Raw genomic sequence first — 114,569 nt, forward strand, 5'->3', positions numbered from 1 at the left:
ACTCTTTAAAGAATCGCTCGAGTTTTCTCAAAAAGTTGAAGATGAATACATCTTAGCAAATACCTATGGATTTAGAATTTGGGAAAAACTTGTTGAAAAAGGAAAAACTGATCTTGAAAGAAGAGAGGATTTCCTCGTTAATTACACGAGACGAATTGAGACTTCAAATCTCCTTGCTGCGAGAAAATTGAAAAACAGATTTAAGTCGAGAGGAGAGTCGTATAATCCTTATACATATAACAATCGCTTTTACAAAGCGGCCATTGATGATTACTTTAGAGAGCGTGAGGCATGGAAAGAAGATCAGGACCTCATTGAAACACTAAATAGTACTAAAAAAGAATACTGGAAGAACTTACATGGAATCTACTGAAAAAAAATATAGAATTGTTTTAGCGAGTGCAAGCCCGAGAAGAAAAGAGCTTTTAGGATGGCTAGAGGTGCCTTTTGAAATCATTCCTTCCCACGTAGAAGAAGTGACAACAATGACACGTCCTCACGACGTTGCTGAAGATCTCGCCGCTCTTAAAGGCGAAGATATTTATAGGAAGCTAGAAGATTCAAACGAAGTGGAAAATCCATTTGTCATTTCATCAGATACAATTGTCACTCTTGGTGAGACCATTTATGGAAAGCCAAAAGATAAAGAAGATGCCTTTAGAATGCTTGGCGAACTCTCTGGTAAAACACATCAGGTTGTAACTGGTGTTGCTATGTTTTTTGAAGATAGAAAAACAAAGGAGAAAAAAAGAGTTGTCTTCTCTGTTTCAACTCTGGTTACTTTTGATTCCATTGATAAAGACCTCCTTGAAAATTATGTTAATTCAAACGATCCTCTCGACAAGGCCGGTGCCTATGGAATTCAGGGGCAGGGTCTAAGTTTCATTTCCCGTATTGATGGGTCCTATTCGAATGTGGTTGGATTCCCTCTCTCAGATTTTGTCGATCATTTTAAAAAGGCGTTAGAGCTAGAGCATGATTCGCTTGGAACTTGGCGCGAACTTTTTAATTAAAAAATGAATCCAGTTCTTTCATTTTTTCAAGGTCATGGAATTGAATGCTACAGTGTTGAGCAAGGAGATGATTTTCTCTCTTTTAGTCTCAATGTCCAAGCAAAGCCAGGATCCAAAGTGGAGAAAATGAAATTTAGTGAGAATGGCCATATGGTTGTCTTTGTTAAGGCCAAACCAATTGAAGGTCAGGCCAATAAGGCGATTACTAAGTTTGTAACTAAGAATTTAGGGATTGGTGGTGGCTCCTTTGTGCTAGATTGTGGTGAAAAATCAAAGATTAAGAGATTTCGTATTGTCTTCTCTTTTACAGAACGTAAAAATGTGGATTATTATTTAGAAAAATTAAAAAAGACATTTTTATGAAACAAACTCTTCTTTTTACATTTCTGATTGCGACTTCCGCCTTTTCTCAACAAGCCGTTGAGCAAAAAGAGGTCTCAACGACATTTGAATACACTGATCAAGTTAGTCGAAAAATTGAAGAAGTAAAATCGTTACCACCTAAGGATTATCTCTCTAAAATTAATTCTTATCGCGATGTTGTTGAAGAGTACATCAATCATAAGAAGCGTGTTTGTAGTGGTGAATTTTCGACGATCATTTTAGGCTCGAAAGGTCTTAATACAGAGGAAACAAAGAAGATTCGCTTATCGCCAGAGGAGAGGGAGCTTTGTTTTAGAGAGCTCAAGGCCCTTCAGATCAATTTTGTGAATAATATGTTTGCGGCTAGAAAGAAGTATTTAGAATATGTTCACGAAAAACGCATCGAGGAACTTTCCAAAGCACGTGAAGAAGCCCTTGGGAGTATTCACTCGACATTTTCAAAAAGTAAATTAAGAACAAGAAAGTAGGTCACCTAGTTCTTTTTAAGTAGTCCCAGTGCAGATGTCTTTGGTCTTACACTTTTAACTTTAAAAAGAGATCTAGATGGACGAAGACTTAGTTTCTTTCTTACAGTTCTATTACCTGTAAAGCTAAGTTTTGGTCCAAGTTTCTCTACTTCAGTTGTCGTTGTTTTAGACGATTCGTTAGACATGTCATCCTCCTTTTGTGATGGAAAGTTAATATACAAGCTTTCCCATCTTAGAGGTGACAAGATTTGGTCAAGTCACGTTAAAAGAATGAGAAAGCTACCCTGGAAAAACAATTTCGTTTTTGCAGCAATGGCCACTCCTCGTGCCGGTAACTAAATATCCTTATACACTCATCGGTTAAATTAAACCTTTCTTGAGTGCTTAATACCATACCCTAATCATATCATATTGTTAGACTAATTTCACGCATTGAGTAAAAAAAGTTAGACAGTTTTGGACGACAAAACGGCGCATTTGTTGTAAATACTTGAAAACTATTGCACTCTAATAGAGTGATCAGATTTTAGTCATTACAAAAACAACACCCCTAAAGGTGGAGCTTCATGAAAATGCCTACATTTTTAACAATTATTCTCTCTCTTTCACTCTTTACATCTTGCGCTCTGGTTAGGAAATCTGCGGTTTCTACGGCATCTCCTATCTTTGTTAAGGCGACAGAAGGGCTAGAACAAGAGTCGGATCTCGAGCATTTTAAGCAAGGGACACCTGGTAACCTAATGCTCTTAGAGTCTCTTCTCTATGTTTCGCCATCGGACAAAGACATTCTTGTTAGCTTAGTGAAAGGTTATTCGGGATATGCATTTGCTATTCATGAGACAAAGTACTTAGAAGATCTTCTTGCTGAAAAAGAAAATTCAAAGGCCAAGAAGCAAGCACTTTTAAATTATTCAAAGGCCATTAAGCATGGACTTTCTTATTTAAATCTCTACGGAATTTCTTTTTCTGATTTAGAGAGAGCTGTTCGCGAAGAGGGTGGGATTCCAAGATTCTTAGAAAAAGAATACGACGATGATGGAAGAGATATTGATGCTGTTTTATTTCTCGCGCAATCTCTTGGCTCATTCATTAATATGAATAAAACAGATATGACTCTCGTTGCACGTCTTGGAGTTGCTAAAGGTCTTTTTGATTGGGCCTGTAACTTAAACCCAGATGTGAACTTTGGAATGTGTGATATCTTCTATGGTGCTTACGAAGCTGCGAGACCGAGAATGTTAGGTGGTAATCCACAGAAGGCAAAAGAGATTTTCTCAAAGGCGATGAAGAGATGGCCAAAGAACTGGCTTATCCATGTTAGTTACATTCAGTACTACCTCATCCCAATGGCCGAAGAAGAAGAGTATAAGCAATATAAGGTAATTCTTGAAAATGCCCATAATGACTTTGAAAGTTCACTTTTATGGTCTCCAAGTGAAAAAGATGAAAACCTTGGAGCTCCTCGAATGAGAATTTATCAGTCTCTCGCTTTTGAGCGTTTTAAGATTATCAAGAAAATGGAAAACGATATTTTTTAAGGATCTATTATGAGAGTACTTTTATTAAGTTTATTCTTTTTTATTCAATCAGCTCACGCCGTTACACTTAAAGTCGGTGTTCTTGCTCCTGAGGGAACAAATTGGGCCAAGAGTCTAAAGAAGATGGCAAAAGAAATTAAAGAAGCGACAAATAAAAAAGTTAAGTTAAAGATTTATTACGGTGGAGCTCAAGGGGATGAGCCGGATGTTCTTAGAAAAGTTCGCGTAGGTCAACTTCACGGCGGTATCTTTACTGGAAAAACTCTTGGTGACATTAACGGTGATGTAAGAGTTCTCGAAATTCCATTCACTTTTTATGGTGATAGAGAAAAAGCGCTTGCGACAACTCAAAAGCTAGCTCCTTTTTTAAATACAAAATTTGATAAGGAAAACTTTGTAAACCTAGGTTTCTTTGAAATTGGTTTGGTCTACTTTGTTTCTCAAAAGAACACAGGGAATATCTCAAGCCTGAATGGACTTAAAATTTGGTCTTGGGAAGGGGATAAGCTTGTTTCAAGTATGATTGAAACAATGAAGCTCATCTCTGTTCCACTTCCACTTCCAGATGTTCTCTCTTCTCTTTCAACGGGAATTGTTGAAGCTGCTTATGCTCCACCTCTTGGGATTCTTTCTCTTCAGTGGAATACAAAAGTTAAGTATCTGGTAGATTTTCCAATTGCCTACTCTGTAGGGGCCTTCCTTGTATCTAAGAAGGGCTGGAAAAAAGTGAAGCCTGAGCATCAAAAAATTGTAAGAGAAATTACTTCTCGTTATGTAAATGAAATCAATAAAGTAAATGCTAAAGATAACCAAGATGCACTTTCAGCAATGAAGGCCATGGGGATCTCATTTCTCGAATTTCCAAAAACAGATGTTGAAAAGGGAAAAGAGATTCGTGCAAAAATTGTTGATAAGTTAACTGGGAAGCTTTTCTCTAAAGAAGCTCTTGGTAAATTGGAAAAAGAACTTTAATGACGATTATAAGAAAAATAGATCAGGGCCTAGATAAGCTAGCTTCGGGACTGTTGATTGCAACAGTCTTTTCTATGCTTCTTCTAAGTGTTTCAGGGATTGTTTTACGTTGGTTCAATATTTCATTTATGTGGCTCGATCCACTGGTAAGACATCTCGTTTTTATAAGTGCCTTTCTTGGTGGTGTTCTCGCAACGGGAAGACAAACTCATATTGGAATTGAGATCATTCCTAAGTTTTTAGAGGCCAAGGGTGATGTTAAAAACCTTGCGATCATTCGTGTTATTATCGGTATTATTTCTACTGGAACACTCGTTTGGATTTCTAAGGCGAGTTATGATTTTTTTAAAATTGAGCTTCAGTATGGAAAAGAAGCCTTTCTTGGAATTCATAGTGGGTATCTCGTAGGAATTATCCCTGCGGGCTTTGCTTTTCTTGCAATCCGCTTCTTCTTTTCAGTCTTCATTCAAGCTAATAAAATAAAGGAATAAAATGGGTCTTGCGCTAATCGTCGGTATTATCTTTATAGCTATTTTAGGGACTCCGCTTTTTATTGTGATGGCCTTAGCCGCCCTTGGAGCTTTCACTCTCTCTGAAGTTGAAGTCTCGGCGGTTGCTGTTGAAATTTATCGACTCGCTAGTGCTCCAACTCTTTTGACGATTCCTCTTTTTACTTTCGCTGGTTATATCATGGCCGAATCCAATGCACCTAAGCGTCTTCTAAGACTGGCTGAAGCAGCTTTGGGTTGGATTCCTGGTGGAGTTGCGATTGTTTCACTTGTTATCTGCGCTTTTTTTACGGCCTTTACAGGAGCCAGTGGGGTAACGATTATTGCCCTCGGTGGTCTTTTGTATCCAATTTTAAAAAATGAAGGATACAGCGAGAAATTTTCACTCGGACTTATTACAACATCTGGCTCGCTTGGACTTCTCTTTCCTCCAAGTTTGCCAATTATTCTTTACGGTCTCGTAGCGAATGTTGATATTGATGAGCTATTTAAAGCGGGGATTATCCCTGGAACTCTTCTCATCGTTATTCTCTCATTTTGGTCGATTCGAAATGGTGCTCTTAAAATGACGAGAAAGAAGTTTGATTTCAACGAACTTGTGAGTGCTTTTAAAGCCTGTTTCTTTGAGGCCCTTTTACCTGTTGCCGTTCTCTATGGAATCTATGGTGGTCTGACAACAGCAACTGAAGCTGCGGCCCTTACGGCGTTTTATATTTTAATAGTGGAATGTTTTATTTATAGAGACCTTAATATCTTTAAGGATATTCCACGAGTGACTCTCGATAGTATGGCCCTCGTTGGAGGAATTCTTCTCATTCTATGTTGTGCTCTTGGACTAACGAATTATCTTGTTGATGAAGAAGTTCCAATGCAAATCCTTGAGACGATGAGAACATTTCTAACGAATAAATATTCGTTCCTTCTGTTCTTAAATATCTTCCTTCTTGTCGTTGGAAGTTTAATGGATATTTTTAGTGCTATTATCGTTGTTGTTCCATTAATTGTCCCAATTGCTCAAGAATTTGATATCCATCCAATTCACTTGGCCATTATCTTTTTAACAAATTTAGAAATTGGCTACATTACACCTCCTGTAGGGATCAACCTCTTCATTAGTAGCTTTCGCTTTAAAAAGCCGATTACAGAGCTTTATCGCTCTTCTTTTCCCTTTTTAATTCTACTGCTTATTGCACTGGTTATTATTACCTATATTCCACAACTTAGCCTCTTTTGGGTAGAATGAAGGTGACTCTAAAATTGAGGAACGGTAGTGGTGTGTATTGCAAGGGTCATAAGACCTCTCGTATTGTCTTTTTCGTTATTAAGCGCAAGTGTTTTTGCTGAGACAAATTACTACGAAGACGTCTATTTAGGTCAGCGATCATTTGATCTCTATGACGGTCCTCTCGATCCAAGTATTCGCTTTTCTCCAAAGAATGGTTCAATTCACTTTCAAGATGATATTTTTCAAGAAGATTATTTTCAGCAACTCACTGAGAAGAATTTTTTTGATTTATATGACTTTTGGAAAAGTGACGTTCAGATCTATAAGTCTTGTCCAAATAGTGATCTAGGGGAGAACATCCGCTATATTCGTTATGTTTTTAGACTCCTGACAATCTCATATTTATATGAGGGGTTACAAGATTATCAAAAACTACTTTATGAATTAGGTGGTCGTGAAGATTCGTGTAATCTTGAGTATGAATCACTTTTTAAAGGCTGTCGTCCAGAGAGCTTAGAGATGAAGAAGTTTGTACGCCGAGTGAAAAGTAAGCTCAAAATGACAACAGACTTTTCTGCTTACAAGAGAATGGATTCCTCTGAACTAGAGAACTGGCTCAAGAGTTTTAGAGCTAAGCCAAATATGAGTTTAGCAACAACTAGGCTTCAAAGTTGGTGCGTAGATGAAGGAAAAGATTGTCGCTCCCTTAATGATAAAGAGGCCCAAAAGGCGATCATATCTTCATGTCGACAAGATAAAGAATTGATTCAAAAAATATGCTCTGAAGATGATCAAATCTATGGACTCAGTTATATCGAAGAGGCCGTCAGTCTGATCATGCAATCAAATATTATCAACGTTCTCAATTCCAATAATACTGCCTACAGTTGCTTAAAGAGATATCAACAAATCTTTTCAGCTAAAGAAAAAAAAGTAGAGCATTTGAAGTCGCTCTTTCCACAGGTATTCAAAAAATTAACGAGTAAAAAAGTTACTTACATTCAAGGTGAAATCTTTCTACCAGGTGCTTTAAAAGAATTTGATGATAAGGGGTTAAAAGATTTTATTTTCAAAGAAGAAGAAAAAGTCGTAGAAAAAAAACCTGAGCCTAAACCAGTACCAAAGCCTTTGCCTAAGCCAGTACCAAAGCCAATTCCTAAGCCTGTGGTTGTTGTAAAACCGAAGCCAAAGCCAGTTGTCATTAAAGAGGAGCCTAAGAAGATTGAGCTTTCTACATTTGAAAAAGCTGTTGCAAAATCTCAGAAGACAAAGCTTGCTAGAGTCGCTGTTGAAATGGATAAGATGAAAAGTGAAAAGGTTTTCACTGGTCAAATGATAGAAGCACTTAAAGAGCCACTCAAAGAATATCAAACGAGAGAAGCTTTAAGTGATATGAAAAACTATGACAAACTTGGATCTAAAGTTGAGCCTGTGCGCTTCTTATTTCTTCGATATTTGATTGATAATGATCATCACCAAGGTCTATACAATATTGTTAATGTTCTCGGTAAAACTTTTTACGTTGTTAACGATATTGAGGAAAAGAATATTCCGGTTTATATCGAATTAAGAAATGATGCGACGACATCTCATATGTGGCAAATCACTGTTCTTCAAAATCCCTAGAAATTAAAAAGGGCCTTATTCAAGGCCCTGTTTTGATCCTTTTAAAAAAAGATAGTGGGTGGTGAGGGTCTTTCCCTCTCGTGCTAGTCTAAATATAATTTTTAGAGCTGTTCGGAAAGTCTTTTTGTAACTTTAACTAAATAAAAAAAGCTCTCCCGAAGGAGAGCTTTGTAAGTTATTAGTATTTCTTAGCGATTCTTTTAAGCTTTCTCTTAGCATAGCTTGAAAGGTCTAGCATAAGAAGGAAACCAGCATTTTCACCATTTTGATCTTCACCAACAAGTGAGATGTTACCGATTCTTCTATCACCAGAGTTAAATCTAGCAGTTAGGATTGCACCTGGAGCATTAAGCTTGTTAAGTGGTACCCATACACCAAATACTTTTGGTCCTAGATAGAATGCCATGTTCTTAAATTTCTCAATTGAGAAAGCAACGGCTGGAAGAGAACCTTCACTAACACCTGGAAGAGCTCTTCCTCCTGGAAGTGTCATTGGGTCAAGTTGACCAAGTCTTCCATCAAATACGTCATCAAGTGAAACAGAAATTTTCATCAGCATACCATCTGAAAAGAGATCTGGTTCCATTGAAATGTAAGAGTTTGGATACTTCGGAATTGCGTAACGAAGTCCACCTTCAAGTTGAAGATTTTCAAAGTTCATGCTGATAATCACATCATCTTGAAGTAGTTCAACGTTTGGTCCATCTACACCCGGAATTTCAAGTTTTGTGTTACTTTTCCCACAACTTGCAAAAAACATAGACATAGAAAGTAGTAGTGTCACGAGGACGGCCTTAGGAGTTCTAGATACTGAATTGTTCATGGGGTTCTCTCAAAAGAAACGTCGTTTCTTTATCGAGCTTATGACTTGTAACAAAAAACGGACAACAGCAACATACGTACAGCAAAATCATAAGTTTTAAAAAATGATAATCTCTCTCAACGATTGACTAGTGTTTCTGACAATCACCAATTGTATTCATTTGACTAATTCAATCAAGAACTTCTTCGGAGTGCTTGGAGGGATACTTGAGAACTAAGATCAACTACTTTGGAAATATTAAGAATATCGGACATTTGGATATTCAAATTATCCCATATTTTTTTTTGATTACTATGAAGGGGCCTTTGTAGAGCTTTGTTTGAAAATTGCCAACTCTTTATTGCAGGAAGATGTGAACACCTAAAATCACGTTGGAGAATTTGGTAGAATAAAATTCAGGAGTGTGAAATGAGAATATTTTCATCTTTTCAAAATCAAGCAAATAAAGTCGACCATAGCGATACTCATCGTCGTACAACGAACGAAAAGGCCAAAGTAAAAGAGGCCCAAGACTTCGCTGAAGATGAGAGAATCGTCCGCCACGCGCCACCACGTCTCGATAGAGGAGATGTACTAGCTAAGATTGAAAGAGCTAAGAAGAAAAGTGAAGTTCAGGCTAAACCCGTTGATAATGGTTTTAGATCAGATATGCCCGAGACGATTAAAAAGCCAACAGTACAAGCTTCTAAAGGGCCTTCTAAAGAAGTTTCGAGTGAAGAGCAAAAAGTAGAATCAAAAGCTGAAGCATCTGCTGAAGCACACTTACTACAGAGTGATGTACAAAATAATGATCCTAAAAATCCAAAGGTAAGAGAAAAGCTAAAAGATGCTTTAAATATGAATACCTTTAACTTCAGTGATAAAGAGAGAGCTGTTCTTTCAAAGATTCTTACAAGCTAAACTTGCGAGAGCATCTTCTCAATTTTTGAAATCGTTCTCTTAACCACATCGCTTAATTCGCCTTCAACTACTGTTGCGGCAGAGTGGTTGTGACCGCCACCACCAAGGGCCTGGGCCATAATTCCAACATCGATACTATCATCAGAAGATCTCAAACTTACTTTTACTTGCTTACCAATTTTTCTAAACATACAGGCAACTTTGATATTATCGAGAATGAGAAGGTGATTAATAAAGCCGTGAGTATCCTCAGCGTCTGACTCGTGGTTTTCAATCATTTGTTCAGTTAGACAAATCCATGCAATGGTTTCATCTTTTGTGGTTTGAGCAGAGCTAAGAACTTTTCCAAGTAGCTGCATATGAGATATTTTCTTGGTTCCATTGATAAGATTGAAGGCCTCTGGAGGCTTTACTCCTGCTGCCATGAGCTTTGAGACAAGTGCGTGAGTATTACCTGTCACAGTAGGATAGCGAAAGCTTGAAGTATCTATGATGATCGCAGTATAGAGTGCGAGAGCGATGGCCTCATCAAATTCTACACCGATGGCCTCAATAAGCCCGCCAACAAGTTCTCCTGTCGCGGCCGTATTGGTATCTATGCAATGAATCGCTTGTAATTCCTTTGGACAAGGGTGGTGATCAATAAATAAAAGATCTTTTGATAAGAGAACGAGCTGTTGAACATTTGTTCCGATTCTTGGAAGAGAATTGGTATCGGCAACAATGAAGAGGTCGATTTCTTGTTCAACATCGTATTGAGCCTTGTACTCTTCGAGACCTAGGACAATATTATCTGGATCGAGGTATTTATAGCGCTCAAAGAGAGGCTCCTCATTAACACAAATAGCATCCTTTCCCATTTTTCTTAGGGCCATGCAAAGAGCGATTTGGCTGCCAATACCATCGGCATCTGGATGAATGTGAGTTGTAATAACTATCTTGTTGGCCTTTTTGGTCAACTTTTTAAAATGTTCTTTAATTCTCATACTATCTTTATCGGTTATTTTCTCTTTGGGCCTGAACAGAAATTTTAAAATGATTTCCCTTATTTGTGCAGGATTTTTTTCAATTTCTAATATTTTTGCTATGCTTTTTTGAGATTTATTAGGGAGGATCATAGTGAGTGATATGGCAATCACGATTGAACACATTTCTAAGGAATATCCTGGAAGAAGGGCCTTAGTGGATGTGAATTTTTCAGTAAAGCGTGGGCGCATTCATGGGTTTCTTGGACCAAATGGCGCTGGTAAGTCGACGACGATGAAAATTATCACAGGTGTGCTTAGACCCAATGGGGGAAGTGTAAAGATTATGGAAGGAGCAAGAATTGGCTACCTTCCTGAAACACCACCTCTATATGGAAATATGACTGTCATTAATTATCTAAACTTTGTTCAACAACTTTATACGTTGAAAGTTAAAAAGAATTTAAGGCCAATAGATGAAATTCTAAATAAGTGTGGTCTTATTGATGTTAAGTCTCGTCTTATCAGAAATCTTTCTAAAGGATATAAGCAAAGAGTAGGAATTGCTTCAACACTTGTGTCTAATCCTGAAATCATTATTTTAGATGAACCAACTGTTGGACTAGATCCTAAGGCCATTTTAGAAATTAGAGATCTCATTAAAGAGTTGAGTCGTGAACACACTGTACTTCTATCAACTCACCAATTGCATGAAGCTAATCTTCTTTGTGAGGATATAACAATCATCAATAAGGGTGAAATTCTTATGACGGGTGCTGTCGAGGAGATTCGTTCTAAAATTTCTGGAACTCAGCAATTAGAAATTGAAGTTGAAGGATTAAAAGAGGAGAGCTTATCAAAGCTTGAGGCTTCTTGTTCTGTTGAAATTTCAAATCGAATTGAAAGTGACCGTTCAATAAAGCTTACTTTAAAAGCAAAAGAGGGTGGAGATCATCGAGCGAAAATAAGTCAATTCTTTTCATCTGAAGGTGCGATTGTAATTAGCTTAAGTGAACGTACGCTCGATTTAGAGGGGATCTTTAAAGAAGTTACAGGAGTTCGTCATGCTTAAAGGATCAATGATTTTGATGAAAAAAGAATTATCGGATTATTTTTCATCTCCTCTTATTTATATTATTGCAGGAGTCTTTAGTTTGATTATGGGACTTCTTTTTTATAACTTCTTGGTAACAAATCAAGAATTAACGAATCTCTCGCTAGCTAATTCAATTTTACTTCCGACCTTTGGTGCGATGAACTTTCTTCTAATGTTCATTGTTCCTCTTTTAACGATGGGACATTTTGCAGAGGAGAGTAAGAATGAAACACTCGATCTTATCTTGCGATCAGATCTAAGTGTTGTCGACATCATTATTGCAAAATTTCTTTCAACATTCTTTGTCGTACTCTTTCTTGTTATGTTGACGCTTGTCTTTCCAATCATTCTTTCTTTTTCTGGCTATGATCAATGGGCGATTGTTTGGACAAATTATGGAGCAGTTCTTCTTTCTGTGTGCGCTTATATCGCAGTCGGGCTCTTTGCTTCGAGTATTACAGAAAATCAAATCGTCTCTGTTGTGGTCTCCTTTTCAGTGTTATTTGCTTTTTTACTTTTAATTAATATGTCTTCAGTAACAGAAAATTATATTGTTGGAATGATTCTTCAGTATTTTAGTATTGGATTTCACCACGCCCATCTTTCAAAGGGAATGGTCGTAAGTTTTAATCTCGTATACTACGTAAGTTTTGTTGGATTCTTTTCTTTTCTAACTTACAAATCTTTAGATTCGAGGAATTGGTAATGAAAAAAGCTCTTTTAAGCTTCTTTAATATTATAAATATTGTGCTTTATTTTATCGTGATTGCTCTTTGGCTTTCAATAAGCGATGAGAGAGTCTTGGTTCTGTCGGTGACTATTCTAACTTTAATCATGACCGTTGTTCTCTTAGTTGTCCAAAGAGACAAGTTTAAGCACTACTACATGTCTCATCATTTTAAAATGTTAACGAGCACTCTTGTAACGACCTTTCTTTTCTTCTCTATTTTAGGAGTTGTTAATTACTTGGCCTTTAAAAATCCTCTGAAAAAAGATTTCACAGGTTATCAAGTGAACTCTTTAACAGAGCAAACGGTTAAAGTCACAAAGTCTCTCGATGAAAAACTCTCTGTTAAGGTTTTTTCAAAGCGTGATCAATTTGCCAATATTCGAACGCTAATTGAATTGTACCGTCAAGAGAATGCAAATGTTCAGGTTGAATATATTGATGCTTCACTTAGGCCAGATCTTGTTAGTAGTGAGCAGATCTTTCAACTACCCGCGATTGTACTTGAATATAAAAATAAAAAAGAAAAGATCTCTCGCCTAAGAGAGCTTGAATTCACAAATGCTTTGATTAAGCTCTCACGTGAATCTCTTCCAGTTATTTATTATGTTAGGGATCACCAAGGTCCAAGTGTAGATGAAAAAAATCCGACGGATCTTAGTTTTCTAAAGCAATTACTTGTTCATTCTTCTTACGAATTTAAAGAGCTCGATCTTCTCTCTGCTCGCGAGATTCCCGCCGATGCCACAATTGTAATGATTTGGGGACCAAAGAGCGGATTTTTAAAAGAAGAGATTGAAGTACTCGACCAATATCTCACTAGGGGGAAATCTCTTATTGTAGGACTTGATCCAACTTTGAATGAAGATGTTTTTAGAAATCTTCGCGATCTTCTCATTACTTGGGGTGTTCGAATTCATAACAACCTTGTTGTCGACCCTAAATCAAATGTTCGCGGTTCCAATGGGCTTGCTCCTATTGTAAAAAAGTTTGGTAAGCATCCTATTTCTGAAGACTACAGTGGACAAGTTTTCTTTCCTGTTGTTTCTAGTGTGGAATATGCTGATTCTCCTTTTCATAAAGGCGTTATGAAAAATCTTGCACTCTCTTCAAACGAGAGTTGGGGTGAGACAAATTTTCAAGAATTAAAAGAAAATCAAGTGACCTATACTCCCGATCAAGATCGAAATGGACCTCTTTCTTTTGCCGGGGCCTGGGAGCAAAGTGACGGTAATACTCGAATTGTTGCTTTTGGAAATTCAACTTTTGTAACTAACCAATATCAAAAGATGGTTCAAAACTATATTTTCTTAAATAGTGCACTGGATTGGCTTTCTGGGGATGATCTCATCTCAGCTTTTGATAGACCGCAATTGAAAGAGGAGCCTGTCTTTATTAGTGGGCCTCAGATTGGAATTATTTTTTATTTCTCAGTCGTTGCTCTGCCTGTTGTTTTTTTGATTACATCAATTGTTTTTTATCGAAGAAGACGTGTTTTATAGGTGATTCATGAAGTTGAATGGAATTCTTTTACTTATTCTTATTGGCCTTCTTTCTATCGCTTACATTTTTGAAGAAAAGGGAGCTATTGATCAAAAAGAGTTAAAAGAAAAGGAATTAAGCCTCATTAAAAAAGATGAGTTTGATAAACTTTTGAGTGTAAAGTTTCCCTTGTATGAAATTCAATACAATAAAGAAGCAACACTTATTAGTTCTAAACACCCCGCTGATCAGAAGAAGCTCAATGAATTAATGGGACACCTTTCAAGATTGCGCTTAACTCGTATCCTTGAAAAAGAAGAAGTTAAAGAACTTGGTCAAAGCTCATACGTTCCCGACCAAAAAAGCTGGGTCGAATTCAATTTCTCTAATGGAAAACTTAAATTAATCTTAGGTAAGAAGTTAGATTATTCAACTGAGTTTTACATGCAAGTTGTTAAGAATGATCAGCTTCCAGGCGACATCGTTGTTGTAGAAGATGCTAGGGCAGAAGATGCGGTTTTAAAAAGAGAGAGTGCTCATCGTAGTGATATCAAGTATCGCCGATTGCAATCTCTTCTTTGGATTCCTGAAAAATTTCTCTTTGATCGTCATTTAATTTTAGATTCTAAATTTAGCGTACAAGAGATTTCTTCAATTAAAATTGAAAATAAGAAAAAAATTGCTTTTGAAATAAAGCTCTCTCCTTTGCAGCTTTTACCAAAAACTCTGACGAGTTATCAGCTAGAGGAAAAGCGAGTTCAAGATTTTTTAGATGAGATCATCGCTTTTGAAGGGGAGGAAGTCCTTTTAGCTCTTGATTCTGATGATCTTTCTTCTCTTTTAACAACGATTACTCTTACTTCTAAAGATGGAGTAAAAACTCATCTTGATTTCTATCGTTCCTATAAAAGTCAACTCGGTTCTTATGCTCATATAAGAGGAGCTAAGCATGCTCTTAAATTGACTAGTGAGCAAGATGATCTCTTTTATACGAGTTATCAAAGGTTCATGAATAAAGCGATTATTGATAAGAAAGAATTAAAGTCGCTCTCTTTTTCTGATTTTTCTGTTTCCTTTCAAAAAGATGGCCTATTTAAAGCGACGAGTCCGAAGAAAGACCTCGCTCAGGTGGAGTTTAAAAAACTCTATGATTTACTTGTAAGTGAGGCCTCTTATTATACGCCACTACTTAAAGATGAGAGCTACCAAGAAAAGCTTGATTTTTCTCTTTTAGGAGAGAAACTAACTCTTGCTAAAAGAAAGAATGAACTTCTTTTGCTTATTCATGAAAAAGGGTTAAAATTACACTACGACATGGCCAAGACTTACTGGCCTAGTGTGAAATTTGCGGACTATTTGAGGTAATCTTGAACGCTGTTATTAATAACTATATCCAGTCATTTCTCCATCCTTTTGATCAACATGAAAAACTTCATGGGATTCGCGAGGGACTTTCTAAGAGAAAGAAGGAAGCTTTAACAGTTGTCTCAGAAGATTCTTTAAATGAAGAGATCCCTGTTAAACTCTCTTTTGTTGAGGCCATGAGTGTTTCTTGGCTTTTGAAAATGGTTTATAGTTTTTATAGTATGGTTTCAATTCACTTGGGACTTATTTCTTATAAGCTTATGAGTGAAGACTCTAGCTTCGCTGATCTTCTCTTTAATGATTTTCCTATGAAGGCGCAGAAGGCCCTTCTATTTACAACTTTACTTAGTGCTATTTTTTATCCCCTTGTTCTTTGGATTTATACTAAGTTTTGGAGTGTCATTATTAAATTCTTTTCCATGCTCTTTGATATCAAAGGCGATGTTGAATCAATGACTGATGAAGTGGTGAATCATAGTTTGGTTAGCAATATGTTTCTTCTCGTTCCTGTTTTTGGCGAGGCCGCTAAAAACTTTTGCTCTTTTATCTATATCTTTGCAGGTCTAAAAAAGAACTTCGGGATGAACTCTCTTCAAAGTATTGTCGTTCTTTCGGCACCACTTTTTCTTTTCATTGTGATGCTTCTTTGCTTCTCTCTTATTTTTATGCTCTTTGTTAACATTCTCTAAGAAAATAGATGAACTTTGTTTTTTTGCATCGAAAGATTCGTCTATTCCCATGTTGTAATCTTTGCTTGTAAGCATTTTGGAGAATTTTAAGTCGTTGAAAGTATTAGTCTTTTGTTATGACACAGTGGGCGTGTGCGTTTACAGAATGCTTGGGCCCTGCGAAAATATTTAAAGCTTTTTACACACAGAAAGTCGAGACAATACACAACACAGTCACCCCCGATTTTGTGAGAGACACACATCTACAGTCACTATTTTGGGAAAAGACACATTGATGAAAGGAGTTCGAAAGTGTCACCTTTTGGAGTAGGTCAAGTTATGACAGGCGGAATTGAAGTCATCTGCGGACCCATGTTTTCTGGGAAAACAGAAGAATTAATTAGAAGAGTAAGAAGAGCGCAGATTGCTCGTCAGAAGATTCAAATCTTTAAACCAGGGATTGATGATCGTTATCACGAGACAGATGTCGTGAGCCATTCATCGCAAGCCGTTAAGGCAACTCCTGTTAAAGACTCAATTGAAATTCTACAAAGGCTCTATGATTCAACGAGAATTGTGGCCATTGATGAAGTTCAGTTCTTTGATGAAAATATTATTAAAGTAATCATGAAGCTTGCAAGGCGTGGTATCAGAGTTATTTGTGCTGGTCTTGATCAAGATTATAGAAGTGAGCCGTTTGGGCCAATGCCACATCTTCTGGCCGTTGCTGATGAAGTTGTGAAAGTTCAGGCCATTTGTACTGTTTGTGGATGTCCAGCGACAAAGACTTACAGAAAGCCAAATGTTCAAACAAAAGATCAAGTGCTCGTAGGTGAGACAGATCTCTACGAAGCTCGTTGTCGTTCACACTTTGATTATTTTGGAGAAGAAGATGATCTTCTCGCTTTTTCTGTTAAGATTGAAAAAGAAAATCATCAAAGTTCTGCAACGATAGCAGAAGTATAAAAAGGTTGGGCCAGTGGATCAAAGTTATGTGAATCAAAAGTACTCTCTTAGCGAAATTAAACATCACTATGGAGAGAATGTTCACATTCTATCTAATCCTATGGCCCAAAGCTTTCTCACAAAACTCTCTTCCCCAAATGCCGTTCAACCCATTTTAAATTCATACATCGAATATCTCTACAGTACTCTTTTAGAAGCTGTTGTTGGGCACTCGTTTCCAAGAGTCAAGGTCCAAACAGATACGAGAATGAAAGAATTTAGTGAAAAAGGGACACTCGAAATTGATGTGATTGATCCTAATACTCACATTGTTTCTGTGGATCTTGCGCGTGCCGGAATTTATCCAAGTCATCTTTGCTACCATCATTTAAACTTCATTCTCGATCCTAAAAATTTGAGACAAGACCACTTCTATGCCCAAAGAAAAGTGAATGAAAAAAATGAAGTTGTGGGAGTTGATGTGACGGGCTCAAAAATTGGTGGCCCAGTAGATGATGCGATCATTCTACTACCTGATCCGATGGGAGCTACTGGTGGTTCTCTTTCTTATGCAATCTCTCACTATAAAAATGAAGTGAAAGGTAAGGCAAAGAAATTCATTTGTATGAACTTAATTGTTACCCCTGAGTATATTAAACGAATGACAACTGATCATCCCGATGTTGAGATTTTTGCTCTTCGAGTCGATCGTGGACTTTCTCCAAAAGATGTCTTACTCAAAGAGCCTGGACAGGAGTGGGACCGTGAGGTTGGCTTAAACGAGCATCAGTATATCGTCCCCGGCGCTGGTGGGGTTGGTGAAGTTCTTAATAACGCCTTTATTTAATTTCTATTACTTAATAGCTTCGTAGTACTTTTTGATTCGATAGGCCCTGTAGCATGGTCGTTGATGTACGGAATCACTTCTTGCTGCCTTTGGTGCAATCCCTTTTTCTAGTTGTTCAAGACACTCTTTTTTTCCTTCCTTAGAGAGGTCTGCGAGCCAGTAATCAAGTGACTTTTCAATGTTAAAACCAGACTTCGTAAGGATCTTTGTGGCGATCATATCGGCTTCATCTTCAGTAGAGTAGAAGTGAAAATCATCAAAGACATCTTCGATCACTTTCATTTCATCTGATACACTTTTAGAAAAGGTGAGAATTGCATTGATAACATTTTCTTCTTTATTAAAATTCGAGATTAGCTTTTTAATGACCTTCTTTTCTTTTTCCGATTTACCTGCAAAGAGAAGTCTTTCATAACCTCTTTGAGAGATATCAAGTGATTGTCCAACCAATTCCTTGAAGTCCACTTTCTCATCTTCAAAGCATACTTTGGCAGAAGAAACAAAGAGTTTAAGTTGCTTATCAAAATCAGTTTTTTTCAAATCAAAACTATCATTTTTAGCATTGTAGTTTTTAGAAAGAATCCACTTCCAACTCATGAAAGCCTCTTGTGCTACCTGACAGCTTTCTTTTTCTTGATCCATGCTAAGCATGAGGTAGTGAAAGAGCTCGCCAGCGAGATTCGAATCCCCGCCCCAGAAACTATAAGGTATTCCCTGTAATTCATCGTCAAGGTGTGTTCCAATGAGATTGAAAAGTCGAAAGTACTCTTTAAATTTTTCTAATTCTTCTGTATTTGCTTGAGGATTACAATCGATGCGATCGTCTTTGTGATATGTACCAAGTAGTTCACCATCTCCAGAAAGAGAGTTATGAAAAGAGTAGAGATGAACAAGTTCATGGGCAATGACAAACATGATTTCTTCTTCAGGTTTCTTTAGAAGACCTGTTGTCAATTTCACACCATAAGGTTGTTCTGTTGTATAACCACTGACACTAGCACCATCTCCACTGACTACAGCGAGAGCTGGACTTTTTAGGTCTTTAAATTGTGGGTACTGGGCCTTAAAAATTTTGAAGACTTTATCGAGATATTTTCGCCCTTTAATGTATTCATCTGTTTCTTCTGGATAGGGCATATCCCATGATCCATCTGAAAGTAACCAAGACTGATATTGCTCATCAGACATCGGAATGAGGTGATCAGTTCTCATTTTTGAGAAAATTGTAGTAGAAATAAAAAAGACAAGTAATAAAGTCGTGTATTTCATAGATCTTTTTAAGAGCAAAAACAATGCCATTTATTGTGCCTTTTATTAGGAGTTTATCTTTTATTTTAATGTCAGATAAATGAATTTGTCTAAGGTTTGGTCACTGGTTATAATTTCCTATGTATCCATAATAAGGAGTAAGACTATGGCCCATGACGTTTTAATCTCAAAAGAAGACATTCAAAAGAGAATTCAAGAGCTTGGTGAACAAATTACAAAAGAGTACGATGGTGAAGAACTTGTCGTTGTAGGTGTTCTCAATGGGGCCTTTATGTTTGTTGCCGATCTTGTTCGTGAAATTAAATTACCAGTGCATTTAGAGTTTATGGCGGTATCTTCTTATGAAGGAACTAAGTCGACGGGGGAGATTAAAGTTAATCTCGATTTAAAAGAAAGTATTGCAGGTAAGAATGTACTGATTGTTGAAGATATTGTTGATACGGGCTTAACAGTAAAAACTCTAAGAGGTATTCTACAACAGAAAGGTCCAAAATCTCTTCGTTTAGCTTCTCTTCTTTATAAACCTTCTCGAAATGTTCATAAAGTGGCAATCGATTATCTCGCATTTGAGATTGAAGATAAATTTGTTATCGGGTACGGGCTCGATTTTGATGGAAAGTTCAGAGAGCTTCCTTATATTGGAGTTTATAGTCATGGTTAAAGTTTCTGGTTCTGTTCGTGTTGATCTTTTAGGGGGAACGCTTGATTTAAAACCAATAAATCTCATTCTGCCAAATGTCTTAACGCTTAATCTCGCGACATCGTTAAAGGCTGAGGTTGAAATAGAAAAAAGCGGTAATGATCAATTAAAGATTATCTCTTTGGATTACGATTCGGAGTTTGATTATAAATTATCTGACTTATCGCAAGAGAATTTTCAAAGTGATTTCTTTGGACCAATGAATTTCGTTTGCCAAATTATTAATGAATTCTCTCCTAAAGAGGGATTAATGATTAAGCTAAAATCAGGTTCTCCTGCTGGAGCTGGTTTAGGTGGCTCTTCATCTATGGGAGTAACTTTGTATAAGGCCCTAAGCGAATACTTTAATAAATCAGTAGATCGTGTCAGCGCGATTAATACAGTTAACGATATCGAGGCGAGAATTCTCGATTCTGGTCCAGCTGGTTATCAGGATTATTATCCGGCCCTCTTTGGAGGAGTGCTGGCCCTTAGGCCAAATTACTCGAAAATTGATGTTGAACAACTTTACTCTGATGAACTTGTAAAAGAGTTGGAGTCATCTTTGACATTAGTTTACTCGGGACAAACGAGGCTTTCTGGAATTAATAACTGGGAAGTTTATAAGTCATTCTTTGATAAAGATGAAAATGTAAGAGAGGGACTTGGAGAAATCGCGCGATTAACGAGTGAAGCCTATAAGGCCATTAAAGAAAAGAGATTTTCGGATCTCATTACTCTCATTGGAAAAGAAGGCGAGCAAAGAGAGAAGCTTTTCAGTGGAATTGTCTCTCCTGAAATGAAGTCTCTTTACCAAGAAATCAAAGAAGAAGTAGGTGAACTTGGAATGAAAGCTTGTGGTGCCGGGGGCGGTGGCTGCTTTCTTCTCATTCATAGTAAAAAGAACCAAGAAAAGGTTCGAACTCTCGTCATTGAAAAGGGAATGAGTGTTTTAGACTTTTCTGTCGATGCCCCAGTGGAAGCTTAATGAGTGTAACGAATATTGCCGGAATTAGTATGAAGGGTGGAAGAAGTGATAACTTCATCTTCTGCCTTCTTGAGCATTTTGAAGATAACGATCGTTGGTTTTTAAAGTCTCTTCTTCAGGTGAAAGATGAAGATGGTCTCGACGGTAATGATGCTATTAGAACATGGATTGAAAGTTATGAGATCACTGATCTTGTCATTGATTTTCCTCTTTCAAGTCCTGAATGCCAAGAGTGTACTCTCGCTTGCCCTGGAATCTCACGTTGCCCACAACCATCAGTTGTCCAAGTGAATAAGCAGATCAAAGAGATTTTAAAAGTTGACGCAACGACAAGGCATGAAAACCCTAAGCGCTATGAACAAGAGAGAAATGTAGATGATGAAGTTCACTTTTCTCGCGATATCTTAGAATCAGATGCGAGTGATCATATTCTCTCGCGCTCTTACAAGAGAAGACTTAAAAAGGGCTATCTTCCTTATTGGAATCGCCCGATTGATTTATTTATTTGGAATCGCTACTACGACCAACTTCTTCATCTTTTTAAGTCCATCTATGATTCTTTTGGAAATACATCTCTAATGATGCTCTCTCGTTTTGCTTATTTGAGAAGACATTTTCCAAATTCTCTTAAACTCCATGAGAGTAATGTGAACCTTAGTCTCATTGAGCTGCTTCGAGCTAAGGTGATTTTGAAAAAAGATATTATCAATATGAGTGATCTTGATCTTGGACCTGAGGCGAGATTGGACATCATTAAGAAGATTGAATCATCTCAAAACGTTTTTATTTATGATAAAGATCTTGAAACACTCGTTAAGAATCCAAGGGCATTTGATTCATTCATTTTGGCCATTTCAGGTCAATGCTATCAACTTTCTTCAACGAGAACTCTTCCCGATTGGGCAGAACCTTCTAAGACTCGCTTTCTGATTCCGAAATTTTAAAGCGATGATCTTTCTGATCGAGTAGCCCCTTGGTGCAAATTCCATAGAAGACACTGAGGGGAAGAAAGGTGAGCATTGATAAAGGTGAGCTTACCCAGCTTAGAAAGCATCCAATTGCCGCACTTCCCATATAGAGTTTGAGATAATTTCTAGAAAATGGCTTTGAAAAATAAAAAGTGGAATAGATTAAAAGATGCACGACTAAGATGGCCACGAGTATAAGAATTAGCATTTGAGAGAAGAGCTGATAGAGCTCTGCTTTCATGCTTTCGTTCATGACGAGTCCCTGAACTTTAAGCTGCACCTCGAGTAATTCGTTATACTTAGCAAAGAACATTTCTTTTCGCTGCCAAAGCCAATTTAAAATGATCAGATCTCCCGATATTCCGACGAAGATTGTTAGAAATTTGAAGTTTTTTTCGCTAATATGTGCCCATAACTTATTCATAGAAAAATTATGGAGCACACATAATGCTACTTCAAGTCTTTTTATTGGTCCTGGCCATTGTCATGCTTTACTACGGAGCTGAATTTGCTCTTGAGTCGGCCGAAAAAATTGGTCTATATTTCGGACTTTCTCCACTTGTTATCGGACTCGTCATTGTTGGTTTTGGAACGTCTCTACCTGAGTTCTTTGTTTCTCAACTTGCGACTTTTAGAGGAGAGAGTGGAATTGCTCTAGGGAATATTGTTGGATCAAATATTGCTAATTTATTTTTAATTCTCGGGGCCTCAGGTCTTTTTGAAACGCTCTACATCCAAAGACAAGAGATCAAGATTCAGTTTATTCTTCACCTCGTACTAACTGTTCTTTTAACGATCGTTCTCTTTCAAGCAAAGCTCTACGTTTGGTGTTCACTACTTCTTCTTGGATTCTTCTCTTTTTATATGTGGGATACTTTCAAGCAAATGTCTAAGCAGCGCCATCTCACTCACTTTGATTCGCACGATGAAAAAGTTCAACTTCACGCAATGGATTTTGTAAAACTCCTTGCTGGTTTTGTTCTTCTTTATGGTGGGGGAGAGGTTCTTGTAAGTTCTGGTACAGAGATTGGAAAGATCGCTGGAATTAGCCCTTATGTTATCTCTGCTGTCTTTGTGGCCTTTGGAACTTCATTTCCTGAACTTGTGACGGCACTACTAGCTTGTTATAGAAAGAAGAACACGGATATCATTACGGGAAATATCATCGGATCTAATATCTTCAATGTCTCATTTGTTTTAACAAGTCTTGGGATTTACGATGTCTCTATTGATCAATCATTTAATGTTGAAATTGGGGTCTTGATGTTTGCCTCAGTCTTTTTACTGGCATTAGTTTATATGAAAAAGAACTTCGCTCGCCTTTCGGGAGCGATCTTTCTTTCTCTTTACATTGGTGTGGTTTATTACTGGGCCACGAATGCACCAGTATAAGAAAAGGCTTTTTTAATCGTACTGACCACGGCGAAGTTTACGTTCAACGTCCTTCTTCGCTTCGTCTTGTCTCTTGTCATGAAGTTTCTTACCCTTGGCAAGAGCAATTTCTAACTTCACATTTGAGCCTTTAAAGTAAATCATTGTTGGAACAATCGTTAGTCGCTCAGCTTGTGACTTGTGAGCGATGCGAGCGATTTCTTCATTGTGAAGAAGTAGCTTTCTCGTTCTTCTCTCGTCGTGATTATTGATATTTCCAAATTCATAGTGAGGAATATTGATATTGTGGGCCCAGACTTCGCCTTTTGAATCGATAGAAATGTGAGCTTCTGCAATCGTTACTTTTCCATTTCGAATACTTTTTACTTCTGTACCAACTAAAACCATTCCCACTTCAAACTTCTCTAGAAGTTGAAAGTCATAGCTAGCTCTTTTATTTTTGGCGATTACTTTTATTCCCATAGTTTTATCTCAATTCTTTATACAGATTAATGACTGATTCAAGTGACAGGGCCTCGGCCCTAATCGTTCTTTCAATGCCACAGGCCTTGAATGCTGATTCTAGTTTATCTGACTGGTAGTGCCCCTTCAAGACCTTACCTAATTGTTTTCTCTTCATGGCAAAGAGCTTTCTCAAAAAAGACTCGAAAACTCGAAATTCAGAAAGTGGAACTTCTGGGTTTTCTTTTCTAGTCATTGTAACGACGGCCGAGTCAACTTTTGGTGGTGGTTGAAATGCTCCCGGAGGTACTTTGCAAAGGAGTTCTACATCAAAGTAGTTCTTACTTAGGGCCATTAGACTTCCCATGGCCTTTGATTCTTTTGTCATAAAAGGAGTGACTTTATCGGCAACTTCTTTTTGAAACATAAGAGTCATATATTTGATCTTATCGCATTGAAGAAAGTTGATAAGAAGTGGAACTCCGACATTGTAAGGAAGGTTAGAAACAAGCCATAGATCTTCAGTTGGAAGATTCATTGTCTCAATAAATTCATTGAGATCCACTGTTAAAGCATCTGTTAGACGAATTCGATCACTTGCTAAGAAGGCCTCGAGAATTTCAGGAAAGCGCTCATCTTTTTCAATGACAGCAAAAGGAAGACCGTGCTCTGAGAGGTTCTTTGTTAGAATCCCTGGACCAGGCCCAACTTCAATAATTCCCTTCGCTTTATCTTTGAAGTCATCAGTAATAGATGTAATGACTTTTTGATCGCGAAGAAAGTGTTGTCCTAAGTCTTTATTAGCGTAGGGGAGTCTTTCGCTCATGGGCGCTTTCCTTGCTTTTTTTGTTCGAGCTTACTTTTCTTTGCAATATCGAGTTTTTCTTTTTTAGTAATAAAACGCCCTCTCGCATCGAGTGTGAGACATTCTGGATAAGAGATTGCCTGATCATTTGTACGAAAGGCAAGGTTTGCGATCATCGCACCGTTGTCTGTACAAAACTTTGGATTAACAAAGAAGACATCTCGATAACTTTCTGTGAGAACTTTTCTAAGATAACTATTACAAGCAACTCCGCCACCAACGATAATAGGAAGGGTCTTTGAACCAACCTTTTCATCGGCAAGGCGAATAGCGTATTTCAATTTTAATTTTAGAGCACTCACAATGGCGTGCTGATATGAGGCGCAAATATCGTGAATCTCTTCAGGATAGCTCTCTTTGCTCAGACCTTCACAAGAGTATTGAGGATTTTGCTCAATAAATTGACGTAGGGCCGTCTTTACACCTGAATAGCTTAGATTGGCATTGGCCGAGTTTTCTAGACCAATTGGAAATTTAAACCTCTTTGGATCTCCCTCTTGAGAGAGATCATCGATGATTCTTCCGGCCGGATAACCAAGCCCCAAGATCTTTCCACCTTTATCAAAAGCTTCTCCTGCGGCATCGTCGAGAGTTGTTCCAAGAATTTCAAATGAATCTGGACCGTGAACGAGCATATAGAGAGAATGACCACCACTAACGAGTAATCCAATATAGGGATAGCCCACTGTTTTAGTAAGATGAATCGCTTCTAGGTGAGCGTAGAGGTGATTGACTGGACGAATGGGTGTCTTGTGAAAAAGAGCGAGCGACTTCGCTCCATTGAGACCAGTTAATAGGGGTCCAAGGAGTCCTGGGTGAGTCGTAACGCCGATGAGGTTTACTTCACTAGGAGTGACTCCTGCATCGGAAAATGTCTTTTCTAAAAGAGGGACAAGTTTTGCTAAGTGATTTCTCGCGGCAATTTCTGGTACCACACCGCCCCATTTATCCAGGAGTTGCTCCTGAGAGAAGGAATTGTGCGCCAAAAGAGTTGGTGGCGAGTTAATATCGTCACTATAACCCTTAATAAGGGCTATGGAAGTGTCATCACAGCTAGTTTCTATTCCCAAAACAATCTTTGTAGTCATAATCTAGCAATACTAGCATAATAAAAGTGTTTATAAAATGCTTTGGGTCGATCAGGTACCTTAGACAGGGGATTTAATGAAATTTATACCTCTTTTAATTCTCGTTTTTTTATTGAGCGGATGCTCTGGGCTTCTTTATTATCCCGATCAGATTATTTATTCGACGCCTAAGCAGTTTAAGCTCGATTACGAAGATCTCTATTTCAAATCTCTCGATGGCACAAAGTTGCATGCCTGGCATTTGAAGACAAAGGCAAAAAAGAGAAAGGGAGTGGTTCTCTTTTTTCATGGCAATGCTCAAAATCTTTCAAGTCATTACCTCTCTCTTGCTTGGATGGTTAATAAAGATTATGACCTTCTCATCTTCGATTATCGTGGCTATGGAAAAAGTGAAGGCGAGCCCGCCCCTGAGAGTGTTCATCTCGATGCCCTATCGGCGCTAGATTATGCCCATTCTATGATTAAGAGTAATGAGCGCTTTATCGTCTATGCCCAAAGCCTTGGAGGGGTGATCTCACTTAGGGCCATGATGGATTTTAAAAAGAGGGCCGATATCGATTTAGCTGTTTTTGATTCTACTTTTAGTTCTTATGAAGAGATTGCAAGAGATAGACTTTCCTCTGTTTGGCTTTTTTGGCCGCTTCAGCCTCTGGCCTATGTTTTAATGGATGATGAATATGCTTCGGCCAAGTGGATATCAAAGTTTGATCGACCAACTCTTGTCATTCACTCCGAAGATGATCCAGTTGTTCCCTACCGCTTTGGAAAAGAGATCTATGAAAAGCTAGAGGCACCAAAAGATATGTGGTCTCTTAAAGAGGTCGGTCATATTTCTACTTTTCATGGCAAGACTTATAGCTACCGAAAAAAGTTTTTAGAGTATATAAACAAAAAGGCCCACTAATTTAGCGGGCCTTTTCTTTTGGGATTGGATATTTGAGGTTACTCTACAAAAGAGCGTTCAAAAACTAATTCTCGACTCACTTTCATTTTCATCTCAGATACAATCGCAATGAGGATTTCGCGATCAGAAAGAGTTTCAAGTGATTTAATCTCGTAACGAATTGTCGTTACAGTGTAAGAGAGATCAACGCTCATAGCGATCTTCTCTCCGTGCTGAGTGATTTCTAAGTATTGTTCAGCTTCAATAACAAAGTTAATCGTCGCTTCCTTCTCACTTCCTGAGTAAGACCAGATTTCAACAAATTCACCTTGAGTGACAATATTTTCAAGTTTCTGCTCACTAGCGTAGGCGTTAAAAAGACCAAAAGTGAGTAGGACAAGTGTGATAAGACTTTTCATAAATTCATTCCCCATAAATTTTTCAAGACGCGGGATTCTAGCCAAAGAGAGGGGCTATTGAAATCTTGAATTATTGCTATTGAAATATTTACAGGTGATTGTAATTATTGATTGTTAAGGAATCCTTACAATTAAATTTTTTGTTTGGGTAATCAACCAAAATATGGAATTATAGGTAAAAATTATTGTTCTTTATAAAAATTTAAGGAAAACACTAGCTTGGTGTCTCCTTATATAGGGTAAAATCAAGAAGCGTTGATTTATTTTGCGACTTGCTAGCATTTGATAGGTGAAAAATGAGGAATTTGGTCATTATATTAGCTTCATTATTTTCGATCACAGCTCTTTCTAAAGAGTTCAATATCGGCGTTCTCTACTGGTCGATGAATATCGAAGGGCAAGTGGCCATGCGAAAAGGACTTGAAGCTCAGGCCAAGGCCTTTAATGAAAATGCAGCGCTTAATAAAAAATTGCCTCGCGTTCGTTTGATTCCCTATGTTGCTGGAGATGGCGAAGGTGGAGTTGAAAATCAAATCAAGCAAATGAATATTCTCATTGAAAGAGAAGATATCGATCTCATTATCGTACAGCCAACTGATAATGCGGCCCTTGGAAAATCGCTTTTAAAGGCCAATGCAAAGGATATCCCTGTCATCGCTTACGATCAGTATATTGTTGAGGGGAAGCTCACAAGCTATGTCACTTCGAATAATTATCAAGCCGGATATCTTGATGGAGAGTACATTGGTTCACTTTATCCAAATGACTATGAAATTCAGTTGATCCTTGTTGAGTACCCAAAAGTTTCTTCCACAGTAGAGAGAGTGGATGGGTTCATTGATGCTCTTAGAAAAGATAAGCAGAAGTTCAAAGTATTAAAGAGTTACCATGCTGTTGAACCTGTTTTGGGAAAGGCCGCAGGGCAGTCTATTTTAAAAGATTTCCCACAAAAGGGATCAGTTGATGTTGTCTTCACGATTAATGATGGTGGAGGACTTAGTGTTGTTTCTGAACTTTTAAAGGCAGGCAGAAATGAGATTAAAGTTGCGACAATTGACGGGGACCCTAAATCAGTTGAGAATATTAAAAAAGGAAATTTAACTCTCATTGATAGTGCTCAATTTTGTGGTGAGATTGGTAGACATAGTATGAGACTTGCCTATGAAGTTCTTCTTGGAAAAGAAGTACCAAAGCGAGTTTTAATCCCAACGTTTCCAATTACAAAGGAAACATTGGATAAATATCATGGATGGCTCGGAGAAGTTCCGAATTCATTCAAAATGCCGTGGAAGAGATCGAAAACTTGGAATAATGAGTACAAAGAATTTAGATAGGTAAGTTGTAATGTTACCAAAATCAAAAGTAACGAGTGATTCGCTCTCCAACATCAATTTTAAGATTGGGATAAGTTTCTTTATCCTTCTATTCATTATTATCTCACTCATTCTTTCTGCTGGATCACTTCTTTTTAAAAAGGTTATCTACAGCTCTGAAGATAGACTCGCTAAGAGTATTACAAATGTTCTCTCTCTTTCAATTAATCGAATTAGCTTTTCTGGAAAGTATCACGCTCAAATTTTTACTGAGCAACTTCTAAGAAGAGAGCAGGATCTTCTCTACGTTATTATTGCCGATAACAAAGGGAACACTGTTGCTAAGAGTTTAGATGAATCTTTGAGTGAAGATATTAAAGTCGAGGGGATTGCTGATTTTGTTAAAGGGGGCCTGAGTCCAAATGACTATTACACTCGCTACAGAAAGTGTTGTAATGAAAGTGTGCATATTAAAGAAATCATCATGCCTTATAAAGGAAGTTACGATCGCGCTGTTAATGGGGTGATCGCTGTTGGGATTTCTACGGGAGCCGTTGAACGAGAGTTGTTTAAAAATAATCTTATTCTTCTATTGCTAGGGGTCAGTATTTCTTTTATTGGAATGGTTCTGATCTTTCTCATTTCAAATAAAATCTCCTTTCCAATTAGGCAGCTGGCCCTAACGTTCCAAGGAATTTTAAACCACGCACCTATGTCTATTGTTATTAGAAATATCAACGGGGATATTTTGGAGAGTAGTAAGAGTTTTCAAAAAAGTTTTTACCCCGAAGACTATGATGGTGAGTCGATAAAAATTGCCGATGTCATTTCTGAAAAGGATCTAAAAAAGATTCAGGGAATTGATGAGGTTGTTCTCGAAGATAATAAAATTGTTCGACGTGAATTATCGATCGATGGAAAGGTTGGAAAAGATTATTACACGGCCATTACTTTTAGTATTGAAGATGTTGAGCTTGAGTCTAAAAGAGATATGCTCTGTACACTTGCTTTAAATATTAATGAAGAAAAGGCCATTAAAGATGAACTCGAGAGAAAGTCTCTTGAAGCGAGAAAAGCTTCTGAGGCCAAGGGGAATTTCCTTGCGACAATGTCTCACGAGATTAGAACACCTCTTACTTCCATTATTGGTTTTATCTCTCTTTTAAAAGACTCTGATCTAACAGATGAGCAAAAGCGCTATTGTTACACTGCTCTTAATTCTAGTGAAAGCCTGCTTGCTATTATTAATGATATCTTAGATTACTCTAAAATTGACTCTCAAGAATTGCATTTGGATTACTCTGACTTTTCATTGAGAGAGACAGTTCAAGAAATTTCAGAAGTCTTTAGCTTTCAAGTGAAAGAAAAAGAAATTCATTCAAAAGTAATTGTCGATGAATCGATCCATGATTTCATTCGAGCAGATAAAATACGTCTTCGCCAAATCCTTGTGAATCTCGTTGGAAATGCGGTGAAGTTTACTAGTCAAGGAGAGGTTAGTCTCATTGTTTCTATGGTTGAAGAACTTGGTGAACAGCAATGGATTCGCTTTGAAATTAGAGACACTGGAATTGGACTCAAGCCTTCACAACTTGAAGTCATCTTTGATCGCTTTAGTCAGGCCGATAACTCGATTAGCCGTAAATTTGGTGGAACAGGACTAGGGCTTAGTATTTGTAAGCAGCTAGTGAATCTTATGGACGGAAAAATTTGGGCCGAGTCCACTTATGGTGAAGGGGCCAATTTTATCTTTACGATTCCAGTTGAAAAAGTTGATCGTCCTATTGTGACTAAAACAGCTGAAGGAAAAGATGAGGTTTCTACCACTTCAATGAGTGAGAAAGTTATTCTCGTTGCCGATGATGAGGAGAGTAATAGACGTTTAATCGAGCTCTTTTTAAAGAAGCTTGATGCGCAAGTTGAATTCGCTTCTAATGGTCAAGAGGCCTTAGATTTAGCAAAAGAGAAGCACTTTGATTTGATTCTTATGGATGTTCAGATGCCAGAGATGGATGGTGTTTCTGCTCTAAAGCATATTAGAGAAGACGAAGTGATTAATGATAAATCGAAGTCTCAAATTTATGCATTTACGGCCAATGTTTTTAAAGAGCAACTCGACCGCTATTCTTCAGAAGGATTCGATGGCCATTTCACGAAGCCATTTAAAAAGAAAGATCTCATCGACTTTATCAATTCAAAATTATCATAAAAAAAGGGCCTTGTAAGAAGGCCCTTTTTGTTATTCCATTGTTGGACAAGATAACTTTTTAAAATGTTGGTTAAAATCTTTGTCTTTAAGCTTTCGCGCTAGACCTTTTTCATCTTTGTCATACCACTGGGGTGATTGGTCTGGATCGTGACAACTAAGGCATTTATTCTTCATTTGGGCCTTTCTCGCATCCTTTGTAAGCTTGACTTCAGCATCTGTGAAAGGGTGTTCCTGGTGCTTATCATGACAGTTTAAGCACTGAACGTTGGCGTGATTGTGAGTAACTTTATACTTCTCATCAAGTGATTCCCATTTGAGAGCGATCTTTTTCACATTATTCTTAGAGAGAGCTCTAATTGAATCAACATTTGAGAATGCCTTTTCAACTTCTGCCCAGTAGGCCTTTGTCTTTTGATCGACATTTTCTTGGCCTTCATCAAATGTGACGACATCTTGAACGCGAGAGAAGCCTCTCTCATCAAAGAGCCCTTGAGTGTGGCACTTTACACAATCAGTATTGAAGTGCTCTTTTGCTTTAATGAGTGTTCCATAGGCAATTGAGTGAGGTGTTTTTTGCCAAAAGTCATATTGAGCATTATGGCAATCTCTACAAGAGACGGCCGGTGAAAACTTTGTGACCTGATGATTCTTTGAAAAGGATTCATTTTGTTCTTCAATTTGAATCTTTTGTAGCTTTTCTTTGTGCGCATCTAGGAAGCCATAAAACTCGTTGTTCTTAAGAAGTTTCCCTTCTTCTTCACGCATTTCATGAACTTTATAAGTCGGCTTTTTGCCTTTGGTAAAATCGAAGTTAATTTCACCAAGGTAGTGGTTTCTAGAAAGAACTTGAACAATGCGAGTCTTATTGACATCCCTTGTGTCTCTAAAAAAGCTTTGCGAGTGGGCTCCAATGATCCAATCAAGCTCTTTGAATTCTTCGGCCAATTTCTCATCCGTTTGAAAGCCAGAGTGGGAGAGAAGGATTAACTTGTGAGTCGGATCTTTCTCCTTGTAACCCTTAGTCTTTAAAAAGGTAATCATAGACTTTAAAGATGGTTTCACTGGAGTGAAATCTTTGGCGTATTCACTAGGAAGAATGCTTGGATCGACTATTCCTATAAAGTAGAGATTGTGACCTTGTGCCTTTACGAGGGCCCACTTTTTATGGGGAAGAACCTCGGAGTTCATATTAGAGATGATGTAATCAAATTGATTCTTTTTTTGCACTTCTTTTAAAAAATCATAACCAAGGGCAAAGTCTTGATCACCAGGGACCATGAAGGCTAGACCAATTTTTTTAAGACTGCTGGCGAGTTCTTCTCCAATGAATTTTTTGGAGCTCTTAACAGAGTCTGGAAGATTAGAACTTGGAAAGAATGTATCTCCTGTATCTACATAGAGAAGATGATTGGTCTTACTAATTTCATGAATGCGTCCGGCCACTTGGGGAAGACCTCCAAGAGGGAAGTGACGGCATCCGCAAGGGTGGGTCTCTCCATTGATATTGTGAGAGAAGACAATAGATAGAGGCTTCGAGTCACTTGTGGTGATGACATTTGGCCCTTCATCAATTTCGTTAATAATGTAGGAGCATCCTGCTGTAAGTAAACTCAGACTGGCAAGAGTCCAAGAAAGAATTCTTCTTTTTTTCATTTCTATCTCCTAGAGAGTTTTCAACATCTTTTTAGCATCTTGAGCACGTCTATGCTTAGGGAAACGCTTGATAAGTTCATTGAGAGTCTCTTTTGCTTGTTCTTTTTCTCCAAGACGAACAAATGTCTTGGCCAAGTGGAGTAGACCACTTCCGTTGTAACCCGATTTAGAATGTTCAGTGAAGAGTTTTCCGAAATAACCCATGGCCGCTTGGTTGTCTTTTTCGACATAGGCCATGATACCAAGGCTGTGAAGAATACGAGCTTCATTGGTACCTTTAAATTTTCCGCTAGCGAGCAAGGCTTCAAATTGTGGTTTGGCCTTGTTATATTTTCCGGCCTTATAATTTGAAATCGCTTGCTCAAACGGAGTCTTCTTTTTATTGCTTATTTTTTTTTTATTCGTCAAAGAATTGAGCGTTTTAAGAATCTTATTTAAAAACTTCTCTTGGGCCTCAAGTTTTGCCTCGATCTGAGTGATTGATTCTTTATAGGCCTTATTGCTCTCTTCAAGTACTGAGATCTTCTCGTGAAGTGTTGAGACACTCTGTTGAAATTCTTGTTTTGACTTGTAGTCCGTTTCTTCAATTTGACCCGAGACCATTCCTAGGCGCTCTTCAATTTGTTGCAGGCGAACTGTTGTATTGGCATTAACTTTTTGACCCTCTGTCATTTGAAGGGCGAGGTTATCAACCATTTGCTCTCTTTTAATTTCTTCTTGCGTCTTACATGAACTCGAAAGGATGAGTACAGTCGATAGGGCAACGAGGGATAAACCACGTTTATTCATTTTCAATCTCCAGTGATAGAACTTCTTTTTATTATAAGTTTTCTAGAGCTTTTTTGCGGACAGCGACAAATTCTGCCTTCTCTGAAAACTTCTTAGATAGGATAGCGTATTGCTTAGCTTTGTTGAAATATTTTCTACGATAACTTGAGCGCGCTTTGATGTAATAGAATTCGGCCTTACGATAAAGACCAGGGGCAAGTGTTTGGGAACTAGCATCTTTGGCCGCGAGAAAGGCAACTTGTGCCATGGCCATTTCGAGTTTAGGGCGTGTGGTCGCAAGACCACAGCCCATAAGAAAAATAAGTAATGTTGATGTTACTAATTTTCTAAACATTCTTACTTAGCAGTTACTACGAAGTTTCCTCTTCTGTTTTGTGACCATGCACTTTCAGTGTGTCCAAAAGAGATTGGTCTCATTTTACCAAAAGAGATTGTTGTAATTCTTGAAGACTCAACACCAAGAGCTACTAGGTAGTTCTTAATTGCTGCAGCTCTTCTTTCACCAAGTGCAAGGTTGTATTGAACACCACCACGCTCATCACAGTGACCTTCTACTTGAACCTCTACAGTTGTGTTCTTTTTAAGGAACTCTGCGTTGTTATCTAGAGCGGCTTTCGTGTCCGCTTTAAGGTTTGCTGAGTTGAAGTCAAAGTAAACAGTTTGAAGTGAAGCAGCTTTTCCTGAGTCACTATCAGCGTTTAGTTCAAGGTTAGCGATATCATTTGAAGCACCCATGTCATTTGCCATTTCAGTTGGAGTATTCGTCTCATCAGCTTTCTTTTGAGATGAACCACAACCTGTAAGTGACATAGTCGCAGATAGGATTAGAGTTAGAGCTAGTGCATTAAGTTTTTTCATAAATTCTCCTTATAGAGTTCATATTTTCAAAGATGAATAATAACCTGTATTATATATTTCAATATTATACGTTAAAACAGGGCATCGTGAAAAGGAAATCACATGAGATTTAGACCGCTAATTTTTGTCAGGTATTTTGTTTGTAGTTTTTTTATTTTTTTCTCCCTACAAGGAAAAGCGGAAACAAACATCATTACATATGATTTAAGAGTTGATACCCTACACGGTCCAGTTATGCTTAAGGCCCACGCTAGTGAAAGTAGCAGTGAGTACGTAGGAAGAATTTTTGCACTGGCCAGTCGTGAAATCCCTGTTCTCGTCAATTATTTTAAGTATGCACCTGAAGATACGGTGCACATTATTTTAGAATCAGATGCGACCATCAGTAATGGTAGTGCAACTGTTTTTCCAATGAACATTATTAATCTCTTTGAAACAACCCCAAAGGGAAAAGAGCACCTGACAGTCAATCGCGATCCAGTAAATGCACTCTTTATTCACGAATTCACTCACATTATCCATTTAGAGCAAACAAGAGGTATCCTAGACGTTTTTAAGACAGTCTTTGGAACAATTGGTCGACTTGGTGGTTTGACGCCGCGTTGGTTTACTGAAGGAATTGCCACTTGGGCCGAAAGTGAGTTCTCTGACTATGGACGTTTAAAAAATAAGCTTATGAAACTTGAGCTTGTTGGAAAAATGAGAAATGACAATTTTTGCCGAACAATCGATTGTATCGATTATCCTGGAACATATCCTGATGGGCAATTTTCGTATTGGGTCGGTGGTTTTTTCTTAGAGTATTTAGAAAAGAAAAAACCAGGAACAATACAATGCCTAGTTGAAGATAACTCAGGGAATTTTATTTTCATGCTCAATAATGCTTTTAGACGCTGTTTAAATAAGACGGCTCCCAAGGCGTATTTAGAGTTTCGAAAAGAATTTTTAAAAGAATATGAACAAGAGCCAACTTATGAAGGGTTTTCGAAATTAGATTTAAAAACAGATTATCCTGTATGGCAGAACAACTTCGAGCTTATTGATAAAGAGATTGTTTATTTTTCTAAAGATGAGGAAACAAATTATCTTCATAAGTTAAATCTTAAAACGGGTAATCATCGAAAAGAGCGTGTTGCGACAATCATCGAGCAGATTGAAGCAAAATCAAATTTCTTAGAAAAGAAGAATCAATATATTCTTTCAAGTCTAGAAGAGAATCGTATTGATGCTAAGAGAGTCTTCTCTCGTAGTGATGGTAAAGAACTCGCGCGCGGTGGAAAGTATCTCTTTCAAATTGATGATGGAGAGGCTATTGGCTTTTCTTATAACAAAAACCGTTGGTCTATTAAAAAGGGAAGTGAGCTTCTCTATAAAGACGAGCCCTTTGTTCACTACCACCAAATTCAAGAAGTTCTTTTTAAAGGTGAGAGTTACTTTCTCATTAGAACAAATTTCGTCTCTCATAAAGGACTTGATATTGATGAGTGGAAATTATTTTCACCTAAATCAAAATCTTTCATACCTCTTTTTCATTCGAAGTCTGACTTTCTTTTTTCTTGCGACGAAAAGGCAGTCTTCGTTGATGACGGAGTTCATCTCTTTGACTTTAAGTCAATGGAACTTCACAAAGTACAAGCACCAAGTTGGTTTAAAGATGTTGTAGAGCTAAGAACAAATGAGAATGGAACTGTGGGGCTTTTTTCTAAAAGACCTAATCATCTCTATGCTTCTAAAAAGAGCTGTCAGGATCTTTTAAAAGACATCAGAATTGGTGAAGTTGAGGCAAGAGATATCGTTAATTACGTTGAGAGTGATTTTAAGATTAAAGGAAGAGTTGAGCGCGAAGACTACTTTCCATTGAAAGAACTCTATCCTCGATATTGGATGTTTGCTTACTCCGCTGGAGCCGATAATTTGGATTACTATTCTTTTTTTACAACTCTACAAGATCCAAAGTCGAGGCACATTGTTTCCGTTACAGTTGATCAATATTCAAGTATTTCAAAAACGGCACCATCTCTAAGCTATACTTATGATCCAAATAGCTGGAAATATCAGGTGGCCTATTTTAAAAATTATTCGGATAGCTCATTTAGAACTACTCCAAATTCTGAAGAAAGTATTTATGGAGCAATTTCTTATGATCAAGAATTAGTCGGTTGGGACCTTTCATATTCAGTCTATGGAAAGAGGGCGATGATTGATGACTCATTTTCAAATCGTGATGAAGATGAGTATGGTATTGAGTTAAGCTCAGTGAAGAGACCTTACTTAGAAGATAGTCTTTGGCAAAGCTCTCTTGTTCTTTTAAGAGGCTTTGAAAGAAAAGTTGATGGCTTCTCTGCTTTTAAAGGGTATGAGGGATTTGGAAATATGGCCTTGAGAGCGGGGCATTATATGGATTTCTTCATTCAAGGCTCCTATGGAAAGTTGGATAAAAGCGGGCTAAGTTCTGGGGTAATTTATGGAGGAGGGTATCGAAATGTCATACACCAATTCTATGGACTCAATTACTCTCAACTTCTTGGTAATGAAATCTGGACGGCCAGAGGACAAGTCTTTGTTAATCTCTTTAAGCCTTATAGAGGGCATGGTTTTGTGCCGGTCTTTTTAAGAGAGTTAGATGGGATTTTTGGGACAGATATTGCAAAAGCAGACTTGATTGATTTTGGAGATCAATTTAAAAGAAATCATCAGGTCCAGTCATTATACTTTGGTCTTCGATCAAAACTTGTTATTGGCTATCTCGCACCAGTTAATGTGGACTTCATTTTAACGAGAATCTCTGAGGATGAGAAAGACTACGAGTCTGGTCTTGTCGTTGTATCTGGTAGCTTCTTTTAAGATTAGCTATTAGGTAATTTAATCAAAAAAGTTGTATTCGGGGCATCTTGAACGAGTTCAATTGTCCCGTTTACTTTCTTAATTAATTTCTGACAAATTCCCATTCCAAGTCCAGTTCCCTTCTTATCTCCCTTTGTTGTAAAAAGAGTATCAAAGATTTTTCCTGCGATTTCTGGTGGGATTCCTGCTCCAGAGTCTTCAACCTTTATATGTGTTTGGCCATCTATTTTATTTGAAGAGAGCTTTATCCAGCGCTCATCCAATTCGCAGACAGCATCACAGGCATTGTTAATCATATTGAGAAAAACTTGTGAAAGATCTGATTCATCGGCCAGAACAAAGTCTTCTTTACTAATTCCTTCGAGATCAATCTTAACTTTAAAACTTTTAAGTTTTGTATGAACAAGACTTAAGGCCTTATTGACAACACTTTCAATATTTACTTCGACAATGTTTTTAGAATCTTTCCTTGCGAGAACTGTTCTCATATTTTCAAAGATCTCTTCAATTCTTGTGTAGCTATTGTTAACGTTATTTAGAAGGGATTCCATTTTTTTAAATGGAGCTGTGCCATCATTAATATCATCTAACTGCATTTCTAGCTCTTCAAGACTTAATGAGATGATCGAGAGGGGATTCATTACTTCGTGGATAATTTGGGCGGAAACCTCTCCAATTGAACTTAACTTCTCTGAAACGACAAGCTCTTCGTTGAGTCGCTTAATCTCAGTGATATCTGTCATAATCGAGACATATTGATAGATTTTACCAGAAGCATTTTTAAAGGGAACAATCGTCGTATTAACCCAAAAGCTATTTCCTTCTTTTGTTTTACTTTGAATATTTCCATTCCAAATTTCACCGTGATTAATCTTTTGAAGAATTTGCGGCCAAAAGGTTGTGCCGTGAAAGTCTTTACTCAGTTCGCTGAGTTCCATGTTTTTTAATTCTTGCGCACTATATTTAGAAATCTCGCAGAATTTCTCATTCACATAAGAGATCTTTCCATGGCGATCAACAATGGAGACGATCGTCGATTTATCGATGGCCTCTTTGTAATCGGCGGCCTGTCTTTGAATTTGTCGAAAATCAGTTATATCCTGAATGGAACCGTAGATTTTTGAAACAACGCCGTTGTGTTCTTCACAAAGACCAATCATTCGAATCTTTGTAGGGCGAAATTTTCCAGAGATAATATCTAATTCAATATCAAAGGCCTCTGCCTTATTCACGGCCTTCTCAAGGCAGCTATTAAATTGAGCTAGTGATTCCTCTCTAAAGAAATTGCTAATTCTTTTTATTGAAATTTGACCTCTTTGAGAGAGCTCATAGATTTTATAAGTCTCGTCACTCCAAAGAAGTTCCTCTGTTTCAAGGTCGTATTGCCAAGAGCCGATTTTACCGAGATCTTGTGTATGTTTTAAAATATCTTCAGTGAGTGAACTCGATGTCACGTCGTGACCAACGGCCACGATACATTCCATTTCATCAAGGAAAGTCAGATTCCAACTAATGTATTTAAGCTTTTTATTTTTAGTAATGAGTCGGTGAGTGAATTGTTCGTTCTTAAGTTTATCCTTGATAACTTTTTCAAGAATTAAGCTTGTTGCATCCACATCGTCGGGGTGAATAAAGATATAAGCGCCAGAATTTAAAAGTTCTTTTCTCTCAACTTCGAGGGCCTTTTGGAAACCGTCGTTAAACTCAATAATATTCCCATTCTTGTCAGCGACAAGATAGAGATCGTGGCTTTGTTTAAAATACTCAATTAGATATTTAGCTTCCATAAGACTCTTTAATCATTAGTTCTTCCTAAATTATAAGCACTAAGTGTTTGAATTTGCTATATCCAGAAAAAAATGTCTACTTAGTTATTATAATCATCGGAATATCAGGGATTCTTATGAAACATTAGCATAAAGTTTTGCTTCCTTTAACTCTAATGAACATTTGGTGTAGTAGAGAATCTTTGCTTCATTGAATGGCTTTTCAACAAAGAAGACATCTTCCCACATCGACTGCTCGGGAGAAAGTTGAGGGCGATAGCCACTTAGAAAAATAATAGGTGTTAGTTTATTAGGGCTATTTTCATCGCGTAGTTGTTGGATGAATTCTCCTCCATTCATAATAGGCATTTTGAAATCTGAAATAATCAGGTGGAACTCTTGTGACTGACACAGCTCAAGGGCCGCCTTTCCATTTTCTGCCATTTGAATATTGGCCTTAAATTTCGTTGAGAGATAGTAGCTAATAATTTCTGCAACTGAAGGATCGTCATCAACAATGAGAACATTGATGGCCACATTTCCCTTACTCAGATTATGACCATTAAAGTCGAGATCATCGCTATCATCATCGTCACTCAATTGCTCTGTTTTTGAATCGTGGTAGGCGATATTTTCAAAGCTATCGATAATATTGGTAAGCTTTGAAAAGTCGAGGGGGAATTCAATATCGTTTTTTAGAAAGTCGATCGCCTCTTGTGTGCGGTCAGTGAATTCAAGAGTGATATCGTGAAGACCTTCACTATAGTGAACTCCATCATCTCTTACTTTAATGAGAAGATTTTCAAATAGGTGAGCGATGTCTTTAAGCTCGTTAAATTCACAGGCCTTGGCATTACCCTTTACACTGTGAACGATTCTAAAGATTTGATCGATATCTTGATCATCGATATCCTGAAATGATTTATTAGCAAGCGTATCATTTAATTCGCCGTAAAGATCACTTAATTCATCGAGTGTGTTTCTTTTAAACTCTAATTCAAAATCTTCCATTAAGGTTCCCTATTTCTTCATTTCTTAAGTTAGTCCTCTCATTTATCGGCATATCTCTATTGTATTGAAAATTTATTTAAACAAATAACTCTAAATTAAGATTAATTATAGGTCTGTAACCTATTGATATTTTGGTGGTCATCTTGAGGATAAAGTAGCTCATTTTGAAAGTTAGACACTGTCGCTAATAAAATTGGGCACTTTTCCTTGATTGTTGGCTTTTGTTGACAAGTTTACTCTGAAATCGTCAAAGACAGGGCTTTTTGACAAAACCCTCCCAAAACTGTCGAGCAGTTTTAATGATCTCTTATTTAGGCCTTGCTAGAAAAGCTTTGTCATTTGGTTTTGAACGCTAAATTTTTTTTTGGAGGGAAGATGAAAGCATTAAAACGAATTATTTCTAAAAAGGTCCTTAGATCAAAGTTTAACTCAGTTGCTCTGTCTCAAGAGGAACTCACAAAAAAGCAGAGAGCTCAATTTGAGAAACTTAAGGCGAATCTTAACGGAACGACTCTTTCGAATCATTTTCAACTTGAAGAGTGTGAAAATTACGATGTCTTCGCTAAAAGGTTTCCTGTTAGAGATTATTCTAGTTTTAAGCCTTATGTTGACTCTCTTATCGATGATCATAAAAAAGTAATGTTCCATTCGAGACCGTTATACTTTGGTTTAACTTCTGGAACGAGTGGAAAAGACAGTAAGAAGATTCCTTATAATAAAGAAATGATTGATCTCTTTTTAAGTGCCCAGCAATTTCTTGCTGGAGTTGTTCAAGAGCACCTACCTGAAAGTGATCTCGTTAACTCTGATCGTCTTACATACGGTTCAAATCCTTCGACTTATGAAGAGAAGGGGATTAAGTACGGTTATATCTCAGGTATCTTATCTTCTAAGACTCCTTGGGCGCTAAAGAAGACGACATTTCCATCTAATGATGTTTTGGCCATTGAAAACTGGGATCAGAAAATGGAAGCTCTTGCACTAGAAGTCTTATCAAGAGATATTCGCATTATTTCAGGAATACCATCTTATCTCATCACAATTTTTGAATATATTTTAAAAAGAGAAGGGAAGAGTCATCTCATCGACATATGGCCTAATCTTGAAACGGTCATCTATGGTGCGACACCAATTGATCAATACAAAGAAAAGATCAATACTCTCGCAGGAAAAAAACTTAATTATTTTGGGATTTATGCCTCTACTGAAACACCAATTGGAATTGCGATAAATAATGCAAAAGATGAAAAGCAAGTTTATGCCTTTCACCCAGAAGTTCTCTATACATTTACAGATGTTGCAAGAAGGGATCGCACATTTGGAATTGATGAAGTTGAAGTTGGAAAGGAATACTTTGTAAATACTTCAACTCCAAATGGATTTGTGAATTACACAATGAAAGATATCGTTCGCATCAAAGAAGTTTCTCCTGTCATGACATTCGAAATCATCGGTAGAGAGGGCTCTGGTATCAATCTCGCTGCCGAAAAAACTTCTGATGAGCAAGTTCTCGATACAATCATTGCTCTTAATGACGAATTAACTGTTAACCTTGATCACTACTTCCTTTGTCCAGGAACTAGAAATGAAAGACCATGTTACCAGTGGACTATTTTTTCAGATTCATTGAATCAAGATCACACTGAAAAACTTGAGGAACTTGTCGATCGAATTCTTTGTGAGAAAAATCTCGATTATGGAGATTGCCGCGAAGATGCAATTCTAGAGAGACCAGTTGTTAAAATTATTTCTTCTCACTACTTAAAAGAATATTTCAATGCCAACAAAGAGCGTGGGCAATTTAAAATGAAAACAGTGTTTTCATGTCCAGAAGCTTTCAAGGGTTTTGTACAAAGCTCTTTCCCTGAACTTCAACTAACTCTTGGAGCTCTCTAATGCTTGGGATTGAAATCTTTTTCATGGCCTTATTTATGGGAGTGATTTCGACACTCCCGCTAGGTCCAAGTGGATTAAGTATCGTATCGGCCTTTGGTCTGAAAGGGGCAAAGGCCGGATTAAAAGCATTGATGGGACTTGTTCTCGCTGAACTTATTTATATGAGTATTGCTCTTTACTTAAAGGCCCTTGGGATTTTGACTCTATCAAAATCAGTGGAAACGACTTTTACATTAATCTTTGCTTTTTTTCTTATGTACTTTGGTTTTAAAACTTATAAGTCTTCAAAAGAAAAGTCGCCAAGAATGTTTATTAAGTTTCAAAATGTTTTTGCTATCTCGATGGCTAACCCTACGCTTCTTCTCTTTTATTTAGGTCTACTTTTGACTCTCGATAAAAACTATCCCTTGTTTTCAATGGGACAAACACTAGGGCTTGCGAGCATTTTTCTTTTGGGTGTACTTATAACTTTGATCTCTCTTGGGGCACTTGCAATGAAAGAGGGGCGTCATCTTAAAAATAGGCTTGGTCAAATTAAGGCGATCATTGGACCTGTCTTTATGGTTATCGGTTTAACGAGCGCAATTAGCTCATTTTAAAAATAGGAATTAAAAATGAAATATATAATGCTACTTCTATTAAGTCTTACATTCATACCACTCGCTGAGGGTTCTGAGTGTCAATTAGAAAAAGAAAAATTTGGACAAAAATACTATCGTTGTGAATTAGAGGGAAAGAGTTTTCATATGCTCGATATTAAGGGGAATATGAAAGAGCTTGCTTACTATCACGGATATTTTTTGGCCCCTGAAATTGATCAAGGTGTGCTTAGAGCGGTCTTACAACAAAGAGATGACACACTTAAGACTCTCTCTTCAAAGGAGAGAGCGCAATTTCAAACGATTTATAAGTGTATGATGAATCGTTATAAAAGAAGTGTTGGAAAAGATTTCATCAAAGAGTTAGAAAATATCTCAATGGGTGCTAGAGATGCAGGATATTCAATTCGCTCAAACGATGTCATTGAGGCAACTCTTATGGTTGAACTCTCTGGTTATGTCGATGCCATGCAAGTGGAGATGGAAGAGAATAAGACAAAGGCAACGATTGGCCTTTTAAAACGCTGCGGGCTTTATTTTGCAGGAAACGCTGTGAAAAAGGCGGTTAAAACGATTACACGTCCATTTAAGAAACTTAAAAGAGGTTGTACAGGGTTTGCTGCAAGTTTCGAAATAACAAAGAATGGAGAGCACTTACACGGAAGAAACTTTGATACTGGTCTTCTAGGTGTCTTTGAAAAACATCCTGTCATCACACGCCATATTCCTCGTCGTGGACATCCGTACGTTTCGATGAGTTCTGCGGGACTTCACTACGGTGGGGGAATTACGGGAATGAATGAAAAGGGAATTTCAATTTCTACTCACGAACTAAGAACAACTGATTACCGCACAGCTTATAACTTTAAAAGAGCAACAACAGCACCTTATCTTGCTAACAAAGTTGTTAAAGAGGCATCGAGCTTAGATGAAGCGATTGCCATTGTAAAAAAGTATGGTCACTTTGGTGCGTGGACATTTCTTATCAGTGACTCCAAAACAGGTGAGAGTGCTAGTGTTGAAATCACTGGGGCAAAGGTTCGCGTAGCAAAGAGATCTAAAGTCTCTATGGGACAGTCAAATCACTTCATCCATAAGGACACGGCCAAAGAGAACTTTGAATATTCAATCAATAAGTCTCTTGAATCGAGAGCAAGACTTTCTCTTGTCGAAAGAACACTTCGTGAAGATGCAGGATCTATTGATGTGAATTGGGGAGTAGAGCTTCTTTCTGGTCATGAAGATTTCTATGTCGGTCTTCGCTCATTTGGAAGAACTGTTTCGAAAGTCTACACATCGATGACTCATATTATGGATACGAAGAATAACGAATTCTGGTTTTCAATTGGAAATCGCTACCCAACAAACTTAACAACATTTCAAGGAATGCAGATCTCATTTGATGAAGATGAAAAGTTCTTTGAATTGATTAATACGATTGAGCCTCAAACAATTTTAAAAGAGCAGAGACCTTCATTTATTTCATCTCTTGAAAATTATACGATGGCCTATTTTGCCCATGAGAGAGGGGCCTATAAAGAAGCTATCGAATTACTTCTCGAGGGATCAAAACTTCAGGCGCTTGAAAGTATGAGAGATTTTCCAACTCAAATTATGATCACGCGCCTTTGCCTAAAAGTTTACGCGACAACAATGGAAGAAGAGTATCTTCAATGTGCTGAAGAAACGGTAAGAGATATCTTACTTAATAATTATGAAGGGCTTCACAACTATGAAAAGGCCCAGGTTATGATGGATATGGCCAAGGTCTTCGACATGCAAGGAAAGAGATTTATGGCCAAGAGCTTCTTTGAAAATGCTGAGCAATTTCTTGTGGGCCTTAATCAAAGCTTCAAAGGACATCACTTTCTAGGAAAGCTTAATCACGATCTTAAACGCTATATAAATAATGGAATTACAAAAACTGAGCTAAGAGAAGAGGACCTTCACTTCGCTACAGCTGAATGACACTTGAAAGAGGGGGTCACCTCCAAAATGTCCTCCTCTTTCACTCTTTTTAGTGAACTTTTTTCACGCTCTTCTTGAGATTTTCACCCTTCTAACTATACTCACTAGTCATGAAGGATTTATCTAAAAAAGAAAAAGTCTACTTTCAAATTTGCGACTCTGTTTTGTACATGGAAACAGTGAAGCCCCATCTGAAATGGTCTCTAAGTGATGTCTCAAAGCACTCTGGAGTGACTCGCTCTCTCATTTATTACTACTTAGGTAAGGAAAAGGACCAAATTCTTCGTGAGGCCGTGCTCTTTATGCTCGAGCTTTTCTTCAATATCAGTGGCGAGCGAAAACTTGGAATTCAAGATCGTATGACGATGATTCTTGAAACGACCAAGGAAATGCCGCACATTTTTCTTTTCTATGTAAGTGAAAGAACAAAGAATACCGAGTATGGTCAAACAATTCGTGAGGCCGAGGAGAAGCTCATCTCTTATCTTGAAACTGAGCTCAATCTTACTAATGAACAGGCCCTAAAGCTCTTTATGCTTGAAATTGGAGCATGCGCCTTTGGCCTTGATCCCAAATTTGCCCCGAAATTTTTCCAGCTTTAATTTAAAATCAGCTACTTATCACATGAATTATCTATAGGGTCTAATGTACTTTGAAGTATTGTGTTGTATCAATTCTCTTGTTCAATAATTAAAAAAACTGCTGGAGATATGCCATGAGAAGATTACTGGCCCTAACAATGTGTGTTCTTTCTTTCGGATCTGTTGCCTATGATAATGCTTGTCACGAAAGCATCGCAGAAGCGACGTCACAATTTTCAAAAGCGAGAGAAGCTATCACTCGTCTTGAGAGAACTGCTAATCAATTGAATATTGAAGATGAAAGAAATACAAATTGTAAGGAACAATTCGATGCTCAAGCTCTCAGTGTTCTTAAGCTCGATTACAATACTCTTCAAAAGGCCGTAGAGGCCTCTAAAACGGCCGCTAATACTGCTCTTCACCACTATGTGAATCAATACTGTAATTATGGTGATGATCTTGGTGCGAAGAATGTTCTTAAATGGACGAAAAGCTTAGTGAAGAAAAATAAGACTTTACTTGATGATGTGCAATCAGCTCTTGGTTGTTTGAAATAAAAAAAAGCTCCCGATGGGAGCTTTTTTTATGGATAAACGATTCTTGCACCCTCGATGTCCGTCGGAGAAAGCACCATATCTCTAATGTCGTTGGTTCCACCGCAGTGAGGGTAATGCATAACAGAGTCTTTATCGTAATCAGTTACTGGTTTAAATTTATTGTCTTCGTCACAAAGGTGAGCTGATTCTTGGTGAATGTGCTCATGACGAAAACCTAGTACGTGTCCTAGTTCGTGGCGAATGAATCCTGTCATCGCTGAATTCTCATATCTAAAAGAAGAATCATTAACGAGAACGCTTCTATATTTTCTCGGATAGTTTGGAAAGAATGCTCTTGCCAGATATCTCTCTCCGTAAGCTGGTTGAATATCGAAAACAACATTGTTGTTATATTCGTTACAGTTGCTATCATATTCTGGCCTGTAAACAAAACGAACGTTAGCCGCTTCCATCCAGTCTCTTGTCGCTTCTTCAAAAGCAGCAACAATAAGGTCTTTATTGTGAGCAAATTCATCGCTTACACAGTATGAAAGATTAAAACGCTCTTCGTCGCTCCAAACGTCATAAACATTTTCGTGGCTAGCTGAAACGATTAGCTTGTCTTCATTATCAAATTCTACAAAATCAAAACGCTGGTCTTGGTGAAGGAGTGGGATATCACCATCAATGATATAGAGGCCGTTGTCTCTATTTTCTTTGTGGACCTCGATAGCAAAAGCAGAGCTAGCCATCATAAGTAGTGCAACAATCCATTGCTTTGTCATTAAGTCACCTCCAAGTGAGGCAAAGATTGTATCTACCAGATTTGTTTGGCGTCCAGCGATGTTAGGAATTGTTAAGTTTTTGTCAGGTATTTCTTAGAAATACCTGCTAATTAACGAGTTGCGAAACGAAAATAACCATCATTAATGCCGGTGCCGCGTAGCGAATCAGGAAATTAAAGATGATGTAACGCGGATCGTCTCTTTTGAGTCCAAGCTCTCGTGACTTGATTTCTTCAGAAAGTACCCATCCACAAAAGAGTGAAATAAGAAAGGCACCAATTGGAAGAGACCAATTTGAAAGAATGTAATCGAGTCGATCCATGACTTTAAGACTGGTGAAAAACTCATTCCCACCATTAGAGAGAGCTGAGCAAATTCCAAAAAGCCAAATGATAAATGTTGAAAGCATTGTCCCTTTAAGGCGTGATAACTTAAAGCGATCTTCTACATAAGAAGTCACAAGCTCAAGTAGCGAGAGCGTTGAACTAAGAGCTGCAAAGGCAACAAGAAGATAGAAAAGAGCGCAAACATATTGTCCACCTGGAAGGTGATGGAGTTCTACTGAGAGAGTTGTAAAGAGAATCGAGGCCGATTCCTTCACTTCCATTCCCGTTCCAAAGATAATTGGATAAATCATGATACAAGCGCAAAAGGCCACAAGCGTATCGAGAACTGTAATCCAAATCCCTGCACGAATGATAGAGTGCTCTTTTGGAAAGTAGGCACCGTAAATAATCATCGCTCCAAGTCCAATGGAGAGCGTGAAAAAAGCGTGACCAAGGGCCTCTAAAATTCCTTTTGTCGTAAGCTTTGAAAAATCAAATTCAAAAAGAAAGTTGAGAGTCTTACCAGCGCCGTACTTACTTAAAGTAATAACAGAAAGAGTGAGAATGATAATTCCAAAAAAAGGCATGAGAACTTCAATGGCCTTTTCAATTCCTTTAACTCCCTTCATGATCACACCTGCTGTTAAAAGCATAATGATCGTGTGGTAGCTAATTTGTTTTGTTGGATTAGAAACGAAAGCGCCAAAGTGTGGGCCTGTAGTTTCAAAAGTTAAGTGAGTAAGATTACCTGTAATGGCATTATAGAAATAGTCCAGCGACCAGCCTGCGATGACAGAATAAAAAGAGAGTAGAATAAATGGGCTGAAAAGGCATAGGAAACTTAGAAGCTTCCAAAAGTGTTTACCACCTGAAAGTTTTGAGACCGCTTCAAAGGCATTTGATCTGGCCTCACGGCCGATGATTAATTCAGCAAGAAGAATGGGAAGGCCCATGACGACAATACAAAGAAGATAGACTAGCACAAATGCGCCGCCACCATTTTCATATGCGATGTAAGGGAATTTCCAGAGATTGCCTAGGCCAACAGCTGAGCCTACGCATGCCATAATAAATAGGAGACTTGAGCTCCACGTCTTCTTTTGATCCATGGAGCTATTGTCTCATAGGTTTAGATTATTGCAACAACTTGTAAATAAAAACGATTAAAAGTATCAGTGGAGAAACAATACGAATGAGAAAATTCCACATAAAATAAAGAGTGTCGTTTTTCTTTAATCCAAGCTCTCTCGTTTTAATTTCATCACTCAACCACCAACCACAAAAGAGGGCCACAAGAAAGGCTCCAACTGGAAGCGTCCAGTTTGAAGTGAGGTAGTCGAGGCGATCCATAACTTTCAAAGAAGTGAATAGATCACTTGCTCCGTTTGAAAGAGCGGAAGCAAGACCGAGAAACCAAATAGAGAATGCCGAAACAAGTGTTGCTTTCTTTCTTGAAATCTTCCAGTGCTCCTCTGCAAAAGAGGCGATCGGCTCTAGAAGAGAGATCGTTGAACTAAGTGCTGCAAAGGCAACGAGAAGATAGAATAGAGCACAAATATACTGTCCACCTGGAAGCTGTTGAAGCTCTACTGAGAGAGTCGTAAAGAGAATCGAAGATGATTCCTTAACATTCATTCCCGATCCAAAGATGATTGGATAGATCATTAAACAGGCCATTAAAGCAAAGACTGTATCGAGAATACCAATCCAAATGGCGGCCTTTCCAAGAGAGTGCTCACGTGGAAAATATGATCCATATACAATCATGGCACCAAGACCAATGGAAAGAGTGAAAAAGGCGTGTCCAAAAGCTTCAAGAATTCCGTGTCCCGTTACTTTTGAGAAATCAACAGTGAATAGGAAATCTAGAGTTTGAGCTGATCCATACTTTGAAATGGCAACACCAGCAACTAGAAGGATAAGAACTCCAAGAATCGGCATGAGAATTTCAATGGCCTTTTCAATACCCTTTGTACCTCTAAGAATAATGAAGGCCGTTAGCGACATAAAGACTGTATGGTAACCAACTTGCTTAAGTGGGTTTGCGACAAAAGCTCCGAAGTGTGGTCCAGTGGATTCAAAAGTTAAATGCGCTAAGTTTCCAGTAACGGCATTAAAAAAATAATCGAGCGTCCAACCGGCAACGACTGAATAGAAAGAGAGAATTGCAAATGAACTAAAGAGGGCGAGAGCGCCGATGATTCTCCAGCTCTTGACCTTGCCGGCGAGCTTTTTAACGCTGTCGTAGGCATTGGCCTCGGCCTCGCGACCGATGAGCATTTCTGCTAGGAGGATTGGAAGACCGACCATGAAGATGGCAAAGAGGTAGATGAGGACGAAGGCGCCTCCACCGTTTTCGAATGTGATGTAGGGGAATTTCCAAATATTACCGAGTCCTACGGCCGATCCGACGCAGGCCATAATAAATAGGACACTTGAACTCCACTTTTTCCTCTTTTCCATTTTTCTCCCAAATTTTAAGTTAACCTTCATTCTAAAAGGGTCCTGGACACTTTTCTAGCGTCAGCGCGTCAAATCCTATAACTTTTAGCCTTGGCATAGACCTTGCGATATTAAACCCTAGAATAGGACATTCTATGTGAATTCAACTCCTTATGGGAATAAATTATGTTTAAAACTTCTACATTTGTCACTGCTGTGATCGCTTTCTCTCTTTCGAGCGCTGCTCTAGCTGAAAACAAGCTCATGGAGCGCATAAAAGAGCAGGTTCATACAGAGATCGCAACGCTGGTCATCCAGGCCGAAGAAGTTCTTACAAATAAGAAGCAAAGTGACTTTTTCAACTTCTTTAAAGACTGGTCACGCACCAATCATAAAATCAATCTCAAAGGCAAAACGAAAACGCCTTACTTAGATGAACTTTATAAGAGCTATCAAAACAAGGCCCTCGCCCTTGGGACGATTACTTACGGTGATCTAGAAGAACTTCGTCTCGAGCTCTTTCGCTATGGCCTAAAAAATTATTGTAAAGATAAAGCGCTCATGACTTCTTATGAAAGTGATGAGTGTGGAAATTGTGACGCGCAAACCAGATTGAGTCTCTCTTTTATGGACTTAATCGATGAGAAGCTTCCAGGTCATTTAAATTTTGGAGTTCAGTTTTTTACCGATCACGTGCGCCCAGTTCTATTAGATAAGAATAAGAAAGTACTTCTCGATTTTGTCTCTGGAAAAAGAGAGAGCTTCGATGAAGTCGATACAAGTGTTTATCACATCAATTCTTATTACTGGCTCTTTATGAAAGCTTTTAAAATGCAAAAGGGAGAGCTTAAGGATTTTACGCTTTTAAAAATTGGTGATCAAAAGATTGCGGGAATCGCTCTTAGTCATGATGGGTATTTAAACTCTTTTCACGAGGGGGCGACATTTAGTAGTGATGATCCACCTGAGAATGCAACGATTGATTATCAAAGTATGGACTTAGAAAATACGCGCCCTGATGAGCAAAGAGCGATTGGAAGTGATGAAGATGATCTTTCATTTGGTTTTGAAGGGGAATCATCCATTGATCACGAGCTTCGTTTTAAAAATGGAGCCATTTTAAGAGCGCTTTCTGAATATGAAAATTATCCTTATGGCGTTATGGGAGAGAGTTCTTCAGGATCTGATTTTCCAATTGAGATCATCGATCTTCCAAGAAAGTACCGTGGCATGTGGTCTGAAGTTTCAAAGAAAAATCGTCACCTTCGCGTTCCTACGGCGGGGATTAGAATTCACGACAGAGCTCTTTTTAATGAGTGGCAAAAGAGAAATATCATTGGAAAAATTAAGCTGATCTATTCTGTTTATCAAAAGAGAATGAATCGTTATTACCTTGATCGCGATTATAAGAAGTTTATAGCACTGACAGAGAATCCACTCAGTGTAAGTGAATATTCACTTAATGAACTTAAAAAGATGAAAGAATTAAGTGCAGAGTTTAGTCATCTTTTACAGTTTCGAGATGCATTTATTAATCGCGTTCTTTCAAGACTGAGCCTCAATATCAATTTGATTTGGGAGCGCTCTTATGTTGAAAAAATGATTATGGATTATACTTCAGCAAGGGCCGATGCTTATTATTTGATGAAGGGGAAGTCGTATCTCTTTATCGAGGTATTAAAGAAGGCCGGTCACGATAAGGCGATGGTATACACTGAGATGCTCTCTCTTTTAAGAGGAGAGTTTGATGAGTCTTTTAATTCATATTTTAACGATACAGATGTTCCCGATTTTGTCGTCTCTATTTTAGAGAATCTTTCTAAGCAAAAGGTTGAGCTTACAAAAGATTTTAAAATTGATCTTAGTAAGGTTGTCTACGTGGATCTAACTCAACTTAGAATCACAGATGAGCAGCGCGAGGAAATCGAAAGAAAAAAAGAAGAGAGAATTAGAAATCAAGAGCAGGTGAGTAACGAGGATAGTGAAGGCAATTCACCTTTTTTAAAGCTTCCAAGATCGATGTACTTTTCACTCTTTCTCTCTTTGCCAAAAGCTGCGCTTCAATCCCCTGCGGTTGGAAAAGCTTTTTCAAAAAATCTAACAAAAGAGGACCTCGATCATCTTAGAACGTTTATTGAAACTTATAAGTATCTCGATAAGGTGGAAACTTTAGTCGATGAAACTTACAGTATGGTTCTTGATGGAAAGAATCGTGAAAAAAATAATATTGGAAGAGTGGAACTTATCAACTCTTCACCGGCCTTTTACAAATTTGATTTTAACGGATCGAGCTTGGAGATTAATGACTTTTACGGCTTTGATATGAGTACAAATCTCTATCGTTATAAGTCGATTGATTACCGCGAGCATTGCTCAAAAAGTTATTGGACGATTCGAGATACGCGTTCGAGTGAAATTAAGACGAGCAATGTGTTTAAAGATCCTCTACCGACACTTAAAAAAGGTGAGCGCGACTGTTCAAATCGCATTAAAGATTATTACTTTCAAATCTAAATTTCTTTTCCAAGAAGAATATCATCTAAAACTTTTTTAACTTCATCATTCATATAGTCTTTGGCCTTCGGGTCAAAGACATAATAGGTGAGAAACTCAGCAAAGCATTCATGGGAGTTAAAGGCGCTATAAAGTGAAGGAAGCCCAAGTTTCATACCGGCCTGTCTCATCAATTGATATGACTTTTCACGGTCGCCTTCTTTAGCAATGGCCAAGTACTTATCAAAGTCTGCTTTTAATTTTTGATGATCAATTCCTTTAATCTCGTGATCTTCTCCTGTCCAATACCAACCGACGGCCTTTTGAAAGTGATCATTGGTAGAAATGTGTCCATTGGCGATATCAAAGGCGTGCACGAGTTCGTGGAAGATATTGAGTGAACGCTTGTCGATGGGTGCACTTGGGTCTTGAAAGTCTTCGCGATCAAAGAAGTGATCCATAAAGCCGATGACTTTTGTTAGGGGATCAACCCAAAGAAGAGGGCGCGTAAAATTGCGGCTAAAATAGGTCTTTCTCTCTAAGCGGTTTACATACCATCTTGCGCTGTAGCTTACGCGGTAGAGTTTCTTTCCCGCACTTTTTAATAACGTGTCTTTAAAGTGATCGAGCATTCCCGCTGGGGCCATGCGCTCGAGTTGATCAAGCTTGCCTTTAACGAGCTTTTTATCTTGTTCACTCCAAGCGCTAAATTGAACGGCCTTGCAGTAAGAGTGATGTGGAAATTTATCATTGCATTCATAACTATCTTGAAAGGAGAGTATTTCACTGAGTGTTTTTGTTGTTTTTGAAAGTGCACTTTGTGAGAAAAGAGAAAGTGTGATGATGATGAGGAAGTAGATAAATTTCAAGGAGTCTCCATTTTTGTGATTGAGAGCTTTAAGAGATTGGACTCTTTCGTGGAATGGGGCAAATAAAATAGATCTGATCTAAAAGATTTACAGGTAGTTAGAGATCAATCATTAGGGAAGGCCAAGTGTTTAAAAAAGTTGAGATTTCCCTAAAGAAGCCCGTGATTTCAAGCGATAAGAGAGGTATGAACGCACTAAAAAAACTGAACTTTTTCAAAAACAGAAACGTTAATCACGAAGATCTCATGGCCCAAAAGGCCGAGTTAACTCTCGTTAAAAACAGAGAGCAAGAACTTGAGATTCTTCTTAAAGAGAGAGAAAAAGAGGCGAGCTATCTTCGAAAGAAGGTTGGCCTTCTCGAGGATGAGAACCATCATTTAAAAAATGGTCTCTCTACCGTACAAAGTAACCTCTCCGATTCTGTTGGAAATAATAACGAGGCGCTTGGTCAGCTAGGGGAAATTGATACATCTTTTGATTTTATCAGAGGAGAGTCAAACGAGATCGCTAGCGAAGTGCACGCTCTAAAAGGAAGCGTTGAAAAAACGAGTCGCTTTTCACATGAGATTGAAGAGGGAGCAAACTTCATTTTAGAGGCCATCTCAAATATCGCAGAAATCGCCATGCAATCAAAACTGCTCTCTTTTAATGCCTCTGTTGAAGCGGCAAGAGCGGGAGAAGCTGGAAAGGGATTCGCCGTCGTTGCCGAAGAAGTGCAAAGACTTTCAAACTCGACATCCGAACTTCTGGCAACAATCGAGCAGAGAACTTCAAGTTTTAGCGAGATCGCGAACGTGTTAAAGGAGACATCAAACTCGACTTTAAAGACGACGGAATCAATGATCGAAAAATTCGACCACTTTAATGAGGTCATCGGCGATACAACAGTTAAAAACAAAAACTCGCTTTCAAAGGTGTACGCGACAAACGACGAGATCTTCATGAGTCTTGCTAAACTCGACCACATCCTTTGGAAGGTCAACACATATATCTCAATCCTAGAGGGAAGAGAGGCCTTCACTTTCGTAAACCACCACAATTGTCGTTTAGGAAAGTGGTACAACGAAGGCGCAGGAAAAGAGAACTTCTCTGAAGTTCCAAGCTTTCGCGAACTCGACCACTGCCACGAGCGAGTACACGAGGGAACCCGCGAAATCTTCAACTTCCTACACGACGTCCAAGGCAACATCGACGAAATCGCCGACGGTGCCGCCAAAATGGAAAAGGCCAGCGAACAAGTCTTCGAAGGCCTCGATCGCATCCTCCAAGAAAAAAAGGCCCGCTCATAAGGGCCTTTTAGCTATTTCCAAGCATTTCCCTTTGTGATATAAATAACAACGGTCCACGATCTATTGGACCCCATATCTAATAAATGGGGGTGCCCTGGTTTCGACGGGCCAACTGACGATTTGTCGGGCGTGTCCAGGTTGGTCTCCACGGTCCTGGTTAAAAGGAGTCCAAATCATAATTGCAGAATCTAATTTTGCTCCAGCTATGGCCGCTTAATATATTTAACGCCGCCGCTTAAATAGCTTGAGGGGTTAGCATCCAAGAAACAGAAGCTAACAACCCAGTTGAGTGTGCTGACTAACTACACTTCGAGTCCGTCGGGACAGCTCGTTAATCTTTCACCGAGGTTCGCTGAGTTCACAAACTCAGACAGTCTTGTCTTCTGACGATAAATGAAGACTACACACGTAGGCCGCTTTTTTGACGTTGGTTCGGACGCGGGTTCGATTCCCGCCACCTCCACCAAAGTTAAAACGAAAACGCTCCTCTTCAGGAGCTTTTTTTATGTCAATAAATTCAGATAGTTAACCAGTGAGAACTCTAAGGTTCATTTCTTTATATCACTCTAAATCCCGTTAAATCACGGGAGTCGTAGTTAATTTGTAGTCGACGCTACTTTTTCACGCTTCCAAAAACAGAGTGTGATTACGGACCGTAGTCCACTTAAAGGAGAGTTTTATAATGAGTAGAAAGTTTAGATACAGAAGAACTTCAGAGATTAAGATGACAAATGAAGCAAGAGTTTTACGAAGACTTCGTTTGGATTCCGGTACGAAGATAAAAGAAGTGGCAAAAGAGATAGGGAAGTCGGAGGCGTATATCCGTCATATTGAGCATGGTAGGTTGGATGTTCCTGATAAAGAGACGATTAAGAAAATCTTATTAGTCTATGGAGCGACCTACCGGATTTACTCTGCAAAATGTAAAGTGGAGTGTTCCGAAGATGCATATACAGAGCTGAAAAACATTATTCACAAAATACCCGATGAAAAAGTTCCTTTAGTTTTGTCTCTTGTGAGAGGTGTTTTAAGCAGTTAGGAAGATGGAGGTGTGAAGAAATCTTAATTATAGTTGATCTGTATATATTCCGTTAAGTATAACATTCAAGTTAGGGGAGTATTATGAGGTTTAAATTTGCACAAGGTGCTGTGTGGAGACGTTGGGATTTACATATTCATAGTCCAGATAGTGTCCTTGCAAATCGTTTTGAAGGAAATGATTACAATGATAAGTGGGATAAATATTTAGAGTGTCTTGAGGCGATTAAAGACATTTCAGTCGTTGGTGTCACTGATTATTATAGTGTAAGTGGATACAAGAAAGTTAGACAGTTTAAGAGTGAAGGGCGCTTAAGCAATATTGATCTCTTTTTACCGAATGTAGAACTTAGGCTTGATCTAAGAACACAGAGTAATGGAACAGTAAACTTGCACATAATATTCAATCCTAAGATTGTTAACGAACTTGATAGACGCTTCTTCTCAGAGCTTAAATTCGAGTACTCTGATAAAATTTATAAATGTCTAAGGGATGATCTAATTCGTCTTGGGAGAGATTTCTCTAATAATCAAGAATTGCCAGAAAATGAGGCTCTTAAATGTGGAACTAATCAGTTTAAGGTTTCGCTAACTGAGTTGAAGCGATTATTGAAGACTGATAATGATTTAAGGTTAAACTCATTTATTATTGTTCCAAATAGTTCTACTGATGGTAACTCAGGAATTCAGGAAAGTGGTTTTGCAGCATACAGAGAAGAAATTTACAGACTTTCTGATGCTATCTTTTCTGGCAATCCCAATGATAGGAAGTATTTCTTGGGAGAGTCTTGCCCCAGAGAGGAACTCGATAGAAAGTACGGTGGACTAAAGCCTTGTGTCCATGGTTCGGATGCTCATTCTTTGATTAAAGTTGGCAGACCAGATCAATATCGAAATTGTTGGATCAAGTCTGACCCATCATTTGAAGGCTTAAAGCAAATAGTTCTCGAGCCATCATCTAGGGTTGCTATACAAAAGGATAACCCTTTATTTTCTTTTAAGAGATCCTATTTTTCAGAGTTCGTAGCAACGCCATGTCGAATTTTTAATGAATCCTATGTTTCAACCTCAGACTTTAAAATACCTTTAAACCCATATATGGTTTCAATTATTGGCGGACGAGGAACAGGTAAAAGTATTCTTCTAGATTTGTTAAAACGAACGTTTTTTGATTCTAGTACTGGGAGATTTTCAAAGATTATTCACAATGACTTTAGAGTGTCTGTAACAAAAACTGATGGGGAAGAAAATGACTACGCTTTAGGCGAGGAAAATTATCTTGATTACCTTCATGTTTCTCAAGGAGACGTAAAAGCCGTTGTAGACGATGCAGCCAAACTCGATGTTGAAATAAAAAGAATGCTAGGTATGCCTAGTGATGATATTGAAATATCTAATGAGAACTTAAAACAAATTGAAAAAATCGTTGAAGTTAAGGGGTTGTTTGAAGTTCTGGATGAGGAAGGAAATCAGAAACATTCTAAGGATAAATTATTAAAGGATATCTCAAAGCACAAAAAACTAATTAAGACTATTACTACAGATGAGAATCAGGAGTTAATAGAGAGGTACAGGTTAAATGAATCTAAAATTGGGAAGATTGATAAGAGTTTATTAGATAAAGCTGAACTTGAAAAACAATTTGAAGAATTTAGTAAGCATACAAAAAATGTAATAGAAAAACTCAATATGATTACAGATACAATTGATATTCCTCTTCCAGATTTTTCTAAACAAGTATCTAAACTTGAAGAGTTGGGGAAGTACCAGGCCAGTCGTGCAGAAGAGATTGAAAAAGAGAACATTAAGATTAAAGATGATTTAAAAAGTAGAGGTGTTGATGGAGATATTTCTTATTTATTAGATAAAGTAAAGGAGTATCAAGTTAATATAAATCACAGTGAGAAAGAAATAGATAAAATAGTAATTAAAGAAAATGAATATAAAATGCAGTTTGAAGAACTCAAGCAAAGTACTGACTCCATGAGACAGAGATATGATGAGTATATTGCGGATATCACTTCTAGATGGAATGAGTTAAAGAATGGAAAAGATACATGGTCAGAAGAGCAAAAAGAACTTAATGCAGAACTCATTTCTAGTGTTGAGGTCTCAGGTGAGTTAATATTTGATGTTGAAAAGTTTTATGAGAAGCTATTAGAAGGGTTGAACAAAGGGAAATTTAGGGCATCAAAGGGAGAAGACAAATATTCAAAAGCAGTAAAAGTATTCGGAGTAGATAGTTATCAAACTTTTATAGACTTACTATCTAATAAGAAAATGATCAATGTTGACGATGGCGAGCCTTTAAATCTTGAATCATTTGTTTTAGCTCAGATGTTTGTGAAAAACGGAGAAAGTGATTTCTTAAAAACTCTTTTTTCAAGTGACCAGAGAGAATATTACTTGAAAGTTTTAACTCGAATAACTTACCAAGGAAAAAAACCTGACCAATTATCTGTTGGTCAAAGGGGAACTTTTTATCTGTGCTTGAAATTAGCGACAAACACTTTTGGCTCGGCTCTAGTCTATGATCAACCTGAAGATGATTTAGATAATAATTTTATAGTAAATGAATTGATTCCACTACTGAGAAAAATCAAGAAGTATCGTCAAGTTATTCTGGTTACACACAATGCAAATGTTGTTGTTAATTCGGATTCTGAGCAGGTTATTGTTGCATCAAATATTGGAGAAAAACTTTTTTATGTATCAGGATCAATAGAAAATACTTTTAGGGATACAGGTACTCAGGATGCTTTAATGAAACAAGGTATAAAAGAACATGTATGTGACACTTTAGAGGGCGGGCTTAATGCATTTAAAGCACGTGAGAAGAAATATGATCTTTGATAGATAGGTTGGCGTAACATGCTGTTTTTATGTAACTTTGAAGTAGATAAAGAAAACTTAACTGAATTCATCGGGCAAAGCTGTCGAAGAGCTATTACTGGAGTCATTTATGTTGAATAAGTATAACTTTGAATTAGCTCTAGAGCAGGTCGCAGAAGACTTTTATTGTCATGGGGCCATAAACTTCGGCAAGCTTAGAAGTGGTAACTCTGAAGAAAATGAAGTTTATTTTAAAAATGTTGCTAAGGATTTAAGAGAAAAACTAAATTGCCAGCAGATAATGCTTAATTCTGGTGATTGTCCAGACTCTGGTATTTTTGGAGAGTATGATTATAAACATGAAGATGCAGTAGATTGGGAGTTAGTAGAGAAGTGTGAGCTTGTTGCGATTGAAGTCGTTGGTGCAAACAAGCAAGTTAGATATATAGAGATTTCGACATCAGATTTAGAAGATTTTGAAATTCCAATTTATGCAAAATTCTCAGATAAAGGAAAAGAGAAGCATAACTCAATAAGATTGAAGTTAAATGACTATAACTTTTATGGTGAATTCTTTGGTGTCGAATATAAAGCGTCAGAAAGCAAAAGTGAAACCTCTATAAGTGTTGCTTCGTTTAACTCAACATGCCCTAGTTCAACAAAAACTAAAGTTTTGAGAGTTAGAATGATTCATAATTTTAAAGCATTTGGGAAAAAAGAGATATGCGGTTATAAATTAAAATCTTGTGAAATTGAACTATCTATTAATTTTAGTATTTATTATTTAATTGTTAATGATGCTCCTGAAGGAAGAGTTTCTGCTATCAAACAAGTTTTTGTTTGCGATGGAAATTTCTTTGCACCAGACATGAAAGAGGAGGAAGCAAATAAGCTTTCTAAGGAGATAAAACCTGAAACTCTTGGAATAGATTATGATTTATATCGTGTAAAATTAAGGTATAGACCATTTTTTGATTCAAGGACAATTAGGGCAAATGGGTTTGGTTTATATACTTCATGGGAGCCAAAGATTCCTGCGTTGGAAAAAGAAGAGAAGCAGCGTGAAGAATTGATGAAAGAAGTAGAGAGAGTACAGCAAAACTTCACTGACTCAGAGGATGAAGTAACATCTGATAAAGTTTTGGGTGGGGATGAAAACCTTGATAATGTAATTTATCTTACACTCAGAGATGAAAGAATAAAGAAAAGAGCAGCCTAAAACTAGACAGCAATCTCTTTATTGTAATGAAAAGCGTATTTCTTAAAATCTTTATTTTTATCTATTGATAGTACTTTACCAGAGAGAGACTCTCTAAGTGCATTTCCTATAGCTGTAGCCATTTTTACTGGAACAGCATTACCAATTTGCTTAAAAACTGAAGTTGTACTTCCTACAAAATGAAAGTCCCATGGGAATGATTGAATAGATGCGGCTTCACGAGCTGTTAAATATCTACACTCTATAGGATGGTAATACATTGTTCGTGAAGTAAGAATTGTGAAAGAAGGGGAGCTGTACGAAAGTCTTTGTAGTTTCGTTTGTCTGAACCTACCTTCTCTAAGCTCTTCCCAGATAACATCATAATGAAGGCTTTTAGGTAAATAGGCTTCTTGATCTTTTTTATATCTAATTCCGCACCCTTCTGGAATATATTTAAGTCGCTTTCGATCTAGATCATTTTTAACTTGAGCAGTAGCAGGATCATTGTATGTAGCCTTTTTCTTGATGGATTTAAAAGCATCTTTTACCGTTGCTACTTTTTTAGTTCCTCTTTCGCCATGTGAAGGTGTTGGAAAGATCGGCTGCATTCCTTCCTTGCAACCAATAATGATAGTTCTTCTTCTTTTCTCTGGTACACCATACTCATCCGAAGAAAGAACTCGAGCATCTAGTTGATATCCTAAATCTTCGAAGATAGAAAAGATCTTTTTTAGAACATCTTTGTTTTTATTCGCTAATAACCCTGTTACATTTTCTATAACTACTGCCTTGGGCTTTGCAAGTCTTACAATTCTTACAAACTCTAGAAAAAGAAAGTTTCTAGGATCGTCACTATTACCTTTTCCTATAGTAGAGAATCCTTGGCAAGGCGGACCACCAACAACAAGGTCAACACTTTCTCCCTGTAGTAGATCTTTAATCATCGAATTCTTGAGATCTCTAACATCACCACAATAAGTTTCAGCATCTTTATGATTTAATTTAAATGTCTCAATAGCATCTTTATCATGATCTATACCTAGGAGACATCTGAAACCAGCTTGTTCTAATCCGTATGAGAGGCCACCACAACCACTAAATACATCTATAAAATTATATATTTTTTCCATATATATATTTTGACATGCAATTAATGACAGGCCAAGTCAGTAATAAATTCCGGCCTTGACCAAACCTTGCTTATATAAAAGTGGATAATTACTCTCGGATAATTATGTAAGAGAGAAACTCTTTATATTTAATTTATTTCGTATAGAATTTAGTAATGAAGACAAAATTAGTAGAATTAATAAGTAAATCAAAAGATGACTTTATCTCCGAGTATTTGAATAACCTACCTGAGGAAGTAAGATATTCAGTCGATAGAGTTGATGGCTTAAAAGAAAATACTATTAGTAGAGTAGACTTAATTGAAAAGTTTAATAAGTTGGTCTCTAGTAATATAGAAAAATTCAAAGAGAACTTTATTTCTCATATTTCTTCTATGGAAGGTTATCTTGCGTATAGTTCAACTCCAAAGGCATTTGAAAAAGCATGGATGTATCGAAAGACTAAGATCTCAAGTTTATCTCTGTTTGAGGTTCAAGACCTCTTATCAAATCATGCGCAATTAATCCCTATGATAAAATCGGAAAACTTATTTAACTCTGGTGAAAAAGGGATGATCAAATCGAAAGATGATGGCTCCTTTTTGTATGGAATCAGACATTCTAAAGGAAACTATGATGATGTCTTAGACTCGCTAGGAAACTTTAGTTATCAACCTCCTTTTGATGCTCTAGGTATGCTTAGATACAGATGGCTTGAATATTTAACTGTTGAAGCAAAACTACCAATCTATATGTATGTCACAATGTGGTTTAAACATGAGGTACTTGAATCTACAAATCATGTAACGATGATATGCCCTGTGAAAATAACAAAAAGGCATAAAGAGTTTGATGCTCCTTTAAGTTTACAGTTAATAACAATTGATGAGGCTATAGAGCATACTATGATGATTAGATCTATGGATACTTTAGATCTAGCATCTAAAATTAGATCAGGTCTACCGGATGAATATGTAATCAAGTTTAATTATGAAAACATCAAGTCTAATACAAAACTGAGAAATCATTTAATCAATTGGGCAGTTACTAAAGGAAAAAAGTGTCCTGGTGATAAATGCCAAAATATCGAATTTAAGAGAATTAAAAATAAGTCTAAGATACACCTGGGTCATATTGTTCCACAAAACTGGGGAGGAATCTTTCAATTCCTACAGGAAAAGAATCACATTCATCACCCAGACAATCTATACCTTTCATGTTCTGAATGTAATATTTCTTTAAATTCATCCTTTCCTGGAGATCAATTACGTAAGAACATAATTGATGAGAAGTATGGAACAATTGGGGATTATATAAGATCAGACTTAAGTTATTTCTCAAAGGTAGATGAATGATAGTATATGATTCTACAAAGTCAGGGGTTCGTACTGACGTTAAGAACAATCTTATTTAAAAAAAGATTAGATACTTTCTAGAGAGGTACAGGGTATAAGACCCCCCAAATAGAGAAATTTCATCAAGCCTAAATTCAATGATAGTTTTGAAAAAATATAAAAAATATGATCAGTTTTAAATGGTACTACTCATAATGAGGAGCTTTTAAATCTCATAGACTCAGCCACTAACCAATGAGAATATTAAGGTACATTTCTCTTCTGAGGGTTTAAGCAACCCTTTTCCAATTTACTCCTTTCATTTTTTCTAATTAAGTTTTGGTTTGAGGCCTTGATGGACAAATTTTCTTCTTAATCGTTAAGATAACTTAATTTATTTTTATTATTTTAAAACCGACAATTATACAAGTTAACCAAGAGATAAGGTTTTATATGGGAAAAATAACATTAAGAAAAGTTGTTAGTACTGTTGCTAAGATAAATAGAGAAATTGAGCGAGAGAGAAAAAGACAAGAGCGTGAATCAAGGAAAAGAGATAAGCAACTAGAGAAAGAACAAAGGTTACGATTCCGAGAATCTGAGAGACTTAGAAAAAAGAGAATAAGAGAACAAGAAAAAGCTTTAAAAGAGAAAGAACGTGAAAATCAGAGAATAGAAAAAGAGAAGAAGAAGCAAGAAACTCGATTGGCCAAAGAAAATGAGAAACAAAAGAAAAGAGAAGAGAATAAAGCTTCTAAGGCTAAGGAGAAAGAGTCAAAGGAAGCAAAAAAAATATTAACAAAATTGACTATTGAAGAGCATGAACTTGGAAAAGAGTATTCTACTAATTTTAGAGTACCTGATTTTAAATTCGATCTTAGTAGAGAGATCTTATTACTAAAATCTGAAGATTTATCTATCTCTAGAAAAAGAATTAAACCTATCTATTTAGACAGTATTTTGCTTTCAGGTAAATATAACTCGGTATTTGGAATGGACGGTCTTCGAGATTTTAAAAACTCTTTAAATGATTTGATGAAGAGCATCGATAAAGATCCTATCATTTTGAGGGAGTCATATTTGGAGGACTTAATTTTTAATACTGGTTTATTTTATGAATATGAGTTTGCACCAGAAAGAATTCAAGAAGTTGAGGACTTCAGTAACTGGAAATCATTTTATAGACTTGTAAGAAATATGACAGACTATAAGGCTATTTCAGAAATAAGTTTTGATTATCTTAAGGGGGAGTACCCAAAACATTTTTCTGAATTTAGTGAAGATAATGTAAATGAATTAAGAAGTGTATTTGATGTTCTAGTTCCTCAGGTGAAATTTGATTTTGAGGAATATCTAAATAAAGTCGTAAGCAATCAATTTATAGCATAAAATGGAGTTTATATGAATAACCAAGTTGGAATAATATTTCTTTTAAGTCTATCTGTCATCGGTTTGTTGTTTTTAATAATAAAAGTCTGGAAGTCAAAAAGAATAATCGAAGATCAAGTTAAATATCTTGAGGAAGAGAAAGCGAAGAAAGAAGAATTAGAAAAATCATACTTTGATTTGTCTAAGTGGAAGAAAGATGCTGAGCTAAAGCTAGTCAAGCTAAATGAATACGAGATCGAGAAGAATGAGTTATCAAAAAATGTCAGCGAACTTACTACATGGAAGGAGGAGACTTCAAAACTTATACCTGAATGGAGAAGAAAAAGTGATATTGTTGATCAAAATATTCGTTTGGTTGAGGAAAGCGCTGATCTGGAGGGAAAGAAAAATCTTTTGCTAACAGATATTGAAAGTATGAAGTTACAGCTAGGTGAGCTTTTAGAATATCAATTACTCGAAGAGAGCGGTGTTTTCAATTATAAATTTCATTTTCAAGAAATTAATCAATACGATGATGCTTTGGCTATAATTAAAGAAAGTGAAAAGGTATTAGTAAAAACGAGTAAAGCTTTTAATACTAAAGCGAAAGATCTTGTCGGAACACCCATTATGAAAAGTCTTGAGAAAATTTCATTGCTTGCATTTAATAGTGGAGCGGACTTAATAACTTCAAATATTAAATTTAATAATTATGAATCATGCGTAAGTAAGTTAGAAAAACTTTTCATAAATATAAATAACTGCTTAGGTCCTCTAAGTTCCGAAATATCTTCTGCTTATTACGAAGCAAAGGTAAAAGAGATGACGATATCTCTTGAATATGAAGAAGAGAAACAGAGAATTAAACAAGAGCAAGATGATATTAAGGCTCAAATGCGTGAAGAACAAAAAAATCTACAAGAAGCAGAAAAGGCTAGAGACAAGGCAATCGAAGAAGAGGAGAAACTCGAAATTGCACTAGAAATGGCACGAAAAGAGCTTGAAGGGAAGGCCGAGGCTGAAAGATCAGATTTTGAAGCTAAAATTAAAGAACTAGAGAAGCAGTTGGAAGAGGCACACCAAGAAACAGAAAGAACTATATCAAATGCACAGATAACAAGTGTAGGTCACGTTTATGTGATTTCGAACCTAGGATCTTTTGGAGAGAATATATATAAAATCGGAATGACTAGAAGAGATGATCCGATGGATAGAGTAAGAGAGCTAGGCGATGCATCAGTACCTTTTCGATTTGATGTTCATGCAATGGTTTTCTCAGATAATGCAAGAAAGCTAGAGGCCGATTTGCATAAATACTTTGATGAAAGAAGAGTTAATAAAATCAACAAAAGAAAAGAGTTTTTTACCGTATCATTAGAGGAAGTTGAAAAGGCTTGTGATGAGCTTGGCTATAATATTAAACTGACAAAGTTAGCAGAAGCTAGGGAGTACAGAGAATCTTTAGACTATGATTTAGAGGTCGCTTAATATATTGGAGTTTAATCTTCTATATTGCGTACTTCTTCTTTCTTTTGACCTAAATTGAAAGGGTTAAGTCGGTTAGACCTATCACCATCTTGCAACTAAAAAGCAAGAGGTGAAAATGATAACTAAAAAAAGAAGATTAGAAGCACTTAAGAAAGCTAGTCGAAAAAAAACAAACACAGCCATTGCAATGATGCACTTCTATAACCCAATAGGAAAAGGTGACTGGTTTATTACTCATGCTCAAGAGATTGAAGGAGAGATTGTATTCATTGGAGTCGTTTATTTCAATTCGTTTCAATGGCAGGAATTTTCTCTTTCAAAATTGAAAAATACAAAACTACCATTTGGCGAAAAAATTAAATATAATCCGAAGTTTCAACCAGTTTCTATTTCTGTTTTAAAGCATCTTTTAAGTAGTGGCGAAGATTTTCGTCCTTGATAAACACGAAAGTGCCGAGCATACCTCGTGTTAAGAGGACGTAGTATATATTTTTAATGTAATTCTCTAGCTCGATATTTTCTTTATCGGTACCATTGATTGGAGTACCATTTTTATCAAAGTACTTACTCTTGTTGATTTTTATTTTCATATCTGTTGTATCGAGATAGATGTCATCACCAATAATGATGCCTGCATAGTTTAAGTCTTGCCCCTGAAGAGTGTGAATACATCCAATTTCATTTACAGATTTTGGGTCTTGAACCCATCCAGGAATTTTCGTGTTCCACTGTGCTTTTAGGCCTTCTATCTCAAAATCATAAAGAGTTTTATCTTTTTTAGAGATCCATTTTACATAGTATCCCGACCCCATACGACAGTGACCAAGTTCTTTATTCTTTTCTTTGATTTCATTGTGCAAACTTTGGAGATCATCGAAGACGCTTAGTTCATAATCTCCAAGATCTTTATTATTGGGTTTCTTATTTGTAATTTGTAAAAGATCTTGAATGAATTGAAGGTAGTTAGCACCTTTTTTCACTCTAAATTGCTGTGTTAGTTTAAAAGTTTTGTAATTTTTAGGATTGACCTCATTCAAATTTAAATCAGCAGGTCTAATTGTTTGCTTTTCATCATACATAAGAATTAAGTGTTTTGATTTCTTTATCGCGAAGTCTAATTCATTGTATTTACCATTTTCTAAGTGCTTTAGGTCTTTGGTTTGTTTGTTGAAGTGCCTTTTTAGTCTATGCGCTTCATCGACGATAATTAAATCATATTTCTCATTAAGATCTTTACTCATATCAATAGGCTTAATTATTTTGGCCTTTATTTTTGCCTCTCTTAGCATCTTTTTCAGTGTTGATTGAAGAGAGGTCTGAGGAACGCAAATTGCTATTTTGGCATCTTCAAGCATGTATTTCTTTAGAAGTAGGTGAACAATTTTTATGATCAAAAGGGATTTTCCTGTACCAGGCCCTCCGGAAATCAAAATTGATTCTTCTGTCTCTTTAAGTTTTCTCTTTTTAACAATACTTCCATCGAAGCTAATAATTTCTTCATTGGACTGACATTCTTCTGTAATTAAATTAACAACGCTGTTTATAATATCCATTTGCTGATCAGAGAATTCTTTAAAAGGTGAAAGCTTAAAAAGATCTGTGTTTTCAAGATCTATAAGTTCGTTATTAACAAGTTTTTTTTCTTTTAATTGATTCCAGATATTTCTAAAAAGAGACTCGTTAATCTCTTTTTTCATGTAGTATTCGTGAGAATTTTGATTGAGCTTTGTATTTATGATTTCAAACTTATTATCTGCGAACATGTAATTGATTAGCTTCGATTCAATATCATAGATGGCACTTTTATTAAAAAAATCCGAAGTGATAATCTTAGCTCTAATTAGATTCTTCTTTCTTTTTTCTGTGTTCTTACTATGGTCAGATACTCTTTTCCTAAAGTTTGAAGTCTCACCAATATAGAGGTGCTTATCATTGTGAATTAAATATGTGACACAGTGTTTCTCATACTCTTTGATACTCTTTTCAAGGAGTGGGAATTTGTCCTCTATAATTTCAAACTTGATTTCAGTCGCTATTTTTGAATCCATAATCTCTCTAACGTATTGATATTTTGATTGATTATACCTCTAGATTTAACTTTCTTCTATGAGGTAACTCTTTGTCTAATGGCAAACAATTTTGTATATTCTCTCTCGGGAGATTTGTATGAAAACTATAGATGTAGAAAAGTTGAATTCAGTAGTATCTAACTTCATAGAAGAGAGAGACTGGGATCAATTTCATTCAATTAAAAACTTATCAATGGCCTTGTCTGTTGAGACTTCTGAGCTAGTTGAAATCTTCCAGTGGTTAAAAGAAGAAGACTCCAATAACGTAAAAAATGATCCGAAACTTAAAGCAAAAGTTGAAGAAGAGATTTCAGATATCTTCATCTATTTGATGAGAATTGCCATTAAGTCAGGCGTTGATATTGAAAGTTCTGTTCTATCAAAAATCGAAAAAAATTCTGAAAAGTACCCTGTTGAAAAGGCTAGGGGAAATGCTCGGAAGTATACTGATTTGTAATTCGTCTTTTACTTATCTTTCCTAAAAAAGATATCTCTCTTTTTTCTAAAATCATAATTTCTTGATTATTAATCTTTGATGCTTTGTTTAGAAAACTTGACTCAGGCTGTCCATTGAAAATTCCGAGTTAATAATAAGCTTTAACAGAAAACTAGTTACATCAATTAATTATAAATTATTAGAGAGGATTGTATGAGGTACGAATATAATATGTTGCAAATTCCACCATCAATTGAGGTTGCTACTAAAGACAAAGGTACAGAGGCAGCAACTTACTTACAAGAGAAAGTAAGTGAAATGTCTAACCTAGGTTGGGAATTTATGCGTATTGATAGCTTTGGTGTCAATGTTCTCGGAGGTTGTTCTAATGGAGGTAAAGATACAAGTCATCTTTACTATGTAATTACTTTCAGAAGAGCTGCTAATGAATAGTGTTGCGATTCTTTTAATCAAATTTTATCAGGTTTTCATTTCAAAAATGCTGGGAGAGGGAAAGTGTCGCTTTGAACCTTCATGTTCTTCTTACGCTCTATTTGCGTTCCGAAAGCATAAATTTATTAAAGCATATACCTTAAGCCGCAAACGTTTTAGCAGGTGTTGCCCTCCTTATGGTGGAGTTGATTATGAGGGGATTAGTGATGATTAAATTAGTTCTTATAATTGGTTTCTCATTTTCTATGAATTCTTTTGGTGATGAATTGGTTGAAGGATCGCTATTTATTACTCGTTCAGCTTATAAATCTAATTATGGGCCTTGTGCTTGTCCTGATGATCCTGCAGCGAATGGCCGATGTGGAAAGCGCTCAGCTTTATGTAAGGATAGAGGTCATAATATTTTAGATTGCTCAGGGAGAAAGATAAAGTCTATTTTTGAGTATAAGAAGCTCAAAAAGAAATTGTGTGGAAAGGACTTTTGATGATTGTCTCTACTCTTAGATAAATATTAATCTGTAGCTCAGAGTTCTGTTTGCAAGTTAGAAATTAGTTTTGGTTGCTACTAATAACGTATATGAAAATTAATGGAGGTATTGTGAAATTTTTAATACTTACTCTTTTTACTTTTACTTTATTTGGGTGCTCTGACCCAATGAATACAAAAATAACGAAAGAGAATTATAAAAAAGTCCTTGAGGGGGTAAGAAAAAATACTGATGAAAAAACCTATGAGAAAGTACAGGCTATAGTGAAATTAGCTGAGTTTGCTAAGCTTGGAGGTAAAGACCCAATCGATTTTTTAGAAGGAAAATCATTTAATGAGCATTTAAATTATTTTAAGCACAAAGCTGAAGAAGAGCAAGTAAGACTTAAGCAAGAAGAGCTAAAGGCATTGCAAGTAGCAAAAGCTGCTGAAGATAAAATCAAAGAAAGAAGTCAATATTTAAAGACACTGTCGTGGATAAAGAAAAAGAGCAAAGATAAGTACGGTTTTAATAAAAAAGTTGTTGTGGGAATTCATATGCAAAATATGAAGAATAAAGATATCGACGCATTTGAAGGAACTATTTATATCTACGATAAACTTAACAATCAATTAGCAAAGCTTGGAGTAAAAAGCACAGATGTAATTAAAGCAGGCTCTAAATCTAATTTAACTTGGGTTTTCCCTACGATTGATTTTTCTAATAACATGAAAGAGGTTTATGAAACCTCTCCTGGTTCTTTAAAGTTTAGATTTGAACCAAGTAAAATACTACTTAAAAATGGAACAGAAATCTAAAGTTTAGATTTAAATAATTTGTAAGGTACTCGAGATGATGAAGACGTTATAATGCACCTGTCGGAATAGGGAAGATTAAGGACGTATACTCGTAACACTTAAAGACAACTCTAGTCTATAACTCGATATTTCTATGTTAGAAATTTATATTCATATTTGTAGCAGTTAAATTATTGCATGAGATATAAAGCATATGTGAACCGTGAATTAATGCGAGTTTAAATCAAACTGAGAATTGACGAGTGCCGGGCGTATGGTGAGATGAGAACACCACGATAGTAGGGATAATAAAGTAAGACTCCGCCACCATAAGCTGGAAGGAGATAATAATCTCTCTGCAATACGCATGTTTCTTGGAGTATGGTACGATTAGATCTTCAATAAAAGGAGTTCTTTTTGAATTATAAATTAGATAAATTAAAGCATTTCAGTATTTATTTAATAATTAATTTAATTATAGCTATGATTTATCTCTCTACTCTGAGTGTAGAACTCTTCATCGGAACCATTGGTATTTACATAGTTCCTCTCTTAATTGGAAGAGGAAAAATTCGTTATAAGAGCTTCAATGAGCTCCGTTTGAAGTCATGCATTGTTGAAATTCTTATTTTTTCTTTACTAGGATTTGTTTGTTATCAACTTAATGAGACAGTGCTTGATTACAAAAAATTAATGAATATCATACTGTCATACTCATTTTCTGTTGGATATATTTCTTTGTTTATTGATGTTAAGAATGAAAATAAGAAATAAGGCTTTTCATCATTCAATTGGAAAAAAATGAGGGCACATTCTAAATTTCGAAATAATGTCATGACCCAAGTTTACTCATTGGTGGATTAATGAATAGGATCTCAATCGTAACATATGTTCAAGTCAGCTCGAAGTATCCTTTTTGGAAAGAAGTTTACGGAATTAAGGGGCAGAGAGTAGATTACTTATATAAGGAACATTTACTCCTATCTAAACAAAACTATTTAATAACGTCAGAAAATTAAAAAGCGTAGAAACATTATTATCTCCTTCCAATTTGTGGTGACGGAGTCTCACTTTGGTATTTCTACTATCGCAATGTGCTCATCTCATTATTTGTGGCGTTCGGCTTAGATCTTCTGGGCTTCGTTTTATCTAAGTAGCCGTTCACATGTTCGCTGTTAGGCTGATTCCTTTCTCTCCTTACCCCCGGCGCTCCTCGTCTCTCTCTACTAAGCATGTAGGTGCTATTTTTTACCGTCCACAATCTTTTGCTTATCATATATTCACGACAAATTGTAACTATCTTAATACCGGTATTTGTGGACCTTATGCGTTCTTAAAATGTAATGAGTTTATTTCAGACTCATATTCTGACATAGGTTGGTTACAGTAGATGTGTAACATATATAAGAATTTAGAGATATTAATGTATACTAAAGTAGTCATTTTTGCTTGTTTTCAATAGGATTAACCTTTCTGTCTACTGGAGTAGACTTTTATTGCTAAATTCTTGAAAAAGCATATAATGTATACTGGAGTATACAAATGAGTGAAGAAGTATCAGTTATAAATGACAGCAAAAAGATAGCAACAATGATCAAAAAGATCAGAAAGCAAAGAAAGATCACACAGACTGAGCTTGCCGATTATGCAGGCTTATCGCGTGCAGGGATCGCAAAGATAGAATCTGGCGCAAGTGACATTAAGCTTTCAACATTGATCTCTATCGCAAACTTACTTGGCCTTGATCTTTATTTAAAAGATAGAGGTAGTGAGCGAGGGGAGTCGCTATGATTGAAAGCCTGAATCTTTTTTATAATGAAGAACTAGTCGGTGTGTTGATTGAGGATGATGAAGAAAGATTGTCCTTTTCATATGCGAAGAGCTGGTTAGAGAAGAAAAGTTCTTTTGCTATTTCAATTAATCTACCATTAAGAGAAGATCCCTTTGGTCACATGCAAACAAAAGCGTTCTTTGAAAACCTTCTTCCTGAGGGGGAAGTTAAGCAGGCCATTGAGAGTTTATCCCAGAAGAATGTAACAGATGAATTTCATTTCTTAAAAGAGTATGGAGTTGATTGTGCAGGTGCTTTTATTTTAAGTCCAATGGAAGAAGCGCAAAAGGTCGATAGTTTTAAATCTTCTGAAATAGAAATTGAAAAAATTTATGAATTTCTAAGGGATAAAAGACCACTCACCGGAACAATTATAAGTGAGGAGGGGGGACGTTTTTCTCTCGCTGGTGCTCAAGATAAATTTCCTGTTATATTTAAGGAAAAGAAATTTTTCATTCCTCTTAATGGAGAACCAACAACACATATATTAAAACCTCATGTTCGATATCATCGAAATACTGAGGATACTCCATATAATGAACATTTTTGCATGAAGCTTGCGGGGCTTATAGGTCTCAATGTTCCTAAGACAATTTTGATTGAAGGTGAATATCCTTTGTATATTGTCGAGCGATTTGATCGTAAGATCGTGAAAGAAAATACCGCTAGAATTCATCAAGAGGATTTTTGCCAAGCTCAGGGATTAACTTCAAGAAAGAAGTATGAAGAGGATGGTGGGCCTAAGTTATTTGAAAACTACAAATTGATTAAGAACAATAGTGCCGTTCCACTTAAAGACTTGTCTCAATTCTTGAGATGGTTTTGGTTTAACCTATTAATTGGAAACAATGATTGTCACTCAAAGAACCTAAGTTTTCTCCATACAGATAAGGGAATAAGGCTATCGCCTTTTTATGATCTACTTTGCACTTCAATTTATAAAGGGTTTACAAAAAAGTTCAGTTATACAATTGGTGGTAATCACGACTGGTATAAATTAAAGACGAAGAACTTTGAGATATTGGCAAGTGAACTAGAGATAAAGGAATCGCTTCTTTTTAAAGAAGGTAAGAGTGTAACCCAGTTAATATCGAAAGAGATTGACTCTCTTGTCGATGAGTTTGAAGAAAACTATGGTGATATTGAGACAGCAAAATTAATTAAGGCTGAGTTTTATAAGAGAGCGAAGCATTTGCAAAAGAATATAAAAGGACTTAATTAATTTAAATACTAAAACTAGCCATGAAGTTGTATCGCTAGACTATTTCTCTAAGTAGTAATATACTAAAAACAACAAAAGCTTCAAAGAAAGCTCTTGCGATTAGAATCCTCCGAATGACCTGTATTAATAGTGTTTTCGGGCGCGGGATGCCTTTGCGTAGTCCCTGTTTTGGCTATTTTGGCTACACTCAAAAAACTACTTCAATGTATTTAGGGTGTTACGAACAGGAGGCCACCTCCACCATTCAACTTAAACTAAAAAACAAACAAACCGAAACCAAATGAACCAAAACCCAAAAAGACATGAAAACCTAATCAACATAAACTGGAACAAAACCAAGGTCATCAATTCCATAGAATCAATTTTCAAAGACACCCAAAAAAACTTCCACACCATCGAAAAACAAACAATGTACTTTGGAAAAGCAGGCGCTCTTTTTGGTTTATTAAAAATATCAAAGTTCTTAAATCGTCCTTTGTCCCTAGATTCTAAAAACATAATTTCAGAAGTTCATAAAGCTTACTTAGAAAATCCTGATACTGAAAATGTAGTACCGTCTTTGTATTTGGGAGAAGTAGGAATTTTACTCGTTGAGTACTTGGTAAATCCATCTGAAGATTTAGAGGAGGAAATATTTCAATTAGTTCAAAGTAATATTGAAAATCCAACTTTAGAGGCCTTGTGGGCCGCGCCGGGGACAATGATCGCTGCGAATTGGTTTTATAACAAAACTAAAAAGCATGAATGGAAAGAACTGTTTGTTGATAATGCTGAATACCTTATTAAAAAGTTAAAAGAAGAAAGGGAAGAGGACTTAATTTGGCAGCAGGACTTGTATGGTAAGAAGGTTCGCTATGTTGGGGCCGGGCATGGTTACTTTGGTAATATGTTTGGGATTTTAAAAAATATCGAGCTATTAAAGTCTGACGACAAAGAGTATGTCTTATCTCATATTAAAATGGTGCTAGATAAATTAGCAATTGAAAAAGACGGTACAGTTAATTGGGCCCCTGTATATCCTAAAAATCCTGAAATTAAACCTCTGACTCAATGGTGCCATGGGGCGCCAGGTATCGTTAATAGTTTGAAGCTATATCCTAAACATGACCCAGTTGTAGAAGATTTACTAGTTAAAGCTGGTGAGCTTATATGGAAAGCTGGACCACTCACTAAAGGAATTGGAATCTGCCATGGAACAGATGGAAATGGTTTTTCATTCTTGCAGCTCTATAAAAGAACGGGCAATGGGATGTGGTTAGAAAGAGCGAGAATGTTTGCTATGCACTGCCTTTCTCAGCGTAAAAATGAGTACACTCTCTTTACTGGTGATATCGGCTTGGCCTTGTATCTGATAGCTTGCGTTGAAGAGACTGATAATTTTTCGTTTCTTGATGATTTTTAGAGGTACAGCTAATTTTTTTGGATTTCAGTCGCTAAGATTCACTCACCAAAATAAAAATCAAACCTCGAAGCATAATCAATAAATCGACGAACATGCTTTTCTAATAAATTTTTAGAAGGATATACCAGGTAGATCTTTTTAGATTTAAAGCTAATATCTGAATCTATTCTTTGTAGTATTTTTAACTTTATTTCTTTTTCACAAAGACTGTTTGGTAGAAATGATATTGCCATTGAATTGATTGCAAATTCTTTTGCCATTTCAAAATTATTTGTCTTTAAGGACTTGTTGCACTTAGAGCTTTTTAATAGGCCATGACAATCAAGGACCTGAGGATAGTCTTTCTTAGAGACCATAGTGATTTTATTCTTTCTTATAAATTCTTTGGATGCGAAAAAGCTGAATGATGTATCGCCGATTGATTTACAGATAAAGTCTTTTTGAGTCGGCATTCCTACTCTTATAGCGATATCGAAATCTTTATCAGTAAGGCTTTCAACTCTGTCATCTAAAATTAGTTCAAAATTAATTAAAGGGTAATCCGCTTGAAAGCTCTTTATCAATTTGGTGAAGGACGCTCTCGGTATATCAATAGGGAGAGTTAGTTTTATATTTCCTTCAAGAGGTGCATCTATTTCGTTAATGCTCTGGGCTTCTTTTAAGATGGTATAGGCCTTAAGAGCGGATTCTTTATAGGCCAGTCCTTTGTCGGTTAAAGTGACCATGCGAGAAGTGCGTTTAAATAGTTTGAAGCCGAGTTCTTTTTCGAGGCTTGAAATTTGAGAACTGACAGTTGTTGCAGGTAATCTTAGTTTTTCAGCGGCCTTTGAAAAATTAAGATAGTAAGCAACTTTTAGGAATGTTTCTAATTGTTGAAATGTGATTTTCATAATTGTACAATATTATCGTATAGTCTGTACGAAAACAAACGATATTATTAATTCTTCTTCTGCCTTATAGTTTCTATAAAAGGAGAAAATATGAAAAATTTATTCGCTATTATTCTAACCACATTCGCATTAAGTAATTATTCTTTGGCCGACGTTCAAGTAAAATGGCTCGGTGGACCAACTCTTTTAATTAAATTTGATGATGTAACAATTATTACTGATCCGATACTAGGAGAGGGAGATAAAGCTTATTTTATGGGAGATCCTAACGAGCCGTTTGATCTAAATAAAGGCCCCAATATGAAATTCCATAAAAGACATACTAGCGTTCCAAAATTTGACAAAAGTGATGTGGATTATGTTCTTCTAAGTCATGGCCATGAAGATCACCTCGATCAGAAAGCGCTAAAGACATTTAACAAAACGAAGTTTATAGGCGCCCCTAATGACTCTTCAAAGAAACTAGAGTTGTTTTCAATACTTGATTGGGGGCAAAGTCTAAAATTGCATACTAAAAATAATGGAAGGATTGAAATTAAAGCCGTTCCGGCATACCACTCTTTAAATCCATCAATAAATAAGATCCTAGGTAAAGGTAACTCCTATTTCATTAAATTTATAAAAGAAGATAAAAGCTATGGGGTTTATTGGAGTGGAGATTCTTTTTATCGAGATGAAATTAAAATGGCCTTGAAGAAAGATAAGATTGATCTCTTCATCCCTCATCTGGGAAAGGTTGGCATGAAAGGCCCTCTAGGACAAATTAGTATGAGCAATAAAGATGCTATTGCTATGGCAAAATCGCTAAAAATAAAGAGAGTCTTGCCAATTCATCATTCAACTTTAGAACTTTATCAGGAAAAAATTGATAGTATTGTAGAGCATGCTCGAAATACTAATTTGTTACTGGATCTAATTGCAGAGGGCTCAACGCTTTTCTTGGAGCTAGATTAATTAGCAGATGTATTATCCAATGCTCTTTCTTATTGAATAATTAGTTTTCACGAGGATTTTCTTGAAAATCCTCACTAGCTAATCCAACCCCCAAATGAGACAATCACCCAAAGGAGACTGTCTTGAAAATCACTATATTCACATTACTATTCACTATTATTCACGCCAAAATCGCCGTTGCAAATGTTCTACCAATCGCACACCGAGGAGCATCGGCCTATGCACCAGAAAATACAGTTAGTGCGATAAAAAAAGCAATAGAGCTTGGAGCGAAGTATATTGAAATTGATGTTCATATGACTAAGGATGGGGAGGTCGTAGCGATTCATGATTCCACTATCGATAGAACTTCAAGTGGAAGTGGTAAAGTCTCTGATTTGAATCTCACCAAATTGAAAGAGATTGATTTTGGTTCTTGGTTTTCGAGTAAATTTAAAGATGAAAGAATTCCAACTCTTGAAGAGGTGCTAAAAATTACTGGTAATAAGAGCGTTTTAATTATTGAATTAAAAAATGGTCATGATGATTATCCTAATATTGAGAAAAAAATTGTCAATCTCGTTGAGAAAATGGGACTGGGTGAATCTGTCATTTTAAAATCATTTTCTTTTGAAATCCTAAATCGCTTTAAACAGCTCGCACCTGATTTAGAAAGACTCTATTGTACATTTGGTGGGACAAGTTGGGTGACTCTCGATAATTTTTTGCGATTTAAAAATATCTTTAAAGGAAGCTCGTTTCAATATCTGCAAGTGCACAAGTATTTCTTAACGGATTGGATTGTGAGCGAAGCTAGAAAAAGAAATATCAAAGTTGTTGTTTGGGATGTGCATGATAAAGCCACGATGAGCGAGATGGTCGAGAAGGGCGTTGACTTTATTGAGTCGGATAATCCAGATTATGTGATAAATCTTTGAAAAATTATAGCAAAAAAATAGCATAATTTTTATTAGTTCAGTTATTGCATATATCGTTTGCGGCTTCACGTCGAACCGAGAAGACTCTGCTTGTGGAAGATTACATTGGAGCTTTAAAAACAATCAAGTATAATTAGAGAAATAAAACATGGGATAACTTATGAAAATTATCAACCTTTTTAGTTCTTTCAATTATCTTTTTCGAACGTGCGATATAAGTCTATAAAAATGAACTGTTTAATTAATAAATATTTTCTTTTCTTCTTGCTCATCGTGTTTTCGCACCCTCTGAGGGCATGGGATAAGTTGGCTCTCTTTGAATTTCAAACTTTTTCTGTCGAAGGAGCTAATGAAGGGAATGAACAACGAATTCAATATCAAAAGAAATTGGATTATTCGGGGTCTTTCTTTCGAAGGGATAGGTTTGATAAGACTGAGTATTTACTCAATGGAGAAAAAAGCTTCGAGCCTATTAAAAAACTGTTCTTACACCCTGGAGCAACCGTAGGTATAAATAGTGAAACTTTCGAAAAATATTCTTTAAGCCTGAATGCAGACTATTATGGGATCATTCCTTTTAATTTTTCAGGATTCATTAGCTTTAAAAAATATGATTTAGCTGATGTCATTTTGTTTTCTCCAAGTGTCCATTGGGAAACAAAAATAGGCCTACTTCTTATGGGTCAAGTTTTTTACGGTAATTTGATTGCAGATAGAGGAAGTAAAGCAACGATGGCCTATAGTTTAAAAGCTGTTTATCTCAATTCTGTTTTTCGTCCCTATGCTTTTTATAGCATCGGAGAAGAAGCCGCTGTTCTATTAGAAAACCTCAAGCTTACGGATTATGAGGTTCGGTCTTTTGGTATTGGTGGGAAGTTCCCATTGGGAAAAGAGTTTGCTCTCGAAGGTGATTATCAGAACTTAGACCTGAAGGATTTTGATAGAACCTTGGAATATTTCACTATCAGAGTGGTTCGGAAATGGTAGCTCCTACTTGGTTGACCATCTCCTTTCAGTTTCTTGGCCATTATTACACAATTCTTTTTTTGATATATGTTGCTCTAATATGGAAGGCCAGTCGACAAGTAAAAAAAGACGTCTTTCAAGAAAGTGTTCTCAACCATTTGGTTAATGATAAAACAAATTTTCCAAGCTTTACTATCATTATTCCGGCCTACAACGAAGAGCTTCTTATTTATCAAACCGTAATGTCTTTCATAAAGCTTAATTACAGCAATTTTGAAGTGATCGTTGTCGATGACGGATCAACTGATAAAACGATGGATGTATTGAAAGAAAAATTTTGTCTTGTTGCATCTAATGAAGAGCCTATCAATAAAATTGGAAGGAAATCTTGCCATAGCGTTCAGGTTTCAAAGACTTTTAAAAATCTCAAGGTTCTCGGCCAAGACAATGGTCGTAAAGGTTCGGCCATTAATCAAGGAGTAGCCTTTGCTAAAAATGATTGGGTTTGTGTTGTTGATGCGGACACCATCCCAGAAGTTGATGCTCTTTATAAGATGGCCCTTTATATTCTCAATCACCCCAATTATCATGGGATTGGTTGTTCTTTAAGAATTGCCAACGGAGCAGAGATTAAAGACTTTTCAATTAGTACAGGAAAGCTTCCTAAGAATCATATTTCTAATTTTCAAATTATTGAATACATCCGCTCTTTTTTTGGCGGTCGTATTGGGTGGGATGCTTTTAGGGCAACGTTGTTATTGTCGGGTGCTTTCTCGGCCATAAGAAAAGACTTGATATTAGAAGTAGGAGGGTTCTCTACGACTTCTATTGTAGAAGATCTCAATTTTTGTATGAAGTGCTATCGTGCTCGTGGGAGGAGTCTGAACTTTAAAATCTACCCAGAACCTTTGGCATGGACTCAGGCCCCTTTAGATTATCGCTCCCTTGCTGCTCAGAGGTTGCGATGGCAAAGAGGACTAATTGACTCTGTTTGGAGATTTAGAGGCTTATTTTTGAATCCGAAGATCGGAAGAGTTGGATTCATACACTTTCCCTATTTAATTTATGGAATGATAATTGAGCCATTTATTGAGGTCTATTCCTTTTTTGTTATGGTGTATTCTTATCTCTATGGATTTATCTCTACTGAACAGCTATTAGTTCTAACTGGCTTTACTCTTTTTTTAGTGGTGCTCATCAATATTAGCGCTCTTTCTATTGAAGAAAATTATTTTTCCCGTCAAAAATCTTTGAAAAGCCGCTTTCGTATTATTTTTTATTCCGTTTTCGAAATTATTTATTATCATCAACTTTTAACACTCTTGAATATTTATGCTACCTTTACCACGTTCGGTTTTAAGCCTAAATGGGGCTACATGAAACGAAATAAATTTTAATAGTGCATAGACAAATCCCTAGAGAACGAAAAAGCACAAATTAAATATGAATTTTTATAAAGTGGTGAATACAATGGCAACCTGGTCCAATAGAAAACTAATCAGTAAAACAGAAAGAAGACTTAGAATAAAGATTCTAACTGATTTGATTCATAGTTATCATGTACATTTAGGAGGTCGTGGCTGGCATAGTCGGCTATCTGACGTTATTCTTTTTAATGACATGCTTGTTGTTGGAGAAGATCTTTCTGAAGGGATTTCTAAGCAGAGAGAGCATGTTGTTCCATGCAAATTACTGTTTGAAGAATGTTTCAAAATATTTGAGCAGAAGAAAGAATCGGCTAAGGTTGAAGTTGAATCTTTATTAGATAAGTACCTAAAAGTCGTAATTATTGATGAAAGAGTCTCTAAAGTAATAGATACTACTCTAGGTTTAAAAACATCTATGCCTGAGGGACATGATTTGCCAAATTGCTCTCCTTATTGTCGTATTAATATCGGTTATAGTTCTGTCTCGGAAAGCTCCTATAATAATATAGTTTGGTTCGAGTAAAATACATGGTTAACTTATAAAGTGGTGGCCGTAGAGTTGAGATTTGAATCAACATTTCCTGATTATTCTATTTATCCGATACTTCCCTCGCAATAAATGTCCAAAAAATTAAATGGCCCACTATCATTTTTTCAAACCCATTACTCTTTTTAAATTTAGATATATTATGTTTAAAAGAGGAGTCTAGAATGAAGAAGATGAAACTTGTGCTTTTAATTATGCTGGTGGGACAAAGTTCTCTGGCCGCATTATTCCCACTCAAATGCCATAAAGAAGAGACTGGTGAAAGTCTCTATTTAGAAAGTCCTAAGTATATTAGAGGACATTTTACTCTTCTGCTTGAGTATACGAAAATGGAAAATGGTGAAGAATTAATATTCAATGCTGGTCGAAAAGAAGTTAAAAATAAGATCGAGCAATATACGGATGAAGAGGGATTGACTAAGTTACAGTGGTCAGCGCGAAGTGCGACGGATTTTAGACGTGAGACGGGAGAGCATCCGAATGTTGCTGGTTATTACCGATTTCAGCTTTTTGTTGACGAGCAGGATGATATCTCAACAGTGACTTCTCTTGAAGTTGTATTAGATAGTAGACGATCTGTTCATTTTGAAAATGGGGAGTGCTCCTTATCAAAGAAATAAAGTCTCGAAGTCAAGGCCATGTAATTGCACAAATAGTCGTCCGCTTGCTTTTAATTCTTTAGTAGGCTATATTGAATGAGTCGAAAGTTTCTTTATAGCTCAAGTAGCTAATCATCACTGAAATATAAACATGTTTTTGACTATAGAAATCATTCATATTTGGTTTCTAGGTTATTTTCTCTATTAGCAACAGTTTAAGTAATTTTAACATTTATGTATATGCACATGTTCTGTGCAACAGAGACAATACGTCTCTACTGAATAATATTGAACACTAGAGTTTGTGACCCTAGTGTTTGTAGTATTTACCTTGGAGGTAAAAATGAACACAAAAATTTATGTAGGAAATCTTTCATATGAAGTTGAAAATTCTGATTTGGAAACTCTTTTCGCTAAGGTTGGAGAAGTTATAGCAGTGAATGTTGTGAAAGACAGAGACTCTGGACGAGCAAGAGGTTTTGGTTTTGTAGAAATGCAAAAGAGTAATGAGGCCAAAGAGGCCATAAGTAACTTCCATGAAAAAGACTTTATGGGAAGATCATTAATTGTAAACCTTGCTAAGAATGATAAAACTAGAAGCAACTATCGTTAAGAAAATCCTTTCTTTTAAATAGGCGTCATAAAATGGCGCCTCTACAATCAAGTAAGGAGAATGTGATGATTATAGATTTACAAAAACATATAAAAAAGAAAACAAAGGTCTATTCAATAGAAGATGGAGCTGGTGAGATTACTGGTGTTCTTCAGCTATATGACGGTATAGATGACTATTTTGAAGTTCATTTCTTTAATAGTGATGTAAAAAAATATTTCCCTGTACGATCAAATGACAAGATTAGGATTAGCTCTAATCAGAGTGTGCTATCTAAAGCTCTAATCGATTTAGGTCAGAAACTTAACCGAAAAGATTTTAAGTTTGAGCTCAATTTTTATCGCTTATTACATTCTAAATTAGATGTCTTATTTATAGTTAATGTCATTGCATCATTAAGTAATCAAAATTCTTTTAGTGACGAAAGTAGGCTAATGCTTTCAAGGTGTATCAGTAGTCTCGTTCTTGAAGTCTCTCATGTCTATGGCACTTCTATTGATAATGCTAAGGGAATTGTTGGAGACCATATGAGGTATGTGTCGTAATCGAGAAAACTGAAAAAAACTTCTCATCTATTCTCATAATCAGCAGCACATTAAGAAATAAATATATTGATAAATTCTTATTAGACATCGCCATTTAGTTAATTCAAAATATAGTTTATCACTACATTTATCGGAGAACGAAATGAAGAAGTTTCAATGGACTAATGAAGATTTTCAAGCATGGAAATCAAGACATAAAATTCTAAGATCATATCAAGAAGAAGTCGTAAGTAAGATTGAAAAACTCAAAGAAGACTTTGATGTTGATTGCTACGGAGAGTTGCATTACGGAGATAAAAATTATCCACTCTATAGAATTATGACTAAGAACTATGACTCGTCAAAGAAGAATGTCTTAATCACAGGGGGAGTTCATGGATATGAAACAAGCGGCGTTCAAGGGGCCTTGATGTTCTTGGCCGAAAAGGCAAAAGAGTGGCAAAAGAACTTTAACCTTGTGGTCTTTCCTTGTATCAGTCCGTGGGGCTATGAAACAATCAATCGTTGGAACCCAGATGCAATCGACCCTAATAGAAGTTTTATAGAAAATAGTGATTCCAAAGAATGCGCTGCTGTTTATGAATCTTTAAAAGAGCTTGGACTAGATTTTCACGCCCACTTTGATCTCCACGAAACAACAGATACAGATAATACCGTTTTTAGACCTGATCTTGAAAAGCGCGATGGTATTCCACAAGACTTGTGGGAGATTCCAGATGGATTTTATACTGTAGGGGATTCGAGCAGAGATGAAATTGAATTTCAAAAGGCCATCATAGAGAGTGTTTCTAAAGTAACTCATATCGCTCCTAGTGATGAGCAAGGAATGATTATTGGCGAGCCAACTAAGGCGCCTGGTATCATTAATTACGATGTTAAAAAGCTAAACCTGTGTGCAGGCCTTACTAATGCCAAATATGTGACAACGACTGAGGTTTATCCAGATAGTCCGAAAGTTGATGATGATGAGTGCAATCGCGCTCAAGTTGCAGCTGTTGATGGTGGGTTAGGTTATATATTAAGTAAACTCTCTTCATAAAAGAAGAGAGTCACTATTGTTATTGATTTTGAGAATTAGAAAGGTTCACTTTCATTACATCTAGGATTTTCTCTTGCAATTTTTGCAAGGTGGAGAAAAGCATTCTCTAAACGATTAACTAAATTACTCTCTTGATTGTTATAGTTAAAATGAATATCCATTTCAGATGTTGCACTTCTGTATGTTTTTCCTCTTCGCGTGTGTGTATTAACTCTTGTTCCTGCATTGTAATTATGTTCTACTACTAGTCGAGGGTATCCCGTGTAGGTCTCTCTATCTTTTCTTATGTAAAAAATGCGTTTTATTTCTTTTAATGGAAAACTCTCATGTCTTTCGTATGAATATGAACTTTTTCCATTACTTCTTTTTCTTAATTCGACTTGAGTAGTCATATGACACTCAGAAAAACTAATAACTGGTCCATCTCCCTGAAACCAAGTATAGTCTGCTCCTGAGTCAGCATAGATACTCGTGTCGTCGGAGTACTTTAATAATTTACTGTTTATCCAATCCTGAGTTTCTCTAGCACTTGGACTCGCAATAGTTTGTACACTTAATAGTGTTAAAATGAAAAATAGGGATTTAAACATACTCTCTCCTGTCTTTTAATTTTTGGCCTGAACGTGGACTTGAATAATATTGCTAAAAGCGTATGAACGAAACATTTTTGCTGCTCCGTTGTATTTGCGAATAAGGTTTCCATAAACATCGTAATAGTAGGTTTCTGATCTCTCATTTTTATAGTCGTATTCTTCTTTTTCAAAGACACCTAGTTGATGCAATAGCTCACCCTCTACACTGCAAGGTGCTTTCGAATCGTCGAAGTTGATAATTACACATTCTTCTGTTTCTCGATTAAAGGTAAATAGTGTTTCGTAAGAGTCAATTGATAAAATGCCATCAACTGTATGAGTGTTTCCATTTCTAATATAGATAGACTTTTGTTGGTTATAACCACTAAGAATCGTTGTATCTCCAACTCTTTTGATGAAATTCACTGAGAGATTATCCCCAAGGATATAGTCTTTGATATCATCTGATATGCTCATCTCTTTTGTTTGATTCGTAAGAAAGTTATGAATGTATAACTTATACTTAGTGTTCCAAGTTATTAAATCACCACCAATTGTAATTGAGTTCTTCTCATCACTTTTAAAATGAGCTCTTTCAAGATCTATAAAAAAAGTAGGCGCCTTTCTTTTTCTTAGGATTCCATTATCAAAAGTGATTTGCTCAATTTGCACTCTCTCTTTTGTTCTTTTAATATTTTCTCCGCTACTAGCCTTTACGAGTGTAGCAAAGTCCAAAATAAGAAGTTTGTTATCTTGGAAGCGAATATATGTTTTTGCAGATGTCTTTTTTAGGAGTTTATTAATTTGAATAGAGCCATCCTCCATTCTGTCATCTACTCCTTCATGTTTTTCAAAAACCCTTCGGTAGACGATTTTATTCTTTTTACTAACAATTATAAGTTGTTTCTTTCCTTGAGTATTTTCACAAACAACGACTTGCCCATGTTTAAATCCAAATACCGGTGAACTTGCGGATGAGCGTTTTCCTGATTGGAGGTATGAATTATTTCCTGCGCGATAGGAAGATGTTACGGCATAAAAAGGTGATAGTTTGGGACATTCTTGAGTCAGATTGATATCAATTTCTTTGGAGTAGGTTAAAGCCCTATACTCATCAAAAACAAAAGACGCCTTAATATTTGTTGCAAGTGAAAATGTAATTGTTAAAAGTAGTAACTTTAAATAAGCATTTCTATTCATATGAAGCCCTAGGGAAATAGGTTTATTTACTAAAAATCAATTTCAATTAAAGATATTCTCTTGAGTCTAGCAGTTATTGGAGCTTTGATGCCCTAAATTGTAGTTTTTTCTCTAAGTGTTTAATGTTGATATAGTTTTGCTTAGGTCTTTGAGACTAACTTTGGCCTATTTGTAAAAATTACTCATCCACACAATTCAAAATGCAATACGTGCTAGTGATTTCCCTTTAATATTTAAACTAAGGAAACTTCAATGAAAAAGGCACTTTTAGCACTAGGATTACTTGTTTCAATCTCATCATTTGCAGATACATATACTTGCTATGTTTATGGCTCTTTTGAAAGTATGGATGGTGAAGTGGCCAAAGTTGATGCTAAGGACATTCAAGTTACAGTGGATGCCAATAGAAGTGTTCTCTTTGGTAGAGAAGAAGAGCCTCAATTTGATGGTGACACTCGTCCTGAGACAATGCCATGGTCGCTCTCTATTAGAAATAAAAGAGATGGTGGACTGAATCCACTAGTTCTAAGTCTTGGGGCTCCTAATCAGAACTCTCGAATTGCTTATGCCTACGCTGAGGCGGGATCGAAATATATTGGATTAATTTACAACGATGATATCGAAGCTCTTTGTATTAAGAATTAGTTTCGTTCTCACTTTTGAGAGTCAAAAATTTGTTGGGCCAGAAATAGTGTTGCTGGCCCAGCACTGTGACGATTGTTGAAAACAAGATCAATTTTTAATGTTCTTACTCTACAATTTTCTACACAATCAAGGGCAGCTTCTATTTCATCTCTTTAAGTAGTTTATCTATTTCTTTGAGAGCAAACTCTCTCTCTTTTATTTCATCTTTCAATTTCATTTTTTTATTTTTTAAATCTTCTTTAACACCTTCACAAAGCCGGCCTAGTCTTTTCATATTATCAAGGGCCAGTTTAATTTCTTCTAAGGTTAATCCTATCTTCTTACTCGTTATTATAAACTTTATGTCTTTCAGGTGTTGATTGTTATAGTCACGATATCCATTAGATGTTCTCAAAGGAGGTTCTAAGAGGTTGATTTTCTCATAATATCGAATTGTATCGCGTGTAAGTCCTGATTTTTGTTCGAGTTCTTTTATCTTCATAAGAGTCCTTGACTGTGGAGTTACTCCATAGATTACCATAGTTTTAAATAAGGAGAAAACTATGAAGAATAAATCGGGAATCCAACAAATTAGAAATGCAACAGTTATCATTCATTATGCAGGTAAAAAGATCCTAGTCGATCCTATGCTTGCTCCAAAGGGAGCTTTTCCTGGCTTTGAGGGAACTGTTAACTCGCATCTTAGAAACCCACTCGTTGAGCTACCCATTTCAATCAAAGAAATCGTTGATGTCGATGCGGTGATTCTTACGCATGTGCATCCTGATCATTGGGATGATGAGGCCACGAAGAACATTGCAAAAAATAAATTGATTTTCAGCCAGAATGAGAAAGAAAAGGCCTTTTTAGAAAGTGCAGGTTTTACTAACGTAACCGTCGTTGAAGATAGAGTTTACTGGGAGGGGATTGAAGTGATTAAAACTCCTGGGCTCCACGGTACGCCTGAGGTGGTTGAAGCTGTTGATCTACTAGATGATGTCTGTGGTTTTGTTTTTAAAAATAAAGATGAAAAAACAATCTACCTTGCAGGTGATACCGTTTGGAATGAGGATGTTAAAAATAATATTAATAGCTATGGGCCAGATGTTATCATTCTAAATGCAGGAGGAGCAGTTGTAGGTGATTTACCTCCTATTATTATGGATGAAAAAGATGTTGAGCGTGTTCTTGATTATTCAAAGGAAGCTCAAATTATAACAACCCATCACGAAGCCGTTAATCATTGTCTCACAACACGATCAAGTTTAGAGTCATTTTTAAAAGAAAGAGGCAAAGAAGAGAGGGTGAAATCTCCGGTAGATGGTACATTTGTTTTTTTCTAGAAAATGCCTAACGAAGAAGAGAGCTTGTCTTTATTAACGAGAATATCTTCTAAAGTATAGCCATCGAGGGCCTCGTAAAACTTGTTTTCAGCAACTTTTAGCGCGGCCTTCAGCTTACAGCTTGGATTGATGGCACAATTGGATGAATTGCCAAAGCATTCAACTAAGTTAGAATCACTCTCAAGTTCCTTAATTAATTTTCCTATCTTCAAACTAACGGGCTCTTTTGAAAGAACAATTCCTCCACCTTTTCCTTTGAAAGAGGTAATGACACCCATATTCGAAAGATTGTGAACGACTTTAACGAGGTGGTTCCTTGAAATCTTATATTTATCAGCAATCTCAGACACAGTTGAGCGCTCTTGCCCTTTAATGGCAAGGTAGATGAGTACTCTTAAACTATAGTCTGTAAAACTTGCTAATCTCATAAAACATTCCTGATAACTAAAATACCATCTTGCATTAGGAATTATAATATGTATATTATATGCATATTATGAAAAAGGAGAGTGAAAATGACGAATTTATTTGAAAAAATTGGTGGTAGGGAAGCCGTTAATGCAGCAGTAGATGTTTTTTATAACAAGGTCTTAGCTGATGAGAGAATCAATAAATTCTTTGAAGGAGTCGATATGGCCTCTCAAAGAAGAAAACAGATCTTATTTTTAACGTACGCCTTTGGTGGACCAAATAATTATGACGGCGACAATATGAGAGAGGCCCACGCGAAACTTGTAGAGCAGGGACTCAATGAATCTCACTTTGATGCCGTACTGGAAAACTTAGGAGCAACTCTAAAAGAGTTAGGTGTTTCTGACGAGCTTATTGGTGAGGCCGCGGCCATTGCCGAGTCAACTAGAGCGGATGTTCTAGGGAAGTAAGAGCGAGTATGCTAAAAGATCGCGCGCTTCTATCAATTAGTTTTAGACCGTTTTTCTTATTGGCAGCATTGATTGCTTTTATCAATCCGAATTTGTGGGTCGTTAGCTACCTTGGTCGATTGAATCTTCCTCTAAGCTTAGTCGATCCACTTTTTTGGCATGCTCACGAAATGCTCTTTGGTTTTACTGGAGCACTCATCGCTGGTTTTATTTTAACGGCCAGTGCAAATTGGACAAATTCGAAACCCTATCAAGGCTGGCCATTACTTATTCTGATTCTATTTTGGCTAATTGAGAGGGGGAGTTACTTTTTAATTTCTAGTACTCATCTTCAATTTGTTTTTGGAAATATCTTCTTTCCATTACTCATGATCATGCTATTAGTTAAGCTTTGGAATTTTAAAAAACAAAGAAATGTCTTTGTCACAATTCTTTTCGGGCTAACCATTTCAAAAACTCTTCATAGCTACGGTTATTTCTATGCAAAGGGAGAAGTTGAAATCATGGGACGCGAGATGGCGATCGCTCTCATTCGCTTGATAGTCTTGTTAATTGCAGGAAGAATTCTTCCCTTTTTTAGCTCTAAAAAAATTGATGAAATAAAGATTCAGGTTCCTAAGTGGATTAATGCCATTTCTCTTGCAAGTTTAGTTACTCTAGTTCTTCCTTTTTCAAAAGGGATTGAGATTACACTATACTTGATTGCTTTCTTGTCCAATATGACAAGGCAGCTCTATTGGAAACCCCATTTAACTTGGCGCTTTCCAATTCTTTTTATTCTACATATTGGGATTTTTCTCATTAATATTGAACTCCTCCTAGAGGTTATTTCTTTTTTTAACGAGCAAGTTCATTTCACTCAAGCAAGTCTCCATCTTTTGATGTCCGGAGGACTTGGAGTCATTGGTGTGGGAATCATGAGTCGGGTATCTCTTGGCCACACAGGGAGAGTGATACGCGCTGATTTATGGACGAGACTATCCTATGCTTTCATTTTAATAGGGAGCCTCATTCGTGTCATTGTCCCCATTTTCTATTCCGATTATTTTGAGCGAAGCCTTCATTTTGCGAGTGGTTTTTGGACGCTTGGTTTTTTGATCTTTTTAATTCGCTATTTTTTGATTTTGGTTTGTAAAAGACCTGATGGAAGATAGTATTAATAAAGTGATTTTTATATTATCTTGACTCTGTACCATGGTACGTCCTGTATCATCTAGGAAAGGAGCCATCATGAAATACTTAGAATCGGAAACATTCAACCTCATTGCAGATAATTCAAACACTCTTGATCATAAACCTCGAATTCTAATTCTCTATGGTTCTCTACGAGAACGATCTTATTCTAGGCTCCTGGCCGAAGAGGCAGGAAAAATTCTAGAGTATATGGGAGCTGAAGTTAAGTATTTTAATCCTGATGGACTTCCTACCTATGATTATGATCGTTCACTAGAGCATCCTAAAGTACAAGAGCTTCGAGAGCTTTCACTTTGGTCGGAAGGGCAAGTTTGGTCATCTCCTGAGCTTCATGGAAATATGTCTGGCCTGATGAAAACACAAATTGACTGGATTCCACTTACCCTTGGTGCCGTTCGACCTACTCAAGGAAAGACTTTGGCCGTCATGCAAGTTAGTGGAGGTTCTCAAAGTTTCAATGCCGTCAATAATATGCGTGTTCTTGGAAGATGGATGCGTATGATTACGATTCCAAATCAGTCATCAGTGGCGAAGGCCTATCAAGAATTTGAAGAAGATGGTTCAATGAAAGAGTCTTCTTTTCGAGACCGTGTGGTTGATGTAATGGAAGAACTTATGCGCTTTACTTATCTCACTCGATCTCATTCCGAATTTTTGGTGGATCGCTATAGTGAGAGAAAAGAAAAAGCTTCTACTTAACAATCGAAGTAACCATACAAGAACTAAACCCGATAGCAGAAACGTGACCTTCTTTTAAAACGACTTGGCCCGTACATTCTTTATAGCTATCGAGACTACATTTTTGTAGAGCCTCTTGTTTCGCACAGAGAATGGCCTGCTTTACTTCTTGGGTATTATTAGAGCAAGCTGGTCCATAGTAGGCAAGTGCGTGTTTTGCCTGACAGCTTCCGTAGTAGGGTTGGATATTTTTCTCTTTTAAGATCGATACTTGTTCGTCAAAGAATTTATTAAATTTGATCGAAGTCTTGTAGACATTTCTTTCATTATCAATAATTCCAAGATACTCATGGAAAACGAGGCGAATTTTCTGAGAGATTGTCATCTCTCTCCAACGTTTTCTGCTAATAAGAATTTTCTTATCTTTTGGAAAGTTAAGGGCATCGACGAGCTGACCATTCACTTTAACATATTTCCCTTCATCAGAGTAGACGACCACTTCTTCAGTTGCCTTTAAAAAGGCATTGGCATCAATGATATTATTTTCTAATTTAGTAAGTGATTTTGCCAATTCAAAACCAATTGAAGCGAATTCACTTCCATAGGAATCACCACCGTTTGGCCCATCGTTACCAAGACTTGCTTCGGGGTTGAATCCTCGATGTTCTTTTAGAAAATCAGTGAAGCTCTCAAGCTTTGTTTCTTTGTCTTTTTTATTCAACTTGGCTTCTGTATAAGCAGTGAGCCAGTCTGGTATTTCATTTGAATTGGTTTTTTGCTCTTCTTTAGCAAATGACAATTGTAGCGATAGGAATACGAGAATGAATAATAAATTTTTCATTGTAATTTCTCTTGGCTAATTTGTGTTAAAGGAAAAAGTTGAACACTTAGTGTGTATACCTCTTCTTGCTCATCCATACTTTCCAATTCTTCAGATAAATTTCTTCTAAATTCTTTAATCTTTGAAATAGCGTATGGGATGTGTTTAGGATTGAGTGTAAATGTTGTCGATGAGATGCTTCTCTTATCAAAATCACATTCTTCCATTGAGTTACTGGCCTTCTTTAAAAGAGTCTTATTAAATTTCTTTCCAGCTTCAAAGGCAATGTCGTTATCTACGACAATTTTCAAAGGCTTTTGAGTAAATTGTCCCTTAGAGTTTTTCTCGATGACATCGAGACTTTTAAGTCTCGCCATGGCCGTTTTGACTTTATTTTGACTTGTTCCTAATCGATTGGCGATCCACTGAGCATTCCACTGAAAGTTTGGAATTTCTGTAAGACTTAGAATCGCATAGTGAATCCAATCGGACATCATTTCAGATTGTTCCAAAGAAAGCTTTTGAAAACTCTCTTCAGGTGTTGGCTCTCTTTCAAGACCAAGAGCTAAGACTTCTCTAGTTTTTTTTGTAAGGACTTTGTTGTCTTTTACTTTCTTAGAAAAAGTATCTGTAACTCTTCTTTTTCCTTTAAAGATGAGGCTTAAAAGAGTGTGGCTTACGCCAAGATCTCTTGCAAAGGAGCGAAGTGAGTAGAGCTCATTTCTCCTTTGCTTGAGATGATATTCATCTTTAAGAACTTTTACTTTCTCATCGTGAATGTTGTAGTTTTCGGCAGTATTCATCATTGTCTAATTTAAAACCTTACAGTCTTTACCCTTGTGCTTATAAACAAACTCAGTCGGCTTGATCGCATCAAGTTTTTCTAGAAGAGTTTCATTAAAACAAGCTTCTGTTGGGTTTTCTTCACAGCGCTTGGCCATTGAATACATCGCCTTTTCCGAGAGCTTTCTCTGCTCACAGCTAACGGCGATTTGAATTTTGAACATTCTTAAGATGTATGGGCTCCATTGAGTACGTTTAAGATCTGTTTCTGTAGAAACGAGAACTTTAGAGCATTCATAATCAAAACCTTTTTCAAATCTTTGAGTTAATCTTACTTCGACATGATTAATTATTTCAGTAAGCTTACTTGTACAGCGATTTTTTACATCGTATTTTGAGTCTCTTTTTTCGGATGATTCAATAAAGTCCCTATAAATAACTTTCATCTCTCCAGCCACTGAGCTTAGTGAAAGAAGAGCAATTGAAATTGCAAGTATCTGTTTTTTCATAATATTCTCCTGTTTCTTAATAGATGTAACATGGATTCAAATATTGGTTATTGAACATGTAAAAATGTTAGAATCCATAGCCGTGAACAGTGGCCTCGGCCTTACACGACTTGAAACCTGGGAATTCGAAGCTTGTCTTTTCGCTCACTTCCACAGCGACTTTTACACAGTCGATATTGTCATCGAGCTCACATTTGTTGAAGGCCTTCTCAAGTGCACACTGAGCAATTTCATGTTTGTAATAACGACTTCTTTGACAAGACTCATAAACGTTAAGTGGAGTACCGAGGCTACAGTTTTCTTTGTAAACTCTCTTTTTGTACATTGACTCAGCTGTGTCTGCTTTAGCGATTAAGCTGATTGATGATAGTGCCATGATTGTAATAAGTGCTAATTTCATTTTCTCTCCCTGTTGTTTTGCGTGTTGGTTACGCTTTGTAAGTTGGAGCGAATTTAGAATTTGTAACCGCGTTCGTCTAGGGGGTGATTTCACTAAGTGGTAACGGCCTTGTAACCGTGGCCATTTTTACACAAGTAGGAGTTATCATTTGGAAATCTTTACGAAAAGATCACTTATAGATGACTTATAATGGAGGTGATTGGCCTAATCTAAGCTTAGAAAAAGAAAGGATTAAAAAAAGGATTAAAAAAAGGATTAAAGATGAAATCAAATTATACAGTACCCAAAGTTTGGAAAAATGACTCTGAAAATGGAGGTCAATTCGCCTCGATAAATAGACCTACAGCAGGAGCTCGTTTTGAAAGAGAGTTACCTGTTGGAGAGAATCCATTACAGTTATATTCCCTTGGAACTCCTAACGGCGTAAAAGTCACTATTATGCTCGAAGAACTTTTGGCCCTTGGAATTAAAGAAGCTGAGTACGATGCCTTTCTGATCAATATCGGTGAAGGTGATCAATTCTCTAGTGGCTTTGTAAATATTAATCCTAATTCAAAAATACCAGCATTAGTTGATAAGAATAATGGTAATCCCATTTCTATTTTCGAATCCGGTTCAATTCTAATCTATCTTGCAGAAAAGTTTGGGCACTTCTTACCAAAAGATTTAAAGGAAAGAACTGAAGTCCTCAATTGGTTATTTTGGCAAGTCGGTAGTGGCCCATACATTGGTGGGGGCTTTGGCCATTTCTATTCATATGCTCCAGAGAAATTTGAATACCCAATTAATCGATTTACTATGGAAGCGAAAAGACAGTTAGATGTCTTAGATAAACAACTCGAAAAGACAACTTACATTGCTGGTGAACAATATTCAATCGCCGATATGGCAATCTTCCCTTGGTATGGTGCTCTTGTAAAAGGCAAGCTTTATGATGCCGGTGAATTTTTAGCCGTTCACGAATATAAGAATGTTTTGAGATGGGCCGATGAACTTTTAACACGTAAAGCGCTTTTAAAGGGACGCTTGGTTAACCGCTCTTGGGGTGATGAGGATCAACAACTGAAAGAAAGACATAGCGATCAAGATTTTGAAAATCTCAATTTGAAGTTTAAATAGAGTTATCATTTTCAGATGCACCAAGTGCTTCTCGCTCATACTCGGGATCAATTACTGTGATAACACTTTTCCATTGTTCGAATGAATGAAGGTTTTTAGCGTTTAAATAGTAATAGAAAAGACCAGTAATCATTCCTAGAAGTAGTCCTACAAAGTGGGCCAGGTAACTCACATTTGGGCTAAGTTTTGTAGGAAAAAGAATGACGAGACCTACAATAACAATCTTCATGATTCTTCTTGTTAGAGGGATATGTCTTTGAACTTTGAAATAGAGAATGAACCAAAATCCCCACAGCCAGTGAACAACTCCTGATGCGCCTACGAGATGAGTTTTCTCTGGAAGATTTAAAATGACGATGAAGTTAATGATCGCACCACTGAGAAAGGCAACAAGGGGAAAGAGTTTTGCGCCAAAGTGATAGTGAACATAGTGGCCCATTATGACGAGCATTAATGAATTGGAGAGAAAGTGCTCGAGATCTCCATGCACAAAAGTTGAAGTGAATAAGCGGTACCAATCATTTTTTAGAAAAACATTTTCACCGGATGCAGCTAAAAGATGAGACCAATCCGAACCCCAATAGAGCGAACTCATTATATAACAAACGAGAAGTGTTCCAAGTGACCATGCAAGTGAATTGGGACTTGTTTTTTTAAGGCTTAGAAAATTACTTATGAGTTCTCTTTTAACTTCAATCATTGAAATAAGATGGGAGCGATGTCATATATGTCAATATTTGAGGTGATTTTTAAAGATGAATTTGTATTAAAACAATCAGTTATAACTATATTAATAATATTATTAATAAAGATATCTTTTAATACGAATAACTGGTAGAGTGCTTCTAGAATAAAGTTTTTCTTTTCGTTTAAATTTTTCTTTTTCAAGTCAAGTCTTCAAACTAATCGCAAAATTTATTTCAAAAATTCAATTATGTGCCACAGAACTTTTCTGGATGGCATTTTCGCTAGTTCCTCTTATTCAATGAACTAGCGAGTTACATACAAATATCAAAGGAGATAGTATGAGTAATAAGCTTTATGTAGGAAATTTATCATTTAACCTTCAAGAAGATTCTCTAAGAGAAACTTTCGCACAACACGGTAGCGTTGTTTCATGTAAAATCATTTCGGATAGAGACACTGGAAGAAGTAAAGGTTTTGCTTTTGTTGAAATGAGCTCTGTTCAAGAAGCTCAAGATGCAATCAGCTCACTAGATGGTAGTGATCTTGATGGTCGTGGTCTAAGAGTTAGCGAAGCTAAGCCACAAGAAAAAAGAGAACGTGGTTTCAGCTCAAACCGTTGGTAATTGAAGCTCTTTAGCTAATTGATTCGAAGAAGGACTGTTATTTCTGTAATGATGGTCCTCTTTGAGCTTTTTTTCTTGAATTGAAGTCTCTATAAGGATGTGTATGAGTACTAAGAAAGCAATAGTTGGTCAGAATATTATTTGTGGAAGTATTGGTATTGGAAAAATTATTGATGTAGCTCCTCTACAAGATGGTGGTGAAGAATTTTATAAAGTTACTTTTCCAAAAGAGAAGTGCATCAATTATTTTTCTATTACTAACGATAGCAATTATAGAGTTCTTTCTACTAAAGATGATATCGAAAAAGCCGTCAAAATTTTTAAATCTGATTTCGACGAAATTGAATACTCATCAACACAAGAGAGAATCAATTCTCAAAAAGAACTGTTAAAAGAGTCTGATGTTTTTAAACTCGCTGAAACTCTATCACTTCTTAGCCGTGAAAAGAATCTACACGCTCAAATCTCAAAACCTTATAAAGATTCACTAAGAACCTTTGTTGAAGAAGTATCATTTGTTTTACAAGTTTCTAAAAATGAAACATATAAGTTACTAGGAATTGAAAAGCCTAAGAAAATGTAAGATTTATGAAAGGTTGATGTGCTCGATACCAAGACCTTGGTTTTGAAACTCTTTTTTAAGAAATAAGTTCTTCACTGATCTTCCTGCAACAATGGAATTTGATTTTCCTTTATTGCTTTCTGAGAGCTTATTTGAAAATTCAATGACAGCACATGCATGACCTTTAAATATTCCAAAGGCAAAGTTTGAAAGATTGTCTTCTGTAATATGATGAGTTCTAAGTTTATCTTTTTTTCCAAAAGCACTCGCAAGGAGCATCTTACTTATATCAGACTGCTCAACTGGCTTATTGTCGCGAATAATCTCATTTGCGAATTTAAGGTGTTTCAGTTTCATCTCTTCAACTTCGATACTGTAATTTTTAATAGTAAAATCAAAAGGGCAGTGAAGACAATTCGTTTTACAGCAGGTCCCTCTCTTTTTTAAAAATGCAGAGGTAAAGACGGTATCACCATCACTATTGATATATGTTAATTCGTTTTCATTTTCACTCATATATTCACTGTCTTTGAAATTTACAATTTTGTAAAGAATAGATAGAAGAAATGGAGTTTGACACATCAAACTCGTCCTTGATACGCTTTCCCAAATTCTATTTACTAGGAGAGAGAAGTGTTTCGTAATGCACTATTAATACTTGGTTTACTCATTTGTTCTCAGACTTTTTCAAATGAAAAAATTGTCTTTTTAAAAGAGTCAGATAAAGGCGCATCTCTAACTGTTGTTAACACGAAAACAAAAGTAGAAACGCTTATCGATGTTGGAAATTTGAATGTCATTTATCCAACAATTTCTACAGATGGAAAGTTACTTGCATTCTCTGGATCAAAAGATCAAAGAGAGTGGGCAATCTTTCTCTACGATCTTAAATCTAAGAAGATGACAGAAGTTATTCCTGCAAATGGACTGACAATTCAACCAAGCTTCTCTGGTAATACTCATAAAATGGCCTTCACAGCTCCAGTTGAAGGAAAAAATCAAATTCATATTCTTGATTTCAAAAAATGGCTACAAACAAAAGAATTAAGCATTGAAGTAATCAAGACTGATCTCCCTGCTTACTATCCGTATATGTCTTCTGGTGGGTTTAACGTTACTTTTCATCAAAGTCATAAAGTTGATGGAAAGAGCATTCAAGAAATCGCGATGTACAATCTTCAAGAAAAGAAATTGACTGTACTTAAAGATCAGAATGGACAGTCCCTTAAAGGAAAAGCGCCTTGTTTTAATCTCGATGATAGTAAGATTGCCTATGTCACTTCGATGGGAGATGACAAGTGGGCCGTTAATGAATTTAATATTGATAATAAAACGCTTCGAAATTTAACAGCAGGTGAGTATAAGGACTATTCTCCACGCTATATTTCAAATGGAAGACTACTTTTTTCATCAAATCGCTCTGGTAAATTTAAATTTTATACTCGAGAGATGAATTCACAGGGACCAAATCAAGCTGATCTAACGATCCTTCACGAATCAGAGAGTAATATCTGGGACCCAAGAGCAAGTGGTGATCTTTCTTATAAGCAAAAACAACTTGAAAATATTGGGGGAGAGGAGCGATCTTCTTTTGGTGCCGTCTCTGTTGGTGATTCAATCTATGTTGTTGGTGGGCACAAAGGTTTTGAGCACACATATCCACCAGAATCATTCAGTAAAGAAGTCTATCGTTACGACTTAAAAAGTAACTCTTGGACAAGGCTTGCTGATAAAATTTCACCAGTTCACGGTGTTACAATTTCTTATTACAACGGTTACATTTACGCCTTTGGTGGCTTTGCCTATTCAGAAAATTATAAACCAAAGTGGAAGTCATTAAAGACAATTGAGCGCTACGATATCGCACGTAATAAATGGGAAGTGATTGGAGAGTTGCCTGAGCCAAGATCAAGTAATGCTATTGCGACAATCGGATCTAAAGTTTATCTCATCGGTGGTTGGGATGCCACACCAAAACACATTGGAGATAAAGATGGAACTTTTCATCAATCGGTTGTTATCTATGATATGAAAACTGAAAGTGCTCGTTACGCTCTCTTTGAAGTTCCTGCTAAAGCAAGAAGGGCCTTCACTGCGGCAACAAGAGACGGACATATCATTATTGGTGGTGGAATCACTCAGGGTGGAAGACACTTTGATATGCTCGATGAAGTTTGGAGTATCAATCCTAAAAATGAAATTTTATGGACACGTCTTCCAAGCCTTCCATTCGCTAACTTTGCACCAGCGATGCTAAGCCTCGATGGAGAGCTCCATATGTTCGGTGGGATGAAACTTACAAAGACGGGTTATGGTTATGTTAATCATGTCTATAAACTCGATAAGAAGAAAAACAAGTGGCTTCACACGGGGCGCTTTCTAAAAGAGAGAAAAGGTTTTATTCAACCTGTTCAATTTAAAAACTATGCAGGACTTCTCGGTGGTCACACTTATGATCGTGTTGGAAAGGATGGGCCTGTGAGTACGTTTGAAATTTTTTACCGTAAATAGTGATTAAGAGAAGAGATGGATTATTTCAACGAACAAGAGTTTAATACAAGTGATACATTGAATTTAAGCGACAGTGAATTTGAAAACTGTCGCTTTCACAATATAAATTTTTCTGAGCGAGAATTTGAGAACGTTGTTTTTAATGATTGTTCATTTGATACCTGTAATTTCTCGAATCTTCCTCTCTATTCGATTTCATTTAGAGATTGTTTCTTTAAAAATTGCAAGATGGTTGGGCTCGTTTGGCAGCAATGTCGAAATTTGAATTTTGTAACCTTTGAACAGTCTCAACTTAATTATAGCTCCTTTTCTGAAGGGAAGTTTCACCAACTTGTTTTTAATGACTGCTCTCTAAGAGATGCCGATTTTTCTAATAGTGTTTTAAAGAATTCTTCATTCGCTAATAGTGATCTTCAAGGGGCGCAATTTATTGAAAGTGACTTAACTAACGCAGATTTCAGAGCGGCGAGAAATTATTCTATAGATCCAAGTCAAACCCGTATAAAAAATGCTAAGTTTTCCATGCCTGAAGTAGTAGGTCTACTTCATCATCTAGATATAATAATCGAATAAAGAGAACTCATTGAAACTTTTAAAATCCACTATTCATCCTGAAATTGAAAACCTAGAGACTGTCTCGAAATTTACTAGAAAAGCAACGCGTGCGATCACTTTAAAAGGAGAGAATATTCTCCTTCTTTATACTGATCGATACCATGATTATAGTTTGCCTGGTGGAGGTCTCGATGAGGGAGAGGATTTAATTTCTGGAATGATTCGTGAGCTTAAAGAAGAAACAGGGGCCAAGAATATTTCTAATGTGGAAGCGTTTGGTCTCTATGAGGAATTTAGACCTTGGTATAAAGAAGATTTTGATGTTGTTCATATGCTTTCTTATTGCTTCACATGTACTGTTGATGATGAACTAGGTTCTACGAAACTAGAGCATTATGAAGTTTCTAATGGAATGAAGCCTGTTTGGATTAATATTCATGAGGCGATTTCTCATAATGAAAAGACGATTGCTGAAAGTGATAAAAAAGGGATGTCCATTGAGCGTGAGACCTATCTTTTAAGACTGATTCGATCAACTTTTCTTTAATTATTTAATAGAAAATAACTATTCTTTACCTCGCATCAATTTCAGGATTCCTTTCAATAATCCGATAAAGTTGCTATGATTTACTCCAATATGCTGAAAATACTTATACCGTTAGTAATATCTAGTTGCCTTTATAGTTGTAGCCAATCCAATAGCGCTGAACATGCACCTAAGCATGTTCCCTTGAAGCTCGTTCGTGATGTGAAGATTATTAAAAAGGGCGAAGTTCAACGTGGTCAGGGTCTTTATCAGGCCCTAAAAAATATTTCAATTGAAAATGAAATGGCCCTCAATCTGATTAATCAGCTTCGTGATGAAGTTGAGTTTTCCAAACTGAAAGTTGGGGATAAGTTAGAGGCCATCTTTAATCAAAGAAATGATCTTCTTCGATTTTCATTCTCTCAAAATTCTTATGAAACTCATGTTGTGACATTTAATAAGTCGACGAATAAGTGGGACTACTCGCTTGAAACGCTTGAAACTTATTGGCAACCACGCATGATTGAAGGATCACTCAAGGCCGGCTCTAGTTTAGAACAAGACCTATTGGCAATGGGACTTGAGCGCTCTGTTGTTAATGAAGTTGTGAATGTTCTTTTGTGCAAAGTGAACTTTAGAATGAATGCCCGCCAAGGGGATAATTATCAAGTTCTACTAAACGAAAGAAAGCACGACGATAAGACAGTTCAAACTCAAGTTCTCTACACTTCATATGAAGGAATAAGAGCAGGAAAGCACAAGAGTTACTACTACGAAGACGAAGAAAAAAGTTCTACCTATAGTGCTCATTACACTTCAAACGGTCAGGCCCTCATAAACTCTGGTTTACGTTATCCTCTTTCTAGACTTCACGTTAGATCGGGCTATGGATGGAGAAGACATCCTGTTACAGGAAAAAGGGCCATGCACAGAGGTGTTGATTTACGTGGAAGAGCTGGGGCAAGTGTTCACGCTGTAGCCGCAGGTAAAGTTGTTATTTCAAGTTACAATCAATTTGCTGGAAATAAAGTCGCTATTAGACATAAAGACAAATCCACTTCATTTTACTATCACCTTTCTAAAAGACACGTAAAAGTAGGTGACTGGGTTCGCTCACATCAAGTGATTGGAAAAGTCGGTGCTACAGGTCGTGTTACGGGGGCCCACTTACACTTTGGTTTCAAAGATACACGTGGACGCTGGATGAATCCTCTCAACAAGAGAATGATTGCCACTCCAAAACTTAGTGGTAGCCGATTAGTAAAACTTCAAAATCAAGTTGCAAGTATTGAAGGAACGATTGCTGATATTAAAATTAGCGAGAAAACGAACTACCTTGTAGCTAATCTAAGAGAAATCAAAGGGCCATCAAAGTATGATGATCTCGCAAGCTACTATTTAGAACTGTAGTTGGTTCTTTTTAATAAAAATTAGATTTTTGATATAAAAGTTTGACATGCCAAACTTTGTTTCATATCTTATCTCCACCAACAAACCTAATAGGAGATAACATATGAAAAAAATGATCTTAGCTACATTGGTATTAGTATCACTCACAGGAACGGCTTCGGCTGAATTAGTATTAGATGGTGAGCGCTGGCTTGCAAAGTGGACAGCATACGTATGTGATGATGGACACACAGAATCTCAAGTTGTTCCAGCAGAGCTTGCTGAGTACAATGTTCAATTTGGGCACTTTGGTGCTGATTACACACTAGATAACGGAATTACAAAAGCTACATTTGTTGAAAATGGAGTTGAGTGTAATTACTCTGCCATTCTTTTTGCTGATAACGATGCTAAGACTGTTGAGCTTGTTCAATCTGAAGCAACTCCAGCACTTGAGTGTGCTAACGGTAAAGCCGTTATTGATAATGTTTTAAATTTTAATGAGTATAAGTACCTACACGGTCGTATTGCGATTTATGTTCCATTTTCTAACTCTGCTGAAGGTTGTGCAAACGAATCAAAGATTGGTCTACACTACCAAGTTTATGGACGTAAATAATACGTAGAGTTTTTCTCTAGAATTCCCAAAAAAAAGGCCCTCAATCGAGGGCCTTTGTTTTTTATAAACTCGAAATTAGCTCAATGGTGGAGCGTAGCTTGTAAGCTTGATACCATCAACTGCAGCTTTGTACTCTTCAATCGTTGGAACTCTTCCTAGGAAAGTTGAAAGAACAACAAGTGGAGTAGAGGCGAGTAGTGATTCACCTTTTTTCTCATTAGAGTCAGCAACAACACGACCTTGGAAAAGGCGAGTTGAAGTTGCCATAACAGTGTCACCTTTTTCAGCTTTTTCTTGGTTACCCATACAAAGGTTACAACCAGGTCTTTCAAGGTACATCATATTTTGGTACTTCGTACGCGCTTCGTTCTTTGGAGCATTGTCATCAAATTCAAATCCAGAGTACTTTTGAAGAACTTCCCAGTCTCCCTCTTTTTTGAGCTCATCAACAATATTGTATGTCGGAGGTGCAACAACCAGAGGTGCCTTAAATTCAACTTTACCGTGAATCTTTTCAAGGTTTCTTAGCATTTGAGAAAGAATCTGTAGGTCACCTTTGTGAACCATACAAGAACCAACAAAACCAAGATCAACTTGCTTTGTTCCCTCATAGTAAGAAACTGGTCTGATGATATCGTGAGTGTATCTCTTAGAAACATCTTCGTTATTTACATCTGGGTCAGCAATCATTGGCTCAACGATTTGATCGAGATCTACAACGAACTCAGCTGCATACTTTGCGTTTGCATCTGGAGTTAGAGGTGGTTTTGAACCTGATTTGATTTCTTCAATTCTCTGTGATGCTTTATCAACAAGTCCTTGAAGAGTCTTAGCTTCATTGTCCATTCCCTTATCAATCATGATTTGAATTCTGCTCTTTGCAATTTCAAGAGATTCAATAAGTGTGTCTGGCTCAGAAATACAGATAGAAGCTTTCGCTTTCATCTCAGCTGTCCAGTCAGTGAAAGTGAAGGCCTGGTCAGAAAGAAGTGTTCCAATATGAACTTCGATAATACGCCCTTGGAAAACGTTTTCTCCAAATTGCTTAAGCATCTGAGCTTGAGTTGCGTGAACAACATCACGGAAGTCCATGTGATCTTTTAAAGTTCCTTTGAAAGTTACTTTAACAGATTGTGGAATAGGCATTGAAGCTTCACCTGTTGCAAGTGCAAGAGCAACTGTTCCTGAGTCAGCACCAAAAGCTACACCTTTTGACATTCTTGTATGTGAGTCACCACCGATAATGATGGCCCAGTCATCAATTGTAATATCGTTTAGAACCTTGTGAATAACGTCTGTCATGGCATGGTATTTTCCTTTTGGATCACGTGCCGTGATAAGACCAAACTTATTCATGAAGTTCATAAGCTTAGGGATATTTGTTTGCGCTTTTTTGTCCCATACAGAAGCTGTGTGACAACCTGATTGGTAAGCACCATCAAGTGTTGGAGCAATAACTGTTGCGGCCATTGATTCAAGTTCTTGAGAAGTCATAAGACCAGTCGTATCTTGAGAACCTACGATATTAACTTGAACTCTTACATCTGAACCTGCGTGAAGAGTTGTCCCTTCAGCTACACCAAGAGCATTTTTGTTGAAGATCTTTTCAACTGCTGTTAGTCCTTGACCTTCTTTGCTTACAACTTTTGAAGGAGCAAATACTGTTGGAGCTTCGATACCAAGAGTTGAAGCAGCAAAGCTTTGAAGCTTTTTTCCAAAAACGATAGCGTATGATCCACCAGCTTTGATGAACTCAAGCTTTTGCGGCGTAAGTGACGCTGACATATCGATGAGTTCTTGGTCACCGTTATAAAGTTTCTTTTCTTTTGTATTGATTGTAAGGATTGTTCCTGTGTCTACAGAGTAAGCTTGCTCAAGAACTGGATCTCCATTTTCATCGAGAACTACATTTCCATCGGCATCAACTTTTTTAACCCAGTTTTTAAGGTCAATTCCAATACCACCAGTTACATCAACAGTTGTTAGGAAGATAGGTGAAATACCATTTGTTCCTGCAACGATTGGTGCGATGTTGATGAAAGGAACGTATGGGCTAGCTTGCTTTCCTGTCCAAAGAGCAACGTTGTTAACACCAGACATTCTTGAAGAACCAACACCCATTGTTCCTTTTTCAGCAACGAGCATAACTCTTTTGTCTGGGTGAAGTTTTTGAAGTTCTTTAATTTTTGATTGAGCAACTTCATCAATAAGACATTGTCCGTGAAGTTCTCTATCTGAACGTGAGTGAGCTTCACTCCCCGGAGAGAGAAGGTCAGTTGAAATATCACCTTCAGCGGCAACATAAGTGATAACTTTAATTTCTTCGTCAACTTCTGGAAGTTTTGTGAAGAACTCTGCTTTTGCATAACTTTCAAGAATTTCTTTTGCAATGGCATTACCAGCTTTGAAGGCCTCTTTAAGTCTTGCCGTATCAGCATCGTAAAGGAAAACCTGAGTCTTAAGAACTTCAGCAGCTTCTTTTGCTGTTGCTTCATCGCTGCCAAGAGCAAGGTCAAGAAGAACTTCAACAGAAGGTCCACCTTTCATGTGTGATAGAAGTTCAAAAGCAAAAGTAGGAGTGATCTCTTCTACCTTAGCTTCACCTAGAATAATTTCTTTTAGGAAGTCAGCTTTTACTGAAGCCGCGCTCGTTGTTCCTGGAAGTGTATTATAGATAAAAAAGTTGAGAGATTCTTTTCTGTGCTCGTTATTAGTATCTTTAATTTGAGCAATGATTTCATTTAGAAGTGCACTGTCGTCAATTGGCTTCGGGTGAAGGTTTTGACCTTTACGCTCTTCAATTTCTTTTAAGTAGTCTAAGTATAAGCTCATACGTATCCCTCTGAAATATGATTGATATAAAAGTTAATTTAAATATATGAATATGATCGCTACAATAGCATAGATAGGGATAAACTGGGAAGGGGAAAGGCATCTGTGAGGGTTTATCTAACAAGAGTTTTAAATAGAATTTGTCGTCGCTTTGTGCGCTGCTTTTTGAGCGCTAACAGGCTTAGGCCTTTTCCTCACAAGAACTTTTAGCAAACCCTGTTCCCGCCTCAGCATAGAGATTAAAAACACTATCTATTTCATGATCTAAGAGAACCGGTTCGTCATCTGGAAACTTGGCAATAGAAGAGATTGTACCCTTAAAGCCTTGCTTCCTAATTAGTTGCGCTGCAACGCAGTTCTGTCTGACAAGAGGCATCGCTAGGAGAATGAGAGAGACAGAAGTCTTTTTGAGCTGAACTCTCTGCCAGAAGTCGGGACTTGTGGCGTTTCCATAAATGGCATTGACTTCTTTTTCACTCAAGGTGTTTAGAACTTGGTCATCGACTTCAATGGCAAGGGGTGAGCGTTTATTGTCATCTACAAAGTACTTATAGGCCCCTTGCCCAACTCTTCCCATGCCAATAATGAGAACATTGGCCTTTTGGAGATCCACATCTTTCTCTTTATTGTGCAGATCCTTTCTTTGGAAACTTCCTAAGATATCAGCATATCTTTGAGAAAGTTTCTCTGCATAGTGATTGAAAAATGCTGAGGTAATAAAAGAAAATGAAATGGTAATTGCTAGGGTTGTAAGCCAAGAGCTATCAAGTAATCCCTTACCAACGGCAAATGAGCAGACAATAAGTCCAAATTCACTAAAGTTTGTTAAAGAGGCACTAGTAAGAAATGAAGTTCGACTTCTTAGTCCAAATCTTGAAAAAGAAAAGAAGTAGATAAACATTCTAAGGGGAAGAAAGAGATTAATAAGAATAGCTATTCCAATTTGTTCAATCGTAGGCAGTCCAATCATTCCAACGGAAAGAAAGAAGCCAAGGAGAAAAAAATCTTTAAAGGAAATGAGCCAGCGGTTAAGTTCTAGGGCCCGATGGTGCTTTGAGAGAAGTATCCCTAAAATAAGGGCACCAATATCACCTTTAACGTTAACTTGATCAAAAAGAAAAGCTCCACCAAAGGAAACCGTTAGGCCAAAGAGAACCATTAACTCTGATTGGCGAATACGAGTTAGAATTTCTGAAAGAATTATTCTTAGAGGCCAAAGAGAAGTTATTAAAAGAAGTAGCCATGCCGAAGGGGTTTTCTGTGTACTAAAGGCCATAAAGAGAACGGCAAAGATATCTTGGATAATAAGAACACCAATAGACATACGTCCATAATTTGTCGTGAAGTCTCCTCGTTGTTCTAAAATTTTTACAGCAAAAATCGTGCTAGAAAAAGTTAAGGCAAAAGCAATAATACTACCGCTTACAATGAACTCAGATCCTATCAAAAAATAATTAACAAGAAAGATAACACAAAAACTAATGATCGTTTGGGCAACGGTGACTCCTAAGATTTCAGGTTTACCCAACGTTTTAAGATCTAATTTTAAACCGATACTAAAAAGCAGAAGACTGATTCCAAGTTCGGAGAGTTCACTGAGACCACTAAACTTTTCTACGCCGATAAAATGGAGAATAAATCCCGCTCCAATATAACCTATCATCGGAGGCAATTTACCGAGAACGACAAGAAGTCCTGAAAGAAAAGAAATACTGATCCATATGATATCGAACATACTAGATTATCGGAAAATAATAGAGATTATTGAGAACGAGAACCTTTATATAAATTGAATTTTAGCTTCAATTTTTCTAAGATGGGCCATATGAAAAAAATCGCTCTCTCATTAGTCATTTCTCTACTTTCTTTTAACGTTCTTAGCTGTGATTTTGAAATCGATCATCTGGCAATTGATATCAAAGACAAGTCTCAATATTCAGTTGAAGTCTGTCGTTTACTTGAAAATCGTATGGTGGAGCTGAGTGAGCGTTTTAATAAGTCGGACAAGCTTCAGCAGCAAAACCAAGAAAAGTACACGTATCCAAACTTTATCCTTAGTCTTCAATTACAATTAGTCCGAGATATGGATGGACCGAGTGGACAAGTCCTAATAAGACGAATCTAAGTAACGTTATTTCAGTAGTTTAAGAACTCTCTTTTTGTTGCTCTTGTGCAACAATGATTTTCAGTTTTGTCCTCTCCTGCAACAATCCCTTTATGGCGATAATTAGAGATAACAATTATGTTGGAGTTTCTATGACGTCTAGGATGTGCTCTTGAAAAAGTTTAGTAGAAGGTCAGCTCTTGCAGCAGGAGTATTTACTCTTGCAACAATGGCCTTTTGGAGAAAAAAAGAAATGAATAAGAAAAAGAAAATGCCTGTGCTCTTTTTAGGCCATGGCTCACCAATGAATGCAATTTCAAATAATACATTTACTCAAAAGCTTGAAGAGATCGGACAAATCGTTGAGAAACCAAAGGCCATTCTCATTATCTCAGCTCACTGGGAAACACGAGGTTCTTGGGTTACTGGCATGGAGTGGCCAAAGACGATCCATGATTTCTACGGCTTTCCAAAAGAACTCTATGAAGTTCAATATGTCGCTCCAGGTTCGCCTGAAATGGCCAATGAAATAGCTAAGAAAATTAATGACCCGCGAATTAATGTTGATCAAAAAGAGTGGGGTCTCGACCATGGAACGTGGTCGGTTTTAAAATTTCTTTATCCCAAGGCCGATGTACCGATCGTACAATTGAGTTTAGATGCAACTAAGCCTATGAGTTATCACTTTGAACTTGGAAAGAAGTTGAAATTTTTAAGAGAGCAAGGTGTGCTTATAGTTGGTAGTGGAAATATCGTTCACAACCTAAGACAGATTAACTTTGATAAAGAGGCCAGACCTCATGATTGGGCCATCGAATTTGATAACTGGGTTAAAGAAAAACTTACAAGAAGAGACTTCAAACCTCTTTATGAAAATGCACTTGATACACAAGCGGGAAGACTTAGCATTCCTTCGATTGAACACTACACACCACTTCTCTACATTCTTGGAGCAAGTGATCAATCAGACAAATTGACCTTTGATTACGAGGGGATAGAGAGTGCTTCTCTTTCTATGAGATGCGTGAGGTTTGGTGTTTAAGTTCGATTTGTTTAGTCGATAGAGTCTTTTTTACATGTAAATATATTAGGTTTTGACGATTGGTGGTTCCAATTGATAGCTAGCAGTATGAAGAATTTTACACCAACACTAATTCTAACATACCTCATTCTATTCTTACCGAACTCAATTAAGGCATCAGTCACTTATGAAGAGTTTAAGCAATTAAAAGAAATCACATTCAAAGTTTTTGAGGAGTTAAAACCCTCTGACGATTATCATCTTTTTATTAATAAGCAGCCGACTTCTTATTCGAATCCAAACTCTACTGAAGAAAAGTATTGGTGGAATCTTGATTTGATAAATGCAAGCTTCTTTAAAATTGAAAACAAAGAGAAAAAAGAGTTTTATCTAACTGTCTTTGGTGGTTTTGCAAAGCAAGAGTTTATGGAGCCAGATGCTCTGGCCGTTACTCTATGTCATGAACTTGCTCACGGCCTTGGGGGAGATCCTGTTAAAGAGAATGGGACGACTACAGAGGGACAGGCCGACTACTTTGCAACAAATATCTGCCTTCCTCTTTTTTATGAATATTATCCAAGAATAATCGATGCTGTTGCATCAAATCCTTATATTGAAGATCTCTGTTCTAGAGAAGATACAAGAGGGAATAAGAAGTATTGTATTAGAGCAATGAATGCCCTCCATGCCGATATGAAGTTCTTTGAGTTATTAGGAGGAAAATCAAGGTATGATGGAGCCTCTACTATTCGAGCGAAAGAATTTAATTTGAGTTCTACATTTTACCCAGATGCCCAATGTCGAATTGATATTATGATTCATGGAATTCTCGATCAGTTAAGACCTAATTGCTTTGACCCCTTTGGAATTGAACGAATTTTGTAAATGGTTTTCATTGTTTAACGTCAAGAATTTATCTAGATTCATTCTGAACGTTTTCAGTTAGAATCGTTATATGAAAAAGATAAGTAAGTTAAAAAATAAATTCCTTGAACGTCAATTCTCTGTCGCTAAGATGGCCATTAAAATGGGAAAAGATGTTTGGGACAATCGTAATGAAGAATTCAAAAATAAATTAACTGGCGGCATCGCCCCTCACGTGGAATTAATCGCCAATGAATTAGGTGTTATGAAAGGCTCACTGATGAAGGCCGGCCAATTACTTTCAACTTATGGTGGAGCTTTTCTTCCTAAGGAAGCGCAGAATATTCTTAAACAACTTGAAAATCAGTCCTTCTACCTCGACTGGTCACAGGTTATAGACCAAATCCCACAGGCCATTTTAGATCGTTTAGAAATTGAACAAACGCCACTTGCAGCTGCAAGCTTAGGTCAAGTTCATCTAGCGCGAGAAAAAGATTCTGAGCAGCCTTCAACGCTTGCAATGAAGATTCAGTACAAAGGTGTTCGTAAGGCCATAAAAAATGATATTAAAGCGCTGAAACTTCTCGTGAAGCTGATGAATATCGTTCCAAAAGAAATTGATTTGAAAGAAGTGTATCTTGAAATTGAAGAAATGCTTTATCATGAAACAGATTATTTGGAAGAAGCAAAATCCCTTCAAACTTTCTATGATCTTTTAAGCGATTATCCACAATTTGTTGTTCCAAAAGTTTATCCCGATTTTTGTAATGATCGAGTTTTGACCATGGACTTTTTAGATGGTGAGAGTTTACGCGATCTGGAGTCGATGAATCTTTCACAAGAACAAAGGAATAGACTAGGCCTGGAGTTTATGCGCTTGATGTTCTTAGAGATCTTTGTTTTCGAAAAAGTTCAAACTGATGTTCACATGGGAAATTACATTTTGCTTCCTAATGAAAAGTGGGGGCTTATTGATTTTGGTGCTTCGAAATCACCACCAAAGTCTTTTTTGAAAAAGTATCAAAAACTTTTAATCGCTTGTGCTAACTTAGATCGAAAACTCTTTTTTGATACTCTCTATGATATGCATTATCTCTCTAAGAATAAGAAAACTAATGAAGATTTTTTCTGGGAATATGCCACAGTTATTTCAGCTCCTTTTCAAGGAGGGGTTTATGATTGGGGAAAATCAACGGTTGCTGATCAGGTCATGGATATGATTCCAAGACTAATGAAAGAAGTTGCTGTTGGAAATCCTCCACGCCACTCCCTTTTTATCGATCGAAAGATTGGTGGAGTATTCTTTATTCTACAAAAGCTTGGAGCTAGGTTTGATGTTAAAGAGCTCTTTAGTGAGTATCACTAAGCCTAGCTACCAAAGTATAAGAAATTACTTTTTTGAATAATTTTTTCTATCAAAATAGATAAGAGCAATCAGACATAAAAGTCCAGCGGTAAGTCCTATTGGTTTTCCCATCTTCTCAGGAAGATTGATTCCAATTGAAGCAGTCATAATATAAGAGACTGTCACAGCAGTTCCTGCGATGGCCGGAAGACTGGCAATCCAGTGACATGTCTTCTTTGTAAAAAGATACTTCGTCGCAAGCCACATAACACTTGTTGAAAGAAGCATATTGGAAAAGGCAAAGTAGCGCCAAATCAATGAAAAATCGATTTTAGTCATAAAATAGGCTATCGTTAAAATTGGAATTGAAACGAGTAGACGATTTTTAATACTCTGTGAAATTTTAAAAGCATCAATGATTGTTAATCTTAGTGAGCGAAAGGCCGTATCACCAGAAGTGATTGGGAAGATTGCCACTGCAAGAATCGCCATGATTCCACCAAAAGTTCCAAGATAAGTTGTTGCTACTTTGTTAACAACGAGTCCTGGTCCGCCTTGGGCAATGAGTGCTTTTAGTTCAACGTAGCCTCCTGGGAATGCTGCAATTCCTGCAAGGGCCCAAACCGCTGCTACGACACCTTCTGCTAACATCGCTCCATAGTACACGGGGCGAACATACTTTTCATTTGTAAGACATCTCGCAATGATAGGAGCTTGAGTAGAGTGAAAACCACTAATGGCCCCGCAAGTAATAGTTACAAAGAGAAGAGGCCAAACAGGAGGTCCATTTGGGTCACGATCGAGAAGCTCGTGGCTTAGGTGATTGTGATCTAAGAAGGCAAAAATATTTTTAATCTCAGGTAGGTGTGGAGCATTAACTAAAAGAGCAATCGCAATTGAACTTGTCATGACAACCATGAGAAGACCAAAGACAGGATAGAATTTTGTAATGATTTTATCGATAGGAAGAAGTGTCGCAAGAAGATAGTAGCCAAGAATAACGAGTACCCAAAATGTATTATCAGCAAACATTGTTCCACTAAATGTATCAAGATTGCTAATGAGTCCGGCTGGACTCATTATAAAGACAACACCAACAAAAAAGAGAAGCATCGCTGTAAAGAGCAGCATAATCCCTTTGAAGTAGATATTGAGATAGTGACCAGCAATTTCAGGAAGACTTTTACCATCTTCTTTAATACTTAAAACACCAGAGAAAAAGTCGTGAACAGAGCCGCCTATGATATTTCCTAGGACAATCCAAACCAAGGCAACCGGTCCATAGAGAGCACCAAGAATTGGCCCGAAAATCGGACCAACTCCAGCGATATTTAAAAATTGAATGAGAAAGGCCTTTAATGGTGAAATCGCCACATAATCAACTCCGTCTTCAAAACGCGTTGCTGGGGTTTGGGCCTTCGGGTCGATGCCAGCTTGTTTCTCGACAAAAGGGCTATAGAGCCAATAGGCGAGAGCTAGCGAGAGAATACAGATAATAAAAATAAGCATATTTTCTTTCCAGATTTAAGAGAATTCTTATTTTTATTATAGCTACAAGCTTTGATATTCTCCAAGAATTTTAATGTTTTTTATAGTTTCTAAACATCTCGCGTCCACGAGTGTTACAAGTCTTTTTCTCCCAAGCATCAACTGCATATTCAACTTCAGAGAATCTTTCTGCAAGATCGTAAACATCGTAGTCATTACTTTCAGCAAGTCTTTCATATTCGTCGAAATCAACATTGATAATTTCAAATTGCGTCTCTGTATCATAGGCATCATAGAGTTCTGAATAGAGCTCTCCCGTAGGATCTTCTCTACAGAAGTCTTCAAGTGTGTATGAAGGAATTCTATCCTCGTAAGCGAATGAAGATGTGAGCATGAGAAATGCTGAGATCGTCAGTAGTAATTTCATATAATTCTCCCTTTTGTGTTGTGGCCTAGTTATGGCCTTTTTGTTTGCGTTTGGCATCAACAATTAGTATTTTGTAAAAACTTTATGTGCTAAATCGCCAATATTCGGTTGCTTTGAAGAATGTTCAAGATCTTGTATATTAGGTGAGGAAAAAGGAACGAGGTATGATTCAAATAGATACAATAAACTTTATTAAGAATGTTATTACTCATATGCCAAGTGATTGGTTAAAGCTTACAACTCACAGACTCGATATTTATAATGAGTCTCTAGCAAAAGTTGAATTTCTAGAGAAGTTTCAGGCCCTAGAAAAAGTTGAGATTGCTAAGTTAGCTAGTGAACTGAATCATCTGCCTACGGCCTTTGATTATATTCGTCTTGGACATCCTCTTTCATGTGTCCTTGAATGGACACTTTCTAAAGATAAAGAAGTCGCGGTTGAAAATGTTATTTCTTTTTCATCTCAATCAATGCCAATCTTTGCCATCCTAAGAAAGAATCTCTTCTCTAAAAAGAAGACAAATATTTTCTATACAGATTTTCTTCCTAAACATTTTGATGAATCACTATTGAAAGAAGTTTATGGTTACAAATTTGAACTTTTAAGAGGTGAGATTGAGAAACCTAATATAAAAGAAAGCTCAATTCTTATTACAAGTCTTGATGCTCTATTTAATAATGAAATCAATTCTCAATATGACTTTATATTGGGGATAGATGACGCTCTTGGAAGTGTTGTTATTGTTAATTCGCCAGAGAGTGAATCCTATGTAAAAGAAATTCAACACGTCAGAAGAAGAGAGTCAATTGCAATGACTCCTGATTGTTGTTTAGAACTTCTAAAGAGAGTCTCGGGTGAGACTACAAGTGAGTTAACTCAGACATCTAAAAGAACTGAACTTGCGAAAATGATTCGAGACATTACAAAATCTAAATGTGATGCTCTTGTTGGATCAAGTGGATTATCTGTTCAATATGCGATTATGATGGGACTTGTCGATTACGCACAACAAGTTCATAAAAATAAAGAAATCAAATTCATTGTCCCTCCAAATTGCTATGGAGGAACAAATGATCAGGCCAGAAGAGTCGCGGCTTGTTTGGAAAATGTTGAAATTATCGATCTTCCTGTTGATAGCGGAAAAGATATGGTTTCAAGTGTTTCGTCAATTTTAGATGACGTTGCTAAAAATGATGCTGTTGCTTATATCATCGCTGAAATTCCAACGAATCCTCGTGTTGAAATACCTCATTTATTAAAGCTACAAGAAACTCTTTGCAAAGAGAGATTAACTAGTAATCAGGACAAGGCCGTAGCTCCTGTTTTTATTCTTGATCAGACCTTTTGCCCAAATGTCGAATTTTTAGGGGAGAGTGATTACCTTGCCGGTGTTCAGACGATTGCTTATGTTAGTGGGTCTAAATTTCCAAGTGGTGGTCTGTGTACAGCTGGCTATTGTGTTTCTAACGCCGAAGGTTCCCATTTGATGAACTTTGTCGAAAAGCATTTAAAGCTTAATGAAAATGAGGCCACTGATTTTCAAGTTGAAACACTTATTGCTCAAATGCCATCAATGATTGAAAGAATTGCCAAGGCCTACACAAATACAAGGGCCTTCGTCGATCATATTGAAAAAGAACTACCTGAGGCAAAAATAAATTTCGTCTCACGCGAATTGGCCTCTCAAGGCTTTACACCTTCCGTCTTTTCTCTTGATTTACCTACTAAAGGGGAGAGTTTCGAAGAGAGGGAAAAGCTTAAGCGTGAACTCAATTTAAAGCTTATTAATCTAATGATCGAATCTATTCCTAGTGAGAGTAAGTTTTGTGTTAGTTATGGTCAGTTAAAAGGTTGTTATTGGACAATTCCTGCGACTTCTACTCAAGGGACAACAAAAGAAGGCGATAAAGATTATATTGTTCGAGTATCGCTCTCTCCGCAATTTGATCTAGAGGCGCACAAGAGCGTATTTACAAAGTTTTGTCAGACTTTTTTAAAATAAGTGAGTCAAAGGGTTAGCTTCGACTCACATGTATTTCATTTTTTAAGCAGCTCTTTTTCCAAGAATGACCGTTTCAATATCGTAAATAGAGTTATTGACGATAGAAACTTGTCCCTGCAATTCTTTCGCAATTTGTGATGCATTTCTTGCTATACTCGTATTATCTTTTGAAGCACTATCAACTTGAGAAATTGAATCTTGTATTTCAATGATATCCCTTGATTGCTGATCTGTCGCACGAGAGATTTCTGAGATGGATGTCGATACATTGGTAACGCTATCTAAAATCTCTTCGAGTATCGATCCACAATTATTTGCGATATCTGATCCAGAATGGACATTTCTTTTCACTTCTTCACTAAGTGATTGAACACGTTCTTCCGATTCTTTGATGATACTGTGAACCTGGCTTACTGTTGATTTAACGAGGTTCTCAATCTCAACAGAGGCCTCTCCACTCATTTGGGCGAGCTTTCCAACTTCTTGTGCAACAACGGCAAAACCAGAACCTGCATTTCCTGCACGAGCAGCTTCTACAGATGCATTGAATGAAAGAAGTTTTGTTTGAAAAACAATATCATTAATCAATTTTGTCTTCTCATCAATACTTGTTATGAGAGTACCAATTTGCTCCATTTTATCATTGTTCTCATGAAGCTCAGAGACGATAAGGTCGATATCTCTATTAATCGTATCAATTGAAGAGATTACTTGATCGACAGATTCTTTTCCAACAGATGCCTTTTCTAAACTCTCGTGAGCAAGATCATTGGAAATTTTAGCATTCTCTGCAGTTAGATTGACCATGGCACTAATTTGTTTCAACGAGCTAGAAGATTCTTGTAGTGAAGTATCTTGTTGTACTGTAGATGTTGAAAGATTTTGAGAGGTCGTTGCAATATGGTTCGCGCTTTCAAAAAGTGAGTGCGAACTCCCCGTAAGGTTTTTTAGAGCTTCTTGGATCGATTGAACGATTTTATTGGAAAAAAGAATTCCTGCAATAAGACCAAAAATTACACCTAAAGAAGATATAATAATAAGAGTCATGTTAAGACTGTTGGTCGTCTTTTGAACGAGCTTTGAAGTCATTTTAATTTCATTGTTAATATAGTTATTGTATCGATCGAGTGCTTTTTGAAAATGAGCAGCAGCTTCTGGACAATGAACAAGGAAAATCTCAAGAAGCTTTTCTCTCGCATTCTCATCATAGACCTTCGCAAATGTAATTGCTTCGACTCCAACTTTTTTAAAGTCGTGCCACTCTTTTTGAAGAAGTTGAAAAATTTCTTTTTCTTCTTTGTTGGTAATCATTTTTTCCAACTGATTTGCATTCTTTTCATATAATGCGACAGCGCCAAGTGAAGATTGAATGGCCTTCTCTCTTTCTTTTGCATTAAGTTTTGCAAGTCCGAGAGTTCTGACTTCAATACGAGTTTTTTGGTAACTGACATCCATATTAGTAAGGAGGGTATTCCTAGGAATAACATCTTCAACAACAAGGTTTGAGAGGCCAATAAATTTTTGGAATCCAAAATAGGAAACTCCACCAATAGTGATACTAACTGCACAAAGCATAAAACATAGAAGTAGAATTTTAATCTTAATATTTTTATTTTTCATATTTCCCCCGCGGGTGAGCTTAACATAGGTATCGTACTGAAAAAGAACTTTCTTTAAGTTTTCTTGAGCTTGTCTTGCTATTGTCTAGTAAATAAATAGTTACTAGCTTAGTGAGCGTTTAGTTCTTTAAGGTTTGATCAATAATTATCTAATTGTTAAAACTTTGGGCGAATACCTGAGAAAAAGAAGAGTAAATGGCCGTAATGAATTCTATTTAATGGCACGCCGTTTGCTTAACTTATCTTCATGAATAAAAAACTAAGTTTTGTGATTTCTCTCTATTTATTGGCAACTTCTTCATGGAGTTCGAGTTGTATTGATAAGGCCCATGCCTTTTTCAAAGGCAATCCTACAGTGAATCGACTTGAGTCGATTGCAAAATCACGATTAAAAGCAAGAAAGTTTCTAACAATGGGACCAACGAGGGCCCTCGTTAGAGAAAATAATCTGATGCTCTCGACAACGGGTCATGAGAGTTTAAGAGAGTTGATTCTTGAAGATGGTTTCCATTTTAAAAATGCTTATTCCCAAGGAGTTAAAACTTCTGCTGCGGCAACAGGAATAGCACGTCTTGAAACTGAAGAAATACGTCTAGGTAAAGCACGAGCTGAAACAGAAATTCATGAGAGACCTTTCTATGGGTTCTTGATGTTTAAACGAGGTCTTAAAATTGAAGATGGACCCCAATTACTATCAATTCCACAATTTGGTGAAGATATTTGGGTTTTTAAAACTGATAAGTTAATAGAAGATACGACATTCACTATTGGCGATTCAATGGATAGCTATCATAATTATCATCCACTAGTTTTTAACCAAGACCAAGAAGATAAACTCTATGATCTCTTTCTTCCTTTAAAGAAGATGAATTATATTCTTGAAGATCACTTTGTAAGAAATAGAGAACAATTAAAAAAGAATGAAACTTTAGCAGAGCCTTTTGCTAAAAAACGCGATCAACAAAGAGCAAATTATATTGAACTTCAATTCTTCAATCAAGAAAAGTTGAATGTTCAAAATATTGAAAAATTCTATTTCACTAAAAAATCACCTTCTAAAGAACTTTTTGATTACCTTAGAAGTTATGGAATAAAAGTCTATGATTGGCGTATTAAAAGTCTTGAGCCGAGAATCGTTACAAGTTTTGAATTGATGAATGGTAGAGCATTTAAAAAGTTAGAACTTGAACAAAAAGTTAAAGAAGTTCTTCGAAAAAAAGTTTATCTCAATGAAAAAGAGTTTTCGAAAATCGAACAACAAATAAACACCTTGCTAGAAAAGGGGATGGACGGACAATTAGAAGTTGAACAAGTGAAAGAAGAATTTTTAAAAATTGTGACTTCGCTGCCATATTATAATAAATTTCATCTTCACGCTTATATTGGTGACGACTTAGCCAGAGATTTGGCGATTGCTCGTGAAAATTAATGACTTTTAAAAGTATTTTTAAGAACTAGCTTGGATTAATGGAAAATTGGTTTAGTTTACAAATACTTGATTCGCAAAGAAAATAATAGATAGACTTTTTTTGTGGATTGGGAATGACTTTTAATCGATTAAATTCTTTATTCTTTTTTATTATTTTAGTTGTTCAAATTGGCATTATTTTTTTTCAATATCATGAACCAATAAATGGAACATTTCCAAAGTACTTAGTTTTCAATGAAGATGGTTTTGTTGAACTTCTTACGTTTTTTCTTTTATTGATATCTAGTTTCATAATGCTTTCACAAAGCGTAAAGGTTAAGGGGGCGCTTTTTTTCTTTTGTGTTACCTTTTTCTGGGCGTTAGAAGAAGTCTCTTGGGGACAGTGGCTAATAGAGTTTCACACACCAAATTTCTTTTCGACCTGGAATGTTCAAAGAGAATTAAATTTTCACAATCTAATCTTTCCTTTTTTTGACCTCGGTCTATTTCTTGCTCTTTCATTTTTTATTTATATGAAGTGGAGACTTCGTTACAAAGGGGATGAGATTAAATATCTTTGGCTCTCTAAAAAGCAAGTCTTATATATTATCGTTTCAATAACTCTCGTCATCATTTCACAAGAATTAACTTATTATCAATTTAGATTCAGTGCCAATCGATGGGGCAATCCAATGGAAGAGGTTTCTGAGTTACTCTTGGCCCTTTTTGTTCTTAATTACGCACTTTTTTATGTTAAAAGTAACTTTAGACTAACTCGTAATACGTCAATTTTATAAGCGTTGTTTATTTCATAGACAAATTTCGTTATGAAAGTCCTAGAAATCCCGTATTTATATGGCACAGAAATTGCTTCTCTATATTTACTTATAGACAAAAGGACTTTAGGAATGCGCTTACTTCTCTGTACGATAATTTTTCTATCATTTTCTTCCCATGCTGGAGGAATAGAAGGGCTTAATAAACTTCAAAAAAAACAGGCAACAAAGTGTCTGCAAATGCTTCATGGGATAAGCTATGAGCAAATTGATCGCGTTCCAAATGGTATAAGAGAGGTTTATAGCAAAAATAAAGTGAGTCGTATTCTCATGCATAATTTCATTCATCAAATCGATTATAAGAAAGCTGAAATTGTTGATTCAGCTATCTTGAGTGGAAGTCTTATTATTGATGGTACTGAGTTAAGTTTAAAAAATACAGTCGTTGCTAATGCCACTCTTGCCGGAGATGTATCTAAGGTCGACTTTAGTGGAGCCTGTCTTATTAATGTGAGTCTACCGACGCGCACTTCATGGTGGGAATATTTTAAAATTAGAAATCAGGTTAAGCATTCATCCAATATTGAGTTTGACGATAATATTTATAAGTGGCAACCATGAAGACTATTTTAACAAGTCTAATCCTCTTATTTAGTCTCAAATCTTTTAGTTCTAATGTCATAGTGAATCCTATGAATGGACAAAAAGTAACGCCAGAAAACTTTGAAAGACAAGTGACTCGTTATATGGCGAGGTATTATCTTTCTGGTCA

The 114,569-nt window shown here is 36.6% G+C and carries 116 protein-coding genes and 1 other RNA gene (2 of these 117 running past the window's edge); 80 read left to right on the forward strand and 37 right to left on the reverse strand.

Features of this window, described 5'->3' with window-relative positions; translation table 11 throughout:
- The 4 genes in view from HBN50_RS00540 to HBN50_RS00555 are tightly spaced (at most 3 nt apart) and all read left to right on the forward strand, a layout consistent with a single transcriptional unit that may run on beyond the window.
- Positions 1-373 carry the 3' end of a hypothetical protein gene (locus HBN50_RS00540; protein ID WP_273867069.1) on the forward strand. 1,013 nt of this gene lie to the left of the window's left edge, so only the last 373 of its 1,386 coding nucleotides appear in the window; its start codon lies beyond the left edge, outside the window; the stop codon is at positions 371-373.
- Positions 360-1,013 carry a Maf family protein gene (locus tag HBN50_RS00545; RefSeq protein WP_273867070.1) on the forward strand — a complete coding sequence of 218 codons (654 nt, stop codon included), beginning with the start codon at positions 360-362 and terminating at the stop codon, positions 1,011-1,013. Before HBN50_RS00540 ends, HBN50_RS00545 begins: the two co-directional genes overlap by 14 nt.
- A 3-nt stretch (positions 1,014-1,016) precedes the next feature.
- On the forward strand, positions 1,017-1,376 hold the full coding sequence (locus tag HBN50_RS00550) for a DUF167 domain-containing protein (protein ID WP_273867071.1): 360 nt from the start codon (positions 1,017-1,019) through the stop codon (positions 1,374-1,376).
- Complete coding sequence (locus tag HBN50_RS00555) at positions 1,373-1,864, forward strand: hypothetical protein (RefSeq protein WP_273867072.1); 492 nt, start codon at positions 1,373-1,375, stop codon at positions 1,862-1,864. Before HBN50_RS00550 ends, HBN50_RS00555 begins: the two co-directional genes overlap by 4 nt.
- Before the next feature lie 5 nt (positions 1,865-1,869).
- Here HBN50_RS00555 and HBN50_RS00560 read toward each other — a convergent pair whose 3' ends face one another.
- The gene (locus HBN50_RS00560; protein WP_273867073.1) at positions 1,870-2,049 is read right to left on the reverse strand and encodes a hypothetical protein; all 180 of its coding nucleotides are present in this window, start codon (positions 2,047-2,049) and stop codon (positions 1,870-1,872) included.
- A gap of 381 nt (positions 2,050-2,430) precedes the next feature.
- Between HBN50_RS00560 and HBN50_RS00565 the strand changes: the two genes are divergently transcribed.
- The 5 genes from HBN50_RS00565 (at position 2,431) to HBN50_RS00585 (ending at position 7,734) form a co-directional block, all read left to right on the forward strand.
- Entirely contained in the window at positions 2,431-3,402 is a 972-nt protein-coding gene (locus tag HBN50_RS00565; protein WP_273867074.1) for a TRAP transporter TatT component family protein, read from the forward strand.
- A gap of 9 nt (positions 3,403-3,411) precedes the next feature.
- The gene (locus HBN50_RS00570; RefSeq protein ID WP_273867075.1) at positions 3,412-4,374 is read left to right on the forward strand and encodes a TRAP transporter substrate-binding protein; all 963 of its coding nucleotides are present in this window, start codon (positions 3,412-3,414) and stop codon (positions 4,372-4,374) included.
- Positions 4,374-4,865: a TRAP transporter small permease gene (locus HBN50_RS00575; RefSeq protein ID WP_273867076.1), complete on the forward strand. Its 492-nt coding sequence runs from the start codon at positions 4,374-4,376 to the stop codon at positions 4,863-4,865. Before HBN50_RS00570 ends, HBN50_RS00575 begins: the two co-directional genes overlap by 1 nt.
- A gap of 1 nt (position 4,866) precedes the next feature.
- Positions 4,867-6,126, forward strand: a complete 1,260-nt coding sequence (locus HBN50_RS00580) for a TRAP transporter large permease (protein ID WP_273867077.1) — start codon at positions 4,867-4,869, stop codon at positions 6,124-6,126.
- Positions 6,127-6,189: 63 nt separating this feature from the next.
- Entirely contained in the window at positions 6,190-7,734 is a 1,545-nt protein-coding gene (locus HBN50_RS00585) for a hypothetical protein (RefSeq protein ID WP_273867078.1), read from the forward strand.
- Between the two features lie 178 nt (positions 7,735-7,912).
- Here HBN50_RS00585 and HBN50_RS00590 read toward each other — a convergent pair whose 3' ends face one another.
- A complete protein-coding gene (locus HBN50_RS00590; RefSeq protein WP_273867080.1) occupies positions 7,913-8,557 on the reverse strand; it encodes a hypothetical protein in 645 nt (214 codons plus the stop codon).
- Positions 8,558-8,965: 408 nt separating this feature from the next.
- On the opposite strand from HBN50_RS00590, the gene HBN50_RS00595 reads away from it, so the two are divergent.
- The gene (locus HBN50_RS00595; RefSeq protein ID WP_273867081.1) at positions 8,966-9,457 is read left to right on the forward strand and encodes a hypothetical protein; all 492 of its coding nucleotides are present in this window, start codon (positions 8,966-8,968) and stop codon (positions 9,455-9,457) included.
- Here the strand turns inward: HBN50_RS00595 and HBN50_RS00600 are convergent.
- A complete protein-coding gene (locus HBN50_RS00600; RefSeq protein ID WP_273867082.1) occupies positions 9,454-10,443 on the reverse strand; it encodes a DHH family phosphoesterase in 990 nt (329 codons plus the stop codon). The genes HBN50_RS00595 and HBN50_RS00600 overlap by 4 nt on opposite strands.
- A gap of 142 nt (positions 10,444-10,585) precedes the next feature.
- Between HBN50_RS00600 and HBN50_RS00605 the strand changes: the two genes are divergently transcribed.
- From HBN50_RS00605 to HBN50_RS00635, 7 genes are all read left to right on the forward strand, one after another.
- On the forward strand, positions 10,586-11,494 hold the full coding sequence (locus tag HBN50_RS00605; protein ID WP_273868336.1) for an ABC transporter ATP-binding protein: 909 nt from the start codon (positions 10,586-10,588) through the stop codon (positions 11,492-11,494).
- Positions 11,487-12,224 (forward strand): ABC transporter permease, encoded by a 738-nt coding sequence (locus tag HBN50_RS00610; RefSeq protein WP_273867083.1) that lies wholly within the window; start codon positions 11,487-11,489, stop codon positions 12,222-12,224. The genes HBN50_RS00605 and HBN50_RS00610 overlap by 8 nt, the downstream gene beginning before the upstream one ends.
- Positions 12,224-13,747: a GldG family protein gene (locus HBN50_RS00615; RefSeq protein ID WP_273867085.1), complete on the forward strand. Its 1,524-nt coding sequence runs from the start codon at positions 12,224-12,226 to the stop codon at positions 13,745-13,747. The genes HBN50_RS00610 and HBN50_RS00615 overlap by 1 nt, the downstream gene beginning before the upstream one ends.
- Before the next feature lie 7 nt (positions 13,748-13,754).
- Positions 13,755-15,092 (forward strand): hypothetical protein, encoded by a 1,338-nt coding sequence (locus HBN50_RS00620; protein WP_273867087.1) that lies wholly within the window; start codon positions 13,755-13,757, stop codon positions 15,090-15,092.
- A 2-nt stretch (positions 15,093-15,094) separates the two neighbouring features.
- Positions 15,095-15,781: a hypothetical protein gene (locus HBN50_RS00625; protein WP_273867088.1), complete on the forward strand. Its 687-nt coding sequence runs from the start codon at positions 15,095-15,097 to the stop codon at positions 15,779-15,781.
- A gap of 318 nt (positions 15,782-16,099) precedes the next feature.
- Positions 16,100-16,726 (forward strand): thymidine kinase, encoded by a 627-nt coding sequence (locus HBN50_RS00630; protein ID WP_443135160.1) that lies wholly within the window; start codon positions 16,100-16,102, stop codon positions 16,724-16,726.
- 13 nt (positions 16,727-16,739) lie between these two features.
- Complete coding sequence (locus HBN50_RS00635; RefSeq protein ID WP_273867091.1) at positions 16,740-17,552, forward strand: uracil phosphoribosyltransferase; 813 nt, start codon at positions 16,740-16,742, stop codon at positions 17,550-17,552.
- A gap of 6 nt (positions 17,553-17,558) precedes the next feature.
- Here HBN50_RS00635 and HBN50_RS00640 read toward each other — a convergent pair whose 3' ends face one another.
- On the reverse strand, positions 17,559-18,821 hold the full coding sequence (locus HBN50_RS00640; protein ID WP_273867093.1) for a M48 family metalloprotease: 1,263 nt from the start codon (positions 18,819-18,821) through the stop codon (positions 17,559-17,561).
- Between the two features lie 145 nt (positions 18,822-18,966).
- Between HBN50_RS00640 and hpt the strand changes: the two genes are divergently transcribed.
- Genes hpt through HBN50_RS00655 form a run of 3 tightly spaced genes read left to right on the forward strand, consistent with a single transcriptional unit; the run spans position 18,967 to position 21,432 of the window.
- Complete coding sequence (gene hpt / locus HBN50_RS00645) at positions 18,967-19,482, forward strand: hypoxanthine phosphoribosyltransferase (RefSeq protein WP_273867094.1); 516 nt, start codon at positions 18,967-18,969, stop codon at positions 19,480-19,482.
- Positions 19,475-20,488: a GHMP family kinase ATP-binding protein gene (locus HBN50_RS00650; RefSeq protein WP_273867095.1), complete on the forward strand. Its 1,014-nt coding sequence runs from the start codon at positions 19,475-19,477 to the stop codon at positions 20,486-20,488. Before hpt ends, HBN50_RS00650 begins: the two co-directional genes overlap by 8 nt.
- Positions 20,488-21,432, forward strand: coding sequence for a hypothetical protein (locus tag HBN50_RS00655; RefSeq protein WP_273867096.1), 945 nt, complete (start codon positions 20,488-20,490; stop codon positions 21,430-21,432). Before HBN50_RS00650 ends, HBN50_RS00655 begins: the two co-directional genes overlap by 1 nt.
- Here the strand turns inward: HBN50_RS00655 and HBN50_RS00660 are convergent.
- Positions 21,401-21,880, reverse strand: coding sequence for a hypothetical protein (locus tag HBN50_RS00660; protein ID WP_273867097.1), 480 nt, complete (start codon positions 21,878-21,880; stop codon positions 21,401-21,403). The genes HBN50_RS00655 and HBN50_RS00660 overlap by 32 nt on opposite strands.
- A gap of 23 nt (positions 21,881-21,903) precedes the next feature.
- On the opposite strand from HBN50_RS00660, the gene HBN50_RS00665 reads away from it, so the two are divergent.
- Complete coding sequence (locus HBN50_RS00665) at positions 21,904-22,848, forward strand: calcium/sodium antiporter (protein WP_273867099.1); 945 nt, start codon at positions 21,904-21,906, stop codon at positions 22,846-22,848.
- Positions 22,849-22,860: 12 nt separating this feature from the next.
- Here the strand turns inward: HBN50_RS00665 and smpB are convergent, their stop codons facing one another.
- The 3 genes from smpB to tsaD are packed head-to-tail and all read right to left on the reverse strand — an operon-like array spanning position 22,861 to position 25,242.
- Positions 22,861-23,310, reverse strand: coding sequence for an SsrA-binding protein SmpB (smpB, locus tag HBN50_RS00670; RefSeq protein WP_273867100.1), 450 nt, complete (start codon positions 23,308-23,310; stop codon positions 22,861-22,863).
- Between the two features lie 4 nt (positions 23,311-23,314).
- Positions 23,315-24,115 carry a 16S rRNA (adenine(1518)-N(6)/adenine(1519)-N(6))-dimethyltransferase RsmA gene (gene rsmA / locus HBN50_RS00675; RefSeq protein ID WP_273867101.1) on the reverse strand — a complete coding sequence of 267 codons (801 nt, stop codon included), beginning with the start codon at positions 24,113-24,115 and terminating at the stop codon, positions 23,315-23,317.
- Entirely contained in the window at positions 24,112-25,242 is a 1,131-nt protein-coding gene (gene tsaD, locus HBN50_RS00680; protein ID WP_273867103.1) for a tRNA (adenosine(37)-N6)-threonylcarbamoyltransferase complex transferase subunit TsaD, read from the reverse strand. Before tsaD ends, rsmA begins: the two co-directional genes overlap by 4 nt.
- A gap of 76 nt (positions 25,243-25,318) precedes the next feature.
- On the opposite strand from tsaD, the gene HBN50_RS00685 reads away from it, so the two are divergent.
- Positions 25,319-26,146 carry an alpha/beta hydrolase gene (locus HBN50_RS00685; protein ID WP_273867105.1) on the forward strand — a complete coding sequence of 276 codons (828 nt, stop codon included), beginning with the start codon at positions 25,319-25,321 and terminating at the stop codon, positions 26,144-26,146.
- Positions 26,147-26,184: 38 nt separating this feature from the next.
- Here the strand turns inward: HBN50_RS00685 and HBN50_RS00690 are convergent, their stop codons facing one another.
- On the reverse strand, positions 26,185-26,544 hold the full coding sequence (locus HBN50_RS00690) for a hypothetical protein (RefSeq protein WP_273867107.1): 360 nt from the start codon (positions 26,542-26,544) through the stop codon (positions 26,185-26,187).
- 296 nt (positions 26,545-26,840) lie between these two features.
- Here HBN50_RS00690 and HBN50_RS00695 point away from each other — a divergent pair, with 296 nt between their 5' ends.
- Together HBN50_RS00695 and HBN50_RS00700 are read left to right on the forward strand one after the other, a co-directional pair.
- Complete coding sequence (locus HBN50_RS00695; RefSeq protein ID WP_443135155.1) at positions 26,841-27,878, forward strand: sugar ABC transporter substrate-binding protein; 1,038 nt, start codon at positions 26,841-26,843, stop codon at positions 27,876-27,878.
- Positions 27,879-27,888: 10 nt separating this feature from the next.
- The gene (locus HBN50_RS00700; protein WP_273867109.1) at positions 27,889-30,066 is read left to right on the forward strand and encodes an ATP-binding protein; all 2,178 of its coding nucleotides are present in this window, start codon (positions 27,889-27,891) and stop codon (positions 30,064-30,066) included.
- Positions 30,067-30,096: 30 nt separating this feature from the next.
- Here the strand turns inward: HBN50_RS00700 and HBN50_RS00705 are convergent, their stop codons facing one another.
- Genes HBN50_RS00705 through pal form a run of 4 tightly spaced genes read right to left on the reverse strand, consistent with a single transcriptional unit; the run spans position 30,097 to position 33,366 of the window.
- Positions 30,097-31,719, reverse strand: a complete 1,623-nt coding sequence (locus HBN50_RS00705; protein WP_273867110.1) for a multiheme c-type cytochrome — start codon at positions 31,717-31,719, stop codon at positions 30,097-30,099.
- Positions 31,720-31,728: 9 nt separating this feature from the next.
- Complete coding sequence (locus tag HBN50_RS00710; protein WP_273867111.1) at positions 31,729-32,508, reverse strand: tetratricopeptide repeat protein; 780 nt, start codon at positions 32,506-32,508, stop codon at positions 31,729-31,731.
- Between the two features lie 31 nt (positions 32,509-32,539).
- Complete coding sequence (locus tag HBN50_RS00715; protein WP_273867114.1) at positions 32,540-32,842, reverse strand: DUF4398 domain-containing protein; 303 nt, start codon at positions 32,840-32,842, stop codon at positions 32,540-32,542.
- Positions 32,843-32,844: 2 nt separating this feature from the next.
- On the reverse strand, positions 32,845-33,366 hold the full coding sequence (gene pal / locus HBN50_RS00720) for a peptidoglycan-associated lipoprotein Pal (protein ID WP_273867115.1): 522 nt from the start codon (positions 33,364-33,366) through the stop codon (positions 32,845-32,847).
- A gap of 102 nt (positions 33,367-33,468) precedes the next feature.
- Here pal and HBN50_RS00725 point away from each other — a divergent pair, with 102 nt between their 5' ends.
- Complete coding sequence (locus tag HBN50_RS00725; protein WP_273867116.1) at positions 33,469-36,210, forward strand: hypothetical protein; 2,742 nt, start codon at positions 33,469-33,471, stop codon at positions 36,208-36,210.
- Between the two features lie 2 nt (positions 36,211-36,212).
- Here HBN50_RS00725 and HBN50_RS00730 read toward each other — a convergent pair whose 3' ends face one another.
- Entirely contained in the window at positions 36,213-37,997 is a 1,785-nt protein-coding gene (locus tag HBN50_RS00730) for a PAS domain-containing sensor histidine kinase (protein WP_273867117.1), read from the reverse strand.
- Positions 37,998-38,111: 114 nt separating this feature from the next.
- A complete protein-coding gene (locus HBN50_RS00735; protein WP_273867118.1) occupies positions 38,112-38,987 on the reverse strand; it encodes a response regulator in 876 nt (291 codons plus the stop codon).
- Positions 38,988-39,362: 375 nt separating this feature from the next.
- Between HBN50_RS00735 and HBN50_RS00740 the strand changes: the two genes are divergently transcribed.
- The 5 genes from HBN50_RS00740 (at position 39,363) to HBN50_RS00760 (ending at position 44,588) form a co-directional block, all read left to right on the forward strand.
- On the forward strand, positions 39,363-40,883 hold the full coding sequence (locus tag HBN50_RS00740) for a GH3 family domain-containing protein (protein WP_273867120.1): 1,521 nt from the start codon (positions 39,363-39,365) through the stop codon (positions 40,881-40,883).
- Positions 40,883-41,482, forward strand: coding sequence for a LysE family transporter (locus HBN50_RS00745; RefSeq protein WP_273867121.1), 600 nt, complete (start codon positions 40,883-40,885; stop codon positions 41,480-41,482). Before HBN50_RS00740 ends, HBN50_RS00745 begins: the two co-directional genes overlap by 1 nt.
- 15 nt (positions 41,483-41,497) lie before the next feature.
- On the forward strand, positions 41,498-43,450 hold the full coding sequence (locus tag HBN50_RS00750) for a C45 family autoproteolytic acyltransferase/hydolase (RefSeq protein ID WP_273867122.1): 1,953 nt from the start codon (positions 41,498-41,500) through the stop codon (positions 43,448-43,450).
- A gap of 110 nt (positions 43,451-43,560) precedes the next feature.
- On the forward strand, positions 43,561-44,052 hold the full coding sequence (locus HBN50_RS00755; RefSeq protein ID WP_273867123.1) for a TetR/AcrR family transcriptional regulator: 492 nt from the start codon (positions 43,561-43,563) through the stop codon (positions 44,050-44,052).
- 113 nt (positions 44,053-44,165) lie between these two features.
- Positions 44,166-44,588 carry a hypothetical protein gene (locus HBN50_RS00760; protein ID WP_273867124.1) on the forward strand — a complete coding sequence of 141 codons (423 nt, stop codon included), beginning with the start codon at positions 44,166-44,168 and terminating at the stop codon, positions 44,586-44,588.
- Between the two features lie 26 nt (positions 44,589-44,614).
- On the opposite strand, the gene HBN50_RS00765 is transcribed toward HBN50_RS00760, so the two are convergent.
- The 3 genes from HBN50_RS00765 to HBN50_RS00775 all read right to left on the reverse strand — a co-directional run bounded on the left by HBN50_RS00765 (position 44,615) and on the right by HBN50_RS00775 (position 48,141).
- The gene (locus HBN50_RS00765) at positions 44,615-45,352 is read right to left on the reverse strand and encodes a matrixin family metalloprotease (protein ID WP_273867125.1); all 738 of its coding nucleotides are present in this window, start codon (positions 45,350-45,352) and stop codon (positions 44,615-44,617) included.
- A gap of 106 nt (positions 45,353-45,458) precedes the next feature.
- The gene (locus HBN50_RS00770) at positions 45,459-46,787 is read right to left on the reverse strand and encodes a sodium-dependent transporter (RefSeq protein WP_273867126.1); all 1,329 of its coding nucleotides are present in this window, start codon (positions 46,785-46,787) and stop codon (positions 45,459-45,461) included.
- 25 nt (positions 46,788-46,812) lie between these two features.
- The gene (locus tag HBN50_RS00775; RefSeq protein ID WP_273867128.1) at positions 46,813-48,141 is read right to left on the reverse strand and encodes a sodium-dependent transporter; all 1,329 of its coding nucleotides are present in this window, start codon (positions 48,139-48,141) and stop codon (positions 46,813-46,815) included.
- A gap of 165 nt (positions 48,142-48,306) precedes the next feature.
- On the opposite strand from HBN50_RS00775, the gene HBN50_RS00780 reads away from it, so the two are divergent.
- Complete coding sequence (locus tag HBN50_RS00780) at positions 48,307-50,634, forward strand: hypothetical protein (RefSeq protein ID WP_273867129.1); 2,328 nt, start codon at positions 48,307-48,309, stop codon at positions 50,632-50,634.
- Here HBN50_RS00780 and HBN50_RS00785 read toward each other — a convergent pair.
- Positions 50,631-51,482: a hypothetical protein gene (locus tag HBN50_RS00785; RefSeq protein WP_273867130.1), complete on the reverse strand. Its 852-nt coding sequence runs from the start codon at positions 51,480-51,482 to the stop codon at positions 50,631-50,633. The genes HBN50_RS00780 and HBN50_RS00785 overlap by 4 nt on opposite strands.
- A 125-nt stretch (positions 51,483-51,607) precedes the next feature.
- Here HBN50_RS00785 and HBN50_RS00790 point away from each other — a divergent pair, with 125 nt between their 5' ends.
- The 5 genes from HBN50_RS00790 to HBN50_RS00810 all read left to right on the forward strand — a co-directional run bounded on the left by HBN50_RS00790 (position 51,608) and on the right by HBN50_RS00810 (position 57,860).
- Entirely contained in the window at positions 51,608-52,771 is a 1,164-nt protein-coding gene (locus HBN50_RS00790) for a methyl-accepting chemotaxis protein (RefSeq protein WP_273867131.1), read from the forward strand.
- 85 nt (positions 52,772-52,856) lie between these two features.
- Positions 52,857-53,237: a transfer-messenger RNA gene (gene ssrA, locus HBN50_RS00795) on the forward strand.
- A gap of 216 nt (positions 53,238-53,453) precedes the next feature.
- The gene (locus tag HBN50_RS00800; RefSeq protein ID WP_273867133.1) at positions 53,454-53,810 is read left to right on the forward strand and encodes a helix-turn-helix domain-containing protein; all 357 of its coding nucleotides are present in this window, start codon (positions 53,454-53,456) and stop codon (positions 53,808-53,810) included.
- A gap of 83 nt (positions 53,811-53,893) precedes the next feature.
- A complete protein-coding gene (locus HBN50_RS00805; RefSeq protein WP_273867134.1) occupies positions 53,894-56,662 on the forward strand; it encodes a TrlF family AAA-like ATPase in 2,769 nt (922 codons plus the stop codon).
- A gap of 109 nt (positions 56,663-56,771) precedes the next feature.
- Positions 56,772-57,860, forward strand: coding sequence for a hypothetical protein (locus tag HBN50_RS00810; protein ID WP_273867135.1), 1,089 nt, complete (start codon positions 56,772-56,774; stop codon positions 57,858-57,860).
- 2 nt (positions 57,861-57,862) lie between these two features.
- Here HBN50_RS00810 and HBN50_RS00815 read toward each other — a convergent pair whose 3' ends face one another.
- On the reverse strand, positions 57,863-58,972 hold the full coding sequence (locus tag HBN50_RS00815; RefSeq protein ID WP_273867136.1) for a DNA cytosine methyltransferase: 1,110 nt from the start codon (positions 58,970-58,972) through the stop codon (positions 57,863-57,865).
- 155 nt (positions 58,973-59,127) lie between these two features.
- On the opposite strand from HBN50_RS00815, the gene HBN50_RS00820 reads away from it, so the two are divergent.
- The 4 genes from HBN50_RS00820 (at position 59,128) to HBN50_RS00835 (ending at position 63,580) form a co-directional block, all read left to right on the forward strand.
- On the forward strand, positions 59,128-60,306 hold the full coding sequence (locus HBN50_RS00820) for a hypothetical protein (protein WP_273867139.1): 1,179 nt from the start codon (positions 59,128-59,130) through the stop codon (positions 60,304-60,306).
- A gap of 432 nt (positions 60,307-60,738) precedes the next feature.
- A complete protein-coding gene (locus tag HBN50_RS00825) occupies positions 60,739-61,674 on the forward strand; it encodes a hypothetical protein (RefSeq protein ID WP_273867140.1) in 936 nt (311 codons plus the stop codon).
- Positions 61,675-61,686: 12 nt separating this feature from the next.
- Entirely contained in the window at positions 61,687-63,141 is a 1,455-nt protein-coding gene (locus HBN50_RS00830; protein WP_273867142.1) for a DUF4041 domain-containing protein, read from the forward strand.
- A gap of 115 nt (positions 63,142-63,256) precedes the next feature.
- Positions 63,257-63,580, forward strand: coding sequence for a DUF2958 domain-containing protein (locus tag HBN50_RS00835; protein ID WP_273867144.1), 324 nt, complete (start codon positions 63,257-63,259; stop codon positions 63,578-63,580).
- On the opposite strand, the gene HBN50_RS00840 is transcribed toward HBN50_RS00835, so the two are convergent.
- Positions 63,528-65,189, reverse strand: coding sequence for a DNA/RNA helicase domain-containing protein (locus tag HBN50_RS00840; protein ID WP_273867145.1), 1,662 nt, complete (start codon positions 65,187-65,189; stop codon positions 63,528-63,530). The genes HBN50_RS00835 and HBN50_RS00840 overlap by 53 nt on opposite strands.
- Positions 65,190-65,307: 118 nt before the next feature.
- Here HBN50_RS00840 and HBN50_RS00845 point away from each other — a divergent pair, with 118 nt between their 5' ends.
- From HBN50_RS00845 to HBN50_RS00880, 9 genes are all read left to right on the forward strand, one after another.
- A complete protein-coding gene (locus tag HBN50_RS00845) occupies positions 65,308-65,667 on the forward strand; it encodes a nucleotide pyrophosphohydrolase (protein WP_273867147.1) in 360 nt (119 codons plus the stop codon).
- Positions 65,668-65,859: 192 nt separating this feature from the next.
- Positions 65,860-66,099: a hypothetical protein gene (locus HBN50_RS00850; RefSeq protein WP_273867148.1), complete on the forward strand. Its 240-nt coding sequence runs from the start codon at positions 65,860-65,862 to the stop codon at positions 66,097-66,099.
- Positions 66,092-66,313: a membrane protein insertion efficiency factor YidD gene (gene yidD, locus HBN50_RS17570; protein WP_443135156.1), complete on the forward strand. Its 222-nt coding sequence runs from the start codon at positions 66,092-66,094 to the stop codon at positions 66,311-66,313. The genes HBN50_RS00850 and yidD overlap by 8 nt, the downstream gene beginning before the upstream one ends.
- Positions 66,306-66,584, forward strand: a complete 279-nt coding sequence (locus HBN50_RS00855) for a hypothetical protein (RefSeq protein ID WP_273867149.1) — start codon at positions 66,306-66,308, stop codon at positions 66,582-66,584. The genes yidD and HBN50_RS00855 overlap by 8 nt, the downstream gene beginning before the upstream one ends.
- 92 nt (positions 66,585-66,676) lie before the next feature.
- Positions 66,677-67,384 carry a hypothetical protein gene (locus HBN50_RS00860; protein ID WP_273867150.1) on the forward strand — a complete coding sequence of 236 codons (708 nt, stop codon included), beginning with the start codon at positions 66,677-66,679 and terminating at the stop codon, positions 67,382-67,384.
- 462 nt (positions 67,385-67,846) lie between these two features.
- Positions 67,847-68,137, forward strand: a complete 291-nt coding sequence (locus tag HBN50_RS00865) for a hypothetical protein (RefSeq protein ID WP_273867151.1) — start codon at positions 67,847-67,849, stop codon at positions 68,135-68,137.
- Positions 68,138-68,905: 768 nt separating this feature from the next.
- On the forward strand, positions 68,906-69,154 hold the full coding sequence (locus HBN50_RS00870; RefSeq protein WP_273867153.1) for a helix-turn-helix domain-containing protein: 249 nt from the start codon (positions 68,906-68,908) through the stop codon (positions 69,152-69,154).
- Positions 69,151-70,416, forward strand: coding sequence for a type II toxin-antitoxin system HipA family toxin (locus HBN50_RS00875; RefSeq protein WP_273867154.1), 1,266 nt, complete (start codon positions 69,151-69,153; stop codon positions 70,414-70,416). The genes HBN50_RS00870 and HBN50_RS00875 overlap by 4 nt, the downstream gene beginning before the upstream one ends.
- Positions 70,417-70,696: 280 nt before the next feature.
- A complete protein-coding gene (locus HBN50_RS00880) occupies positions 70,697-71,818 on the forward strand; it encodes a lanthionine synthetase C family protein (RefSeq protein WP_273867155.1) in 1,122 nt (373 codons plus the stop codon).
- Positions 71,819-71,856: 38 nt separating this feature from the next.
- Here the strand turns inward: HBN50_RS00880 and HBN50_RS00885 are convergent, their stop codons facing one another.
- Complete coding sequence (locus HBN50_RS00885; RefSeq protein ID WP_273867156.1) at positions 71,857-72,708, reverse strand: LysR family transcriptional regulator; 852 nt, start codon at positions 72,706-72,708, stop codon at positions 71,857-71,859.
- 90 nt (positions 72,709-72,798) lie between these two features.
- Between HBN50_RS00885 and HBN50_RS00890 the strand changes: the two genes are divergently transcribed.
- The 9 genes from HBN50_RS00890 (at position 72,799) to HBN50_RS00930 (ending at position 80,315) form a co-directional block, all read left to right on the forward strand.
- Positions 72,799-73,662 (forward strand): MBL fold metallo-hydrolase, encoded by an 864-nt coding sequence (locus tag HBN50_RS00890; RefSeq protein WP_273867157.1) that lies wholly within the window; start codon positions 72,799-72,801, stop codon positions 73,660-73,662.
- A 122-nt stretch (positions 73,663-73,784) separates the two neighbouring features.
- Entirely contained in the window at positions 73,785-74,579 is a 795-nt protein-coding gene (locus HBN50_RS00895; protein ID WP_273867158.1) for a glycerophosphodiester phosphodiesterase, read from the forward strand.
- Between the two features lie 228 nt (positions 74,580-74,807).
- Positions 74,808-75,566: a hypothetical protein gene (locus HBN50_RS00900; protein ID WP_273867159.1), complete on the forward strand. Its 759-nt coding sequence runs from the start codon at positions 74,808-74,810 to the stop codon at positions 75,564-75,566.
- A gap of 59 nt (positions 75,567-75,625) precedes the next feature.
- Positions 75,626-76,942: a glycosyltransferase family 2 protein gene (locus HBN50_RS00905; protein WP_273867161.1), complete on the forward strand. Its 1,317-nt coding sequence runs from the start codon at positions 75,626-75,628 to the stop codon at positions 76,940-76,942.
- 73 nt (positions 76,943-77,015) lie between these two features.
- Positions 77,016-77,495 (forward strand): hypothetical protein, encoded by a 480-nt coding sequence (locus tag HBN50_RS00910; RefSeq protein ID WP_273867163.1) that lies wholly within the window; start codon positions 77,016-77,018, stop codon positions 77,493-77,495.
- A gap of 188 nt (positions 77,496-77,683) precedes the next feature.
- Positions 77,684-78,139, forward strand: coding sequence for a hypothetical protein (locus HBN50_RS00915; RefSeq protein ID WP_273867164.1), 456 nt, complete (start codon positions 77,684-77,686; stop codon positions 78,137-78,139).
- Between the two features lie 322 nt (positions 78,140-78,461).
- On the forward strand, positions 78,462-78,731 hold the full coding sequence (locus HBN50_RS00920; RefSeq protein WP_273867165.1) for an RNA recognition motif domain-containing protein: 270 nt from the start codon (positions 78,462-78,464) through the stop codon (positions 78,729-78,731).
- A 65-nt stretch (positions 78,732-78,796) separates the two neighbouring features.
- Entirely contained in the window at positions 78,797-79,276 is a 480-nt protein-coding gene (locus HBN50_RS00925; RefSeq protein WP_273867166.1) for a hypothetical protein, read from the forward strand.
- A 142-nt stretch (positions 79,277-79,418) separates the two neighbouring features.
- Entirely contained in the window at positions 79,419-80,315 is an 897-nt protein-coding gene (locus HBN50_RS00930; RefSeq protein ID WP_273867167.1) for a M14 family metallopeptidase, read from the forward strand.
- A 35-nt stretch (positions 80,316-80,350) separates the two neighbouring features.
- Here HBN50_RS00930 and HBN50_RS00935 read toward each other — a convergent pair whose 3' ends face one another.
- On the reverse strand, positions 80,351-80,905 hold the full coding sequence (locus HBN50_RS00935) for a hypothetical protein (protein ID WP_273867168.1): 555 nt from the start codon (positions 80,903-80,905) through the stop codon (positions 80,351-80,353).
- A 15-nt stretch (positions 80,906-80,920) separates the two neighbouring features.
- On the reverse strand, positions 80,921-82,087 hold the full coding sequence (locus tag HBN50_RS00940; RefSeq protein WP_273867169.1) for a hypothetical protein: 1,167 nt from the start codon (positions 82,085-82,087) through the stop codon (positions 80,921-80,923).
- 252 nt (positions 82,088-82,339) lie between these two features.
- On the opposite strand from HBN50_RS00940, the gene HBN50_RS00945 reads away from it, so the two are divergent.
- Positions 82,340-82,732, forward strand: coding sequence for a hypothetical protein (locus HBN50_RS00945; protein WP_273867170.1), 393 nt, complete (start codon positions 82,340-82,342; stop codon positions 82,730-82,732).
- 139 nt (positions 82,733-82,871) lie between these two features.
- Here HBN50_RS00945 and HBN50_RS00950 read toward each other — a convergent pair whose 3' ends face one another.
- A complete protein-coding gene (locus tag HBN50_RS00950; RefSeq protein WP_273867171.1) occupies positions 82,872-83,213 on the reverse strand; it encodes a MerR family transcriptional regulator in 342 nt (113 codons plus the stop codon).
- Positions 83,214-83,274: 61 nt separating this feature from the next.
- Between HBN50_RS00950 and HBN50_RS00955 the strand changes: the two genes are divergently transcribed.
- A complete protein-coding gene (locus HBN50_RS00955; protein ID WP_273867172.1) occupies positions 83,275-84,054 on the forward strand; it encodes an MBL fold metallo-hydrolase in 780 nt (259 codons plus the stop codon).
- On the opposite strand, the gene HBN50_RS00960 is transcribed toward HBN50_RS00955, so the two are convergent.
- On the reverse strand, positions 84,051-84,482 hold the full coding sequence (locus HBN50_RS00960; RefSeq protein WP_273867174.1) for an RrF2 family transcriptional regulator: 432 nt from the start codon (positions 84,480-84,482) through the stop codon (positions 84,051-84,053). The genes HBN50_RS00955 and HBN50_RS00960 overlap by 4 nt on opposite strands.
- Positions 84,483-84,569: 87 nt before the next feature.
- Here HBN50_RS00960 and HBN50_RS00965 point away from each other — a divergent pair, with 87 nt between their 5' ends.
- The 3 genes from HBN50_RS00965 (at position 84,570) to arsH (ending at position 86,828) form a co-directional block, all read left to right on the forward strand.
- A complete protein-coding gene (locus HBN50_RS00965; protein WP_273867175.1) occupies positions 84,570-84,935 on the forward strand; it encodes a group I truncated hemoglobin in 366 nt (121 codons plus the stop codon).
- An 8-nt stretch (positions 84,936-84,943) separates the two neighbouring features.
- Positions 84,944-86,089, forward strand: a complete 1,146-nt coding sequence (locus HBN50_RS00970; RefSeq protein ID WP_273867178.1) for an NnrS family protein — start codon at positions 84,944-84,946, stop codon at positions 86,087-86,089.
- A gap of 76 nt (positions 86,090-86,165) precedes the next feature.
- Positions 86,166-86,828, forward strand: a complete 663-nt coding sequence (gene arsH / locus HBN50_RS00975; protein ID WP_273867179.1) for an arsenical resistance protein ArsH — start codon at positions 86,166-86,168, stop codon at positions 86,826-86,828.
- On the opposite strand, the gene HBN50_RS00980 is transcribed toward arsH, so the two are convergent.
- From HBN50_RS00980 to HBN50_RS00995, 4 genes are all read right to left on the reverse strand, one after another.
- The gene (locus tag HBN50_RS00980; protein ID WP_273867180.1) at positions 86,821-87,648 is read right to left on the reverse strand and encodes a putative metallopeptidase; all 828 of its coding nucleotides are present in this window, start codon (positions 87,646-87,648) and stop codon (positions 86,821-86,823) included. The two genes, arsH and HBN50_RS00980, sit on opposite strands and share 8 nt — an antisense overlap.
- Complete coding sequence (locus HBN50_RS00985) at positions 87,645-88,433, reverse strand: DUF4423 domain-containing protein (RefSeq protein ID WP_273867181.1); 789 nt, start codon at positions 88,431-88,433, stop codon at positions 87,645-87,647. The genes HBN50_RS00980 and HBN50_RS00985 overlap by 4 nt, the downstream gene beginning before the upstream one ends.
- A 3-nt stretch (positions 88,434-88,436) precedes the next feature.
- On the reverse strand, positions 88,437-88,919 hold the full coding sequence (locus HBN50_RS00990) for a hypothetical protein (RefSeq protein ID WP_273867184.1): 483 nt from the start codon (positions 88,917-88,919) through the stop codon (positions 88,437-88,439).
- Positions 88,920-88,986: 67 nt separating this feature from the next.
- Positions 88,987-89,319 (reverse strand): hypothetical protein, encoded by a 333-nt coding sequence (locus tag HBN50_RS00995; RefSeq protein WP_273867185.1) that lies wholly within the window; start codon positions 89,317-89,319, stop codon positions 88,987-88,989.
- A gap of 261 nt (positions 89,320-89,580) precedes the next feature.
- Here HBN50_RS00995 and yghU point away from each other — a divergent pair, with 261 nt between their 5' ends.
- Positions 89,581-90,438, forward strand: coding sequence for a glutathione-dependent disulfide-bond oxidoreductase (gene yghU, locus HBN50_RS01000; RefSeq protein ID WP_273867186.1), 858 nt, complete (start codon positions 89,581-89,583; stop codon positions 90,436-90,438).
- On the opposite strand, the gene HBN50_RS01005 is transcribed toward yghU, so the two are convergent.
- Positions 90,431-91,138 (reverse strand): rhomboid family intramembrane serine protease, encoded by a 708-nt coding sequence (locus HBN50_RS01005; RefSeq protein WP_273867187.1) that lies wholly within the window; start codon positions 91,136-91,138, stop codon positions 90,431-90,433. The genes yghU and HBN50_RS01005 overlap by 8 nt on opposite strands.
- A gap of 325 nt (positions 91,139-91,463) precedes the next feature.
- Between HBN50_RS01005 and HBN50_RS01010 the strand changes: the two genes are divergently transcribed.
- Positions 91,464-91,748, forward strand: coding sequence for an RNA recognition motif domain-containing protein (locus HBN50_RS01010; protein ID WP_273867189.1), 285 nt, complete (start codon positions 91,464-91,466; stop codon positions 91,746-91,748).
- A gap of 103 nt (positions 91,749-91,851) precedes the next feature.
- On the forward strand, positions 91,852-92,331 hold the full coding sequence (locus tag HBN50_RS01015; RefSeq protein WP_273867192.1) for a hypothetical protein: 480 nt from the start codon (positions 91,852-91,854) through the stop codon (positions 92,329-92,331).
- A 3-nt stretch (positions 92,332-92,334) separates the two neighbouring features.
- On the opposite strand, the gene HBN50_RS01020 is transcribed toward HBN50_RS01015, so the two are convergent.
- Complete coding sequence (locus tag HBN50_RS01020; RefSeq protein ID WP_273867195.1) at positions 92,335-92,826, reverse strand: DUF5522 domain-containing protein; 492 nt, start codon at positions 92,824-92,826, stop codon at positions 92,335-92,337.
- A 117-nt stretch (positions 92,827-92,943) separates the two neighbouring features.
- Between HBN50_RS01020 and HBN50_RS01025 the strand changes: the two genes are divergently transcribed.
- The 5 genes from HBN50_RS01025 (at position 92,944) to HBN50_RS01045 (ending at position 97,910) form a co-directional block, all read left to right on the forward strand.
- Complete coding sequence (locus tag HBN50_RS01025) at positions 92,944-94,821, forward strand: Kelch repeat-containing protein (RefSeq protein ID WP_273867197.1); 1,878 nt, start codon at positions 92,944-92,946, stop codon at positions 94,819-94,821.
- 15 nt (positions 94,822-94,836) lie between these two features.
- A complete protein-coding gene (locus HBN50_RS01030) occupies positions 94,837-95,394 on the forward strand; it encodes a pentapeptide repeat-containing protein (protein ID WP_273867198.1) in 558 nt (185 codons plus the stop codon).
- A gap of 10 nt (positions 95,395-95,404) precedes the next feature.
- Positions 95,405-95,923 (forward strand): NUDIX hydrolase, encoded by a 519-nt coding sequence (locus HBN50_RS01035; RefSeq protein ID WP_273867199.1) that lies wholly within the window; start codon positions 95,405-95,407, stop codon positions 95,921-95,923.
- Between the two features lie 75 nt (positions 95,924-95,998).
- Positions 95,999-97,312 carry a M23 family metallopeptidase gene (locus HBN50_RS01040; RefSeq protein ID WP_273867201.1) on the forward strand — a complete coding sequence of 438 codons (1,314 nt, stop codon included), beginning with the start codon at positions 95,999-96,001 and terminating at the stop codon, positions 97,310-97,312.
- Between the two features lie 103 nt (positions 97,313-97,415).
- On the forward strand, positions 97,416-97,910 hold the full coding sequence (locus tag HBN50_RS01045; protein ID WP_273867203.1) for a hypothetical protein: 495 nt from the start codon (positions 97,416-97,418) through the stop codon (positions 97,908-97,910).
- A 75-nt stretch (positions 97,911-97,985) separates the two neighbouring features.
- Here the strand turns inward: HBN50_RS01045 and HBN50_RS01050 are convergent, their stop codons facing one another.
- Positions 97,986-100,742 carry a bifunctional aconitate hydratase 2/2-methylisocitrate dehydratase gene (locus HBN50_RS01050; protein WP_273867204.1) on the reverse strand — a complete coding sequence of 919 codons (2,757 nt, stop codon included), beginning with the start codon at positions 100,740-100,742 and terminating at the stop codon, positions 97,986-97,988.
- A gap of 181 nt (positions 100,743-100,923) precedes the next feature.
- A complete protein-coding gene (locus HBN50_RS01055) occupies positions 100,924-102,477 on the reverse strand; it encodes a cation:proton antiporter domain-containing protein (protein ID WP_273867206.1) in 1,554 nt (517 codons plus the stop codon).
- 90 nt (positions 102,478-102,567) lie between these two features.
- Here HBN50_RS01055 and HBN50_RS01060 point away from each other — a divergent pair, with 90 nt between their 5' ends.
- From HBN50_RS01060 to HBN50_RS01075, 4 genes are all read left to right on the forward strand, one after another.
- The gene (locus HBN50_RS01060; RefSeq protein ID WP_273867208.1) at positions 102,568-102,867 is read left to right on the forward strand and encodes a hypothetical protein; all 300 of its coding nucleotides are present in this window, start codon (positions 102,568-102,570) and stop codon (positions 102,865-102,867) included.
- A 151-nt stretch (positions 102,868-103,018) separates the two neighbouring features.
- Positions 103,019-103,888: a 4,5-DOPA dioxygenase extradiol gene (ygiD, locus tag HBN50_RS01065; protein ID WP_273867209.1), complete on the forward strand. Its 870-nt coding sequence runs from the start codon at positions 103,019-103,021 to the stop codon at positions 103,886-103,888.
- Between the two features lie 87 nt (positions 103,889-103,975).
- Complete coding sequence (locus HBN50_RS01070) at positions 103,976-104,752, forward strand: ImmA/IrrE family metallo-endopeptidase (RefSeq protein WP_273867211.1); 777 nt, start codon at positions 103,976-103,978, stop codon at positions 104,750-104,752.
- A 70-nt stretch (positions 104,753-104,822) separates the two neighbouring features.
- Positions 104,823-106,097: an ABC1 kinase family protein gene (locus HBN50_RS01075; protein WP_273867213.1), complete on the forward strand. Its 1,275-nt coding sequence runs from the start codon at positions 104,823-104,825 to the stop codon at positions 106,095-106,097.
- Positions 106,098-106,121: 24 nt separating this feature from the next.
- Here the strand turns inward: HBN50_RS01075 and HBN50_RS01080 are convergent, their stop codons facing one another.
- Both HBN50_RS01080 and HBN50_RS01085 read right to left on the reverse strand, forming a co-directional pair.
- On the reverse strand, positions 106,122-107,585 hold the full coding sequence (locus HBN50_RS01080) for a carbon starvation CstA family protein (protein ID WP_273867215.1): 1,464 nt from the start codon (positions 107,583-107,585) through the stop codon (positions 106,122-106,124).
- 70 nt (positions 107,586-107,655) lie between these two features.
- A complete protein-coding gene (locus tag HBN50_RS01085) occupies positions 107,656-107,991 on the reverse strand; it encodes a hypothetical protein (RefSeq protein ID WP_273867218.1) in 336 nt (111 codons plus the stop codon).
- Between the two features lie 164 nt (positions 107,992-108,155).
- Here HBN50_RS01085 and HBN50_RS01090 point away from each other — a divergent pair, with 164 nt between their 5' ends.
- Entirely contained in the window at positions 108,156-109,994 is a 1,839-nt protein-coding gene (locus tag HBN50_RS01090; RefSeq protein ID WP_273867219.1) for a cystathionine beta-synthase, read from the forward strand.
- A 42-nt stretch (positions 109,995-110,036) separates the two neighbouring features.
- Here HBN50_RS01090 and HBN50_RS01095 read toward each other — a convergent pair whose 3' ends face one another.
- On the reverse strand, positions 110,037-111,614 hold the full coding sequence (locus tag HBN50_RS01095; protein WP_273867221.1) for a HAMP domain-containing methyl-accepting chemotaxis protein: 1,578 nt from the start codon (positions 111,612-111,614) through the stop codon (positions 110,037-110,039).
- A gap of 246 nt (positions 111,615-111,860) precedes the next feature.
- Here HBN50_RS01095 and HBN50_RS01100 point away from each other — a divergent pair, with 246 nt between their 5' ends.
- The 4 genes from HBN50_RS01100 to HBN50_RS01115 form a co-directional block, all read left to right on the forward strand.
- Positions 111,861-113,042, forward strand: coding sequence for a hypothetical protein (locus tag HBN50_RS01100; protein WP_273867222.1), 1,182 nt, complete (start codon positions 111,861-111,863; stop codon positions 113,040-113,042).
- Between the two features lie 113 nt (positions 113,043-113,155).
- A complete protein-coding gene (locus tag HBN50_RS01105) occupies positions 113,156-113,818 on the forward strand; it encodes a hypothetical protein (RefSeq protein WP_273867224.1) in 663 nt (220 codons plus the stop codon).
- 111 nt (positions 113,819-113,929) lie between these two features.
- Positions 113,930-114,418 carry a hypothetical protein gene (locus tag HBN50_RS01110; RefSeq protein ID WP_273867227.1) on the forward strand — a complete coding sequence of 163 codons (489 nt, stop codon included), beginning with the start codon at positions 113,930-113,932 and terminating at the stop codon, positions 114,416-114,418.
- A protein-coding gene (locus HBN50_RS01115) for a hypothetical protein (protein ID WP_273867228.1) crosses the window boundary here: on the forward strand, positions 114,415-114,569 show its beginning. 1,015 nt of this gene lie beyond the right edge of the window; only the first 155 of its 1,170 coding nucleotides appear in the window; the start codon lies at positions 114,415-114,417; its stop codon lies off the right edge, out of view. The genes HBN50_RS01110 and HBN50_RS01115 overlap by 4 nt, the downstream gene beginning before the upstream one ends.

Origin of the sequence: Halobacteriovorax sp. GB3, from assembly GCF_028649655.1 — a bacterium.
GTDB lineage: Bacteria > Bdellovibrionota > Bacteriovoracia > Bacteriovoracales > Bacteriovoracaceae > BSW11-IV.

What these genes read in the sequence shown, in the direction of transcription:
- yghU (WP_273867186.1), top strand. Translation starts at nt 89,581, where the DNA reads ATGAAATCAAATTATACAGTACCCAAAGTTTGGAAAAATGACTCTGAA.
- HBN50_RS01085 (WP_273867218.1), bottom strand. Translation starts at nt 107,991, where the DNA reads ATGAAATTACTACTGACGATCTCAGCATTTCTCATGCTCACATCTTCA.
- HBN50_RS00650 (WP_273867095.1), top strand. Translation starts at nt 19,475, where the DNA reads ATGGTTAAAGTTTCTGGTTCTGTTCGTGTTGATCTTTTAGGGGGAACG.
- HBN50_RS00805 (WP_273867134.1), top strand. Translation starts at nt 53,894, where the DNA reads ATGAGGTTTAAATTTGCACAAGGTGCTGTGTGGAGACGTTGGGATTTA.
- HBN50_RS00565 (WP_273867074.1), top strand. Translation starts at nt 2,431, where the DNA reads ATGAAAATGCCTACATTTTTAACAATTATTCTCTCTCTTTCACTCTTT.
- HBN50_RS01030 (WP_273867198.1), top strand. Translation starts at nt 94,837, where the DNA reads ATGGATTATTTCAACGAACAAGAGTTTAATACAAGTGATACATTGAAT.
- HBN50_RS00655 (WP_273867096.1), top strand. Translation starts at nt 20,488, where the DNA reads ATGAGTGTAACGAATATTGCCGGAATTAGTATGAAGGGTGGAAGAAGT.
- HBN50_RS00890 (WP_273867157.1), top strand. Translation starts at nt 72,799, where the DNA reads ATGAAAAATTTATTCGCTATTATTCTAACCACATTCGCATTAAGTAAT.
- arsH (WP_273867179.1), top strand. Translation starts at nt 86,166, where the DNA reads ATGAAATACTTAGAATCGGAAACATTCAACCTCATTGCAGATAATTCA.
- HBN50_RS01095 (WP_273867221.1), bottom strand. Translation starts at nt 111,614, where the DNA reads ATGAAAAATAAAAATATTAAGATTAAAATTCTACTTCTATGTTTTATG.
- HBN50_RS01050 (WP_273867204.1), bottom strand. Translation starts at nt 100,742, where the DNA reads ATGAGCTTATACTTAGACTACTTAAAAGAAATTGAAGAGCGTAAAGGT.
- HBN50_RS00570 (WP_273867075.1), top strand. Translation starts at nt 3,412, where the DNA reads ATGAGAGTACTTTTATTAAGTTTATTCTTTTTTATTCAATCAGCTCAC.
- HBN50_RS00910 (WP_273867163.1), top strand. Translation starts at nt 77,016, where the DNA reads ATGGCAACCTGGTCCAATAGAAAACTAATCAGTAAAACAGAAAGAAGA.
- HBN50_RS00560 (WP_273867073.1), bottom strand. Translation starts at nt 2,049, where the DNA reads ATGTCTAACGAATCGTCTAAAACAACGACAACTGAAGTAGAGAAACTT.
- HBN50_RS00830 (WP_273867142.1), top strand. Translation starts at nt 61,687, where the DNA reads ATGAATAACCAAGTTGGAATAATATTTCTTTTAAGTCTATCTGTCATC.
- HBN50_RS00815 (WP_273867136.1), bottom strand. Translation starts at nt 58,972, where the DNA reads ATGGAAAAAATATATAATTTTATAGATGTATTTAGTGGTTGTGGTGGC.
- HBN50_RS01005 (WP_273867187.1), bottom strand. Translation starts at nt 91,138, where the DNA reads ATGATTGAAGTTAAAAGAGAACTCATAAGTAATTTTCTAAGCCTTAAA.
- HBN50_RS00990 (WP_273867184.1), bottom strand. Translation starts at nt 88,919, where the DNA reads ATGAAAAAACAGATACTTGCAATTTCAATTGCTCTTCTTTCACTAAGC.
- HBN50_RS00885 (WP_273867156.1), bottom strand. Translation starts at nt 72,708, where the DNA reads ATGAAAATCACATTTCAACAATTAGAAACATTCCTAAAAGTTGCTTAC.
- HBN50_RS00600 (WP_273867082.1), bottom strand. Translation starts at nt 10,443, where the DNA reads ATGAGAATTAAAGAACATTTTAAAAAGTTGACCAAAAAGGCCAACAAG.
- HBN50_RS00640 (WP_273867093.1), bottom strand. Translation starts at nt 18,821, where the DNA reads ATGAAATACACGACTTTATTACTTGTCTTTTTTATTTCTACTACAATT.
- smpB (WP_273867100.1), bottom strand. Translation starts at nt 23,310, where the DNA reads ATGGGAATAAAAGTAATCGCCAAAAATAAAAGAGCTAGCTATGACTTT.
- HBN50_RS00595 (WP_273867081.1), top strand. Translation starts at nt 8,966, where the DNA reads ATGAGAATATTTTCATCTTTTCAAAATCAAGCAAATAAAGTCGACCAT.
- HBN50_RS00730 (WP_273867117.1), bottom strand. Translation starts at nt 37,997, where the DNA reads ATGGAAGCTAAATATCTAATTGAGTATTTTAAACAAAGCCACGATCTC.
- HBN50_RS01015 (WP_273867192.1), top strand. Translation starts at nt 91,852, where the DNA reads ATGAGTACTAAGAAAGCAATAGTTGGTCAGAATATTATTTGTGGAAGT.
- HBN50_RS00960 (WP_273867174.1), bottom strand. Translation starts at nt 84,482, where the DNA reads ATGAGATTAGCAAGTTTTACAGACTATAGTTTAAGAGTACTCATCTAC.
- HBN50_RS01110 (WP_273867227.1), top strand. Translation starts at nt 113,930, where the DNA reads ATGCGCTTACTTCTCTGTACGATAATTTTTCTATCATTTTCTTCCCAT.
- HBN50_RS00620 (WP_273867087.1), top strand. Translation starts at nt 13,755, where the DNA reads ATGAAGTTGAATGGAATTCTTTTACTTATTCTTATTGGCCTTCTTTCT.
- HBN50_RS00590 (WP_273867080.1), bottom strand. Translation starts at nt 8,557, where the DNA reads ATGAACAATTCAGTATCTAGAACTCCTAAGGCCGTCCTCGTGACACTA.
- yidD (WP_443135156.1), top strand. Translation starts at nt 66,092, where the DNA reads ATGAATAGTGTTGCGATTCTTTTAATCAAATTTTATCAGGTTTTCATT.
- HBN50_RS00770 (WP_273867126.1), bottom strand. Translation starts at nt 46,787, where the DNA reads ATGGATCAAAAGAAGACGTGGAGCTCAAGTCTCCTATTTATTATGGCA.
- HBN50_RS00800 (WP_273867133.1), top strand. Translation starts at nt 53,454, where the DNA reads ATGAGTAGAAAGTTTAGATACAGAAGAACTTCAGAGATTAAGATGACA.
- HBN50_RS00765 (WP_273867125.1), bottom strand. Translation starts at nt 45,352, where the DNA reads ATGACAAAGCAATGGATTGTTGCACTACTTATGATGGCTAGCTCTGCT.
- HBN50_RS00545 (WP_273867070.1), top strand. Translation starts at nt 360, where the DNA reads ATGGAATCTACTGAAAAAAAATATAGAATTGTTTTAGCGAGTGCAAGC.
- HBN50_RS00610 (WP_273867083.1), top strand. Translation starts at nt 11,487, where the DNA reads ATGCTTAAAGGATCAATGATTTTGATGAAAAAAGAATTATCGGATTAT.
- HBN50_RS00980 (WP_273867180.1), bottom strand. Translation starts at nt 87,648, where the DNA reads ATGAAAAATTTATTATTCATTCTCGTATTCCTATCGCTACAATTGTCA.
- hpt (WP_273867094.1), top strand. Translation starts at nt 18,967, where the DNA reads ATGGCCCATGACGTTTTAATCTCAAAAGAAGACATTCAAAAGAGAATT.
- HBN50_RS00995 (WP_273867185.1), bottom strand. Translation starts at nt 89,319, where the DNA reads ATGAAATTAGCACTTATTACAATCATGGCACTATCATCAATCAGCTTA.
- HBN50_RS00690 (WP_273867107.1), bottom strand. Translation starts at nt 26,544, where the DNA reads ATGAAAAGTCTTATCACACTTGTCCTACTCACTTTTGGTCTTTTTAAC.
- HBN50_RS01075 (WP_273867213.1), top strand. Translation starts at nt 104,823, where the DNA reads ATGAAAAAGATAAGTAAGTTAAAAAATAAATTCCTTGAACGTCAATTC.
- HBN50_RS01090 (WP_273867219.1), top strand. Translation starts at nt 108,156, where the DNA reads ATGATTCAAATAGATACAATAAACTTTATTAAGAATGTTATTACTCAT.
- HBN50_RS01070 (WP_273867211.1), top strand. Translation starts at nt 103,976, where the DNA reads ATGAAGAATTTTACACCAACACTAATTCTAACATACCTCATTCTATTC.
- HBN50_RS00780 (WP_273867129.1), top strand. Translation starts at nt 48,307, where the DNA reads ATGTTTAAAACTTCTACATTTGTCACTGCTGTGATCGCTTTCTCTCTT.
- HBN50_RS00935 (WP_273867168.1), bottom strand. Translation starts at nt 80,905, where the DNA reads ATGTTTAAATCCCTATTTTTCATTTTAACACTATTAAGTGTACAAACT.
- HBN50_RS00605 (WP_273868336.1), top strand. Translation starts at nt 10,586, where the DNA reads ATGGCAATCACGATTGAACACATTTCTAAGGAATATCCTGGAAGAAGG.
- tsaD (WP_273867103.1), bottom strand. Translation starts at nt 25,242, where the DNA reads ATGACTACAAAGATTGTTTTGGGAATAGAAACTAGCTGTGATGACACT.
- HBN50_RS01060 (WP_273867208.1), top strand. Translation starts at nt 102,568, where the DNA reads ATGAAAAAAATCGCTCTCTCATTAGTCATTTCTCTACTTTCTTTTAAC.
- HBN50_RS00715 (WP_273867114.1), bottom strand. Translation starts at nt 32,842, where the DNA reads ATGTTTAGAAAATTAGTAACATCAACATTACTTATTTTTCTTATGGGC.
- HBN50_RS00970 (WP_273867178.1), top strand. Translation starts at nt 84,944, where the DNA reads ATGCTAAAAGATCGCGCGCTTCTATCAATTAGTTTTAGACCGTTTTTC.
- HBN50_RS00705 (WP_273867110.1), bottom strand. Translation starts at nt 31,719, where the DNA reads ATGAAAAAAAGAAGAATTCTTTCTTGGACTCTTGCCAGTCTGAGTTTA.
- HBN50_RS00870 (WP_273867153.1), top strand. Translation starts at nt 68,906, where the DNA reads ATGAGTGAAGAAGTATCAGTTATAAATGACAGCAAAAAGATAGCAACA.
- HBN50_RS01045 (WP_273867203.1), top strand. Translation starts at nt 97,416, where the DNA reads ATGAAAAAAATGATCTTAGCTACATTGGTATTAGTATCACTCACAGGA.
- HBN50_RS00695 (WP_443135155.1), top strand. Translation starts at nt 26,841, where the DNA reads ATGAGGAATTTGGTCATTATATTAGCTTCATTATTTTCGATCACAGCT.
- HBN50_RS00825 (WP_273867140.1), top strand. Translation starts at nt 60,739, where the DNA reads ATGGGAAAAATAACATTAAGAAAAGTTGTTAGTACTGTTGCTAAGATA.
- HBN50_RS00760 (WP_273867124.1), top strand. Translation starts at nt 44,166, where the DNA reads ATGAGAAGATTACTGGCCCTAACAATGTGTGTTCTTTCTTTCGGATCT.
- HBN50_RS00900 (WP_273867159.1), top strand. Translation starts at nt 74,808, where the DNA reads ATGAACTGTTTAATTAATAAATATTTTCTTTTCTTCTTGCTCATCGTG.
- HBN50_RS00855 (WP_273867149.1), top strand. Translation starts at nt 66,306, where the DNA reads ATGATTAAATTAGTTCTTATAATTGGTTTCTCATTTTCTATGAATTCT.
- HBN50_RS00915 (WP_273867164.1), top strand. Translation starts at nt 77,684, where the DNA reads ATGAAGAAGATGAAACTTGTGCTTTTAATTATGCTGGTGGGACAAAGT.
- HBN50_RS00550 (WP_273867071.1), top strand. Translation starts at nt 1,017, where the DNA reads ATGAATCCAGTTCTTTCATTTTTTCAAGGTCATGGAATTGAATGCTAC.
- HBN50_RS00965 (WP_273867175.1), top strand. Translation starts at nt 84,570, where the DNA reads ATGACGAATTTATTTGAAAAAATTGGTGGTAGGGAAGCCGTTAATGCA.
- HBN50_RS00580 (WP_273867077.1), top strand. Translation starts at nt 4,867, where the DNA reads ATGGGTCTTGCGCTAATCGTCGGTATTATCTTTATAGCTATTTTAGGG.
- HBN50_RS00835 (WP_273867144.1), top strand. Translation starts at nt 63,257, where the DNA reads ATGATAACTAAAAAAAGAAGATTAGAAGCACTTAAGAAAGCTAGTCGA.
- HBN50_RS00725 (WP_273867116.1), top strand. Translation starts at nt 33,469, where the DNA reads ATGAGATTTAGACCGCTAATTTTTGTCAGGTATTTTGTTTGTAGTTTT.
- HBN50_RS00955 (WP_273867172.1), top strand. Translation starts at nt 83,275, where the DNA reads ATGAAGAATAAATCGGGAATCCAACAAATTAGAAATGCAACAGTTATC.
- HBN50_RS00710 (WP_273867111.1), bottom strand. Translation starts at nt 32,508, where the DNA reads ATGAATAAACGTGGTTTATCCCTCGTTGCCCTATCGACTGTACTCATC.
- HBN50_RS01105 (WP_273867224.1), top strand. Translation starts at nt 113,156, where the DNA reads ATGACTTTTAATCGATTAAATTCTTTATTCTTTTTTATTATTTTAGTT.
- HBN50_RS00700 (WP_273867109.1), top strand. Translation starts at nt 27,889, where the DNA reads ATGTTACCAAAATCAAAAGTAACGAGTGATTCGCTCTCCAACATCAAT.
- HBN50_RS00660 (WP_273867097.1), bottom strand. Translation starts at nt 21,880, where the DNA reads ATGAATAAGTTATGGGCACATATTAGCGAAAAAAACTTCAAATTTCTA.
- HBN50_RS00665 (WP_273867099.1), top strand. Translation starts at nt 21,904, where the DNA reads ATGCTACTTCAAGTCTTTTTATTGGTCCTGGCCATTGTCATGCTTTAC.
- HBN50_RS00845 (WP_273867147.1), top strand. Translation starts at nt 65,308, where the DNA reads ATGAAAACTATAGATGTAGAAAAGTTGAATTCAGTAGTATCTAACTTC.
- rsmA (WP_273867101.1), bottom strand. Translation starts at nt 24,115, where the DNA reads ATGAGCGAAAGACTCCCCTACGCTAATAAAGACTTAGGACAACACTTT.
- HBN50_RS00950 (WP_273867171.1), bottom strand. Translation starts at nt 83,213, where the DNA reads ATGAAGATAAAAGAACTCGAACAAAAATCAGGACTTACACGCGATACA.
- HBN50_RS00920 (WP_273867165.1), top strand. Translation starts at nt 78,462, where the DNA reads ATGAACACAAAAATTTATGTAGGAAATCTTTCATATGAAGTTGAAAAT.
- HBN50_RS00840 (WP_273867145.1), bottom strand. Translation starts at nt 65,189, where the DNA reads ATGGATTCAAAAATAGCGACTGAAATCAAGTTTGAAATTATAGAGGAC.
- HBN50_RS00985 (WP_273867181.1), bottom strand. Translation starts at nt 88,433, where the DNA reads ATGATGAATACTGCCGAAAACTACAACATTCACGATGAGAAAGTAAAA.
- HBN50_RS00740 (WP_273867120.1), top strand. Translation starts at nt 39,363, where the DNA reads ATGAAAGCATTAAAACGAATTATTTCTAAAAAGGTCCTTAGATCAAAG.
- HBN50_RS00745 (WP_273867121.1), top strand. Translation starts at nt 40,883, where the DNA reads ATGCTTGGGATTGAAATCTTTTTCATGGCCTTATTTATGGGAGTGATT.
- HBN50_RS00735 (WP_273867118.1), bottom strand. Translation starts at nt 38,987, where the DNA reads ATGGAAGATTTTGAATTAGAGTTTAAAAGAAACACACTCGATGAATTA.
- HBN50_RS00775 (WP_273867128.1), bottom strand. Translation starts at nt 48,141, where the DNA reads ATGGAAAAGAGGAAAAAGTGGAGTTCAAGTGTCCTATTTATTATGGCC.
- HBN50_RS00945 (WP_273867170.1), top strand. Translation starts at nt 82,340, where the DNA reads ATGAAAAAGGCACTTTTAGCACTAGGATTACTTGTTTCAATCTCATCA.
- HBN50_RS00875 (WP_273867154.1), top strand. Translation starts at nt 69,151, where the DNA reads ATGATTGAAAGCCTGAATCTTTTTTATAATGAAGAACTAGTCGGTGTG.
- HBN50_RS00555 (WP_273867072.1), top strand. Translation starts at nt 1,373, where the DNA reads ATGAAACAAACTCTTCTTTTTACATTTCTGATTGCGACTTCCGCCTTT.
- HBN50_RS01100 (WP_273867222.1), top strand. Translation starts at nt 111,861, where the DNA reads ATGAATAAAAAACTAAGTTTTGTGATTTCTCTCTATTTATTGGCAACT.
- HBN50_RS00820 (WP_273867139.1), top strand. Translation starts at nt 59,128, where the DNA reads ATGAAGACAAAATTAGTAGAATTAATAAGTAAATCAAAAGATGACTTT.
- HBN50_RS00575 (WP_273867076.1), top strand. Translation starts at nt 4,374, where the DNA reads ATGACGATTATAAGAAAAATAGATCAGGGCCTAGATAAGCTAGCTTCG.
- HBN50_RS00940 (WP_273867169.1), bottom strand. Translation starts at nt 82,087, where the DNA reads ATGAATAGAAATGCTTATTTAAAGTTACTACTTTTAACAATTACATTT.
- HBN50_RS00810 (WP_273867135.1), top strand. Translation starts at nt 56,772, where the DNA reads ATGTTGAATAAGTATAACTTTGAATTAGCTCTAGAGCAGGTCGCAGAA.
- HBN50_RS00860 (WP_273867150.1), top strand. Translation starts at nt 66,677, where the DNA reads ATGAAAATTAATGGAGGTATTGTGAAATTTTTAATACTTACTCTTTTT.
- HBN50_RS00615 (WP_273867085.1), top strand. Translation starts at nt 12,224, where the DNA reads ATGAAAAAAGCTCTTTTAAGCTTCTTTAATATTATAAATATTGTGCTT.
- HBN50_RS00930 (WP_273867167.1), top strand. Translation starts at nt 79,419, where the DNA reads ATGAAGAAGTTTCAATGGACTAATGAAGATTTTCAAGCATGGAAATCA.
- HBN50_RS00850 (WP_273867148.1), top strand. Translation starts at nt 65,860, where the DNA reads ATGAGGTACGAATATAATATGTTGCAAATTCCACCATCAATTGAGGTT.
- HBN50_RS01010 (WP_273867189.1), top strand. Translation starts at nt 91,464, where the DNA reads ATGAGTAATAAGCTTTATGTAGGAAATTTATCATTTAACCTTCAAGAA.
- HBN50_RS00925 (WP_273867166.1), top strand. Translation starts at nt 78,797, where the DNA reads ATGATTATAGATTTACAAAAACATATAAAAAAGAAAACAAAGGTCTAT.
- HBN50_RS00685 (WP_273867105.1), top strand. Translation starts at nt 25,319, where the DNA reads ATGAAATTTATACCTCTTTTAATTCTCGTTTTTTTATTGAGCGGATGC.
- HBN50_RS00630 (WP_443135160.1), top strand. Translation starts at nt 16,100, where the DNA reads ATGACAGGCGGAATTGAAGTCATCTGCGGACCCATGTTTTCTGGGAAA.
- HBN50_RS01055 (WP_273867206.1), bottom strand. Translation starts at nt 102,477, where the DNA reads ATGTTCGATATCATATGGATCAGTATTTCTTTTCTTTCAGGACTTCTT.
- HBN50_RS00880 (WP_273867155.1), top strand. Translation starts at nt 70,697, where the DNA reads ATGAACCAAAACCCAAAAAGACATGAAAACCTAATCAACATAAACTGG.
- pal (WP_273867115.1), bottom strand. Translation starts at nt 33,366, where the DNA reads ATGAAAAAACTTAATGCACTAGCTCTAACTCTAATCCTATCTGCGACT.
- HBN50_RS01080 (WP_273867215.1), bottom strand. Translation starts at nt 107,585, where the DNA reads ATGCTTATTTTTATTATCTGTATTCTCTCGCTAGCTCTCGCCTATTGG.
- HBN50_RS01040 (WP_273867201.1), top strand. Translation starts at nt 95,999, where the DNA reads ATGATTTACTCCAATATGCTGAAAATACTTATACCGTTAGTAATATCT.
- HBN50_RS00750 (WP_273867122.1), top strand. Translation starts at nt 41,498, where the DNA reads ATGAAATATATAATGCTACTTCTATTAAGTCTTACATTCATACCACTC.
- HBN50_RS01020 (WP_273867195.1), bottom strand. Translation starts at nt 92,826, where the DNA reads ATGAGTGAAAATGAAAACGAATTAACATATATCAATAGTGATGGTGAT.
- HBN50_RS00755 (WP_273867123.1), top strand. Translation starts at nt 43,561, where the DNA reads ATGAAGGATTTATCTAAAAAAGAAAAAGTCTACTTTCAAATTTGCGAC.
- HBN50_RS00865 (WP_273867151.1), top strand. Translation starts at nt 67,847, where the DNA reads ATGATTTATCTCTCTACTCTGAGTGTAGAACTCTTCATCGGAACCATT.